Below are 90,152 nucleotides of genomic sequence, written 5' to 3' on the forward strand. Positions count from 1 at the left end.
CGCACTGGCCGGGGCCAGTTGAATGTTGCGGGCAGCGCGCGTGGAGGGTGGCCTCGGCGCGTAGCGACAGCCCGCCAAGGCCAACTTCCCTGTACCGGCTTACTGCCCATCCTGCATCCACGAATTACCGCGGTAGGTTGGGTTGAGCCACGCGAAGCCCAACAGGTATCAATGCACCGCTTTGTCGGGCTTCGCCGCAAGGCGGCTCAACCCAACCTACAATACGGACTTATTGACTCGGCATCATGCATCCATGAATTACCGGTAGATTGGGTTGAGCCACGCGAAGCCCAACAGGTATCAATGCACCGCTTACACCCCCAAGCCCTTCGTGCGCAAAGCGTTTGCCAAGGTGAGCAAGGTGTTCACCGACAAGGCATCGGGCAAGGACACCCAGCGCCCCCAGCTCGAAGCGCTGCTGAGCTTCGTCCGCGAAGGCGATACAGTGGTGGTGCACAGCATGGATCGGCTGGCCCGCAACCTCGATGACCTGCGTCGCTTGGTACAGAAGCTGACTCAGCGCGGCGTGCGCATCGAGTTCCTGAAGGAGGGCCTGGTGTTCACCGGCGAGGACTCGCCGATGGCCAACCTCATGTTGTCGGTCATGGGGGCCTTCGCCGAGTTCGAGCGCGCCCTGATCCGTGAGCGGCAGCGCGAAGGCATCGCCCTGGCCAAGCAGCGCGGCGCGTACCGGGGCCGCAAGAAGGCCCTGTCCGACGAGCAGGCTGCTACCCTGCGGCAGCGGGCGGCTGCCGGCGAGCCCAAGGCGCAGCTTGCCCGCGAGTTCAACATCAGCCGGGAAACCCTCTACCAGTACCTCCGCACGGACGACTGATACATGCCGCGTCGCTTGATCCTCTCGGCCACGGAGCGGGACACCCTGCTTGCGTTGCCGGAAAGCCAGGATGACCTGATCCGCTACTACACCTTCAACGATTCCGACCTGTCGCTGATCCGTCAGCGGCGCGGCGACGCCAACCGCCTGGGCTTCGCGGTGCAGCTCTGCCTGCTGCGCTACCCCGGCTATGCGCTGGGCACCGACAGCGAGCTGCCCGAGCCGGTCATCCTGTGGGTGGCCAAGCAGGTTCAGGCCGAGCCGGCGAGCTGGGCGAAGTACGGCGAGCGGGACGTGACTCGCCGCGAGCACGCCCAGGAACTGCGCACCTACCTGCAACTGGCTCCATTCGGCCTGTCGGACTTCCGCGTCCTGGTGCGCGAATTGACCGAGCTGGCCCAGCAAACCGACAAGAGCTTGCTGCTGGCCGGTCAGGCGCTGGAGAGCCTGCGGCAGAAGCGGCGCATCCTGCCGGCGCTGAGCGTGATCGACCGGGCCTGCTCGGAGGCCATTGCGCGGGCCAATCGGCGGGTCTACCGCGCCCTGGTCGAACCACTCACGGACTCGCATCGGGCCAAGCTGGACGAGCTGTTGAAGCTCAAGGCCGGCAGCAGCATCACCTGGTTGACCTGGCTGCGACAGGCACCGCTGAAACCCAACTCCCGGCACATGCTTGAACACATCGAGCGGCTGAAGACATTTCAGCTGGTGGACTTGCCCGAAGGCCTGGGCCGGCACATCCACCAGAACCGCCTGCTCAAGCTGGCCCGCGAGGGTGGGCAGATGACGCCCAAAGACCTCGGCAAGTTCGAGCCGCAGCGACGTTACGCGACCCTGGCCGCCGTGGTGCTGGAGAGCACCGCGACCGTGATTGATGAACTGGTCGATTTGCATGACCGTATCCTGGTCAAGCTGTTCAGCAGCGCGAAGCACAAGCATCAGCAGCAGTTCCAGAAGCAGGGCAAGGCGATCAACGACAAGGTGCGCCTGTACTCAAAAATCGGCCAGGCTCTGCTGGAAGCCAAGGAAAGCGGCAGCGATCCCTACGCGGCCATCGAGGCGGTGATTCCCTGGGATGAGTTCACCGAGAGCGTCAGCGAGGCCGAGCTGCTGGCCCGGCCGGAGGGCTTCGATCATCTGCACCTGGTCGGCGAGAACTTCGCCACCCTGCGCCGCTACACGCCGGCCCTGCTGGAGGTACTGGAACTGCGCGCCGCACCGGCCGCGCAAGGCGTGCTGGCAGCCGTGCAGACCCTGCGCGAGATGAACGCCGACAACTTGCGCAAGGTGCCGGCCGATGCGCTCACAGACTTCATCAAGCCGCGCTGGAAGCCGCTGGTGATCACCCCGGAAGGCCTCGACCGGCGCTTCTACGAAATCTGCGCCCTGTCCGAACTGAAAAATGCCCTGCGCTCCGGCGACATCTGGGTCAAAGGCTCGCGGCAGTTCCGCGACTTCGACGACTATCTGCTGCCGGCAGAGAAGTTCGCCGCGCTCAAGCACGAGCAGGCCCTGCCCCTGGCGATCAACCCGAACAGCGACCAGTACCTGGAAGAGCGTTTACAGCTGCTGGACGAGCAGTTGGCCATCGTCACCCGCCTGGCCAAGGACAACGAGTTGCCCGATGCCATCCTCACCGAGTCCGGGCTGAAGATCACCCCACTGGATTCTGCGGTGCCGGATCGGGCGCAGGCGCTGATCGACCAGACCAGCCAGTTGCTGCCGCGCATCAAGATCACCGAACTGCTGATGGACGTGGACGACTGGACGGGCTTCAGCCGCCACTTCACCCACCTGAAGGACGGTGCCGAGACCAAAGACCGGACGTTGCTGCTGTCCGCAATCCTCGGTGATGCGATCAACCTCGGGCTGACCAAGATGGCCGAGTCGAGCCCCGGCCTGACCTACGCCAAGCTGTCCTGGCTGCAAGCCTGGCACATCCGCGACGAAACCTACTCGGCGGCCCTGGCCGAGCTGGTCAACCACCAGTACCACCATGCCTTCGCCGCCCACTGGGGCGACGGCACCACCTCATCCTCCGATGGCCAGCGCTTCCGCGCAGGCGGCCGGGGCGAAAGCACCGGGCACGTCAACCCGAAGTACGGCAGCGAGCCGGGACGGCTGTTCTACACCCACATCTCCGACCAGTACGCGCCGTTCAGCACCCGCGTGGTGAATGTCGGCGTGCGCGATTCCACCTATGTGCTCGACGGCTTGCTGTACCACGAGTCCGATCTACGGATCGAGGAGCACTACACCGACACGGCCGGCTTCACCGATCACGTCTTTGCCCTGATGCACCTGCTGGGCTTCCGCTTCGCGCCACGCATCCGCGACCTCGGCGAAACCAAACTGTACGTGCCGCAGGTCGTGCAGGCCTACCCGACGCTGCGCCCGCTGATCGGCGGCACCCTGAACATCAAGCACGTCCGCGCCCATTGGGACGACATCCTGCGCCTGGCCAGCTCGATCAAGCAGGGCACGGTCACCGCCTCGCTGATGCTGCGCAAGCTCGGCAGCTATCCGCGCCAGAACGGCCTGGCCGTGGCCCTGCGCGAGCTGGGCCGGATCGAGCGCACGCTGTTCATCCTCGACTGGTTGCAGAGCGTCGAGCTGCGCCGCCGCGTGCATGCCGGATTGAACAAGGGGGAAGCGCGCAACTCCCTGGCCAGGGCGGTGTTCTTCAACCGCCTCGGTGAGATCAGGGATCGGAGCTTCGAGCAGCAGCGCTATCGGGCCAGCGGCCTCAACCTGGTGACGGCGGCTATCGTGCTGTGGAACACAGTGTATCTGGAACGCGCCACCCAGGGGCTGGTCGAGGCTGGTAAGCCGGTGGACGGCGAGCTGCTGCAATACCTGTCGCCGCTGGGTTGGGAACACATCAACCTAACCGGCGATTACGTCTGGCGGCAGAGCCGCCGGCTTGAAGACGGGAAGTTCAGGCCGCTACGGTTGCCCGGAAAACCTTAGCGTACGATTTTTTCCGTTTTCTCTATTCGCCCCTAACCCAGGGCTCTATGCTGGACTGCCAGCTCGAAACCAAGATCGTTTCCACTGTGCCCGGCATGACTACCTGCTACACAACTCGGGACATTTACTCGACCAATGGCCGCGTTGTGCTGCTGGATCGTGGCTCCAAGGTCGTCGGCCAGTACCAGGGCGGCATGACTCAGGGCCAGGCGCGAATCTTCGTCCTGTGGACGCGGGTTGAAACGCCTACCGGCGTCGTTATCAACCTCGATTCGCCAGGCGCTGGCCCACTTGGCGAAGGCGGTCTAGGTGGCTGGGTGGATACCCATTTCTGGAAGCGTTTCGGCGGGGCAATCATGTTGAGCATGATTGGCGATGTGGGCGACTTCCTGTCTAACAAGGCGTCGCAGGGCGATTCAGACCGGATCACCTTCGATAACACTTCGGATAGTAGCCAGGATATGGCCGCTACCGCGCTCGAAAACACTATTAACATCCCACCGACCCTGTACAAGAACCAGGGCGAGCGGTTGCAAATCTTCGTCGCACGCGACCTTGATTTCAGCGGAGTATATAACCTTGAACGCAGCAACTAGCTTAGCCCTTGGGCGCGACGCCACGGTTAATCAGCTCATGCGGCCTATCGTGCCGCACCTGGAGCGTGGTGATGTGGTCGAGGTCACTATCAATCGCCCCGGCGAGCTGTGGGCAAAAACCTTTCAAGGCTGGGAACCTGTCAAGGTTCCCGAGCTGACCATGCCCTACCTCAAGAGCCTGGCGAACGCTATCGCCGTGTTCAACGGCATTTCCCTGGCCAGCATCACGTCTGTGGTGCTGCCAGGCGGGCAACGCGGCCAGATTGTCCTGCCGCCTGCCTGCATCGACGACACGCTGTCGCTTTCCATCCGAAAGCATTCGCTGGTGGTCAAGACGCTCGATGAGCTGGACGCCGAGGGTGCTTTCGAGTCCTTCGATGACGTGAGTTTCAACAAGCCAACGGCTGCCGAGGCGGCAGCCCTGGTGCTGAAGCGCGACTTCACTCGCCTGACGCCTGCCGAGGCCGAGCTGTTGGCCTTGAAGCGCGAAGGTCGCATGCGTGACTTCCTCGACCTGTGCGTCCAGTCGCACCGAAACATCATCATTGCGGGCAAGACTGGATCGGGCAAAACCACGTTCGCCAGGTCGCTGATTGAGCGCGTGCCCAACAGTGAGCGCCTAGTCACCATCGAGGACGTTCACGAACTGTTCCTGGAGAATCACCCGAACCGCGTTCACATGATTTATGGGTACGGCAAGGGCCGCGTCTCTGCGGTCGAAGCGCTGCGTTCCTGCATGCGTCAGTCGCCGGATCGAATCTTTCTGGCTGAGCTGCGCGGCGATGAAGCATGGGAGTACCTGGGCAGCCTCAACACGGCGCACCCTGGTTCGATCACCACTACGCACGCGAACAACGCTATCCAGACCTTCCAGCGTGTCGGCACCTTGATCAAACAGTCTGAGGTCGGGCGCGTGCTCGATCTGGATATGATCAACCGGACGCTCTTCAGCACGATTGACGTGGTGCTGTACTTCTCCGACCGGAAGCTCTGCGAAGTGTTCTATGACCCCGTGTTTGCCAAAGAGCAAATGCGCTGACGGAAAGGAAGCCGTTCGCCTTTGGCCTAACGGTTGCGCCACCTGCTTAGTGGTGGGCAGCTCGGGGCATCCGAGCACCATTTTTTCAGCATGACCAGGAGGCACCAATGAATAACCCAGCTCTCGACGCAAACCAGGTTCGTGCGCTGCACGTTCTTGGTCAGACCCTGGCGCAGATTCGCTCTCTCGCCCGTGCCCAAGGCTCCCCAGCCGACCGCTTGAACGCCATAGGCGCGCTTGCCGACGCTATGCACAACGTCCCTATGACGGTCGCCCATCCCGACCGCTACGACGCTTCCGAGATTGGCAGCGCCATCAGCGCCGTTGCTGCCATTCATCGCAAGCAAGGCGCAGCCGCTGCTGCCGCCTCTCTCGCTGCCAGCGGGCATCTGGAGTCGAATCTATGATTTCGTGCGCTGGCTGCGCCATTTCGGGCGCATTCGGGCCTGAAGCACAGGCGCGTTCTATCGAGGCACTGCCTACCGTGCTTTTGCTTGTCGTCGTCTGTGTTGTGGTTGTTTCTGGGGTTATGCCGAGATAAGGCAAAAATTAGGACATTCGCTCTGTAAGCCAATGATTTAAAAGATCATTCTGGATCTTATGACTTACTGACCAACCACCGTCTGGCTAGACGTCTATGCTGATGCTTTTGCCTTGCTTGTGGGGTGTGCTCAATGGCATCGGTGGAAAGAACAGCCTATCCGGTCTTGCCCAGTCAGCTACCAGCCAAGGAGCTTCATCGAAGCTATTCCCTGTCTGATTCAGAGATCGAATGGGTCAACAACACCGCTAAGAGTCCAGCGCTCTCGATTGGGCTGGCAGTCCAGTTAAAGGTGTTTCAGCAACTGCACTATCTGGTGGAACTGGAAGACGCAACCCCTGAACAACTCTTCATCTCGGCTGTGCTTCCAACCCGCCAACAGGTGCCCAATCGTGTGAGGGTCTTTCTCGACCGGCTGGAGGCTGTTCTGAGCGATTCGAAGTGATCGCTATTGGCCGATCGAGACGGGAGCTGCTGGAGCTCCCGTATATGGATGTGAACGTGGGTGTGAACATTCTTTATCAGGATTACCGCCCTTCGAGTTTTTTCACCACTTCGTCGGTAGTCATCACACCGTTGGCGATATAGCGGAAGTTGACCAACGCGCTACCGTATCCGTCGCCATCAGGCAGCTTCGGTCCGGCCACCGCATCACGCACGACGATGACTTCAAAACCCCGTTCGAGGAACTCACGAAGGTGCGACTCAACGCACAGGTTGGAGGCCATGCCGGCCAGGACGATTTTGTCGATGCGCTGTTTGCGCAATTGCAGCATCAGGTCGTTGCTTTGCGGTCCGTACAACTTGTGTGGTGAGGCGATGATGGTCTTGCCGTCTTCGATGAAGGGCTTGAACTCCTGCATGAAATCGGCCCCCGAGTTACGGAACCCATCGAGCGTCAAGGCACCTTTGCGATCGAACAGCCCGAGCTTGTGCTGCACGGACTCTGCTGGCGCCTCAAACTCCCATTTGTGATCGTGGGGATAGTAGTAGTGGGGTGAGATGGCTACGGTTGCTCCGGCCTGCTTGAACGCTTTGAACAGTTGGTTCAGGTGCGGCACCAGTTTTTGCTCGGTGACGCTCTCACCGAAGACCGCCCAGCCGGCACCGTCTTTACTCATGAAGTCGATCTGCGGGTCGATCACCACCAAAGCGGTGCGACTGGAATCCCACTCGAAAGTGGAAGCCGGGAGCGCCGGCTTGACCGGGTCAGCATACGGGTCTTCGGCGGCGTTGCCCATGCCGGGGGCCATCAGTAACGCGGCCAGCAACGGGGCGCAGGCGAGAAATTTACCGGGACGAATGTTGAAGGTCATTTGCAAGTCCTCATGCATGTTTAGTGCATTCAAGGTACGTTGCGAGGTCCCGGCGCAATGGACATTTTTCCTTGGCTTTCGGACAAGAAGCGCGGCACCTGGCGTGCGCCAGCGGCATGACAACTGTGATGACCTTAGAGGTGGCAACCGCGTACCATGACGCCATCACTCGGACTTCGGGCGTTTCGTTCATGCAGCGTCATATCTGTTTTCTGGTTTACTCAGGCTTTGTCCTGCTTGATCTGAGCGGCCCGCTCGAAGCCTTCAGTAACGCCAATCGTGGACGTCCCTCAAGCTATCGATTCACCATTGCCTCACTGGAGGGCGGATTGATCGAAGCGTCGAGTGGGCTGCAGATTGCAACTGAAGCGATACAGGCTGTCGAGCGCTTCGATACGCTCATCATTGTCGGCGCGCCAACCGCGCCGATCGATGACAGGATGCCCTCATTGGCCGCGATCATACGGCAGATATCCGCGAACTCACGTCGCACGGCGAGTGTGTGTACGGGCGCCTTTTTGCTTGCCGAGAGCGGTTTGCTCGATGGCCGCGTGGCCACCACCCACTGGAACTATGCGCCGCAGTTGCAAGCGCGATACCCGTTGCTGCAGGTCAATGGAGACAGAATCTGGACCGAAGACGGCAATGTCTGGACGTCCGCGGGCATGTCGGCGGGTATCGATATGACCCTGGCCATGATTGAGCAAGACCTGGGCAAGGAAGTGTCGCGGTCCGTCGCGCGCATGCTGGTGGTTTATTATCAGCGGCCAGGGGGGCAGTACCAGTTTTCTTCGTTGCTGGATTTTGACCCGGGCTCGGACCGAATCCGTGCGGTGCTCACGTATGCGCGCGATCACCTGCATGAAGATTTGCCCGTTGAACGTCTGGCCGACGTTGCCAATATGAGCGTGCGCCAGTTTGGCCGCGTGTTTGCGGCGGCTATCGGCGTGACGCCCTCCAAAGCGGTCGAACGTCTACGTATTGAGTCGGCACGGCCGTTGGTTGAGGACAGCAACCAGACGTTCGAGGGGATAGCCAGGCGCTGCGGATTCGGCGATGCCGATCACATGCTTCGCAGTTTCATGCGTGTGGTCGGACGCACGCCACAAGAGCTGCGGCGCAGTAGCCGACAGGCAAAACTCGATGGTTCCAGGGTATGAGTCAGGCGCAATGCCCGGGCACCGATTAATGCGTGAAGCAGCGCGAAACGACTCTTGTACGTCGATGACAATGAGTGCAGTTTTCTGAGCGGACATTGTGGCATTCCTCAGCGGTTTAGGAGGTTACGAGGTTAGCCATGCTGCACATTGCCAGAAATGCCTGAGGCAGACGAAATCAGGACATTTCACGCCAATCAATCGTAGGCGAAATGAAACACCACCGGCGATTATGAATCTGGTTGTGTTCACCTGTTGAATCCAGAGCCGATTGCTGTCACCCATGGATGACTGCTTCTGGCCGATAGTTGCCCGCTGTCACCGGCTGCAATCGGCCAGCAGCGGACAGTGAGTGGCAGCCCCGGGTAGGGCTGCCTGACGAAGCGTCAGATCACGCGTTTGATGCTGATGTAGTCGCCCTGAGTTCGCAGGGTGACGGTCACCGGTTTGCTAGTGCGATTACGCCAGAACCAACCGTGCTTGCCATCGAATGCGGCCTCCAGAACACCTGTATCTTCTGGCGTTGAGCGTCCCTTCCCGTAGCCGTGATAGAAGTCGCGCGGCGCGTTGTAAGGATCGCCGTGGGTATCGTAGTTAACGACGCCGCCATTGGCAGTCCAGCTGTAGTTCACCTTGGCACCTTGCTTCATTTCCAGCTTCACTTCGGCGCCCTGGTTCGGGCTCAAGGTGATGCTCATTTCATGCTGCAGGGCAGCCTGCTCAGGCGCAGCCGGTTGCTCCGGAGCGGGAATGACCTCGGCAGGAGTGGCCGGGGTAGTGGCAGGGGCTGCAGGTGCTGCGGCGATATTTTCAGCTGGCAGCGGAGTTGGCGTCTGAGCTGCGGCCTCATCGGCGCGGGCCTCTTCAGCCAGCTGGATCTTCACCTCACCCATCTGTGTGAGACCCAGTGCTCGGCCCACGCCAGTGGGATCGATCGCATACTCCGAAGGCATCACCACGGTAACCAGAAGCACGCAGGCAATGATTGCCGCGATGATCGTGGAGCGCAGTAGCTGTGCTGTCGAGGGGAGTTCGTTGAGGGTCGGAAGCTTGGTATTGAACATAAAAAGAATTCCTTACTGAGAGACGATCAGGCCGGTGATCTGGTAGCCCATGAGCAAGAAGCCGGCGCTCATCATGGCAACGTTGGCGGTGTAGGCATGGCGCCAGAAGCTGGCAGTACGTCGCCAGTAGCCCATCAGAATGAGAATGCCGCCAAGGGCCAGTAGCTGGCCGATCTCGACACCTACGTTGAAGGCAATCAGGTTGGCGATCAGGCCATCAGGAGAAATCTCGAACTCCTGGATCTTGGTGGCCAGACCGAAACCATGAAGCAGGCCGAAGATCAGCGTTGCTGCGCGGGTATCGGGCTGGTACCCAAACCAGCGCTGGAAGGCGCCGAGGTTATCCAGGGCCTTGTACACGACCGAAAAGCCGATGATCGCGTCGATCACATACGAGCTGATGCTGATGTTGCTAAGCACTCCAAAGAGCAGAGTGATCGAATGGCCAACTGCGAACAGCGTGACGTACAGCCCTACGTCCTTCAGACGGTAGAGAAAGAAGATCACGCCGAACAGGAACAGCAGATGGTCGTAGCCGGTGATCATGTGTTTGGCACCCATGTAGATGAAGGGCACCAACATCACGCCGGTACTTTCCTGGATGAAGCCCTTGTCTCCTTCGGGAACTCCGTGGGCCAGCGCCTCAGGCATGACTGCCATCAGTAGAGCGAGGGTAAGCAAGGGCAGAAAGAGTGATCGACGCAGGCGTGCGATCAGCGCCGTTGCCCTGCTTAGGGGAAGCGAATTCATAACGATTTCCTAGGCTGTAGTGGTCTGGGGCCGCGAGGCGGCCGGTTTCAGAGCACGAACCTAGAGCGTGGTGGCCGTTCGATCAGGTAGATCGGCACTTCAGGGACAATTGCCCGCAACGAGCTGGGAGGGGTTTCCCGCTCGGGGCGTGACAGTAGTGTCAACGCCGACCCGAGATAGGGGATCTCATGGCTATGGTCAGCTGCATGTTTGTGGCTCGGGAATGCCGGCGCGTCCACGTCATGGGAATGACCATGGGACACAGCGCCAGAGTAATCCCCCGGTATCAGCGGTGCTTTGATGGCGGCCAGCGAATGCCCTACCCAGGCCAATAGCAAGGCCAGTATCAATGCGATAACGGGTTTCTTCGAGGCACTACGGCGAGCCATTTTCCTATGTCTTGCAGCTTGCAAAGGACCAACAGGGTCGTTTGACCGTATCCCCCCAGGGGGGATAGGATGCGAGCGTAAATCATCGAGGCATAGGACTCAAGGCATGAGCGATCACGAACACAGCCATGGCCACCGACACCAAAGCCACAGCGATGTCATGAAGCGCCTGAAACGCGCCGAGGGCCATCTGCGCAGCATCATCACCATGATCGAGGATGGCCGTGAGTGCGTGGATATCGCGCAGCAGCTGCATGCCGTGGAGAAGGCCGTATGCCAGGCCAAGCGCACTCTGATTCAAGATCACATCGATCACTGCCTGGAGCACACGATGGACGCCCTCGCTACTGGCGAGCGCACCTCCCTTGAAGACTTCAAGCAGATCACGAAGTACCTGTAGGTATCACCATGTCGAGCTTTGCCGAATTGCTGCAGCAGGGTGCGTCTCACGCCTGGCTGTACTTCCCCAGCGCCATCCTCCTAGGGGCATTGCATGGCCTGGAGCCAGGCCACTCGAAGACCATGATGGCGGCCTTCATCGTAGCCATCCGCGGCACCGTGAAGCAGGCGGTATTGCTGGGGCTGGCGGCAACCATTTCGCACACCGCGGTGGTCTGGCTGGTGGCCATGGGCGGCATGTATCTGGGCCAGAACCTGAATGCTGAAACGACTGAACCCTATTTCCAGCTCGCGTCCGCCGCGATCATCATCACCATCGCGCTCTGGATGCTGTGGCGAACCTGGCGTGGCGAACAGATGTGGCGTTTCGAAGAAGGTGATCATGCGCATGATCACCACCATGACGAGCTTCGCCGAATCGATACCGGACACGGGCGAATCGAACTCTCGATCTTCGAGGAAGGGGTTCCCCCGCGCTGGCGTCTGCGCACTCTGACTGGTCACTCTTGGCCAGCAGAAGACGTGAATCTGTCGACGACGCGTCCTGATGGGACAGCTCAGCTGTTCCGCTTTGTGCATCGCGGCGAATACCTGGAATCGGTCGCGGAAATTCCAGAGCCTCATCAGTTCACCGCGCGTCTGAGCCTTGGCCACGCGGGCCATTCGCACGACTATGACCTCGATTTCCATGAGCACGACCACGGCCACGACCATTCCGATCTGCAGGGCCTGGAGCTGTCGCTGGAGGGATACCAGGATGCCCATGAGCGAGCCCACGCCAACGACATCCGCAACCGCTTCAATAACCGCAACGTCACTACAGGCCAGATCATCCTGTTCGGCCTTACCGGAGGACTGATCCCCTGTCCTGCCGCGATTACGGTGCTGTTGCTATGCCTGCAGGTGAAGGAAGTCGCACTCGGGGCTGTTCTGGTGCTGTGCTTTAGTGTCGGCCTGGCGTTGACGCTGGTATCCGTCGGCGTAGCTGCTGCGGTGGGCGCTCGCCAGGCCTCCAACCGGTGGCCATGGCTGGGAGCGGTCGCGCGTCGCGCGCCCTACCTCTCGAGCATGCTCATTATTGGGGTCGGTATCTACGTCGGTGTTCATGGCTGGATCGGTCTGACCGCCTAAATGTGGGAGCTATCAGGCTACCTGGGCCTACTCCTCGCGGCCTTCAGTGCCGCGACTTTGATCCCTGCACAGTCCGAGGCAGTGCTCACCGGCCTGCTGATAAGTGGCAACTACTCGGTGGTCATGCTGTTGGTGGTGGCTACGGCAGGAAACGTTCTGGGTTCCGCGCTCAACTGGCTGCTCGGTCTCTACATTGAGCGCTATCGGCACAGACGCTGGTTCCCGGTCAGTGACGACAAGCTGGCCCGCGCGCAGCGGGCCTACCACCGCTACGGCCGTTGGTCACTGCTGCTGAGCTGGGTACCGATCATTGGCGACCCGCTGACCCTGATTGCCGGTGTCATGCGCGAACCCTTCTGGAGCTTCTTTTTGATCGTGCTGCTGGCCAAGGCGGCTCGATACCTGGTGCTCACCGTGGTGACCCTCGGGATCATGGGGTAATGCGCTCGACCAGCCTGGATCTCGTCAAATGGCTCGCCATGCTGACAATGGTCATAGACCACCTGCGCTATCTCTGGCCCGAAGCAACAGCATGGCTTTTCGTGGTTGGACGCTTCGCCTTTCCGCTGTTCTGCCTTGGCATCGCCGCCAATGTGTCGCGTTCCCACCCAGGAGATCTGTACAGCGAAAATAACTTTCGCTACTTGAGTTGGATTCTGGCCTTCAGCCTCATATCCGAGATGCCGTATCGGGCGCTGTCCGAGATGAGCAATACGCTGAATGTGATGCCGACACTGATGTTGGGGCTCATAGTTGCTTGGAGCGTCCATCACAGCGATCGTACAGGCTTGGTGCTGGGGCTATTCACGCTGACCGTTTCGATAGTGCTGCATGATCGGCTGATGTACGGCGCGTTTGGCGTCCTGCTGCCGGCGACCATGGTGCTGGCAGTGCAGCGCCCCTGGATTACCTGGCTCATACCTGCAGTCTTCAGCGTGTTGGCCAATAGCCGTGACGGCTGGATCGGAGCTGGTCCCTTTGGCACCTGGTGGGCCATGGCCACGACCTTTGCGGCTCCGCTGGTTGGCCTGTGGCTATTGCGGCAGAAAATCACCCAACACATATGGCCAGTGGGGCGCTGGGGTTACTACTTCTACCCCGGCCATCTAGCGGTGCTGGCGTTGCTTCGTGTGGCTCTCTGACCGAACGATCAAAATTCCCTTGCTCAATGCAGGCCTTTTGCCATAATCCGGAGCGTGACCTAGATCACATATAAGAGCCAATCGAAACGGAGTTTGAACATGAAGAAGCTTTCTGCCGCCCTGATCGCCACCGTGATTGCCCTGTCCTCCGCCGCTGCCATTGCCCATAGCGGCGGTACCGACTCGAAGGGCTGCCATACCAACCACTCCACAGGGGCGTACCACTGCCATTGATTAAGGCAGCGCTGGTCGCCTCTCGCGAGGCGGCCAGAACCAGATGGCTAGACCAAATCGCACACCGGCTGCTTGGCTTCACGCCACCCTGCAAAGCCGTCGACGAGATACCGCGCATCCAGTCCCATCGCCCAGAGAGTAGCGGCACACCCTTGGCTGATTTCATGCCCATGCGCGCAGTAAAGAATCACGGGGCGATCCCGTGGCACCTGATCCTTCCAGGAAAAAAGCAGTTCGGGGTCCTGCCATTTCGCGTTGGCGATCTGTGCCCCGTCGGCGTTGCGCACGATGGCTCGGCGCACATCGAGCAGCTCAAAGCTGCGACCTGCAGCCTGCCACTCAGCGAGCTCGCGAATCGATATGCGCTCCATAACCCCTCCCTAACGCAGCAGGTGGATAGCCAATCCCACAAGAGCACATCCCACCAACACTTGGATGACTCCACGCTTGAAGCGGAACAGCGCCACCGCGGCACCGACAGCGATCAACGCCGAGGGCCAGTCGAAGCTGCCTGCAAAGCCCTCAGGCCACAGCACGTGATAACCGAAGAACAGCGCGAGGTTGAGGATGACGCCTACCACCGCGGCAGTAATGCCGGTCAACGGAGCGGTGAACTTCAGCTCGTTGTGCGTGGACTCCACCAGCGGCCCGCCGGCGAGGATGAACAGGAACGAGGGCAGGAAGGTAAACCAGGTTACGAGGCTGGCCGCCACGGCACCGGCAAGGAATGCCTGCTCTGGCCCGAAGACCTGGTGCACATAGGCGCCAACGAACCCCACGAACGCCACCACCATGATCAGCGGCCCCGGGGTGGTCTCGCCCAATGCCAGGCCATCGATCATCTGGGGGGGTGTCAGCCAGCCGTAATGGCCTACCGCGCCCTGATAGACATACGGCAGTACTGCATAAGCGCCGCCGAAGGTGAGTAGAGCGGCCTTGGTAAAGAACCACCCCATCTGGGTCAGGGTGCCCTCCCAACCATACAGGACGGTCAGCAGCCCCATAGGCAAGGCCCACAGCACGGCGCCTACTCCAACCAGCAGAGCTAGGTGCGACCAGCGGAAGCGCGCATGCGCCGGCGGTGGCGTGTCGTCGTCGATCAACGCCGGCCCATAGGACTGTTTGGATGCCCCATGCCCACCACCGACGCTGAACTTGTCAGGTGCATACCGCCCGCCCAGATAGCCGATAAGAGCGGCCCCCAGAACGATCAAGGGGAAAGGGATATTGAGCGCAAAGATCGCCACAAAGGAGGCTGCAGCGATAGCCCAAAGCCAGTTGTTCTTCAGCGCGCGTGAACCGATACGGTGGGCAGCCTGCACAACGATGGCGGTGACGGCGGGCTTGATGCCGTAGAACAATCCCGCCACCACAGGCACTTCGCCGAAAGCGATGTAGACCCAGGACAGGGCAATCAGGATGAACAGTGAGGGCAGCACGAACAGTGCGCCGGCGATCACCCCACCCCAGGTGCGATGCATGAGCCAGCCAATATAGGTAGCCAACTGCTGAGCCTCCGGGCCTGGCAGGAGCATGCAGTAGTTCAATGCATGCAGAAAGCGGCGCTCCGAGATCCAGCGCCGCCTCTCCACCAGTTCCTGGTGCATGATCGAGATCTGCCCAGCCGGGCCACCGAAGCTGATGAAACCGAGTTTCAGCCAGAACAGAAATGCCTCGAATAGGCCAACTTTCTCTACCCTGCCCTGGTCTTGCTCAGTCGCTTGCATAGCTGTCTCACTCATCACTCTGTCCTTCCTTGCTGAATGCAGCCAGCAACCCATCGAAGATGGCGCAGGCCGCAGCCAATAACTGATCGTCGTTCTCGATGCTGGCTCGCAGTCCAGCCAGTACGCGCTCTACACCTGTCGCTTCTGTGGGTTGCGCGCCCCCCACATCCAGGTAATGAACCAGTGCCCCTAAGCGCTGCAGCCCTGGAGCCTCCAGCCCGAAGCTAGCCATAAGGGTCTCGAAGGTGACCTTGTTGCCGACATGGCTGAACCGGGCACCATCAAAATCGAACCCAAGTGCTTCCGCAGGACATGCATCAGGAGAGGGAAGCCAGAGGATGCTGGCACCTGGATCGATGAAGCGGCGGATCAGCCAGGCGCTGGCCAGGCGGTCTACCCAGGGGCGCTGGCGAGTCGCCCAGGTTCGCCCTTCGTAGTCCCGCGGATCGAGCTGCTCGATGGCTTGCTCATGGCTGGTGGGCTCATCCTTGGAAAGCGCCCGGTTGATGGCCACTTCGAGATCACGCAGCAGCGCGTCTGTCTGTTGCAAAGGTTCGCCCGGAAAGAAGTCGATCGACTGGATCTGAGCGAACGACTTGCGCAACTTGCGGGCCTGGCGAGCAGTCGCCAGTGCATTCTCAGGAGTCAGCTGGGCCAGTTGGGGCTCAACCTCCGAGCGCAACCTGGCGTAGTCGTCGCCACGATCAAAGAGAGGTATGAAGCGCTCACCCTGGGGATCAGTGACCGGCAGGAGCGACGCCGAGCCACCGCTATCCAGCACGTCACGCTCGACGGACTCCAGTACCTCACGACTAGCCGAGCCATCTGGCAGGAGATAAACCCCATCGCGTAGCACCGCAGCCCCAGCGCTTTTCAACGTGCGCCAAGCGCGCATTCGCTCGGCGGCATTTGCCGTAGGCAGTGCCATCACGAGACATAGCCAATTAATCAATGTAACGATCTCACGAAATTTGTTCGATTGCTACATTACCTAGAGGTTGCTGAATTGGGAACTGGGAAGTTAGCCCTGCTGGGCGGAGTGGTATGCGATTTTCGCCGCCTCCGATTCAGAATGTCCGCTTATGGCCGCTAGTGTGCGCTCTCTTGCTTGGATGGCATTACGTTCTGGCCCAACGTTACTGTAGCGAATCCGCAGCAGTATCAATCAAAGCCTCCTGTATCCCGCGTGAAGAAAGACGCTACGTTGCGCCCGTTCTTCCACGGCTTCGCTTGCCGCCCCGCTACGGCAGATTCGAAGCATTCATCGAAATGTCATCATTTAGAAGCAGTGCGTTAACAAGGAATTTCTACCCTTTGCATCGCGAACCGCAATTGTGCGGCCAGCAATATTGCGAAAGGTGATCAAATGACGCCCCATCCGATACAGGACGCCGTGCTGCGGGTCGACCGGTTGAGCGTCGTCTACCCAGGCGGCGTGACAGCCCTACGCGATACCTCGATTGCATTTCGGCGTGGTGAGTTCACCGTGCTGCTTGGTCTCTCGGGCGCAGGCAAGTCGACCTTGCTCCGTAGCCTCAATCGACTCGTCACGCCCACTCGCGGCAGTGTCACCAGCGAGCTCGGTGAGCTCGGCAGCGGCTCAGCCTTGCGTCAGCATCGTCGGCGTACCGCCATGATCTTTCAGCACCACCAGCTAATCGAACGTCAAAGCGCACTGGCTAATGTGCTTACCGGTCGGCTGGCCTTTCACAACACGCTCCGCTCGCTGTTTCCTCTGCCGCGTGCCGATCAGGAGATTGCGCTCAGTTGCCTCGCTCGGGTCGGTCTGGCAGACAAGGCGCTAAGCCGGGTGGACAAACTGTCCGGTGGCCAGCAGCAGCGGGTAGGCATCGCGCGTGCGCTAGCGCAACAGCCCGCGATCATTCTTGCCGATGAGCCGGTAGCCAGTCTCGACCCGGCCACTTCGGTCCGTGTTCTCGGACTGCTGCGCGACATCTGCAAGGAAGACGGCATCACCGCCATCGTTTCGCTGCATCAACTCGAATATGCCCGCCGCTTCGCCGATCGCGTCGTCGGGCTGGCCGATTCTCAGATCGTTTTCGATGCCGCGCCCTCGGAACTCACCGATGCGCAGCTTGAGCGCATCTATGCAGGCCGCTCTACGACTCAGCCAGCAACTGCTCCGGCTGAAACCCCTGTCATGCTCGCACCTTCACTGGAGATGTCCCGATGAAACGCTTATCCGCTCTCTTATTGACCTGTTTGCTGTCCGCTGTTTCAAGTCTGTCCGCCGTAGCGGCCGATGCCGATCCGGATGTGCTAAAGGTTGCGCTGCTGCCGGACGAAAACGCCTCGGAGTTGATCAAGCGAAACCAGCCGCTGAAGGATTATCTGGAAGAGCATCTGGACAAGAAGGTGCAGCTGATCGTAACCACCGACTATTCCTCGATGATTGAGGCGATGCGCTTTGGCCGTATCGACCTGGCGTATTTCGGTCCGCTGTCCTACGTCATGGCCAAAAGCAAAAGCGACATCGAGCCCTTCGCTGCCATGGTCATCGACGGCAAGCCGACCTATCGCTCAGTGATTATCGCCAATGTGGCGTCAGGCGTGAATGAGTATGCCGACCTTAAGGGCAAGAAGATGGCCTATGGTGACCGGGCATCGACGTCCAGCCATCTGATTCCCAAAACCGTGCTTCTTGAGACGGCCGAGCTGACGGGTGGGCAGGACTACGAACAACATTTTGTGGGCACGCATGACGCCGTTGCCGTCAACGTGGCGAACGGAAACGCCGATGCGGGTGGGCTGTCGGAGGTAATTTTCAATCAAGTAGCCGAACGTGGCCTAATCGATCCGAGCAAGGTGAAAGTACTTGGTTACAGCGGCGAATATCCCCAATACCCCTGGGCGATGCGCTCGAACCTGAGCCCCGAGCTGAAAACCAAGGTGCGGGATGTATTCGTCGGTATCGACGATCCCGAAGTGCTGCGCAACTTCAAAGCCGAGGCCTTCGCGCCAATCACCGACGCCGACTACGATGTGATTCGCAACATGGGATCGCTGCTCGGCCTCGACTTCGCCACGATGTGAGCACCGATATGTCTACTCATCATGACGTGCAGGCGCTGCCTGCAGAGCAACGCGAGCACATCCTTCGAGGCTTCGGCCTCGGTTGGTGGCGCCAGCTGGGGCAGGTGGCAATTGTACTCGGAGTGGTGCTGTTGGCCTGCTGGTACGTGGGGCTGCTCGATGCCACCACGCTGCTGAACGGGCTGCCCTCCATCGCGACCCTGGCAGGCGAGGCCATGCCGCCAGACTTTTCGGGCTATCGAAGCTGGATTCGCCCGTTGATCGACACGCTGGCGATGAGCATCGCCGGCACGGCCATCGCAGTGGTGTTCTCGCTGGTGGTGGCCTTCGTTGCAGCGCGCAATACGGCGCCGCACCCCCTTGTGTTCGGTGTTGCCCGGGTGCTGCTCAATGCCCTGCGGTCGGTGCCGGAGCTGATCATGGGCATCATCTTCGTTGCAGCCGTAGGGTTCGGCGCCTTGCCGGGCGTGCTTGCCCTGGGTCTGCATTCGATCGGCATGGTCGGCAAGTTCTTCGCCGAGGCCATCGAGCACGTCGACGAAGCGCCGGTGGAAGCCGCTCGGGCGGCGGGGGCTACGCCGATGCAAGTGCTGCTGCACGCGGTTTTGCCACAGGTGACTCCGCAGTTCGCCGACGTGGCGATCTACCGCTGGGAATACAACTTTCGCGCCTCCACCGTGATGGGCATGGTTGGCGCCGGCGGTATCGGCTTCGAACTCATGGGCTCGCTGCGCATCATGCAGTACCAGGAGGTTGCAGCAATCCTGCTGGTCATCCTGGCCATGGTCACGCTAGTAGACGCCTTCAGTGGCGTGCTGCGCAAACGTTTCAAATAGGACAAACCATGCTGCCGAAACTCGTTATAACTCACCGAGTACACGATGAGATCCTGCAACTGCTGGCGCCACATTGCGAGCTGATGACCAACCAGAGCGACAGCACGCTGACGCGCGAGGAAATTCTGCGCCGCTGCCGCGATGCTCAGGCGATGATGGCGTTCATGCCCGATCGGGTCGATGCAGAATTTCTCCAAGCCTGCCCCGAGCTGCGTGTGGTCGGCTGCGCGCTCAAGGGCTTCGACAATTTCGATGTGGACGCCTGTACTGCCCGCGGGGTCTGGTTGACCTTCGTGCCTGATCTGTTGACGGTCCCGACTGCCGAGCTGGCGATCGGACTGGCGGTGGGGCTGGGGCGGCATCTGCGCGCAGCAGATGCGTTCGTCCGCTCTGGCGAGTTCCAGGGCTGGCAACCACAGTTCTACGGCACGGGGCTGGATAACGCGACGGTCGGCATCCTTGGCATGGGCGCCATCGGACAGGCCATGGCTGAGCGCTTGCAGGGATGGGGCGCGACCCTGCAGTACCACGAGGCGAAGGCTCTGGATACACAAACCGAGCAACGGCTCGGCCTGCGCCAGGTGGCGTGCAGCGAACTCTTCGCCAGCTCGGACTTCATCCTGCTGGCGCTTCCCTTGAATGCCGATACTGAGCATCTGGTCAACGCCGAGCTGCTTGCCCTCGTACGGCCGGGCGCTCTGCTTGTAAACCCCTGTCGTGGTTCGGTAGTGGATGAAGCCGCCGTGCTCGCGGCGCTTGAGCGAGGCCAGCTCGGCGGGTATGCGGCGGATGTATTCGAAATGGAAGACTGGGCTCGCGCGGACCGGCCGCGGCTGATCGATCCTGCGCTGCTCGCGCATCCGAATACGCTCTTCACTCCGCACATAGGGTCGGCAGTGCGCGCGGTGCGCCTGGAGATTGAACGTTGTGCAGCGCAGAGCATCATCCAGGCGTTGGCAGGTGCGCGCCCAATCAACGCTGCGAACCGTCTGCCCCAGGCCGAGCCTGCCGCATGTTGAATCCGGTCTGGCTGAAGAGCCTGGTAGCGATCGTTCAAACAGGCAGTTTTCAGAGCGCGGCGAGGGCGTTGGGGCTGGCCCAGCCGACGGTGTCGCAGCACTTGCAGAAGCTTGAAGAGCAGGTCGGCGTAACGCTGGTGCAGCGCAGTCGTAGCGGCTGCCAGCCTACCACACGTGCGCTGGCCTTCATGCCGCATGCGACCGCCTTGCTCGACATGCACGCCCGGGCGCTAGAAGCCCTGCATGGAAATAGTGAGCGCGTCGGGGCCAGCTCCAACATCGGCACCTACCTTCTCCAGCCATTCGTGCGCAGCTATCTGACGACCGCAAATGAGAGGGGCGAGGTGGATCTGCGCATCGCCGCCAACCCGGATGTGGCCGACCAGCTACTGGCGGGCCAGCTCGACGCCGCGATCATGGAATGGTGGCTACCTCACCCCGACTTCGAACACCGCCTCTGGCGGGTCGAGCCGCTGGTACTTATCGTCAGCCCCGACCATCCGCTGGCTGAAGCAGGGTGCATAGAACGCGATCGTCTGGTGGACCTGCCGATGCTGGGAGGTGAACCGGGTAGCGGTACCGGACGGCTTCTGACCGAATACTTTGGCGAGCTGGGCGTGCCTCGCAGCGGTATGCAGCTAGGCAGCACCGAGGCAATCAAACAAGCAGTCAGGGCGGGACTCGGCGTGTCGTTGGTGATGGCTTCCGCAGTACAAGACGAAGTTCGCAGTGGCGCGCTGGTAGCTCTTCCCATCCCGGGGCTTGAAAAGCGTCTCCAACTGATCTGGCGCAAACCGCCCGGAAATCTGCACCCGCCGGGATTTGTGCGGCACTTATTGGCCGGTTAGCGACCACCGTTCAGGCTAGCCATTCTTGTCCTCCCACACGTGGAGGACTTGCTATGAACATCATCGCTACCTGCAGCCGCCAGCCCTGGAACAAAGGAAAACTGGTCGGACAGAAAACCCCACTCCGACTGAGAGATATCTGGGCCATCCGAGTAAGGCTTCAAATTGCAGAAAGAACTCGGGATCTGGCTCTCTTCGACCTGGCCATCGACAGCAAGCTTCGAGCCTGCGACTTAACCAAGCTCCGTGTGCGGGACGTTGCCCATGGTGAGCAGGTGTCATCACGAGCAATAGTGATGCAGCAGAAAACACAGCGGCCAGTGCAGTTCGAGATCACTGAGCAAACTCGGGCGGCGCTCGCGGCTTGGATACATCAAGTACAGCTCCGCGGCGAGGACTACCTGTTCCCGAGTCGACTGCATAACTCAGACCATCTATCCACTCGTCAGTACGCCCGTATCGTCAAAGGCTGGGTGAAAGCCATTGGCCTTGACCCAGCCATGTATGGCACTCACACAATGAGACGCACGAAGGCATCACTGATCTATCGCAGGACGAAGAACCTGCGGGCCGTTCAACTGCTGCTCGGCCATACGAAGCTGGAGAGCACCGTTCGATATCTGGGAATTGAGGTCGATGACGCCTTGGAAATGGCGGAACAGACCGAAGTGTGACCATGTGTAGCGACGGCCAAAGTCAGGCCGTCGCTAACCGGCCAAGAGCTGCCCGAGTGCGAACTGACTCGATCTAGTTGACTCAAGCGTTCATTGCCCCAGAGCAATCAGCGAGGCGTGGACTGAATGACGGCTGTTGCGGCTCTATGATGAAACCTGCCTGATATCCAACACGACCCAGACCTCATACCCTTTCTCCCGTGCTGCTTTCTCGGCCTCGAGTTGGGCAGCGAGAGTACTGATGGAACGGGAGCGGTGCTCGAAGCGGAATGGCGAACCACCGTTCTTGCGCACGCTCAATTCAACGAGTGTGAAGGTGGAGTGCTGTTTGGGAATTGGCTGCTTCGATTCTGATGGAGCGGGATCAAGACCGAGTGCGCGCCGCATCTCGACTTCAGTGAGTATTGTGTCAGTCAAGCGAGATCCCTAGACGATTGCGGGTGACGCCATTGTAGCGAGAAGTCGTGCTGACATGGCCTGAGTTCGATGCTGGCGAGCTAATAACCTCATCTCTGCAATATGGCTACGAATCACCAAAGTAGTCATCACGGTCGACTAGTCCGAATGGGCGTTCCTCGCAGGGCTGCTCATCGCTGAACAGATTCTGCGTGCGGCGCTCCTGCTTCAAAAACGCTAGCGCCGCGAAAAAGCAACTTTCGCATAGATTGACTCGATAGCGTTCGCCATCATGCCCTGCGCCATAGCCCCAGAGCGCCTGAAGCGTCCCGAACTGCTCGCCGTACCCCGGCACCCTCGTACTGGTAGCGCATACATCGCAAATGGTGTCTTTATGGCTCTCTGTCACCGGGCAGGCCTCATCTTCGTATTAAAAAGAGTAACCGAGGGCACTGCGCAACGGAGCGCCTTTTGCCAGTTTTCCAGCCCCGCTGCGTTAGCTCAAGCATGGCCTGGTGTGCCATGCCGGCGGTGGATATGGCAGGTCTTCAACAGATGCGGTTGGCGTTGGTTGATCATGGTTGTCCGCTGCACGTTTCTTGCGTTGCCGGCGGCGACCACTCCATTCCCTCTTCGAGGATCGGATGGCTTTCACTAACGACGATCAACGGTTTGTTCCGATTCTCCAGCGCGAACATGGCGATGGAGCCTTCGACGTCCACCGCCGGCACCTCCCCCTGTGGGTCAAGCCTGCCAACCCAGACATATTGCCGGGTCTCCAAACATGCGAGGTAATACGAAATACCCATGCTTCCTCCGAATTTGAATCAAGTCTATTACTGTGCCAATCCGGAACGGGAGGCGGTACTGCCGCAAACATCAAATGTTATCGCCAGTGCATTTTTAACCCAGGTGCCGACGCTATTCTGCCCTAACCCAGCAGTCTGAAAGCAAAATTCTACAACTCGCTTGGTGCTCGAAACTGGGTCAATGAAATTCCGGCATGTGGGTGGAAAATGCACAGGCGGCAACACGCATGCTGCAACTTCCTCTCGGTCTCCCTCCGCGACGTGTGCTTCTTGTTTTTTAACCTCATTTGAGGAAGAATAACCGGAAGTCACCGTTGTGTTAGGAGTCCTCAGATGCAGGCTTGCCAGGTATTCAGTGATCAGGATGAAATCGCCGCCCGTCTTGAACAGTTGAGTCTGGAGCGCGAGCCACTGCGTGAGGCTATCAATCAAGCTCACCTACAGCGGGTTCGCCTGACTCCTAACCATCCCAGCATTTTTCCCGGCCTTGAAATGTGGGGCTGGTTGGTAGGAGCGGTGCGCGATCAGCTGCGCCCACTAGGGTGGGTCGCGCATGAACAGTCGAACTACCCGCTTACCGTTCACTCGGCGCTCAATCTCGCGATTGCGGTCGCATCGGGGGATAGCTATGTTGGAAATCTGCTGGGGATGCCGAGCAGCCGATCCAGGAAGGGTAAAAATACAGTTGATGCTGTTGAGCGGAATTGCCAGTTCGACATGTTTGCTGACTTGCTGCCCGATCCGGAGGAGCTGCCTGAATCAGGCCCTCATGAGACCTGGATCCTGCTCCACCACACCGACACGGTGAAGAAGGAAATCCGCATCGAGCTCTCACGTCCATCGGGAATGGGTAAAGGCGGCAAGATCAATTTCTGGTCTGAACGCATCATGCTTGGCACCCTTGCTCTTGATGATGATTTCTTTGAGGTTACCTCCCCAGGCGGTCCGGATATCGACATCGAAATTCGCCGTAAAAGCTCGTGATAGATCATGTTTAATCCACAACGATTTGCGCTCGCCCGTCGCCGGCGAGGTATGAAAAAGCGTGAGCTTGCCACTCATATAGGAGTAACGGAGCGATCGGTCTCCGGCTACGAGAGCGGCACGCAGGAGCCTGAGCCTGGAACCCTGGCAAAAATCGCTAAAACGCTTCGGTTCCCCGAAGCGTTTTTCTTTGGTGATGATCCTGAGGTGCCAACGCCGGATGTTGCCAGTTTCCGGTCGCTCTCAAAGATGACTGCTGGCCTTAGGGATTCAGCTCTCGGTGCAGGCGCAATTGCGCTCCTGCTGAATGACTGGATCGAGCAACGTTTCGATTTGCCAGAGCCAGATCTTCCGGACCTGGGGTCCGAACGCGCTGCACTGACGAATTTTGAGGCGCTCGATAAGCTGGCACTATCACGCAGTGCCCAAGCGCCAGAGGCCGCTGCGGAGATGCTGAGGGCACACTGGGGTTTAGGTGAGCAGCCGGTTAAGAACATGATTGCGCTTCTTGAGTCGAAAGGCGTTCGTGTCTACTCACTTGCAATTGATGCAAAGGAGGTCGACGCGTTCTCGATGTGGAGTGGCGGCCGCCCCTTTATGTTCTTGAATACCTTTAAGTCGGCCGAGCGTTGCCGCTTTGACGCAGCTCATGAATTAGGACATTTGGTTATGCACCAGCATGCCCACCCACAAGGACCTGATTTAGAGCGTGAGGCGAATGCCTTTGCGTCGGCTTTTCTAATGCCACGTGCAAGCGTTCTAGCGATGGCTCCACGTTCGATCACTATCAAAAGCCTCATCAAATACAAGAAGCTCTGGTCCGTTTCTGTGGCAGCCTTAAATTACCGGCTTCATAGCCTGGGGCTTTCCACGGAGTGGGCTTACCGAACGCTGTGTATTCAGATTGCTCAAGAGGGCTATCGCACCGAAGAGCCGGAATCTATTGCTCATGAGCGGTCAGTGATCCTGGAGAAGATTTTCGCCGCGTTACGTGCAGATGGGGTTGGGAAAGCTGGCGTCGCGGGAGAACTGGCAATCAGTCCTGAGGAGATCAATGAATTGACGTTCGGATTGATGTTGAACGTGTTGAAGGGGCAGAGCGCTAACCCATCCGACTCTGGTGGGAAATCAGGTGCCCATCTTCGTTTGGTCAAGGGGTGAAGGGATGCCGCCGATGTCGCTTGGTCGGACTCGGCCAGCAACGGAAATCTGCCTGACAGAGCGTTAAGGAGCAAGCGTGTTGACGGTGTGTATGCGCGCTGACTGCTCCAACGCCATGCGCATCCATTTCGGCATTTTGCAGGCCATTAATGTGGTTAGGTCTTCAGGCCTGAGCACCTTCTTGATCGCGGCAATGCATTCCGGGGTCGAGCCGTCTTTACCGAGATAAAATAGTGCGCTGATAGCCGTCCCTACCTCGGTCCCGGCACGCTGCATGACCATTGGTGCCGCATGTACCAACCGGACCTCACCCTTACCTATAAAAAACGAGCGGCTGGGTCCGCTGGTGTAATAGATCGGAATGAGCGGCACCTGGGTGCTCAGTCCAAACAACCTGACCGCATGAGCGCCATGAATCTGAAGAACATGGCGGTTCTGCCTAGCGATCAAGCTCACTACTTCCCATACATTGGGGCGGACCCGTGCAACGTATCGACTGGATTTCGGGCGCATGTAAATTCCTCGATGCACCCGTTCAAGTTCGCCTTGGCTGACCAGCCGAGCTACTGCCTTGGATATGGCGCCACGCGCTCCAAGCTCCGCAAAGCGGCTGATGCAGAAGGGTTGCCCTTTGGGTAAGCGCTTGACCCGTTGCGCAATGCGGGTGGATACCGACAGAGCAAAATCAGTGCTGGACATTGCGGCTCTCATTTCTATCGAGTGAAGTCCAATGACGAGCTGAACAGCGGCTGATGAAAAGCGATCACCCGCCGTCGATATTCATCATCTGATGCATCGCTCACCAGGCACTCTTCAAGGCGCCCCAACGAGAGGATCTGGTCGGCCGACGGGTAGTGCCTGAGCAGGCTTTTCGCATAGCTGCGGATATCCTGAGGCAGCTCAGTGTTACGGGCGAGCTCTCGCAGGAACGCTTCGGTCTTGATGACGCTGCGGGTTCTTTCGTGAGGAAGGGTCAATGCGGCTATCTCCTGATTCAGTCAACCACGTCTGCCGACGCTTGAATTCTGGCCTCCATACAAGCATCAAAAGCAAGCCAGCAACTGTTGCCGGTAGTGCTTGGAAAAGCTGACCAGATGGTTTGGCTCAGCGGCAGAGCCCCCCAGGGATAAGGTGCATGTAGCACCTGCCCCAATTACCTGCGCAATGCCACTTCCATTACTGTCATCCAGGACATCGATATTGCCAGCAGCCCCAATCCAGCCAGATATTGAACCTGAAGTGGAGGCTGGCATCTCTACCTCGTTCAGCACTGCCAGGTCATCCGGTAGATCATCTGCAATTCTCTCTGCCAAGCACTGCAGTGTCGGCTCCGCTAACATGAATAGCCACGCCTGATTATCGGGCTCGCCTGTGCGCCGAAGCACTCGCCCAAGCACTTGTCGGTAATGCAGCTCAGTGCGGATGCGACTGAGGTAGCAGCACACCTGGAGTCGAGGAATGTCCGTGCCTTCGCTGATCATTCCAACTGCGATAATCCAACGGCAGGCGCTGTGTCTGAACGCATTGATAACCTGCTGCGCAGCCGGGGTTTTGTTGGTGACGATGCGGCAACCTTCACCCAGGGTTTCCAGGGCCAAAGCAATTTGCTGGGCGTGCTCGATGTCGGTGGCAACCACCAAGCCTGCCGCATCAGGCTTGATCAGGCGAAGCTCATCCAGCTTGCTGCACCCGAGACCGAGTAACTGATCAATCACCTCGTCATGACGCAACAGCTCTTCGTAGGTGACAGGGGACTCCCCCAATAGTTTGGCAATGCTGGGAAACATCCTGACAGTGCTCTCAGTGTCCAGCTCCTCGGTAAGTTTCACCTTCTGGTTGTCGAGGAGGACAATGCGAGGGGAGCGGCACACACCATCAGCAATGGCCTCTTTCAATCCGTAGCGGTAGTCGCAGATCAGGTACCCCTCGGGCGTCGAGTAGCGGGCCAGAGCAATGGCCCGGTCGTCCGAACGCCATGGGGTGCCGGATAGGGCCAGGGTGAAGGTGGCCCTGTCCTGTACCCGCTGAAGAATCTGTTGGCCCCAGGCGTTGCTCAGGAGTACATCATGGCCGGCGCAGTGGTGGATCTCGTCAAAAACCGCGAATACACGGTAGTCATCGAGGAGTCGCCAGAACGCCTCATCTCGGTATTCCATGGCTTGATAGGTGAACGCTGCACCAACTGCGCCGAGTTGGCCATCCAAGCGTCTGCCGAGCACCGCAGCAAAGGACGAGCGAAAGCCCTCGACAACCTGACAGGACGGAGCGAAGCAGAGCACCAGATCGATTCTGTCCTGCTCAAGCAGTCTGTTGGCCAGCTCTGCCGCCATGCGCGTCTTGCCGGCGCCCGGCGTTGCCTGGCAGAAGAAGTGCGGCGTGGTAGTGAAGTGCTCTAGTGCCGTGTCGATGCAGCGGCGTTGCCAGTCTCGAAGCAGTGTGGTCATCGTGCGGAGGCAAGCGTCTTGAGTGTCTTCTCGATGGCGCGAAGATGGCCCAGCAGGCGCGAGCTTCGGTCTCTAGCTTCCAGGTACTCGCCTTCGACCTTATCCCGGAGATGCGGCATATCATCGAGGAGCAGCTTGTATCGCTCCGCCTCGCCCATCGATGCCAGGAAGTCCAGCCTGATTTCCTTGAGGAGCGCTTCCAGGTGCTGATCCACATCGGCTGATGGTTGCGGTGCCGCCGCATTATTGAACGCTGACGGCTCCTGCTCTGACTCACAAGCGGTCTTATGGCTGTTCTCGAACCCGTTGTCGATCAGCTCCAGTTGCAGATGTGCCGGAATCGGCAGCAGGTGGTAGACCTGTCCCCGCGAACGGCGCTCTTCATCGAGCACAACCCAGCCCATGCGCAGCATTCTGCGGATCTGTTCATACACGTAGTGGCGCACATCGGCGATACGGAACTGTGTGCCCTTCAGGCGAGCAGCATAGGCGTCACGCAGTTCACGCGTCGTGAACCTTGCACACCCTTCCTCCTGAAGCAGCTCATACAGACGCCTGTCGAAGATAAACGAGGCCGATTTCATTGAGGCACCAGAAGAGTTAACGCAGCAGAAATGCGGATTATAATCCGTGGCCCCTGCGTCCGCAAACACACGATAGTGCCGCCTCAAGTGGAATTGAGACGGTCATGGAGAAGTTGGCGAAAGCGTTAGGGGAACGCATCCGGACGCAGAGAAAGGCCTGTGGGATTTCTCAGGATGCGTTAGCGCTGGCCTGCAGTATCGACCGTAGCTATATGGGGCGTATCGAGCGTGGTGAAGTAAACATCACCGTCGAGAAGCTGTATCGGATCGCAAGCGAGCTCGCCTGCGATCCATCCTGCCTTATGCCTCAGTTGTCAGAGCTGTAGCTCCGCATCTGATCGAGAGCGGTGTCCAAGAAGGCCTGACCAGATCCCGGCCTAATTTCGCTCTCGGATGCCCCCTGCTACTGCAGACAATACTTGGAGGTCTGCGGCTTTTTCGCATTACAGAAGCGCCTTCCTTTATCATCCCCGGCATCGTGTAGTGGTTGATTTCCCCGTTACTGGTTCAGGACACCCGGCTGTCGCTGTCAATGGCATTAGGCATACGTCAATACTGCTGAGCAGAGCGGAGTTGCTGATGCTAACGCCAAGCCGACAGAGCAGCATGTGCCGGCCGGGGGATGTAGCCATTACCCAAAATCCTAGCGGCTAAAATCGCCGCCTTCGCGCATCAGCGATCTGGACAGTGGTAAACCATGAATGCAGTAGAAATTGAGTCCGCCATATCGAACCTGGCCCTTGAGCCCTTTGACGCGGCGGAGTTCCCGTTCACCTTCCTGGCCGCGTTCGGCAACAAGGAAACCGCGCTCAAGCGCCTGCGCGCCGGCAACAACAACGCCTCGGACGTACCCGGCGGCGTACTACTGCGCAGTAACATCCATATCGCCACTTGCGAGCTTGGCGGCGTGGGCGAAACGCTCAAGGCGCTGCGTGCCAGCCCGGCCACTACAAAAGCCAAAGCCAAGTTCATACTAGCCACCGACGGACAAACGCTGGAGGCCGAAGAGCTGATCACAGGTGAAACCATCGCCTGCGACTACCCGGACTTTCCCAACCATTTCGGGTTCCTGCTGCCGCTCGCCGGCATCTCCACCATCAAGGAGATCAAGGACAACCCCATCGACGTGCGCGCCACCAGCCGCCTGAACAAGCTGTACGTCGAGCTGCTAAACGAGAACCCGGACTGGGCCAAGGCCGAACGCCGCCATGACATGAATCACTTTATGGCGCGGCTGATTTTCTGCTTCTTTGCCGAAGATACCGATATCTTCCGTGGCGATGGTCTGTTTACCAAGACAGTTGAGCAGTTTAGCGAGCGCGACGGTTCAAACACCCACCAGTTGCTGTCGGAAATCTTCCGCGCCATGAACATCAAGCTGGCCGAGCGCGCCACTGCTCAGCCACGCCTGCCCAGCTGGGCCAACACCTTCCCTTATGTGAATGGCGGTTTGTTCTCCGGTAGTACCGAAGTGCCACGCTTCACGCGCATGGCGCGCACTTACCTGCTGCACGCTGGCAAGCTCAACTGGAAAAAAATCAACCCAGACATCTTCGGCAGCATGATCCAGGCCGTAGCCGATGATGAAGAGCGCGGCGCACTGGGCATGCACTACACCAGCGTGCCCAATATCCTCAAGGTGCTGAATCCGCTGTTTCTGGATGACCTTCGGGAGCAACTGGATGCATGCGGTGACAACAAAGCCAAGCTGCTCAATCTGCGCAAGCGTATGGCACGCATCCGCGTATTTGACCCAGCCTGCGGCTCCGGCAACTTTCTAGTCATTGCCTACAAGCAGATGCGTGAGGTCGAGGCGGAAATCAATCGTCGCCGGGGCGAAGCCCACAACAAATCCGAAATACCGCTGACTAACTTCCGCGGTATCGAACTCCGCGACTTTCCGGCAGAGATTGCCCGCCTGGCGCTGATCATTGCCGAGTTTCAGTGCGACGTGCTCTATCGAGGCCAGCAGGATGCGTTGGCGGAATTTCTACCGCTGGATGCGCAAAATTGGATCATCTGCGGTAATGCGCTATGGCTGGACTGGCTGAACATCTGTCCTCCTACAGGCACAGCTGTGAAATTACTCGCAGATGACTTGTTCAGTACTCCACTTAATCAGGCGGAGATCGAATTCGCGAACGAAGGTGGAGAAACATATATTTGCGGGAACCCGCCATATGTTGGGACAAAGTACCAAACAAAAGACCAAAAAGACGACATAGCGGCACTATTTAAAAGCGAAGGCATAAATTCCGGAAACCTAGACTACGTTGGCTGCTGGCTCTTAAAGGCGGCGCAGTATGCTTCTAAAGTTGAGAGATTCGCCTTCTCGTTTGTGACAACCTCCAGCTTATTCCAAGGAGAGCAGGCTGAAATAGTCCTCCATACAATCTCTCGCTATAGTCTGAAAATTTACTGGTGTCATCCAAGCTTCATGTGGTCGAACAATGCATCTAATAATGCAGGTGTAACATGCAGTATCGTTGGCTGTGCTCGTGACGGGGCTCGACCTGAGCGATACATATATGGTGATGAGTCTAGGCGCAGAGTTGAGAACATCGGCCCATATCTTGTTCCAATGCCCGACATTGTTGTCTCAAAGCGACAGACTCCATTGTCGCAGGTATCTGCAATGAGTTATGGGAGCATGTCTAACGACAACGGTGAATTCACATTCTCCGATGACAGATACAGAGCCAGCATCAGTGCCAATCCGGAAAATAAGAGTATTTTCAAAGTCGCCGTAGGAGGAGCTGAATTCATCAGGGGGATTGTGCGAAGGAATATATATATCGATGAGACAACCACATTATCAAGTGCTCAGGAAGAAGAGTTTTCGGGCGTATTTGATCGCGTGCGCAAATATCGCGCAGCAAGCAATCGAGAAGCAACTCGAAAGCTAAGCGCAGTTCCAATGTATTTTGCCGAAAGAAGGCATGCGGCGGCATGTAAGATATTTATACCTCAGGTTTTATCTGAGCGAAGGGAATATGTTACATCGGGGCTGTTAGGTAGTGATGCTCTCGTTATTGCTCCGCACATGCAAATCGTCGGCGGGCACAGTTATGAATTCGCAATTATCAGCAGTAAAATTCATCATGTGTGGATTTCTACAGTATGTGGAAAGCTGAAGACGGACATTCGTTACTCAAACTTGCTCGGCTGGAATACCTTCCCCATACCACTGCTCACCGAACAGAACAAGGCCGATCTGACCCGCTGCGCCGAGGACATCCTGCTGGCTCGCGAAGCCCATTTTCCCGCGACCATTGCCGACTTGTACGATCCAGAAGCCATGCCGGACAACCTGCGCCACGCCCACGAGCGCAACGATGAAGTGCTGGAGCGTATCTACATCGGTCGTCGCTTCAAAAACGATACCGAGCGACTGGAAAAGCTGTTTGATCTCTACACCAAGATGACAGCGGGTACATTGGGGGCCGCATCGAAAAAGCCACGAGGGAAAAAGGTATGAGCGATATCCCTGCTAGCCTGACCACCTCCCCTGAAAGCTGCGGCGATTGGTTAGCTGATCTTGAAGGCCGCATCCACAATGCTCAGGCGATGGCACTCTCATGGAGCAAGAATCACAGTGACTAACACTACCAACCCGACCAACAGCTACACAGTGCCGTCGGTATCCATTGCTACCGCGCACACAGGGGCATCCAGCAAGGCCAATCAGCTAGGCATGCGTACCATGCAGGAGCGCGCTTATGCCAAGCGCGGTGAACAGTACTTGCTGATCAAGTCGCCGCCCGCATCTGGCAAGTCCCGCGCCCTGATGTTCATCGCCTTAGACAAGCTCCATAACCAGGGACTGCAACAGGCCATCGTCGTAGTGCCGGAGCGCTCCATTGGCGGCAGCTTTGCAGATGAGCCGCTGAGCCAACACGGCTTTTACTGGGACTGGCAAGTAGCCCCACAGTGGAACCTGTGTAATGCACCAGGTATTGATGAACCGCGTGTGGCCAAGTCCAAGGTGGATGCCGTGCGTGCCTTCCTGACCAGCAGCGACAAGGTGCTGGTCTGCACCCATGCCACCTTTCGTTTTGCCGTGGAAGAGTTGGGCATTGACACCTTCGACAACCGCCTAATTGCCATCGACGAGTTCCACCACGTTTCCGCCAACCCGGACAACAAACTGGGTAGCCAACTGAGCGCGTTCATCAGCCGCGACAAGGTGCATCTGGTGGCCATGACCGGCTCGTACTTCCGTGGCGACAGCGAGGCCGTGCTGGCCCCGTCGGACGAGAATAAGTTCGAGACGGTGACATACACCTACTACGAGCAGCTCAACGGCTATCGCTGGCTCAAGTCACTGGATATTGGCTACTTCTTCTACACCGGGAGATACGTGGATGCGGTCGCTAAGGTGCTGGACCCGGCGCTGAAAACCATCGTCCACATCCCACATCCAGCTGCTCGCGAAAGCCTTAAAGACAAGGAGCGTGAGGTCAATGAGATCATGAGCTCGCTGGGCGATTGGCAGGGTGTCGACTCGGTGACCGGCTTCCACCTGATCAAAGCCAAGGACGGCCGCACGCTGAAAGTGGCCGACCTTGTGGATGACAGCGACCCAGGAAAACGCTCCAAAGTGCTAGGCGCACTGAAAGACCCGGCTCAGAAGAACAACCGCGACAACGTGGATGTAATCATCGCCTTGGGCATGGCGAAGGAAGGCTTTGACTGGATCTGGTGTGAGCATGCCCTGACCATCGGCTACCGCTCGAGCCTGACCGAAATCGTGCAGATCATTGGCCGCGCCACGCGCGATGCTGAGGGCAAGGAACGCTCGCGCTTCACCAACCTGATCGCCGAGCCAATGGCTGATCAAGCAGCTGTAGCCGAGGCGGTAAACGATATGCTCAAGGCCATTTCCGCCAGCCTGCTGATGGAACAGGTGCTCGCCCCGCGCTATGAGTTCACCCCGAAAGATACCGGGCCGAAAGAAGGCTTCACTTACGGGCCGGAGGGGTATCAAACGGGTGGCACCAATCTGGGTGTGAATGAGACCACGGGCCAGTTCCATGTCGAGATCAATGGCCTGACCACACCGCAAAGCACAGAAGCCACGCGCATCTGCAAGGAAGATTTGAACGAAGTAGTAACCAGCTTCCTGCAGGACAAAACCGTGCTGGAGCGCGGTCTATTCGATAAGGAAAATACCTTGCCTGAGGAGCTGACCCAGCTGCGCATGGGCAAGATCGTGCGCGAGCGTTATCCCGACTTGAGCGACGTCGACCAGGAAGCCATCCGCCAACACGCCATCGCGGCCATGAACATTACCCAACAGGCCAAACTGGCTTTGGCGCAGGCAGATGCAAACGGTAGCGATAACGTGCAAGGCAGCAACGCACTGCTGGATGGCGTGCGCAAGTTCGTAAACGTGCGCGAGCTGGACATTGACCTGATCGACCGCATCAACCCCTTCGATGCCGCCTATGCGGTACTGGCGAAGGCGATGGATGAAAAGTCCCTGCGCCAGGTGCAGGCCAGCATTGCGGCCAAGAAGGTGAGCATTCCCGAAGACGAAGCACGAGAACTGGCAAAACGTGCTCTGCAGTTCAAGAATGAGCGTGGCCGCCTGCCTGACATCAATTCTGCTGATGCCTGGGAAAAGCGCATGGCCGAAGGTGTAGCTGCGTTGGCACGCTACCGCGCCCAGGCCAAAGCGGCACAGGGGGAATCCGCCAATGGCTGATATGAACGATGACGACCTTCTGGATGCGTTGGGGGTAGAAGTCCCCACGCTCAAGACAGCCACTCGAACTCCTCGCGAAGAACGCATCATCGCTGGTTTCGAGGACATTCAGCGCTTCTATCAGACCCACGGCCGCGCCCCACTGCATGGCGAAGACCGCGACATCTTCGAGCGCTTGTATGCCGTACGCCTGGATCAGCTGCGCAAGCTGCCGGAGGCACAAACCCTACTGGCCGGCCTGGATAGTCACGGCCTACTGTCAGGCAGTGCGGACGCCGCAGTAAATGTGGATGACCTGGATGAGGACGCCTTGCTCGCCGAGCTGGGCATCGGCAGTGAGTCCGTCGACCAGGACGACATCACAGTGTTGCGACATGTGCGCTCCAGCGCGGCAATCAGGGCGGCAGAAGAAATTGCCGCTCGAAACCCATGTAAAGACTTCGAGAAGTTCAAGCCGCTGTTTGATGAGGTGGAAGCGGGCCTCAAGCAGAAATTGTGGATAACCAAGCCCTTTGGCAAGAACGCGAGCATCGAGGCCGGGGACTTCTTCATTTTGAGCGGACTCATTGCCTATGTCGCCGAGGTGGGCGACACTTACAAGACGCCAAATGCGGAGATGAATGGGCGCTTGCGCGTCATCTACTCCAATGAGACGGAAAGCGATCTGCTATTACGATCCTTGCAGCGGGCGCTCTACAAAGACAGTGACGGGCGTGCCGGATCTCGGCTCATCAAGGTAGATTCCGGCCCACTGTTCAGCGACATAACCGAGCCGGACGACATCGAGACTGGCACTATCTATGTGCTGCGCAGCCAGTCCAGCCACCCATTCGTAGCCAAACACCGCGAGCTGATCCACAAGATTGGCGTGACCGGTGGCAAGGTGGAAACCCGTATAGCTGGGGCGAACAAAGATGCCACCTACCTATTGGCAGATGTGGAAGTGGTCGCTACTTACAAGCTGCACAACCTGAATCGCACCAGGCTGGAGAACATCTTCCACCGCCTGTTCGGCGCAGCGCAGTTGAACTTGACCATCGAAGACCGCTTCGGCAATCCGGTCAAGCCGAGGGAATGGTTCCTAGTACCACTGCATGTGATTGATGAAGCAGTTGAGCGTATTCGGGATGGATCGATTACCGGTGTAGCGTATGACCCGAAAACGGCTCGCCTGGTCAGTTAAGGCGCAGCTAAAGCGTGATGATCAAATCCGGGCGAAAGCCAGTCTCCTCGCCCGGATACCCCCTTGGGTTGCACACCGAGCGTGTGCGCAATACGGCATAGTCGAGGAGGTGTGCGAATGATTAGCCATTTTGTATCTCTTCAGGTCTTTTCTTGACCAAGGCATAAAGATCCAGGTTGGGGATGGCATTGGCGTTCAAAAGCATCCTCTCAATCATACGCAGTTGCTCTGCATTATTTCTTTTGAGAACCGCAACCTCAGCCTTCAAGTGCTCTATTTGCTCCACAAGCTTTACTTCAGAAGCAGTTATCTTTGTGAGCAGGGAAGGCGTTGCCCCCCGAAGTTGAGCTTTTTTGTTCTTATAAGATGTGTTGATACCCACATAAGTGCAGAGGGTTTGCCTAGTCGTTTTTATGCCAAGCTCAAGTTCAACCTTAGTCACCAGAGCATCCCACGTCAGCTTACCTACCCACTTAGCCAACATTATCTCTATCTTACGCTGCTGCTGAGCTGATATTTTTGGGACTACCACATCACACCTCGCCTTCAGACAGACCGAAAGAGGATAAAAGAGAGCGCAACTCGGGATTAGCATCAGATGCTGTTCTGGCAGTCTTATCTTCAATAATACCCTTCAGGCGAGCCTCAAAATCCGGTAGGGCACACGCGACCTTTGTAATGATCTTGGTATTTAGATCGGTCAAACTGAACTCAGAATTTTTATCTGAGTAACAAATCATCGTTCCGACAGCCTTACTTTTCATCAAATCATTCAGCATGGATAGAATATGGGTATTTCGCGAGTGAATTAGATACCACTGCCTCATTGCCTGGGAGCTTGGTAAGCGTGGATCACACGCTACCGATTCTAATCTCAAAGTTTGAAACGATAAATCTTTCTCAAAAAACTCGATTGTCTTCACATCGCCTGCTATGTGACAAGTATCCGGACACATGAAGCACTGCGAGACGAAATCGTTCAAATAATTGCAAGGCGTTACATTAAGATTTTGAGTACAAAGACCGGTGGAGGTGACAGATGCCGGCAGGTTGGTGGTTTGTGTAAGTTGATCTTGGGAAACGACTCGAATATCCCGCCTGTCGATATCTGGCGGATTCAATATCGCACTCACACGACTGGCTTTCTCGTCGTGAGTCGTATGAATATAAGTATGGGTTTGCTCGGGATTCTTTCTGCCAGACCAAGCAGTGATAATTTCAACTGGAATGCTACTTAAATCAGCAAGGGTGTTAGATAAGTGCCGCAGACTATGCGGTCGAAGAATTAATTCTGACGAAAATCCGTAATCCTGAAAAATCGATGTCGTGTAGCGCCCCTGGCCGACCAGTCGAGTAAGAACCGAGGCGCCTAGCGACGCTAATGGCACCACCGCATAGTTTGTCTTTTGAAAAACCTTCCCACCACTTCCGACACTCTCGGGCGCACCATAAAGCCAACTCCCCAAGAAGCAGAACATGGCATCCTTAAGTTTGATACTTGATTCTCCGGTTGAAAATGAGAGCGGAAATTCCGGCAAAATTGATGTCCTATAGAAAGCAATCCACCACTCCTGCACTTCTTCAACCGAAACGACAGACTTATCGGAAAAAACTTTTGGCATATTGGCGTACCCGAACAAGTGGGGTAATCCTGCTAAAGCTGCACTTCTCGTTTGCGACACGGACAACTGATCTTGAGGCTGCAACGAGTAAATCGGTTTTTTTTCGAAAAAACGACCTCTTTGACTTTGATGGATGGAAGTCAGATCAGCTCCTTCCTTAAGGACCGGAACGCAATCATTAACCCCATAAAACCCTAAAGCATACCCCAATGTGAAAAGATTAGGCCGTTTGGTTAAATTTAAATTTCTCTCTAGCTCTGGTTCCATTTCGAACCCACTGAGCAACGCTTTCAAGCTTTTGCCCGGACTCTCGTAGAATCGACAGAGAATTCTTGCAGGCTCGCATGCCTTGTAGAAGAAGTTTAGGGCTTTCTTTATCGGCTCAGCGAGCACCGCAAGTACGTGATTTTTGTGGTTCCCGTAGCCTTTACTTCCAATCCAGTCGAGATAATAAACTGGCTCTCCATTACTTTCAGAGTAACAATGCAGTTTTTGTTTAGGCAGAACTGGTATTTCCGCAGAAATTCGATTGGGCGATGCCAGCGACAGTAGTGCAGAAGTCACCACTAAGGCATCATGGATTTTTATCTCTTTACCAGGGCTCAGCGAGCCATGTTCATCCACATACTCAAACACACTAGAGAAGATGTCGGCTAGCGCAAGTACTGTTTGGGTATCTGGAAGTTTCTCCAGCGTATTGTCAAACGCGGCATGTCCCGTCCTGTCTCTGTTGTCGCTGCCCTTCAGGTTGACCTTTCGCATCACCCCCTTTTCAGCGCAGAACGCGAGAAACGGCCGCAAGCGGTCAGCTGAACGCGCCCCCAAATTAAGGCCGGTGATTGTGGACTCTGATTGCTCATAGAGATCACCATCTATGAGTGACAACATCTTCCTAGCTACCGACGTCCGAGCTTGTTTTTCTTTGGCGGAAAGTGGTGTATTAGTTGTTTCTATGATCCATATTTTTATCAGGTGGTCATAGGGGTAAGGAAGGGCGTCTATGGGGTGGTTGCCGGCGTTTCCTTTGCCCTTGCGGCCATGTACACCGCACAAGAATCGGGTTCGGCGGCCAGTATTGGGATCAATATGATACCAGACCAAATCATCAAACTCCGCTTTCTTGCCGCCATGCCCTTCAAATTGCGCTAGCTTGGCTTCGCGATATTCGCTGATGAGCCGTTCCAATCGGCCAAGGTATTTGTTAAGCATCGATTGTGCGCCGCCTTGCGAGTTCTTCATCGCAAACCATTATTGTTTGCCTCACCCAAACAATCTGTCTCTCCAATTTTTCAATACTGCGAGCGTAAAGAGGACTAACTAGGGAGTTGCGGTTTGCAGCAAGCTTGCCCTCTGCATCAGCCAATACCGACCTGTGATCAGCTTCTAGCATCGGACGAAAGTTTGGGCACCCATAACACCCCAATGGTCTCCCTAAAACAGTTGAACAGGTCGCGCAGGAATGCTTGTTGAGTGCCCCACCAACAGGGTTGAACTTATTGTCGACAATGACCTCATCGCCTTCCGGAACGACAGTTAAGGTATGGCTAAAAGCCTTCTTTAGAAACTCATTTCCGATATACTTTGTGTCAATCTCTCTCCTAGATACATAATCCAAATCTATGTAATGCCTTGCAGCCGGCACGGTGACACCTGTCATCTTGGCCAATTGAACGGCGGGCAGACCATTTTGAGCACCGCGAGTTAATACGGTGTGACGAATTCTGTTGGAAGTAGCCATACATTCGACAGTTCGATCAGAGGCAACCGGAACCCATCTCATGGCCTGTGCAACTGCAGTCTCCGATATGTGGTAGGCAGTAGACTTTGGCGTAAACATGCTTTTGAACAAATCTAAAGAGTCAAATCGCACTTCAAAAAAATCAACCGCTGGAAACATAGGCATATCATTCATGAGGCTCAAGAGTTCAGATTGATCCACTTGAATCTCTGCTGAGTCCATCACTAGTCTGAGCCCTTCCAATACCACCCGTTTATAGTCTATAAGAACCCTTGAGATATATTCGGAAAGATGTATAGGATAGCGCTCGGGCCGCTCCCTTGAGAATTGTGCGCCCTTAGACTTAACTATGAACACTCTAAGCTGCAATGTTTGCCCCCCTACCGTGCCGATTTCGTCCACAGGAAGAATTCCCGCGTCGCGAAAACTCGCACCCGAGGGGATCAAATCAGACCATTTCAATAGCGCAATTTGAATTGGCCGCCTTACGATGGAGAGCAACAACTTGTTAGTGACTATATTTCTGAGCCGCGCATATAGCCTCGGCGACTGAAAAAACAAAAGATCCCGACTGGCGCCCCAGTCGAACTCTTGTATATTTTCATTGATCTGCCTGGCTAACGAGTCAAACTCAATATCGCTTAGTGCCCCAATGGAAGGATCAAGAGTATTGTCTTTACCCTTGTCCAAATGTGTCCGCGTAAACTTGTGATATTCTTCATACCGTGTATTACCTTGCCTAGAGAGCGTCCCAAAGAACTGATTGAGCCCCTTCTTATTGTTTGTCTGCAGCCCACTCCATATAGATTTAACTCTGGCTAACGACGGAATGCCATTCAACATAAATGGCTTTACATTGCAAACGATACCTGACGCCGTACTCGCAGCCTTGGTTCGCACGTAGTCCACAAATACACTCAGAATTAATTTTTTATCATCATCTGGCATGTTAGACGAATGAACCCAGTCAACGCACAACCGTTTTCCTTTTCCATTATTCGGCAGTAATATCCATACATCGTCTGAGGTATTTACCATCAGGCCAGATTTGGCCGTAATCCATGAGCCTTCATTAGTCAGAGACTTAAAAACTTCCCGCCTCTTCTCGCGAGTCATTTTTGCTGATCCACTCTTTTTTGATGCGCCATTGATATCTCTCTCGTCTTCAGCGCAATTCTCTTTTCATTATATCGTCTGTTCTGAGTCGTATTTTGCGACCAGCCCATGGCATATTTTCTAGCATCCTCAAGCAAAGCCGGATTGACCCCAAGCGACTCCCCTTTCTTATCAAAAATTTCATTCCATTTGTGGCGCAACAAATGAGGATGGACATGAAAGCCCAGCGATCTAGAGAGCTTTTGAAATATTGCATTTATTGCCTTTAAAGAAAGAGGCTGACCCGCAGTGCCTTTAGAGTCATTTTCGCTGACAAACACGAAGTCATGGAATTGCGCACGAGGAAAGACAATACGAACGTTGTCAATATAGAACTTAACCTTCTCCAAAAAACCTGGATCAACCGAGGCGAAGTGTGCTTTTGTCTTTTGATTGGGTTTTTCAGAGCGCGGATCTGTTGGATCATTTGCAGATCGATAAATAGCTAGCTGATCGTTAGTGCCATGAAATAGACAGTCAGAAATCTTCAATTTTGCCAGCGCACCTCTTCTGATGCCGCTTAGGACTAGCAAATTGACGATCAAGTAATTCCTCACCCTAGATGCTTTAAAGGGATTATTAGGAGATGACGGCATCAACATCTCTAAAAACTTTACGAAAACGTCATCCGGGATCACCGATTCCTCAGGATCGCCGACATGTTGCTCTCCATTCTTGCCAAGGGCATCTTCATCTAACCTAATTTTTGAAATAAGCCCATTAAATTTATTTTTTGTTTTTTCGTCAGCATCTTGCACTTCGTGAAACTCATCGAACAGCCATAAAAGAAATTGTCGAAGTCGTCTGATGCGACCTTGCAAGGTTTCGCTAGCGACCTTTGTCATCCCTTTCTGATTGGCAACAATGATGTTCCTTAAATGTTTATCATTTATATCTAGAAATCTTATATTTATACCTTCATCACCAGAACCCTTACTTAAGCAGCATCTGTCATAGAACTGCATGTACTCCATCTGGGATATAAAAATGCCCGATGCAACTCGTTCGGGTAGGTCAATATTTTTTTCCGAAAAGTACTGCAGCACGAACAGCAGTTCATTTGCGTACCTAAATCTCGTATTGGCCGATTTAGCAGATAAAGCGCCATTGAGATAGCAGGAAACATACGGATCAATAGGGCAATCCGCTTCGTCCACTATCGACACGAAGGGCAACGAATTGAATTGGTATCGTTTGACTTTCATGATTGACAAAAAAGCTAGTCCAATAACCGATTTAGTTACAAACTAGCCCACAAATGAGTTCTGTCAAACGAGAGGAAAGAAAAAGCGACGGAAGGCGGGGCTTACAGGCAATGTCTACAGGTTTATAGGCTTTACAAATATTTTTTTGGTTATAACTTGCCGCCGGACAGGCAGACCATCACCTTGTCGCCGTCCTCGATCATGTTGAAGTCGGCGATGGCCTCGCCGGCCTGGCGACGGATGCGTTTCTGCAGCTTGTTCTGGTTGACCGAAAGGGTGCCCATGGTGCTCTGGAGTCCGGGTGCGATGCGAAAAGCTGGCCATTTTACGCACAAAGCACGCGCCGCCCCAGTCCCTCCAGAGCCCGGGCGACCACCTGCGGCCCGCGTCGCATTCCCCGTGCAGCACAACCTGCTAGGCTCGCCCGATGAATCACGACCTCGACCCCACCCAGGACCTCGCCGACCAGGTGCTCGACCTGCTGCGCGCCGCCCCCGACGGCCTCGGCGAGTTCGAGCTGATCAAGCGCCTCAAGGCCGGTCACAGCACCCACATCCCCCAGCTCGGCCTGAACGACCACCTGGTGCTGTTCCGCACCCACTTCCTGCTGTTCAACGCCCTCTATCGTCTGCGCGACCGCCTGCTGGCCGAACGCAGCGGCTGGCTGGCCATCGGCGCCCTGCACATCCAGCTGCTGCCCTACCAGGCCGGCGAGGCCGCCCTGGAGGCACCCGACCCGCTGCGCGCCTACTACCTGGACATGAACCAGCTGCGCGACACCACCGAGCGCGACGTCGACCGCCTGCTGGCCAGCTTCTGGACGCGCATGCAGGGCGGCGAAGAGAAGCGTGCCGCCCTGGAACTGTTCGAGCTGGACACCGAGGCCCCGCTGGACCTCGCCGTGATCCGCCGCCGCTACCGCCAGCTGGTCAGCCTGCACCACCCCGACCGGGGCGGCAGCACCAGCCGCCTGCAGTCGATCAACAAAGCGATGGAAATATTGCAACGCTATTACCACTGAGGGTTAAGCGCGATTTGCTCTAAAGCCCCGAGCTGCGCGGCCTCCAGCCTGCCCTATACTGCGACACAAGGTCGCAGGCCCAGCCCACCGGCAGGCCCGCACCCCGCGCCCCGAACAGGGGGCGGTCTCATAAAAAGAGAGGAGGTGTTCAGCATGATCCATCACGTCTGGGGGCTCTTCACCCATCCCGATCAGGAATGGCAGGACATTCGTGGCGAAGAAGAAAGCATCAGCCACATGTACCTCACCCACATCCTGATCCTCGCTGCCATACCCGCTATCTCCGCCTACATCGGCACCACCCAGGTCGGCTGGGTGATCGGCAAGGGCGACCCCGTGCTACTCACACCATCCAGCGCCCTGCAGATGACGGTGCTGTCCTACCTGGCCATGCTCGCCGGCGTCGCCGTCATGGGCGCCTTCATCCACTGGATGGCGCGCACCTACGACGCCTCGCCGAGCCTGACCGAGTGCATCGTGTTCGCCGCCTACACCGCCACCCCGCTGTTCATCGGTGGCCTCGCCGCGCTCTACCCGCACCTGTGGCTGGGCATGGTCATCGGCACCGCCGCCATCTGCTATACGGTGTACCTGCTCTACGTGGGCATACCGACCTTCATGAACATCCCGCAGGACGAAGGCTTCCTCTTCTCCAGCTCCGTGCTGGCGGTAGGCCTGGTGGTGCTGGTGGCCATGATCGCCACCTCCGTCATCCTCTGGGGCATGGGCGTCGGCCCCGTCTACATCCGCTGACCGTCTTGCCGTGAACCGGGCCACCCCACGGGGTGGCCCTTTGCTGTGCGCCGTACCACTCGCCGAAAAAGTTGAAACCTCCCCCGCCGCTGTCCTCCAACCTTTCGAGACCGGGCCCGCGCCCGACCACCGGAACAGAAGGAGACGGACATGGCCCCGCACCTGCTCACCCTCTTCACCCGCCCCGAGCAAGCCTGGCAGGACATCCGCGCCCAGGAGACCCGCAACCCGCTGCACTACCTCGGGCACCTGCTGCTGCTCGCCCTCATCCCCGCCATCAGCCTCTACATCGGCACCACCGTGGTCGGCTGGAGCCTGGCCGAGGACGAAGTGGTGCGCCTCGACACCGCCAGCGCCCTGGAGCTGTGCGCCGGCCTGTACCTGGCCGCCGTGCTCGGCACCCTGCTGATGGGCGCCTTCGTGCGCTGGATGGCGCGAGCCTTCGAAACCCGCCCCGGCTTCAACGAATGCGTCGGCTTCGTCGCCTACACCGCCACCCCGCTGTTCATCGCCGGGCTCGCCGCGCTCTACCCCACCCGCTGGCTGGCCGTGCTGGTCCTGGGCCTGGCCGGTGCCTACGCCAGCGTCCTGCTCTACCTGGGCACCCCGGTGTTCATGCGCCTGAACCGTGAGCAGGCCTTCCTCTACGCCTCCTCGATCTGGGGCGTCGGGCTGCTGGTGCTGGTGAACGTGCTGGTCTCGATGATCCTCCACTGGCACCTCTACCTGACCCCGGAATACCGCTGACCCGGTCGCACCACTCGGCAGGAGAACGCAGCGGGCGTCCACCGCTTTGGGCATAATCGCCGCACTCTGGAGTGCCCCTTATGCCCGAGCAGTTACACGCCCGCGTCGAAGCCTGCTACCAGCAGGCAGAAGCCTTCTTCCAACGCCCGTTCACCCGCCCCGAGGTCAGCTTCAAGCTGCGCGGCCAGAAGGCCGGCGTCGCCCACCTGACCGAAAACCGCCTGCGCTTCAACCTGCAGCTGTACCGGGAGAACCGCGAGGACTTCCTGCGCCAGACCGTCGCCCACGAAGTCGCCCACCTGGTCGCCCATCAACTGTTCGGCCCGCGCATCCAGCCCCATGGCGAGGAATGGCAGCTGATCATGCGCGGCGTCTACGAACTGCCGCCCAACCGCTGCCACAGCTACGAAGTGCAGCGCCGCACGGTGAACCGCTTCATCTACCTCTGCGCCTGCCCCGACGGCGAATTCCCCTTCTCCCCCCAGCGCCACGCCCTGGTCGGCCGAGGGCGCCGCTACTTCTGCCGGCGCTGCCGGGCCACCCTGCGCTTCAGCGGGGAGCAGCGGCAGGAATAGGCCGTTCCTGCCCTCAATACGGCAACGCCCCATCATCCGGCACCAGCCCCGACAACCCCTCCACCTGCGCCCGGGTGTTGGCCCGGTGCTGCAGCTTGTTGCGCGCGGCCTCGGGCAGGTCGGTGAAGCGCATCACCCCACGGTCCACCAGCACGTTCACCAGGTCCTCGATGACCCGCACCAGCTCCAGGTCCGAATGCTGCAGCGACAGCAGGTGCTCGTGCAGCGAGCGGCTCGCCAGCCAGCTGCGCACCTCCGGGTCGGCTTCCGGCACCCGGTGGGTCATCCCCGGGAAGGCCTCGTGCTCCACCCGCAGCACCCGGCCCCGCTCGTCTCGTTGTACGTAGACCATCGACTTCACCCTCTGTAGCCCAGGAAGGAACAACCACCGCCCCTCCACACGTGAAAAGGCCCGCCTCCAAAAGGAGGCGGGCCCTGCCCCGCATCAGACCGTATCGGTCTTCAGCGTGCCGTCACCCAGCATCCCGCTGATCACCCCCGCCGCATCGGCTGCGCCGTAGGCTGCCTGCAGGTTGATGCCATCGAGCACGATGGTCGGCCCGCCCGTACCGCTGCCACTGCCGTTGCTGTCCACCGTGATGGTGGTGTTGGTGCCGAAGCTGAAGGTCAGGTACTGGCTCAGGCTACCCAGGTTGGCCTGTTCCCCGGTCAGCAGCTGCGACAGGTCCAGCGCATCCACACCCTTGGTGAAGTCGGTGATGTGGGTGGTACCGGTGTCGCCCAACAGCCACTTGAAGGTGTCGGCGCCGTCGCCGCCGGTGAGGGTGTCGTTGCCGCCCGCGCCGATCAGCGTGTCATTGCCGGCCAGCCCGCTGAGCACGTTGGCCCCGCTGTTGCCAGTGAGGGTGTCGTTGAAGTTCGAGCCCGTCAGGTTCTCGATGTTCACCAGGGTGTCCAGCCCTGCCCCGCCGGTGTTTTGCTGCCCGGTGATGCCCAGGCTGACGTTGACCCCGGCAGTGGCGTCCTGGTAGCCGGCGGTATCGGTGCCACTGCCGCCATCCAGGTAGTCATTGCCGGAACCGCCCACCAGCAGGTCGTTGCCGGCCCCGCCGTTGAGGGTGTCGTCGCCGTCGTTGCCCAGCAGCACGTCGTTGCCACCGTTGCCGTTGAGGGTGTGCCCACCCGCCAGGCCGTCCACCAGCAGGTTGTCGCTGCTGTTGCCATCGAGGATCCCGTCGGTGTCACGGGTCAGACTGACCGAGGCAGTCGTCGACTCGGCGATGTAGCTGAAGGAGCCCCCCAGCGTGCCGGTGTCGGTGACGCTCACCACCCCGGCCGCCAAGGTCGCGGTCATCCCGCTGGCACTGCCCACGGTACTGATGTGCAAGGTGCTGGTGTCCGGGTCGGTGTCGTTGTACAGCAGTGCCCATTCCGGCACCGGCACCGTGACCCCCGAGGCCACGTTGGTGATCAGCGAATCACCGGTCAGCGTCGGTGCATCGTTCACCAGGGTGACGTTGATGGTCGCCGTGTCCACCGCCGTCAGCGCGCCACCTCCGATGGCGCCGGCGTCGTTGATCATCAGCATCAGCGCCACCGCAGCCGCCGTGTTGGTGCTGGCCAGGAAGGAAATGCTCCCCGCCGAGCCGGCCCCTGTGTCGATCCCTGCCAGCAGGTTGTTCAGCTGGGTCAGGGTGCCGCGGAAGGTCACCTGCGACGTGCCGTTGCCGGTGATGTTGGTCACCCCGCTGTTCCCCGCCGAGACGGTCAGCGCGCCCTGGGCCACCGCCAGGGTCACGGTGCGCAGGTCGCTGCCGCCGTCCACGTCACCCACGCTCATGCCGGTGCCGCTGAGGGTCAGGCTGCTCTTCTCGCCGATGCTGTAGGTGAGCCGGCTGATGTCGGCGGTCGGCGCATCGTTCACCGGGGTGACGTTGAAGGTGATGGTGTTCGGGTTCGGATCGAGGTTGATCCCGCCGTTGGCCGTCCCACCGTTGTCCTGCACCTGGAAGGTGAACTTCGCATAGCCGTTGCCATTGGCGTTGGCCGCCGGGCTGAACACCAGCTTGCCGGCTGCCAGGTCGGCGGCCGAGACGAAGGTCCCGGCGCTGATGGCGCTGCCGTTGAGCAGCAGCGTACCGGCCGTGGGCAGCGTGGTGATCTTCACCGCCGCCAGGCTGTTGCCCTCGCTGTCGGAGAAGCCGAAGTTGGCCGCCGTCAGCACATGGCTGGTGTCCTCCAGCAGGCTCAGGGTGGCGTCGGCACCGGCCGGCGGGCTGTTGGCGTCGATCACGTTGATGGTCAGGTTGGCGCTGTCCGGGGTGCCGTCACTGTCCACCAAGGTGTAGCTGAACTGCTCGGTGACGTTGGCGGTGAGCCCTTCCGGCGCCACGTAGCTCCAGGCCCCGGTGGCGAAGTTGAAGGTCAGCTTGCCGTGCAGCGGCGTGTCGATCCCGGTGAGCTGGTTGCCGCTGATGGGCGAGCCGCTGCTCGGGGTGATGGTGCTGCTGCCGTTCCAGGTGTAGGTGATGCTGCCGATGGTGATGGACTTGATGTAGCCCGCGCCGTCCGGCCCGTAGCTGTCGTCGTCGGCGGTGCCGGCCACGCCATCGGAGCCCTTGAGCACGTTGCCGGTCACATCGCCGCCAACCACCTGCCCCAGCAGCGCATCCACCAGTTGGCCGAAGCCGGAGACGCTCAGCGGCGAGCCCTGGCCGTCGAGGTCGACGTCCTGCAGGCGCGCGGTGTTGATGCCGTCGCCGATACCCACCGTGGTGACGTTGATGCCGTTGTTGTCGACGAAATTGTTCCAGGCCGTCGACGTGGCATCGGTCAGCGAGTTGCCACCGCTACCGGTCTGCTCGTTGGGGTTGCCGTCACTGATGAACACCACCTGGTTGCTCCAGCCGGCAATCGGCTGGTACACGCCCATGGTTTCCTGGATGCCCGCGGTGAAGTCGGTGCCGTCGGCGAACGGCCGGGTACCGCCCTCGGCGGGGTTGAGGCTGGCGATCAGCGCCGAGAACGCCTCCACGCTGGTGACCGGCGCATAGGAGGTGGCCGTCGACGAGAAGGCCACGATCTGCAGTTGCACATGGCCGCTGGTGCCGTCGAACAGCTCGCTGCCGGCCTGGCGCACCGCACTGAGCATCTGGTTCAGCTCGGTGTTGTCGATGCTGCCGCTGAAGTCCAGCACGAAGACCACGTTGAAGTCCTGGCCGTGCCCTTCCACCACGCTGGCCACGTCGTCCTTCGCATCCGGCCCGTTGTCCACGGCCACCACGTTGATGGTGGTGTGGGCGGTGTTGGAGTCGGTGGCGCCGTCGTTCACCGTCACCGTCACGTCACGCGGGGTGGTGCTCGGCGTGTTGCTGGTGTTGGAGAAGCGGATCGCCTCCAGCGCCGTCTCGTAGGTGGCCTGGCTGGCCACGCCGGTGAGGGTGACGGTGATCTTGCCGGCCACGCTGGTGTCCACCACCGCCGTGATGCCGGCCGGCATGCCGGTGGCACTGAGCACATCGCCCGCCTGGGCGTTGGTCAGCACCACCTTGGCCGAGGCGATGGTACTGCCGTCGACGTCGGTGATCTGACTGTCCAAGTCGGCGATGGCCACCGCCGGCTGGCCTTCGGTGAAGGTGGTGCGGTAATCGGCCCCGGTGGCGCCGCTGCTGTTGTTGGCGTCCAGGTCCAGCACGGGGGCGTCGTTCACCGCAGCCACATTGATGGTCACGGTGGCGGTGTTGCTGTAGAGGCTGCCGTCGCTCACCTGGTACTGGAAGGTGGCATAGGGCGCGCCGTTCTCGTTGCCATCGGGCACGAACACCAGCTTGCCGGCGGCGATGTCGGCGATGGTGATCACCTGGTTCAGGGTCACCGCCACGCCATCGAGCTTCAGCACGCCGTCGGTGGCCAGCTGGGTCACCTTGATGTTGGCGAAGCTGCCGGAATCGACGTCGCTGTCGTTCAGCGGGCCGGTGCCGTCACTGCCGAACAGCCCGGCGCTGGTGATGGTCACGGCGTTGTCTTCGGTGGTGCTGAAGGTGTCGTTGACCGCCACCGGCGCATCGTTCACCGCCGCCACATTGATGGTCACCGTGGCCACGTTGCTGTAGGCGCTGCCATCGCTGACCTGGTACTGGAAGGTGGCGTAGGGCGTGCCGCTCTCGTTGCCATCGGGCACGAACACCAGCTTGCCGGCGTCGATGTCCGCCGCGCTGATCACCTGGTTCAGGGTCACTGCCACGCCGTTGAGCTTCAGCACGCCGTCGCTGGCCAGCTGGGTGATGCGGATGGCGGTGAAGCTGCCCGAGTCGATGTCGCTGTCGTTCACCGGGCCGGTGCCATCGCTGCCGAACAGGCCGGCGCTGGTGATGGTCACCGCCGTGTCCTCGTTGGTGCTGAAGGTGTCGTTGACAGCCACCGGCGCATCGTTCACCGGGGTCACGGCGATGGTCACCGTGGCGGTGTTGCTGTACAGGCTGCCGTCGCTCACCTGGTACTGGAAGGTGGCATAGGGCGAGCCGTTCTCGTTGCCGTCCGGCACGAACACCAGCTTGCCGGCGGTGATGTCCGCCAGGCTGATCACCTGGTTCAGGGTCACCGCTACGCCGTTGAGCTTCAGCACGCCGTCGCTGGCCAGCTGGGTGATGCGGATGGTGGTGAAACTGGCCGAGTCCACGTCGCTGTCGTTCAGCGGGCCGGTGCCGTCCGAGCCGAACAAGGCCGTGGTGGTGATGGTCAGCGAGGTGTCCTCGGCAGTGGTGAGGTTGTCATCCACGGCCACCGGCGCATCGTTCACCGCCGTCACGTTGATGGTCACCGTGGCCGCGTTGCTGAAGGTGGTGCCGTCGCTCACCTGGTACTTGAAGGTGGCGTAGGGCGCACCGTTCTCATCGCCATCAGGGACGAACACCAGCTTGTTGGCGTTGATATCGGACAGCGAGATCACCTGGTTCAGCGTCACCGCCACACCGTTGAGGGTGAGCACGCCGTTGCTCGCCAGCTGGGTCACCTTGATGGCAGTGAAGCTGCCGGAGTCGCTGTCGCGGTCGTTCACCGGCCCGGTTCCGTCGCTGCCGAACAGGCCGACGGCGGTGATGGTCAGCGGGCTGTCCTCGGCGGTGGTGAAGGTGTCGTTCACCGCCACCGGGGCATCGTTGGTGGCCGTCACGTTGATGGTCAGTTGGCCGTTGGTGCCGTCCTTGTCAGCGTCGCTGATGCTGTAGCCGACCACTTCCGAAACATTGCCGGTCAAGCCCGAGGGCGCGGTGTAGCTCCAGTCGCCGGTCTTGAAGTTGAACTGCAGCTTGCCGCCCAGGGTGGTGTTCACCGACAGCTGGGCGGTGGCATCGCTGCCGTTCCAGGTGTAGGTCACGCCGCTCACGGTCACCGAGTTGATGCCGCCCTTGCCGTCGGCGCCGAAGCTGTCGTCGTCGGCGGTGCCGGCCACGCCATCGGAGCCCTTGAGCACGTTGCCGCTCACCTGGCCGGCACTGACGCCGGTCAGCAGCGCATCCACCAACTGGTCGAAGGTGCCGACGCGGATCGGCGAACCGCTGCCGTCGAGGTCGACGTTCTGCAGCTTGCTGTCGTCGATGCCGTTACCCACGCCCACGGTGGTGACGTTGAGGCCGTTGTTGGCGATGAACTGCGCCCAGGCCGTGGCCGTGGCATCGGCCAGGGCGTTGCCGCCCGTGCCGGTCTGCTCGTTGGGGTTGCCATCGCTGACGAACACCACCTGGTTGCTCCACCCCGCCTGCGGCACGTAGTTGGCGATGGTGGCCTTGATGGCATCGGTGAAGTCGGTGCCACCGTCGAACGGCCGGGTGCCGCCATCCAGCGGGTTGAGCGAGTTGACCAGCGACTCGAAGGCCGCATAGGAGGTGACCGGTGCATAGGCCTGGGCGGTGGAGGAGAAGGCCACCACCTGCATCTGCACGTCACCCGGGGTGCCCTGGAACAGCGCCTGGGCGGCGGCTTTCACGGCATCCAGCATCTGGTTCAGCTCGGTGTTGTCGATGCTGCCGCTGAAGTCCAGCACGAACACCATGTTGATGTCCGGCGCGTTGGACTCGGCCACCGTGGCCACGTCGTTGCGTGCCACCGGGGTGTCGTCGTCCACGCTCAGGCTCAGGGTGCCGTTGGCGCTGTCGCCGTCCTTGTCGGTGACCTTGTAGGTCAACTGGAACTGGACGTTGTTCTCGTCCTGCCCGTCCGGGTGGCGGATGGGCGCGTTCTGCACCACCTGGTAGGCGCCGCTGGTGCTGTTGAGGGTGACGGTCAGCACCGTGGTGGCGCCCTGCTTGACCAGCAGGTTGCTGCCCGAGGTCTCGTAGGTGAACCCGCTGGGCGCACCGCTGGTGACCCAGGTGATCGAACCCGCGCCGTCGGCGCCGAAGCTGTGGGCCACCGTGCCGCTGGTGTTCTGCGCATCCACGTCGTCGCCCACGCCACCGGGGTTGCCGTTGGCCAGGGTGTCGTCGTCCAGCTTCACGTCGATGTTGCCGGCGGTGGGCGCGTCATCCTTGAAGCTGATGGCATTGCCCAGGTTGAGGCTGGTGCTGGTGGAATCGCCGTCCTTGTCGGTGATGGTGGCCACCAGTTTCACCAGGTCCGCCGCCGACAGGCCGGTGGCCTGGTCCGGCCCGCTGTCCGGGCTGTGCAGGAGGGCCAGTTTCTGGTCGAGGGTGACCTTGCCGACGCTGTCCACGGTCACGGTGAAGGCCACTGCCCCGCCGCTGCCGCCCACGCGGCCGACCACCTGGCCGCTTTCCAGGTAGAGCTTGATGTCGCTGCCGCTGGCGCTGTCCTTCAGGCCGCTGTTGGCGCCGCTGGCGCTGATGGCCAGGCTGTAGGCGAGGCTGCCGGAACCATCGGCACCGTAGTTGCCGCTGAAGGCATTGCTGTAGTCGGTGGTGGCGTCGACGGACAGGTTGGTTTCATCCACCTGCAGGCTGGCGACACCGGCCTGACCAGCGTTGATGCTCGGCGCGTCGTCCTTGAAGCTGATGGCGTTGCCCAGGTTGAGGCTGGCGCTGCTGCTGTCACCGTCCTTGTCGGTGATCGTCGCCACCAGTTTCACCAGGTCCGCCGCCGACAGGCCGGTGGCCTGGTCCGGCCCGGTGTTGGGGGTGTGCTGGATGGCGATGCGCTGGTCGAGGGTGACTTTGCCCGTGCTGTCGACCGTGACGGTGAAGGCCACCGCCCCACCGCTGCCGCCAACGCGGCCCACCACCTGCCCACCTTCCAGGTAGAGCTTGATGTCGCTGCCGCTGGCGGTGTCCTTCAGCCCGCTGCTGGCACCGCTGGCGCTAATGGCCAGGCTGTAGGCGAGGCTGCCGGAACCATCGGCACCGTAGTTGCCGGAGAAGGCGCCACTGAAATCAGTGGTGGCGTCGAGGGTCAGGTTGGTTTCATCCACCTGCAGGCTGGCGACGCCGGCCTGGCCGGCGCTAATGGTGGGCGCATCGTCCTTGAAGCTGATGGCGTTGCCCAGGTTGAGGCTCGCGCTGCTGCTGTCACCGTCCTTGTCGGTGATGGTGGCCACCAGTTTCACCAGATCCGCTGCCGACAGGCCGGTGGCCTGGTCCGGCCCGGCGTCCGGGCTGTGCTGGATCGCCAGTTTCTGGTCGAGGGTGACCTTGCCGCTGCTGTCCACGGTCACGGTGAAGGCCACGGCCCCGCCGCTGCCGCCCACACGGCCCACCACCTGGCCGCCTTCCAGATAGAGCTTGATGTCGCTGCCGCTGGCGGTGTCCTTCAACCCGCTGCTGGCACCGCTGGCGCTGATGGCCAGGCTGTAGGCGAGGCTGCCGGCGCCGTCGGCACCGTAGTTACCGCTGAAGGCACCACTGAAATCAGTGGTGGCGTCGACGGTCAGGTTGGTTTCATCCACCTGCAGGCTGGCGACGCCGGCCTGGCCGGCGCTAATGGTGGGCGCATCGTCCTTGAAGCTGATGGCATGGCCCAGGTTGAGGCTGGCGCTGCTGCTGTCGCCATCCTTGTCGGTGATGGTCGCCACCAGTTTCACCAGGTCCACGCTGCCCAGGCTCACTTCCTGGTCCGGTCCGGCGTCCGGGCTGTGCTGGATCGCCAGTTTCTGGTCGAGGGTGACCTTGCCGCTGCTGTCCACGGTTACGGTGAAGGCCACGGCCCCGCCGCTGCCGCCCACGCGGCCCACTACTTGCCCGCCTTCCAGGTAGAGCTTGATGTCGCTGCCGCTGGCGGTGTCCTTCAGGCCACTGCTGGCGCCCTCGGCACTCACCGCCAGGCTGTAGGCGATGCTGCCGGCGCCGTCGGCACCGTAGTTGCCGCTGAAGGCGCCACTGAAGTCGGTGGTGGCATCGGTGGCCAGGGTGGTTTCGTCCACCTGCAGGCTGTCGGCCACGGCCTGACCGGCGTTGATGCTCGGCGCGTCGTCCTTGAAGCTGATGGCGTTGCCCAGGTTGAGGGTGGCGCTGGTGCTGTCGCCGTCCTTGTCGGTGATGGTCGCCACCAGTTTCACCAGGTCGACGCTGCCCAGGCTCACCTCCTGGTCGGGCCCGCTGTCCGGGGTGTGCTGCAGGGCGATGCGCTGGTCGAGGGTGACCTTGCCCGTACTGTCGACACTGACGGTGAAGGCGATGGCGCCCGAGGGGCCACCCACGCGGCCAATCACCTGGCCGCTTTCCAGGTAGACCTTGATGTCGCTGCCGGTGGCGGTGTCCTTCAGGCCGCTGCTGGCCCCGTCGGCGCTGACCTGCAAGGCGTAGGTGGTGGTGCCGGGGCCGTCGGCACCGTAGTTGCGGATGAAGGCGCCACTGAAGTCGGTGGTGGCGTCGCCGGCCAGGTTGGTTTCGTCCACCTGGAGGATGTCCGCCGGGATGGAGACCGCGCGAATGGCCGGGGCGTCATCGCGGAAGCTGATGGCATTGCCCAGGTTGAGGCTGGCGCTGCTGCTGTCGCCATCCTTGTCGCTGATCGTCGCCACCAGTTTCACCAGGTCCGCCGCCGACAGGCCGGTGGCCTGGTCCGGCCCGGCGTCCGGGCTGTGCTGGATGGCCAGTTTCTGGTCGAGGGTGACCTTGCCGCTGCTGTCCACGGTCAGGGTGAAGGCCACGGCACCGCCGCTGCCGCCCACGCGGCCCACTACTTGCCCGCCTTCCAGGTAGAGCTTGATGTCGCTGCCGCTGGCGGTGTCCTTCAGGCCACTGCTGGCGCCCTCGGCACTCACCGCCAGGCTGTAGGCGATGCTGCCGGAACCGTCGGCGCCGTAATTGCCGGTGAAGGCGCCGCTGTAGTCAGTGGTGGCGTCGATGGCCAGGTTGGTTTCATCCACCTCCAGGCTGGCGACGCCGGCCTGACCAGCACTGATGGTCGGCGCGTCGTCCTTGAAGCTGATGGCGTTGCCCAGGTTGAGGGTCGCGCTGCTGCTGTCGCCGTCCTTGTCGGTGATGGTGGCCACCAGTTTCACCAGGTCCGCACTGCCCAGGCTCACCTCCTGGTCCGGCCCGCTGTCCGGGCTGTGTTGCAGGGCGATGCGCTGATCGAGCGTGACCTTGCCGGTGCTGTCCACACTGACGGTGAAGGCGATGGCACCCGAGGGGCCGCCCACGCGGCCGACTACTTCGCCACCTTCCAGGTAGACCTTGATGTCGCTGCCGGTGGCGGTGTCCTTCAGCCCGCTGCTGGCGCCGTCGGCGCTGACCTGCAGGGCATAGGTGGTGGTGCCGGGGCCATCGGCGCCGTAGTTGCGGATGAACGCGCCGCTGAAGTCGGTGGTGGCATCGCCGGCCAGGTTGGTCTCGTCCACCTGGAGGATGTCCGAGGGGATCTCCACCGCGCGGATGCCGGGCGCGTCGTCCTTGAAGCTGATGGCGTCGCCCAGGTTCAGGCTGGCACTGCTGGAGTCGCCGTCCTTGTCGGTGATGGTCGCCACCAGTTTCACCAGGTCGACGCTGCCCAGGCTCACCTCCTGGTCCGGCCCGCTGTCCGGGCTGTGCTGCAGGGCGATGCGCTGGTCGAGGGTGACCTTGCCGCTGCCGTCCACGCTGACGGTGAAGGCGATGGCGCCCGAGGGGCCACCCACGCGGCCAATCACCTGGCCGCCTTCCAGGTAGACCTTGATGTCGCTGCCGCTGGCGGTGTCCTTCAGCCCGCTGCTGGCGCCATCGGCGCTGACCTGCAGGGCATAGGTGGTGGTGCCGGGGCCATCGGCACCGTAGTTGCGGATGAAGGCGCCGCTGAAGTCGGTGGTGGCATCGCCGGCCAGGTTGGTTTCGTCCACCTGGAGGATGTCCGCCGGGATGGAGACCGCGCGAATGGCCGGGGCGTCATCGCGGAAGCTGATGGCGTCGCCCAGGTTGAGGCTGGCCTTGCTGAAGTCACCGTCCTTGTCGGTGATGGTGGCCACCAGTTTCACCAGGTCCGCTGCCGACAGGCCGGTGGCCTGGTCCGGCCCGGCATCCGGGCTGTGCTGGATGGCCAGTTTCTGGTCGAGCGTGACCTTGCCTTCGCTGTCCACGGTCAGGGTGAAGGCCACGGCGCCGCCGCTGCCGCCCACGCGCCCGACCACCTGGTTGCCTTCCAGGTAGACCTTGATGTCGCTGCCGGTGGCGCTGTCCTTCAGGCCGCTGGAGGCACCGTTGGCGCTCACCGCCAGGCTGTAGGCGATGCTGCCGGCACCGTCGGCGCCGTAGCTGCTGGTGAAGGCACCGCTGAAGTCGGTGGTGGCGTCGATGCCGAGGCTGGTTTCGTCCACCTCCAGGCTGGCGACGCCGGCCTGGCCGGCGCTGATGCTCGGGCCATCGTCCTTGAAGCTGATGACCTTGCCGATGTCCACCGCGCCGCTGGCACTGTCGCCGTCCTTGTCCACCACGGTGAGGGTCAGGCTGACATGCCCGGCGCCCAGGTACTTGGCCTCGTCGGCGTCGCTGGTGGGGTGCACCACGGCGCGCTGCTGGTCGAGGGTGACGGTGCCGGCCGCGTTCACGCTGAGGGTGAACACCAGCTCGCCGGTGCCGGCGGTACGGCCTTCGATCACCGAGCCGTTGAGGCTCAGCAGCACCGCCTCGCCGGTGGCGGTGTCCACCAGGCCGGAGTTGGCGTTCTGCACGCTCAGGCTGTAGGCCTGGCTGCCCACGCCGTCGGCGCCGGGTTGCACGTTGAACACGCCGCTGAAGTTGGCGGTGGCGTCCTGGGCGAAGTTGGATTCGTCCACCTGCAACTGGATCGCCGAGCCCCAGGTGACGTTGGCGCTGACGTCGTTGTAGTCGTAGTCGGAGGTGGCGGTCTTGTCTTCCCAGTTCTGGTTGCCGGCGCTGCCGGTGTCCTGCAGGTGGGAACCGCCGGGGTTCAGGGCGGCGTCACTGAACAGCACGTTGGCGCCGTCGGCCCCCACCAGCGGGGTGCTGCCGATGAAGGCCTGCCACTTGCCCCCCACCAGCTGGAAGGTGACCTCCGCGCCATTGCTCAGGCCGCCGTTGGCGGCGCCGTCGGGGATGATGAAGAAGCCGGTGTGGGCCGGGTCCAGGCCATCGAGGCTGGCCTGGTCGCCCACGCTCTGGTCGTGCACGTTGGCCCAGATGATCTTGCCGCCCTGGGGCGTGCCGTCATCGCCCTTGATGTAGTAGCCGTAGGTGTTGGAGTAGCCGGCATTGGTGCCGAGGAAGGTCACCGAGGAATTCAGGTCCAGCTCGCTGGCCTGCACGCTGGGCGAGTCGTCGTTGATCACCACGGCGAGGGAGCCGTTGGCGCTGTCGCCGTCACCGTCGGTGACCTTGTAGCCGACGTTGAGGGTGATGTTGTCCTCGGTGCCGCCCTGCGGGTGCATCAACGGTTGCAGCAGGTTGACCGTGTAGGCGCCGGTGGCCGGGTTGGTGAGCACCACGGTCATCAGCGCGCCCCGGGCGGAGCTGATGGTCAGGGTGTTGGTGCTGGCATCCCAGGTGGAGGTGACGCTCTCGCTGCCCAGGCTGCTGGGGCCGGTGAGTTCCACGCTCTTCACGCCGTCGGCGCCGCCGTCGTAGCCGAGGCTGCCGCTGGTGCTGGTGTTGGCGCCGGCAGCATCGCCGGGGCCGCCGTTGATGCCACCGGCCAGGCCTTCGTCGTCCAGCACGGTTTCGGCACGCACGTCGCTGGCGGTGGGGCCGTCATCCTCGAAGCGCACGGCATCGCCGATGCCGGTGGAGGCCACGGATACGTCGCCGTCACCATCGGTCACGGTGACCACGGCGTTGATCTTGCCGGTGAGGCTCAGGGCGTCGTCGGCGTTGCTGCCGTCCAGGTGCTGCAGCGGCAGGTACTGGGCCACGCTGAGGGTGCCGTCCTGGCCGATGGCCACGGCGAACGCGGCTTGCCCGTCGAGGGCGCCACCGGATACGCGGCCGACCACCAGGCCGTTCTCGACGCTGAGCAGGATGGACGAGCCGTCGAGGGCCTTCAGGCCCGAGTCGCTGTCCTGCACGGACAGGCTGAGCACCGTGGTGGCGCCTTCCTGGTCCTGGCCAACGTTGCTGAATGAGGTGTCCACCACCGCGCCGGTGCTCTGGGCATAGCCCGCCGCCAGGCCGGTGCCGGCGTTGACCACGCTGGCGAACAGCGCCGCCACGGCCGGGTTGCTGGTGTCATGGTTGGCCGCATCGCCGGGGATGCCGGGGGTGGCACTAGCGTTCTGCAGGCCGGGGGTTTCGTCGTGGATCACCACGCGGCCTTCCACGGCCTGGATGGCCGCGCTGGGCGCGTCGTCCTCGAAGCGCACGGCACCGCCGATGTCCACTTCGCTCCGGGCCACGTCGCCGTCGCCATCGGTCACGGTGACCACGGCCTTGATCAGGCCGGCCAGGTCCACCGACTCGTCACCGCTGCCGGTGTCGGGGTGATGCAGGGACATGTACTGGGCCACGCTCACCGTGCCATCGGCCCCGAGGACGATGGCGAAGGCCGCCTGGCCGGGGCCGTCGATGCCTTCGACACGACCGACGATCAGACCGTTCTCCACGTACAGGCGGATCACCTGGCCGTCGGTGGTGGTCAGGCCCGAATCGGTGCCGCTGCCACCGGTGATGGCCAGGCTGAGTTCCAGGGTGGCGTCCTCCTGGTCCTCGCCGAAGCTGCTGCCGGCGGTGCTCACCAGCGGGCCTTCGCTCTGGGCGAAGCCGAGCAGGTCGGTGCCGGCGTTGGCCACGCTGTCGAACAGCGAAGCGACCGTCTTGCCGCCCACGTCGTTGTCGTCGGCATCGCCGGCCGGGGTCGGGGTGGTGGTGCCGTTCTGCAGCTCGGGGCTTTCGTCGTGGGTCACGCTGCGGCCTTCCACCAGCTGGATGCTGGCGGTGGGGGCGTCGTCCTCGAAGCGCACGGCTCCGCCGACGCCGACCTGGTCGACGGCCACGTCACCATCGCCATCGGTGATGGTGACCACGGCGTTGATCTTGCCGGCGAGGCTGACGCTGTCATCGCCGCTGCTGGTGTCCGGGTGGAACAGCGACACGTACTGGGCGACCTGGAGGGTGCCGTCCTGGCCGATGGCCACGGCGAACGCGGCCTGGCCGTCGAAGCTGCCGCCGACGATGCGCCCGACCACCAGCCCACCTTCCAGGCTGAGGACGATGGAGCGCCCGTCGGTGGTGGTCAGGCCGGAATCGGCGCCGTCACCGCCGACGATGGACAGGCTCAGCACCGTGGTGGCGCCCTCCTCGTCCTCGCCGGTGCTGCTGCCGGAAACATCCACCACCGGGCCGTTGCTCTGGGCATAGCCGGGGCTGCCGAGGTCGCTGCCGGCATTGGCCACGCCGCTGAACAGGGCGGCCACGGCCGGGTCGCTGGTGTCCTGGTTGCCGGCATCGCCGGGGACACCGGGCGTGGCCGTGCCGTTCTGCAGGCCGGCGCTTTCATCGAGGGTCACGCTGCCGCCCTCGGTCACGCGGATCACTGCGGTGGGGCCGTCGTCCTCGAAGCGGATGGCACTGCCGATGTCGGCACTGGCGGTGGCCTTGTCGCCGTCGCCGTCGGTGACGGTGAACACCGCCCGCACCAGGCCGGACAGGTTCAGCCCCTCGTCATCACTGCCGCTGTCGGGATGGCGCAGGGATTCGTACTGCACCACGCTGAGCTGCCCGGAATCCGGGTCGATGGCGATGGCGAACACCGCATTGCCGCTGCCATCACGGCCCACCACCAGGCCGTTCTCCAGGGCCAGGGTGATGGGGCTGCCGGCGGTGGTGAACAGGCCGCTGCCGCCCTCACCTTCGCCACCACCCTCGCCCAGGGCCAGGGAAAACACCGCGGAGGAGCCGGCTTCGTCAGCCCCCGTGTCAAAGGCCCCCACGACGACCGGGCCACTGCCCTGGGCGAAGGCCAGCATGTCAGCAGAGGCATTGGCCACCGAGGCGAACACCGCCAGCGGGCCGGGCACTTCCTGGCTGTCCGGCTGCAGGCCGGCGGTCTCGTCCAGCACCACGAAGCCGCCTTCCTGATTGAATTGCAGCCCGGCCGTGGGGCCGTCGTCGTTGATGGCCACGGTCAGGGGCACGGTGGGCGACACGTCGCCGTCCAGGTCGAAGACCCGCACGCTGAAGTTGTCGAAGATCTGGTCGTCGGCGCCCGTGGCGTTGGGGTTGCCGTGGTCGAGGCTGTTGTCGGTGAGGGTGTAGGTCCAGTTGCCGGCGCCGTCGAACACCAGCACGCCAAAGGCGCCCTGGACGGTGCCGCCGGCGGTGACGTTGATCCAGTTGCCGTTGACGTCCAGCACCTCGACGCGGTCGATGCCGTCCGGCGAGGTGATCACCAGGCTGCCGGAGGTGCTCTCGGCAGTGCTGCCGGCATTGCTGCCGGCCTTGCCGCCCCCGCCTTCGCCGCCGTTGAGGGCCTCTTCATCCACCACGCCGGGGCCGGTCACCACGGTGCCGGACTGGTCGAGGAACACCACCGTCAGCGAGGGGGTGGAATCGTCCGGCAGCGGGGGGATGTCGCCCTCGGGGAACAGCGGGGTGAAGTCGATGGGCCCGGTGGGGAAGCCGATGGTCGGGTCCACCGCACCGCCGGTTTCCGACAGCAGCACGAAGGAGTGGCCGCCGCCCACACCGCCCGCGCCACCGGCACCGCCAGCGCCCGGGCCGGCTGCGGTGGCCTCGGCGGCCAGGGTCGGGTCCACGCCGGCCTCGATGGCGGCCTGCAGTTGCTCGACGTCGGTCAGCTCCTGCTGGCTCGGGGGCTGCGGCTGGGCGTCGGCAGTGGGATCGACCGGCGCCGCGTTGTCGCCACCAGCACTGAGCATCTGGGTACTCAGGGTGGTGCTGCTGTCGCGCCCCAGGGTCAGCTCGCCGCCGCTGGCCAGGTTGATGGCCACCGCGCCTTCGGCGCCGGTAACCAGTTGTTCACCGGCAAACACCCGGTCCCCTTCCACCAACGGCCGGCGCGTTCCATCGCCTGCTACCGCGAACACCTCGCCTACGACCTGCCTGACGACACCGATTACCGTAGCCATGAATCCTTCCTCCAGCGCACACCTGCCGACCACTGCCGACAACCCTTCTCGAATAGGGCCAGCGCTGCGTAGGAGCGGTGCTCAAGGGGGGAAAAATGCGTGGGGCGGGGCGACAATTTTTTGGTCAAAAAATTCGCGACAGAAAAACGTCACTTATTTTCCGTGTCGAACTGCTCCAGCAAAAACCGCGTCTCCCCAGGGCTCGAATCGCGCAACTGACCACCTGAAACCAGACCGCGAATGCCTGAAAGGCCCGAATTCCGCGGCTGACAGGAAAACAAGATGTGCCGGTTTGCCGCACCTGCATAAGATTTTTTCGTCATATCCGTTGTGAAAAAAATTTCTTAGCTCCGTCAAAAGTTGTTCTTAGCTCTGATGTTACAAGCCTGAAACGGTTGAACAGGCAATTTCGCCAAAAAAATGGCGACCCAGAAGAAAGCAGCAAGAAGCATCGGACAAGGAGACACCCCTCATGCGAGCACTCACCCCACTCTGGAGCGCCATGTTGCTGGCCTTCGCCAGCACCCAGGTCCAGGCGATGAATCTCACGGATGCGATTCAGAGCACCCTCGACACCCACCCCGAACTGCGCGCCGCCTCCAACGCCCGGCTGGTCGCCGACGAGCAGGTGAAGGTGGCCAAGGGCGGCTACCTGCCGACCGTCGACCTGATCGCCGGCTACGGCCGGCAGATGACCGACAACCCCAGCACCCGCGCCCAGGGCAACCACAACACCGAGACCCTCAACTACAGCAACGCCGAGCTGCGCCTGCGGCAGATGCTGTTCGACGGCTTCAACACCCCCAACGAGGTGGGCCGCACCCAATCGGTGGTGAACTCCCGCGCCTACTACACCCTGGCCACCGCCGAGAGCCTGGCGCTGCGCACCATCGAGGTGTACCTGGAGGTGCTCAAGCGCCGTGAAATGGTGGCCCTGGCCCGCAACAACCTGCAGTCGCACCAGCGCGTCGGTGACCAGATCAACCTGCGCAGCCAGCGCGGCGTGGGCAGCACCGCCGACTCCGACCAGTCCGCCGCCCGCCTGGCCCTGGCCGAGAACAACCTCTACACCGAGGAAGTGAACCTGGCCGATGCCGAGGCCAACTTCTTCAGCGCCGTCGGCCGCCCGGCGGACGAACTGGAAGCCCCCTCCAGCGTCCGTGGCGAGATGCCCGCCGACCTGCTGGCGGCCCGCCAGACCATGATGGAGAACAACCCCTACCTGAAATCCGCCCAGGCCGACGTACAGGCCGCCGAGAGCCAGTACGAGTCGGCCAAGTCGCCGTTCTACCCGCGCTTCGACGGCGAGCTGGCCACCAACGCCGACAACGACGTGCAGGGTGACGAGGGCCACGTGAAGGGTTGGCGCGCCGCCGTGGTGATGAACTACAACCTGTTCAACGGCATGCGCGACAAGGCCCGCCTGCAGGCCGCCGCCCACTCCATCAACCAGTCGATGGACATCCGCAACAACGCCCTGCGCACCCTCAACGAGAACCTCGCCCTGGCCTGGAACGCCATGGAGAACGCCCGCCTGCAAACCCCCAAGGCGCGTGAATACGCCGACTACACCCAGCGCGTGCGCGAGGCGTACCAGCAGCAGTTCGGTCTCGGCCAGCGCACCCTGCTGGACCTGCTGGACAGCGACAACGAGCTGTTCACCGCCAACCGCCGCTACGTCGAAGTCCGCTACACCGAGGAGTTCGCCATGTACCGCGTGTTCGCGGCCATGGGCGGCCTGCTGCAGCGCCAGCGGGTGGTGGTACCGGCCGAAGCCGTGGCCGCCACCGAGGTGAAGAGCGAGGCCCACCTGCCGGACCTGAAGTAACCCGGATCGGGAGCAGTCGATGACCACCATGGAACTGGCGGGCCCTGCAGTCGACCCGCGGCAGAGCCACGATGACCCCTTGCTCGACGGCCTGCTGATCCTCTGCAGGCTGCACGAGAGCCCCGCCAGCCGGGGCAGCCTCACCGCCGGCCTGCCGCTGGCCGAACAGCGCCTGACCCCGGAGCTGCTGCCCCGTGCAGCCGCCCGGGCCGGGTTGCAGAGCCGCCTGCTGCGCCGCGAGCTGCACGCCATCTCGCCGCTCAACCTGCCGGTGCTGCTGCTGCTGCGCAACGGCCGCAGCGCGGTGCTGCACCAGTGGGGCAAGGATGGTCGCGCGCTGATCCTGCCCAGCGAGTCCGACGGTGGTCAGCAATGGATCGACCGCGAGGCCCTGGCCGCCGAGTACAGCGGCCAGGCGCTGTTCGCCCGCCCCCGCCACGAGCTGGAGGAGACCCGCAAGCCGCTGATGCCCCGGGTCAAGTCCTGGTTCCGCGACACCTTGCGGCTGTCGCGCTGGCTCTACACCGACGCGGTGCTGGCCAGCCTGCTGATCAACCTGCTGGGCATGCTGGTGCCGCTGTTCGTGATGCAGACCTACGACCGCGTGGTGCCCAACCAGGCCACCTCCACCCTCTGGGTGCTGACCATCGGCCTGCTCATCGGCACCGGCTTCGACCTGCTGCTGCGGGTGCTGCGGGCGCACCTGCTGGACACCGCCGGGAAGAAGACCGACGTGGTGCTCTCGGCCACCCTCTTCGAGCGCATCACCGGCATGTCGATGAAGGCCAAGCCGGCCACCATCGGCGGCTTCGCCCAGAGCATCCATGACTTCCAGGGCCTGCGGGAATTCCTCACCGCCGTCACCCTCACCAGCCTCATCGACCTGCCCTTCTCCGTCCTCATGCTGGTGGTGATCGGGCTGCTCGGCGGCTGGCTGGTGGTGATCCCGATCCTCGCCTTCCCCATCACCGCGATCTTCGCCTGGATCATCCAGGCCCGCCTGCGCGACACCGTGCAGCGCAGCCTGGCCCTGGGCGCGGAACGCCAGGCACTGCTGATCGAAACCCTCTCCGGCCTGGAAACCCTCAAGGCCTGCGGCGCCGAGAGCGAGCGCCAGCACCGCTGGGAGCGCACCCACGGCGCCCTCACCCGCCTGGACAGCCACGCCCGCTTCCTCTCCGCGCTGGTCACCAACGGCACCCTGTTCCTGCAGCAGTTCGCCGGGCTGGCGATGATCGTCGCCGGGGTCTACAGCATCATCGGCGGCAACCTCAGCGTCGGCGCCCTGGTGGCCAGCTACATGCTCAACGGCCGCGTGCTCGGGCCGCTCGGGCAGATCGCCGGGCTGATCACCCGCTACCAGCAGGCCCAGCTGACGATGAAGAGCACCGACTCGCTGATGGGCCTGCCCCAGGAGCGGGAGAACACCCAGCAGCCCCTGGAACGCACCCACATCCGCGGCGCCATCGACGTGCGCGGGGTGAGCTTCCGCTACCCCGAGCAGAACGCCCCGGCGCTGCACAACGTCAGCCTGCGCATGGCCGCCGGCGAGCGGGTCGGCATCATCGGCCGCAGCGGCTCGGGCAAGAGCACCCTGGCGCGGCTGCTGATGAACTTCTACAGCCCCGAGGAAGGCCAGGTGCTGCTGGACGGCATCGACCTGCGCCAGCTGGACGTGGCCGACCTGCGCCACCAGATCGGCTTCGTCACCCATGACATGCCGCTGATCTCCGGCAGCCTGCGCGACAACCTCACCCTCGGCGCCCGCTACGTGAACGACGCGCGGATGCTGGAGGTGGCCGAGCTGACCGGCGTCACCGAGCTGGCCCGGCAGCATCCCCAGGGCTTCGACCGCCCGGTGGGCGAGCGCGGCCAGCTGCTTTCCGGCGGCCAGCGCCAGGCCGTGCTGCTGGCCCGCGCGCTGCTGCTGGACCCGCCCATCCTGCTGCTGGACGAGCCCACCAGCGCCATGGACAACACCAGCGAAGACCTGCTGCGCAACCGCCTGCACGCCTGGGCCCAGGGCAAGACGGTGGTGCTCATCACCCACCGCGCCTCCATGCTCAGCCTGGTGGAACGCCTGGTGGTGCTGGACGCCGGGCACATCGTCGCCGACGGGCCGAAAGAGGCCGTCATCGATGCCTTGCGCAAGGGCCGTGTCGGCCCGGCGGCTGTCTAGGAGGGCTCCATGGCCAACGCTCAAACCCCCGCCCAGTACTTCGGCGGCCGCGCCCCGGCCCGGGCCGACACCGAGTTCATGCCCGAGGTGGACGGCGCCATCCTCGAAGACTCCCCCACCGGCACCCGCATCACCGTGTGGGTGGCCTGCAGCCTGCTGATCGTCGCCCTGGTGTGGGCCAAGCTCGCCGTGCTGGAGGAAGTCACCACCGGCGAAGGCAAGGCCATCCCCTCCAGCAAGGTGCAGGTGATCCAGAACCTGGAGGGCGGCATCGTCTCGGAGATCTTCGTCCGCGAGGGCCAGGTGGTGAACAAGGGCGATGTGCTGCTGCGCCTGGACGACACCCGCTTCCTCTCCAACAAGGGCGAGACCGAGGCCGACCGCCTGGCGCTGATGGCGCGGGTCGAACGCCTGGCCTCCGAAGCCGAGGGCCGCCCCTTCGAGGTGCCCGACGAGATCGCCAAGGGCGCGCCGCAGCTGGCCGAGGACGAACGCGCGCTGAACCGCACGCGCCTGCAGCGGCTGGAAAGCGAGCAGCACATCCTCAAGGAACAGCTGCGGCAGAAGGAGCAGGAACTGGCCGAATTCCGCTCCAAGTCCCAGCAGTACGCCTCCAGCCTGGCGCTGCTGCAGCAGGAGCTGAACATGTCCCAGCCGCTGGTGGGCACCGGCGCCATTTCCGAGGTGGAGATCCTCCGCCTGCGGCGCAGCGCGGTGGAGATGCGCGGCGAGCTGAACGGTACCAACCTGGCCATCCCCCGGGCCGAGGCAGCGGTGAAGGAGATCGAGCGGAAGATGGAGGAGAGCCAACTGTCGTTCCGCTCCGACGCCTTCAAGGAACTCAACGAAGCCCGCACCGAGCTGCAGAAGATCACCTCCACCGGCCGCGCCATCGACGACCGCGTCTCGCGCACCACCGTGCTCTCGCCGGTGCACGGCATCGTCAAGCAACTCAAGGTCAACACCATCGGCGGCGTGGTCCAGCCGGGCAGCGACATGGTGGAAGTGGTGCCGCTGGAGGACAACCTGCTGATCGAAGCGCGCATCCGCCCCCAGGACGTCGCCTTCCTCCACCCCGGGCAGAAGGCCATGGTGAAGTTCAGCGCGTACGACTACACCATCTACGGCGGGCTCAAGGCCAAGCTGGAACTGATCGGCGCCGACACCATCACCGACGACAAGGGCAACAGCTTCTACCTGATCCAGGTCCGCACCGACAAAAGCCACCTCGGCAGCGACGCCAAACCGCTGCTGATCATCCCCGGCATGGTCGCCACCGTGGACATCATCACCGGCGAGAAAAGCGTGCTCGACTACCTCCTCAAACCCGTCCTCAAGGCCCGCTCCGAAGCCATGCGCGAACGCTAGTGCAGGGTGGTGGATGATGCTCGCCGGCAATCGCGTGCCAGAACGCGATGGGCTTCGCACAGCTCAGCCCATCCTACGGGTGCCACCGGTTCTACCGGTTTGGTTCGTAGGATGCGCTGAGGCACGAAGCGCATCACGCCGCTACGCCACCATCGCTGAGGACTTCACCCGCTCCAGCACGCCCAACAGCTCATCGACCTGCTCGGTGCTGAACAAGCCATCCAGCCCTGCCGGGGTCAGGTCGGTGAAGGGCGACTCGTACAGGCGGTAGGGCTCCATCACCCCGAACTCGGTGAGGTGCTGCACCACCAGGTCGACGAACTCGATCTGGTTGGCACTGAGCGTCTTGCCGACGAGGAAGGCCGCCAGCGCCTCGGTCGCGGCCTCACGGTCCAGGCCCACAAGGGAGCGCACGAACAGGCCCAGGCCGTGAGCGTGCTCCTTGGCCAGGTTGATCTCGCCTGCCGCCGCACCGCTGTCAACCAGCATCTGCTCCAGGGCCTGCAGATCGAGGGCGGTCAGTGGCTGGTTGCGCCTCAGTTTCTGCAGAGAAAGGTGATCCTGGTGCTGGCGCAGGAAGGCCCGCACCTTCTCACGGAAGCGTTCGAAGCTGGCCGGGTTGATCATGGTCGGCATCGCCACTTCCTCGACCTGGCCCAGCTCATCGGCAAAGTTCGTGTACACCGTGCGGCCACGTTCCGGCTCCAGCAGCCTGATCAGCCCGCGCAGCTTGCGCCGGGCCTGCTCCAGCATGGAAACGGTCACGTCCTCCCACCATTCCTGTCCCGCCACGGCCTCGATCAGCAACGCATGGGCGCCGATGGCCGGCACCTGCGCACATTTCTCCAGCAGCGCCTGGGCCAGCTCCTGCACCGCCTCGGAGTAACGGGCGAAACCCGGCTCGGCGTTGAGGATGCAGAGCTGCAAACGCAGGATCAGCAAGTCGAAACGCTTGGCCTCCTCGTCCTCCTCCGCCAGGGTGCAAGGCAACCCGGAGAGGTGCTCCGCCACCTCCTGCAACTGCGCGGGCCCCAGATCGTTCCAGATGCCTGCCTGGGCGTAGGTTTCCACCCAGCGCCGCTTGGGCCGTACCAGAAAGTTATCCAGCGTCATCGCCGCAACGCGCTCGTGCAGCATCAGGGCGATGTCCTCGCGCAGCTCATCATCGCTGTAGCTCGTTTCATAGGCGCCCGCAGGCTCGCGGACGCCCGCCTGCGCGCGGCGCCGATCCAGCGCGGCCAGCATCGCCAGCCGGGCCTTGAACAGACGCTGGCTCAGGGGCTCGGTCAGCGAGCCCTCGGCCGGCTCCGGGTTCTCGTTGAAGAATTCGAAGTTCTGGCAGAAATCGAAGATGAAGAAATCTTCCTTGTCCTGCCCCGGCCCGAACAGGTCCGTGCACAGCCGCGTGCCGCGCCCCACCATCTGCCAGAACTTGGCCTTGGAACGCACCACCTTGAAGAACACCAGGTTGACCACTTCCGGCACGTCGATGCCGGTGTCCAGCATGTCCACGGAAATGGCGATGTGTGGTGCCTTGTCCTTGATCGAGAAGTCATCGATCAGCGTCTGCGCATAGGGCGCCTTGTAGGTCACCATCCGCGCGAAGTGACCGGCCTTGTCCGGGTAGTTGGCGTCGAAACGCTCGGCGATGAACTTCGCATGCTTGTCGTTCTTGGCGAAGACGATGGTCTTGCCGATGCGCTCGCCTCCGGCCACCTTGTGGCCGCGGGTCATCAGGGTTTCCAGCATCTTGTCCACGGTGTCGGTGTTGAACAGCCAGCGGTTCACCGCCTCGGCGCCTACCTCATTGGGCGCCGCGTCCTCATCACCCCAGTCCAACTCATCCCACTGGTCCTTCTCGTCTTCGCTGAGGTCGTCATAGCGAATGCCCTCGCGCTGGAACTTCAGCGGCACGGAAACGGCTCGCGGGCGCACCAGGTAACCCTCGGCGATGGCGTCTTCCAGGGTGTAGGCATCGGTGGGGACACCGCTTTCCAGGTTGAACAGGCTGTAGGTGTTGCGGTCGATCTCGTCCTTGGGGGTCGCCGTCAGCCCCACCAGCAGAGCGTCGAAGTAGGAAAAGATCGCCCGGTACTTCTGGTACACCGAGCGGTGTGCCTCGTCGATCACGATCAGGTCGAAGTGACCCACGCCGAAGCGCCGCTGGCCCGCCTGCTTCTCGTCGATCAGCCCCATCATCGTCGGGTAGGTGGACACGTACACCCGCCCCTCGCCGCCCCTCTCCGTCACCAGATTCACCGGCGATGCCGAGGGCAGGAAGGTCTTGAATGCATTGGCGGCCTGGTTCACCAGCGCCACCCGGTCGGCAAGGAAGAGAATCCGCTTGGCCCAGTTGCAACGCATCAGCAGGTCGCACAGCGCGATCACCGTGCGGGTCTTGCCGGCACCGGTGGCCATCACCACCAGGGCCTTGCGCTGGCGGTCGCGCTCGAAGGTCTCGCCGATGCGGCGGATGGCACGCACCTGGTAATGACGCTCGACGATGGCCGGGTCGATGCTCGCCTCGCCCAATGGGCGGCGGCTGGCATGGCGCTGCTGCATCAGCTCCAGCTCTGCCTTTTTGTGGAAGCCCTGCACCAGCCGCGCGGGATAGAGGCGGTCATCCCACAGCCAGTGCTCGTAGCCGTTGGTGAAGTAGATCAGCGGGCGACGGCCGTAACGCGCCTCCAGGCAGTTGGCGTAGAGCTCCGCCTGGCGTTGGCCGTCGTGGGGGTCTTTCTGGGTGCGCTTGGCCTCGATCAGCGCCAGCGGCAGGCCATCGTCGCCCCACAGCACGTAGTCCACCGAGCCCTGGCCACTGGCGTTGGGCATGCCCTCTACCGGGAACTCCCGGTCGCGCTCGGCCTCCAGCGTCCAGCCGGCCTCGTGCAGCAACTGGTCGATGAACAGGTCGCGGGTCTGCGCCTCGTTGTAATCATGGGTGTCCGCCACCTGGGTGTTGGCGGCCTTGGCGGCCTCCACCTCGGCACGCAGGCGGCGCACCTCCTCATCCAGCGCCGCATTCTGCTCGCGGGCCCTGGCCAGCTCGGCGTCACGCTGGGCGGCGTCCTGCTCCAGCGTCTTCAGTTGCGCCAGGCTGCGGGCCACGGCCTGGGCCGGGGGTGGCGGCAGCAGGTTGGGGTCGAAGCGCAGCGCCGCATCCGGCTTGCCGCTGGCATGGCGGGCGTAGGTGCGGCCCAGCCAGTAGGTGACATGGAACAGCTCGCTCAGCACTGCCTGGGCATCCTGCTGGCGCACCTGCCGCGTGCTGTGCACCGCATCGTTGCCGCGCTTGCGGATGATCTCCATCTTCGCGTGGAGCATCGGCCCCACCAGGGCCTTGAAGCTGGGCTCGAAGAGGAAGGCCGACAGGTCACTCTTGTACGGCGGGCGCAGGCTGCGGTCGGCCTGGAACAACCAGGCCACCATCAGCTCCAGGGTGCGCCGCGCGTAGAAGCACGCCGAACGCGGGTCGGCCAGTACCCCCGCCTCGGCTTTCAGCGCCTCGGCGTGCAGGGCCGGCCATTCGGCCTTGAGGAAATCGAAGTTGCTCATGCGTCCGTCCCACTGCCCAGTTGCCGCTCCAGGGACTGGCGCACCAGCCCGAGGATGTACGGCAGGTCATTCAACGACTCCAGCCCCACGGATACATCGCCATTGCCCCAGCGCCCCAACCCGGTCACATCGCGGCACAGCCCGCGCGGGTCGTTGATGTCGGCGAAGGGCATGTTCAGCGACAGGCGCAGGCGCCCGGCCTGGGGCACCACGTCGACGAAATTGGTCTCGGCCTTGAAGGCCACGTACAGCTTCAGAAATTGCTCGCTGACACAGGGATCGAGCGCCTTGACCGCCTTGCGGAAGGCCTCGAACAGCGACGCACCCGGCTCCACCTGAAGGTAGGGATGGTCCTTGAGCCCGTAGCCCGTCTCCTCCGACGGCTCCTGGTAGGCCGCCAGCACCTGCGACTCCAGGTGCGGCGCTGTCCATACCTGCAAGGCCCGCTCGGCCAGTTGCGCCGCGCGTGCCTGGATGGCTGCCTCGTTCCATTGCTCCACGTTGCCCAAGCCGGCGTTCAGGCGCAGCGGGCTCTCGCGGAAGCCGCCCGGCATGTCGCGCTTGGTCTGGAACGGGTGGTCGCTGTACTCGGCGTTGTAGCCGGTCAGGGTCAGGTTGCCGAGGGTGTGCAGCCAGTAGCCGTGCACCTCCTCCCAGTTGGCCCCCAGGGCCTCGCGCCACTCGGCTGAGAGCGCCGGGTTCTGCGGCATGATGTGCTCGATGGTGTACTCGTCCACCACCACCCGCTCCTTGCGCTGGAAGTTCTCGAAGCGCCGCAACCAGTAGCTGCGCACCCGGATGTTGTACAGGTCGCGCTCCGGCAGCGCCCGGCGGAATTCCTCGTCCGAGGGGAAGCGGCGGTACGACGGCAAGCCCAGGAAGTGCGCCTGGATGCTCTCCAGGTAGCGGTCCTTCTTCAGTGCCCGGCCAAAGGTGGCGAAGGTCTTGTTCATCGAGTTGGTGGGGATGGCGCAGACCGTGCGGCGGAACACGTAGGACTCCACCAGGCGCACCGCCGCCAGCAGGTCCGCATGGCTCAGTTGGCCCGTGGCGTAGTCGTGGTACAGCTCCAGCAGGAAGGGATAGGCCACCTCCACCTTCAGCTCCCGCAGGTCATGGAAGGCCTGGGCCAGCTCCGGGTCGGGCTCGGCATTCAGCGCCATGGCGCAGAAGTAGCGCGCGTAGTCACGCACCTCGCGCACCTGCGCCTCCACCCCGAGCTGGGCGACCTTCGGCTTGCGGCTGTGGCTGCGGAAGGCCTCGTAGACCTCGTCCTGGCGCGGAATCTCGCCGGTCTTGAGTGTCAGGTAGTGGCGCATGAAGGCATCGAAATAGAGCCCGTAGGCCTCCTGCCCGAAGGCCACTTCCATCGGCCGCCAGTAGTCTTCGTACAGGCGGCTCTGCAGCTCGGTTTCCAGCCCCATGAGGATGAAGTTGCGGATCAGGTCGGCCTGGCTCAGCTTGCGGCCGGTGGAGTTCATGCTTTCGAAGATCAGCTGCGGGTTGTCCTGCGAGCGATTCAGCGCGATGTCCACCAGCACCAGCTTGGCCAGGCCCCGGCACAGGGCGGCCAGGTCCTCATGCTGCTCGGCGATGCAGCGCTCGAAGAAGCGGTAGTTCTCGTACACCCGCAGGGAATGCTCCGCAGGCTGCTCCTTGCCGGCCACCAGGGCGATCAGCGAGGCCTTGTCGGTTTGCGACAGCACCAGCTTGTAACGCCGCTCGCCCCGCTCCAGCGGGTTCTCCAGGTAATAGGCCCGCAGCTTTTCGGGGGAGAAGCCGTCCAGCGGCTCCTGCTCCGCCTCGTCCAGGCCCGCCAGGTGGTGGGCCAGGGCCGTGAGCAGCAGGGTCACCGTGGTCAGGCGCTGCTGGCCGTCGATCACCAGGTAGGGCTCCACGCTGGTCAGGCTCGACAGGCCCTTCTCCACGTACACCACCGAGCCCACGAAATGCGCACTCACCTCCTCGTCACGCCCGGCCCGCAGGATGTCATTCCACAGTTGCTCGCATTCCTTCTCCGTCCAGGAGTAGGTGCGCTGGTAGATGGGGATGACGAACTGCGGGGCTTGCTTGAGGAGATCGAGAAAACGCGCTTCCGATGCCTTCATTTCAACGTCCTTGATGACTCGCCAACCCGTTCAACGGGGTGGCCGAGGGAGAGAGGGAACGAACCGCGCAAGCATACAAAGTGCCAGCACGGCTCGCATCACCAATGAGTCAAAGCCTGCTGCGAGAACACCCCGCGACCTCAATCGACCAGCGCGGGATGGTGTTCGCGTAGCCAGCCCAGGGTGTGCTCTAACAAGCTGTGGGCCTCTTCCAGGCAGGTGGCCAGCATCGCCTCGGAGACCGGCTCACCGTCGTAGTCACTGAGATTGCGTTTGCGCCGCAAGGTATCGAGCACCACCAAGCGCTCGGGCTCGATGCCCATGCTCTTGGGCAGCGCCTGCAGAGCGGTCTGGTGATGGCCCGGCTGGCTGGTGGAAGTGCGGTAACCGTTGGCCAGCAACCCCACCATGGCGCATTGCAGCAGGCACTTGTAGGCGGCATCGAAACGGTTGTCGGCACTCAGGGCCTGCAACTGGGCATCGGCCAGATTGCGGCTGGCGGCGGCGACCAGCCGAGCAATGGCAGCCTTGTCAGGGGTTACTTGCTGCAGACGCTGCAAGGCCAGCAAATTCTCCAAAGTCATCTTCTACTCCCTGTATGAACAGCCGCGGCCGACTCACCAGCTCGCGGATGAAGGGCTCACCTTCGGCCAGCTTGCGCTGGAACTCCTGCACCCCGTACAGCACCGGGTTCACCTCACGACCCAGCTGCTCCTGGCAAGGGTTCAACGCCCGCACCAGGTCGACGAAGCCCGCCGAGCCTATCACCATCACATCCACATCACTGTGGGCCTGCTCCTCGCCTCGGGCCACGGAGCCGAACACGAAGGCGTACTCGATGGAGGCAGACAGAGGCGCCAAGGCTGCCCGCAGTACATCGACAACACCCGACGTCTTGCGGAACAGCCCGGCCAATTCCTCGAACACCGGGCACTGCCGATTGGCCTGGTAAAGCACCTGGTTGCCTTGCTGCGAACGCAGCAAAAGGCCTGCCTCTGCCAAACGTGCCAGCTCCCGGTGCAGGGAGCCGGGGTGGGTATCGGTGATGCGCGCCAGCTCGCGCACATGCAGGGCCTGCTCGGGGTGCAGCAGCAGCCAGCTCAGCACGCGCTGGCGTTGCAGGCCGAAAAGCGTATCCAGAAGGTTCATGTTGTAGCCTTTTTAGCTTCATTCGTAGCCGATTTGGCTACATTAAACATCAATGAGCCGTTCAACAAGACGACGGATACAGCGGTCAGATACCCGCAACATGGGCATGCCAGCTCCACTAGCCCGGTTGTAGGGTGGATAGCGCTCTTTCCATCCACCAAGGGCGTCCAACACGGCTGTGCGGGTGCAACGCCGGGGCACTGGTAGCCCGGACTTCAGTGCGGGGACACGAACAGCTCCCGGGCTGAAGCCCGGGCTACGCGGCGTCATACCCGGCTCACCAACGCCGTGGCGGTTGCCGTGGCCACCACCTTGCCGGCCTGCTCCAGCTCGGCGGAGAGGAAGCACACCTGGCCGCCGCGCCGCTCCACACGCCCCCGGCCGAGCAGCGTGCCGACCCGGGCGGGCCGGTGGAAGCTGACGTTGAGGTTCAGCGTGGGGGCGAACTCCCCCTCCCCCAGGGTCGAGGCCAGGGCCGGGCCCATGGTGTCGTCCAGCATGGCGGCGAGAAACCCGCCCTGTACGTTGCCCACCGGGTTGGTGAAGGCCTCCACGGCCTCGAACGACACCTCGATGGTGCCGGCCTCGCCATCCACCGCAAGAATCCGGATGCCCAGAGTCGCGGCGGCCTTGGGGGCCGGTAGCTGGCCGTTCTGCACCTGCCAGAAAAACGCCTTCTCGTTCATTGCCTACTCCTTGTGGCTGCCGGGGCAGCGTCGTCGAACGGGCCATGGCCCGGGATGAAAAGGGGAATGGCCCCACCTGGGGGTGCGCGCCAGGCCATCGGTAGCCCGGCCTTCACTCCGGGGACCCGGTTGTAGGTTGGATGGCGCTCTTTCCCTCCACCAATGGCGCTCGGCGCCACTTCGGTGGTGGATCGATGGAGCGCGATCCACCCTCCGGCGCTCGCCGGCCATCATGTGCCAGGACGCGATGGGCGCCACCGGTTCGTAGGATGCGCTGAGGCCACGAAGCGCATCACGCCGAGGCTTCGGACGCTTGTACGGTGTAATCCGCAGCGCATCGAGGGTGCAGCGCCGAGGCGCCGGTAGCCCGGACTTCAGTCCGGGGCCATGAACAGCTCCTGGGCTGAAGCCCAGGCTACGGGGTAGAAGTTCCGTGCATTTGCCAATTGCCCCCGGCATCGCGCCAACGGTGGATCGATGAAGCGCGATCCACCCTACGGGGGTACAGCGTCGGGGCACTGGTAGCCCGGACTTCAGTCCGGGAACCCGGTTGTGGGGTGGATGGCGCTCTTTCCATCCACCAACGGCGTTCGGCACGGCTGCGCGGGTGCAGCGCCGGGGCGTCGGTAGCCCGGACTTCAGTCCGGGGCCATGAACAGCTCCCGGGCTGAAGCCCGGGCTACGGGGTGGGGCCGTGCGGTGGGGTGGGCGGTCAGAGGCCGGGGAAGATGGCGTCGGCATCGATGCGGCCGCTGAGGTAGGGGGTGAAGCCGATGAAGAGGATGCACAGCGCCAGCAGGTCGCGCATGCCCAGTTCGCCCAGCACGCTGCCGGGTTTGCCGCCGTGGCGGACGCCGGGGTAGTCGCAGGTGAAGCCGTAGAGCAGCTTCAGCGCGTCGCGCACCTTGCGGTGGGGCCAGTGGGCCACCTCGTCGCAGATGCTCGACAGGGCGTATTCCTTTACGTAGGGCATGTCGCGGCCGAGAGCTTCCAGCAGGTTCATCTGCTTCTGCAGGCAGGTTTTGATGCGGCCCTGGCTGGGGCGGTCGTGGAGGTCGCGGAAGGCTTCGTCGAAGTCCCGCAGCAGGGTGTGCAGGGCGTCGTGGCTGGCGCAGCTGTGGCGCAGTTGCTGCAGCAGTTGGGCGAAGGCGCCCGGCAGCGTGGGGTAGAGCCGGCAAGGGCGGCGCAGTTCGTAGTGCAGGTTGTAGGTGTGGATCAGGGCATCCAGGCGGTTGAAATAGAGGTTGGCCAGGGCCTCCCCGCCCAGCTCCGCCAGCACCTCCGGCAGGCCCTGGAGAAAGCCCAGCAGCGCCGCCTCGCCCTGCAGGTGCTCGGCCCGTACCCGCTGGAAGGCCCGGCGCGCGGCCGGCGGGTCGTCGATGATGGCCACCAGGGCCGGCAGCTCCGGCGGTGCCTTCAACGCCGGGGCCAGGGCGCGGTACAGCTCGCAGTGCAGGTCCCCCGGCGCCTGGCGCGCCAGCGGCCCCCACAGCTCGCGCCCGGTCCGGGACCAGATCGCCAGCAGGGAGCCGCGCATGGGTCAGAGCTCCCCGCGGAAGGCGCGGTGTTGGAGGGAGGAGAAGAGAGCGTCGAGTTCAAGCGCAGACTTTTCGAGTACCACTTTCGACTCCTCCAAAGATTTTAAGCGCCTAACAAACTTCTCTTGCAGCTCAATCGGCGGCACCGGTATTTCTGCTTTTTTAAGCGAGCCAGCATTTAAATGCTTCTGAATTTGCCCGCGCTCCTCACCGAGAACCAGCCTCTTACCGGCATTTGAATTCATAAAAAATGAAAGATATTCACCAGACAAAAGATCAGACTTCGGGGAGGCAATCAAAATATCAATCGCATTAACGCCATCTAATTCACGAGAAACAACTGCCGCAGTTCCAGGACGCCCAGAACGGACAACCACAACATCTCCCGCCCAAACCCGAGTTTTAGATAACGCCTCATTATCCGCCGCAGAAAAATAAACAAGTTCACTCAAGTCAAATTTATTTGATTTTATATTCAGCGAGCGCAAAGCCGGTACGCCGCTAGGCTGATAGTAAGATGCCGGCTGAACAACTATACCTACCGTAACCCTGCTGCAAAGTTCATCGCAACTTGCTACCCCCCATCTCATCGGGTTAGTAACTGGATCACCAAACATCTCAATAAAAATCGCCTGAGCCAGCGCATCGAGCTGCTCAAGGGCTTTGCGGCGCTTGGCGCGCAGAGCGTCGGCTTTGTCCAGGATGGCGGCGATGCGTTTCTGCGCCACCAGGGATGGCAGATAAACCAATAGGTCCTTAATCACGCCTTGACTAATATTGGGCTGCGCACCACCAACCCCTTTAGCCGTAATACGAGAAACCTGTGCAAGCAGCGCGTGAAACACATATCTGGTGTCTGCCAATTCCGGAGCGGGAATAATATGGCAAACAGCTTGGTTGGTGGTGGCTGGAACACCAAGAATTCCGAGTCGACCAACAGTAGCACCATACATAGCCAGAAGGATTGCCCCTGGTTGAACCAGTTTTATGTTGGTCTCCTTTAACGCATCATCAGTTATGTTCTCTTCAGTCTTGTGAATGACAGTCTCACGAAGCTCGCCAGACTTCACCCAAGGTGTTTTCCCCCCTTCGTAATAGCGAGCCATTTCGCTTCGCGAGGGAGTAATGCCACTTCCGGTCTGGCAGAAATCTCCAATACGGACTAGATCACCAGGCATCATCCCAACATCCCCCGCAACTCCCCCATCCCCACTCGAATCTCTTCTTCCAGCTTCTCCAGCTCGTCGAGAATCTCCTGCGGGCAGCGGTGGTCCACGGCTTCGTGCTCCACCTCCTTGTAGCGGTTGAAGGTGAGGTCGTAGCCGTTGGCGGCGATCTCCTCACGGGGGACGCAGAAGCTCTGGGCGGTGCGGGGGCGCTCGCGTTCGCGGGTGGTGCGCTGGCGCCAGCGGGCGAGGACGTCGGGCAGGTTGTTCTTGCCGTGTTCGTCCTCGCTCAGGGGCGTGTGCGGGCGGACGCTGAGCTTGTCTTCATCCAGCAGCGGGGTGCGCTTGTCGTCCAGGCTCATGCCGTCGGCCTGCACCTCGTAGAACCACACCTGGTCGGTACCGCCGGAGTTGGTCTTGGTGAAGAAGAGGATGGAGGTGGCCACGCCGGCATAGGGCTTGAACACGCCGCTGGGCAGCTTCACCACGCCGTCGAGCTTGTGCTCGTCGACGATGAGGCGGCGCAGCTCCTTGTGGGCGGTGGTGGAGCCGAACATGACGCCGTCAGGGACGATGACGGCGGCGCGGCCGCCGGGCTTGAGCAGGCGCAGGAACAGGGCGAGGAAGAGCAGTTCGGTCTTCTTGGTCTTGACGATGCGTTGCAGGTCCTTGGCGGTGGCTTCGTAGTCGAGGCTGCCGGCAAAGGGCGGGTTGGCGAGGATGAGGCTGTAGCGGTCGGCCTCCCCGGCGGCGCTTTCGGCGAGGGAGTCGCGGTAGCGGATGTCGGGGTTCTCCACGCCGTGCAGGAGCATGTTCATGCTGCCGATGCGCAGCATGGTGGTGTCGAAGTCGAAGCCGTGGAACAGGTTGTGGTGGAAGTGCTGGCGCAGGGCGTCGTCCATCAGCGCCTTGGGGTGCTCGCGGCGCAGGTATTCGCCGGCGGAGACGAGGAAGCCGCAGGTGCCGGAGGCGGGGTCGCAGATGAGGTCGGTGGGCTGCGGTTCGGTCATTTCCACCATCAGGTCGATGATGTGGCGCGGGGTGCGGAACTGGCCGTTCTGCCCGGCGCTGGCGATCTTGCCGAGCATGTATTCGTAGAGGTCGCCCTTGGTGTCGCGGGCTTCCATGGGGATGTCGTCGAGCATGTCCACCACCTTGGCCAGCAGGGCGGGCGTGGGGATGGTGAAGCGGGCGTCGCGCATGTGGTGGCTGTAGGTGGAGTCATCACTGCCGAGGGTCTTGAGGAAGGGGAAGACGTGCTCGCTGACGATCTCGAACATCTCCCGCGGCTCTTTGCCCTTGAACACGGACCAGCGGTAGTCGTTGTACTGGCAGCCACGCGGGTCGAGGCCTTCGGGGAAGATGCGGTGCTCCATGGGGCGCTTGAGGCGGTTGGCCTTGTTCTCTTCGAGGGTGTGCAGCTCGTCGAGGCGGCGCAGGAACAGCAGGTAGGTGAGCTGTTCCATCACTTCCATGGGGTTGGAGATGCCACCGGACCAGAAGGCGTTCCAGATGGCGTCGACTTTGCTCTTGAGTTCCCCGGTGATCATGGTCGTCCTGCTTGCTTGGGCGGTTGGGCTTGGGTGCCAAAGCGGCGGACGGTAATGGCCGCAAACGCGCTTGGCAACCGGAAGTTGGCGGGGGAAGCGGCTGAAGGCCAGGCGGTACAACCGCCGTGGCGCGGAGCGACGATTCCACCGGTTCCAGCCCGCGCGCAACGGCCAGCGCGCCCCGCCCAGCGGCGCTCCCGGCAAACGCATACCAGGCCGCGATGGGCCCACCGGTTCGTAGGATGCGCTGAGGCACGAAGCGCATCACGACAGGGCTTCAGACGTTTGCACGGTCTCATTCACAACGTATCGAGGGTGAGCACCGCATTGGGTGGATGGCGCTTTTTCCATCCCCCCACGGCGTTCGGCACGGCAACGAATGGTGGATCGGTGAAGCGCGATCCACCCACGGTGCTCGCTGGTAATTGCGTGCCAGAACGCGATGGGCTTCGCACAGCTCAGCCCATCCTACGGGTGCCACCGGTTCTACCGGTTCGGTTCGTAGGATGCGCTGAGGCACGAAGCGCATCATGCCGGGGTCAGGCACTTGCACGGCGTCATCCACAACGCATCGAGGGTGTGCATCGCATAGGGCGGATGGCGCTTTTTCCATCCACCCATGGCCTTCGGCACGGCCACGAATGGTGGATCGGTGAAGCGCGATCCACCCATGGTGCTCGCCGGTAATCGTGTGCCAGGGCGCGATGGGCTTCGCACAGCTCAGCCCATCCTACGGGAGTCACCGGCTCTACCGGTTCGCTTCGTAGGATGCGCTGAGGCACGAAGCGCATCACGCCGGGGCTTCAGGCGCTTGCACGGTCTCACCCACAACGCATCGAGGCTGGCCACCGCGTAGGGCGGATGGCGCTCTTTCCATCCACCCATGGTGTTCGGCATGGCCACGAATGGTGGATCGGTGAAGCGTGATCCACCCACGGCGCTCGGCGGCAATCGCGTGCCAGGAGGCGGTTCGGGAGCTAGCCGCCCAGCAGGTGGCTCATGGCGGCCTTGAGCTTCATGGGGCGGACGGGTTTGTGCATGAGGGTGTGGCCGAGTTCGCGCAGGTGCTGGCGCAGTTCGTGGCTGTAGTTGGCGGTGATCATCAGCGCCGGGAGGGCGTGGTCGCGGTGGGCGTTGATGTGGGCGACGGCGTCGACGCCGTTGTGGTCGTTGTCCAGGTGGTAGTCGGCGATCAGCAGGTCGGCGTCGGCCTGGTAGTCGTCCACCTGGCGGGCCAGGTCCTGTTCGGAGAGGGCGGTGACCACGCGGCAGCCCCAGCCTTCCAGCAGGGTGCGCATGCCGGCGCAGATGGCGGCGTCGTTGTCCAGCACCCAGACCCGCGCGCCCTGCAGGCGCTCCAGGGGCGCCACTGGCAGTTCCACCTCGGGCCGGGCACGGGGGGCGCGGCGGGCCAGGGGCACTTCCAGGGCGAAGCAGGAGCCACGCCCCGGCTGGGAGCTGACGCGGATGCGGTGGCCGAGCATGCCGGCGATCTTCTCGACGATGGCCAGGCCCAGGCCGAGCCCGCGGTCCTGCTGCGGGCGCTGGGAGTCGCCGCGCTTGAACTCCTGGAAGATCTCCTTGAGCTTGTCCGCCGGGATGCCGATGCCGCTGTCCCAGACCTCGATGGACAGGCTGCGACGCCGCCGCCGGCAGCCCAGTAGCACGCGGCCGCTGGGGGTGTAGCGGATGGCGTTGCTGAGCAGGTTGCGCAGGATGCGGGCGAGCAGTTGCACGTCGCTGCGCACCAGCGCCGAGCAGGGCACGTAGTGCAGCGCCAGCCCTTCGCTGGCGGCCTGCTGGCGGAACTCGGTGGCGAGGTTGTCCAGCAGTTCGCCGAGGGCGAAGGGTGCCACTTCGGGGCGGATTACCCCGGCGTCCAGCTTGGAGATGTCCACCAGGGTGCCGAGCAGGTTCTCCACGTCATCCAGCGAGTTGCTGATGTTGCGCACCAGGGTGTCGCCCCGAGCGGGCTCGCGCAGCTCCTGCAGGGCGCTGGTGAACAGCCGGGCGGCGTTCAGCGGTTGCAGCAGGTCGTGGCTGACGGCGGCGAGGAACTTGGTCTTGGACAGGTTGGCCTGCTCGGCTTCGCGCTTGGCCTCGCGCAGGCGCTGTTCGGCCTGGCGCCGCTCGCCCACTTCGCGCAGCAGCTGTTCGTTGAGCTGGGTGAGTTCGGCGGTGCGTTCGCGCACCCGCTGCTCGAGGTTCTGGTAGGCCAGGTGCAGGGCTTCGGCGGTGCGGCGGCGTTCGGTGATGTCGCGAATCAGCACGAAGATGCCCACCACTTCGCCGCCCGGCAGGCGGTTGGGCACGTAGGAGCGCAGCATGTAGCGCTCCTGCCCGGCGAGGTTGACCTCGGCCACTTCGAAGGTGACGTTCTCGCCGGAGAGGGCACGCTCGACGTAGGGCTCCAGGCGCTCCCAGTGGGTTTCGCTGTGGACGTCGCGCAGGCGCTGGCCGAGCAGCCCGCCCCGGGGCCAGCGGTACCACTCTTCGTAGACCTTGTTGGTGAATTCGTAGACCAGGTCGGCATTGAGGTAGGCGATCAGCGCGGGCACCTGGTCGGTGATCAGGCGGATCCAGCGCTCGCTCTCGGCCAGGGTCTCGGCGTGGCGGTAGCGCTCGGTGATGTCGGTGAAGGTGTTGACGAAGCCGCCGGTGGGCAACGGGTGGGTGCGCACCTCCAGCATCCGACCATCGAACAGGCGCTGCTCCATCTGCCGCTGGGGGCGCCCCTCGGCGTCGCGGCTGGCGGGGGTGAGCAGCGCCAGCTCGCTGTCGGCCATGACCTCGGCGAAGGGCCGGTGGGCCTGGATCGGTGCCAGGCCGCAGAGTTCGAGGAAGCGGTGGTTCCACAGCTCCAGGGTGCCTTCGGCGCTGACCATGGCCATGCCCTGGGACAGGTTGTCCACGGCGCGCTGCAGCAGGCGCGACTTCTGCGCCAGGGCCTGCTCGCGGCGCATGGTTTCGCTGACCTTCAGCTCGGTGATGTCGGTGTAGAGGATCACCAGCCCGCCTTCGCGGGTGGGCCGTTCGCTGACCTGCACCCAGCGCCCGTCGTGCAGGCGGTAGAGGCTGTGCTCGTTGTCGCTGCTGCGCTGCTCTTCGACGATCAGCCCGGTGCTCTGGGCCAGGCGTCGGATCTCGTCGAGGCGGGTGCCGCTGATGATGCGGGCGCGGCTGCGGGCCCAGAAGGATTTGAAGCGGCTGTTGAACAGGACGATGCGCTGCTGGGCGTCGAACAGGACGAAGGCGTCGGAGATGCTCTCGATGGCGTCCACCAGGTGCTGGTGGGCGGTCTCGGCACGCAGCCGGGCATCGCTGAGCAGGCGGTTGCTGGCCTTGAGTTCGGACATGGCCTGGTTCAGGGCGTCGGTGCGTTCGCGCACCTGTTCGGCCAGCACCACGGAGTGCTCGAAGGCGGCGTAGGCCCCTTCGCGACGGGCTCCGCCGGATTCCACCCGTTCGATCAGGGCGGCGTTGATGCGCCGCAGCTTGGCGTTCTCCCGCTCCAGCTCGGCGAGCCGGGCGCCCTGTTCAGCGTCCGCCATGGCGGCTGCGGCGGCCGATGGCGACGCCGGTGAAGGTCTGGTTGACGTGCATGCCGTTGTACTGCTCGCCGTAGGTGTTGAAGCCGATCACCCGCTGGCGCCGCAGGTAGTCGCCGATCTCGGCGTCGCGGCCGTTGCATTCGGCCTCCAGGCGCCGCAGGAAGCAGTCGCAGCCGATGGTCAGCAGCGGCGGGCCGAGGCGCGCCTCCAGGCGCTGGAACAGGGCCTGGAGGTTGGGCAGCAGCGGGCCGGGGCGCATGCCGGTGAGGACGATGCCGGTCTCGACGGCGCAGTAGAAGCTGAGGCTGAGGTCGTCATGGACCTGCTGGATGGAGCGCACGTAGTACTGGTCGTTGACCCGCACGGCGAGGGGGTGGGCGGCGAACAGCGGGTGGTCGAGGGCGGAGACGGGTACGCCGACCCACTGGGCGTAGGCCAGGGCGGCGGGCTCGGCGTCCAGTTCGTAGACGCGGCGGCTGTGGCTGTCGGCCTGGGTGACCACCAGTTTCTGGCCGTTGGGCTCGATGTGGTGGGTGCTGAAGACTTCGAAGTCCAGCGCGGTGTTGACCAGCAGCACCACGGCGGCGCCGGTGTGGAACTGGCCGCCGTGGTAGACGTGGGTGTGGGTAAGGTGGTTGTCGTCGCCGGCCGATCCGCCGAAGTGGGGGATGCTGCCGAAGGCGGCGCTGAGGGCAGCGAGCACCACTTCCTCGCGGCTGGAGAGGCCGTCGAGCAGGGTCAGGGCGAAGCTGTGGTCCTTGATCGGGGCGAGGTCGTGGCCCCGGCAATCCCCCACCAGGCGCTCCACCAGTTGCTGGGCGTCGATCAGGCTGAAGCGCTCCATCTCGTCCACCAGGGCGCTGGCGATGGAGAAGCTGCGGTAGTCGAAGCCCACGGCGCTGACGCAGCCCCGGCCGTAGCCCTGGGGGGTGATTTCGCCGGCGCTGGTGCAGCCCACCAGTTCGATGCCGCCGAAGTACTGGGCCAGGGCGTCGCCCAGGGCCTGGAGGTCGTACTCGGCGGAGCAGAAGAACAGCACGAAGCCCAGGTGCGGGTGCACCAGCTGGCGTGCCAGGTCCTGGGCGACGACCTCCGCGTCGTCGGCGGCGGACATGGCGGTGACCACGCCTTCGGCCTGTAGCTCTTGCATGACGCGCCTCGCGTGTCGAACAGCAGTTGGCGCGATTCTACGGAGCCCCCGAGGCCGGCCCCATCCTTCTTGGGTAGCGGGCGGGCTCGTTCGAAGGGAGGAGACGCCGGGGCGCATGGGGTTGTGGGGTGGATGGCGTGCTTTCCATCCGCCCAGGCGCCCGGCCTGACGCCGCAGGTGGATCGCCGGGAGTCGCCTGCCGGGACGCGATGGGCTTCGCACAGCTCAGCCCATCCTACGGGTGCCACCGGTTCGTAGGATGTGCTGAGGCCACGAAGCGCATCACGCCGAGGCTCGGGGCGGATCGCGTTCCGTCCATCCGCCCAGGCGCTCGGCCTGACTCCGCAGGTGCTTCGCCGGGAGTCGCCTGCCGGGACGCGATGGGCTTCGCACAGCTCAGCCCATCCTACGGGTGCCACCGGTTCGTAGGATGTGCTGAGGCCACGAAGCGCATCACGCCGAGGCTCGGGGCGGATCGCGTTCCGTCCATCCGCCCAGGCGCTCGGCCTGACTCCGCAGGTGCTTCGCCGGGAGTCGCCTGCCGGGACGCGATGGGCTTCGCACAGCTCAGCCCATCCTACGGGTGCCGCCGGTTCGTAGGATGTGCTGAGGTCACGAAGCGCATCACGCCGGGGCTCGGGGTGGATGGCGTGCTTTCCATCCGCCCAGGCGCCCGGCCTGACGCCGCAGGTGGATCGTCGGGAAGCGCCTGCCGGGACACGATGGGCTTCGCACAGCTCAGCCCATCCTACGGGTGCTACCGGTTCGTAGGATGTGCTGAGGTCACGAAGCGCATCACGCCGGGGCTCGGGGTGGATGGCGGTTTTCCATCCAGCCACGGCTCCCGGGCTGAAGCCCGGGCTACGTGCCACGGTGCCATGAAAAAAGGCGGGAGGCCGAGGCCGTCCCGCCAATCCAAGGGAGCAACGAGGGGTGGGGCTTACCAGTTGAGCACCACGCCCAGGGCGAGGGTGTCGGTGTCTTCGTTCTGGGTGCTGCCGACGTGGCCGTCGATCTCGAACTGGTTGTATTCGGCGACCAGCTTGAGGTTGTCGTTGACGTCGTGGAACAGGGCGACGCCGCGGGTCTGGTAGTCGGCGCCGGCGTTGACCGCGCCGTTGCCGTCGTCCTTGGTCTTGCCGTAGGACAGCGCCAGGCGGTTCTTGCCGAAGCGGTAGGAGCCCTGCAGCAGGTAGCCGTCGCTGTCCACTTCACGCAGGGTGGCTTCGCCGGCGTTGTTGGTGAAGAAGGGGTTGATGCCCTTGGCCTGGAAGCCGGAGGCGACCACGGAGAAGGCGCCCATCTTGGCCTGCACGCCGTAGCCCAGGCCCTTGGAGGTGACGCTGTCCACGGCCGGGTCGGTGTTGTCGGAGGTCTGGTAGCCGCCGTTGAGCCAGGAGTAGATCTGCGCGCCGCCCAGTTCGAATTCGTAGGTGAGTTCGGACTCGAAGCGCGGGTTCTCCTGGTAGGCCTTGCCGGTGGCGCTGCTGTCGTTGGTGTCCACCGGGTCCATGATGCCGACCGCCAGGCGCAGGCCGTCGGACTTGGGGGTGCGGTAGGTGATCTGCGAGGTGGGGAAGGGATAGGGGTAGCCGCTGCCGATGTTGCCGAAGGAGACGCCACCGCCATCCACCAGGCCCAGGGTGTCGCTGACCTGGCCGTACCCGGCGAGCAGTTCGTCGAGGAGGATGTTGGAGCGGGCGAACAGGCCGAAGTCCTTGCCCACCAGCACTTCGCCCCAGTCGCTGGCGACGGTGCCGTAGAACTGGCGCACGTCGATGGCGGTGTCGGTGCCGTTGGTCTCGCTGTCGTTGATGGTCACCCAGAAGGAGGCGCGGCCGCCGAGCGTGAGGTCATCCACCTGCTTGCCCATGTTGAAACCGATCCAGTTGGGCAGGAACCCCATCTTCACGCGGGACTGACGGCGGTCGTAGCGCTCGCCTTCGCGGTCGACGTCGCTGTTGACGTAGAAGGCGTTGACGTAGCCGTCGGTGGCGAAGGTGGTGCCGTCCTTGTCGTAGAGGACGATCTCGGCCTTGGCCTGCTCCATGGCGACCAGGGCCAGCCCGGTGGTGAGGGCGAGGGGGAGGAATCCGATGACGGCGTTCTTGTTGTTGTGCATGGCGCTCTCCGCGGTGTGGGACGACCCGTCCGGGCCGTGTCGGAGGCGATTATCGAAACGCCGGAACCCCCGCCATATGCGGCCTTGGCGCTGTTTCGGCGATTCCTTGGCGGGGCGCGGGCGGGCCTGGCGGAAGGTCGTGGGACGGGCCCGGGGCGGAGGTCGCGGACGGCGGACGACCAAGGGCCCGCCCCCTTGGACAGGGGGCGGGTCGCTGCGGAAGGAGTAGGACGGAGGGAGGGGTCAGCGCCAGGGCAGGCCGGGCGACGGGGCGTTGGCCAGCAGGTGCCAGCCGCCCTCCCCGGCCGCCAGCCGCGCCAGGGCGCGGTGCAGGTCGTCGGGGCCGAGGGTGGCGAGGGCCAGGGCGAGTTGCAGGTGCCAGTCCGCCGGCCGGGCGCCGAGGTGCAGGGGGCTGGCGTTGCCGGGCAGGTCCTCGGCCGCTTGCCGCCATGCCTGCAGGAGCGCCTCGCGCAGGGGCTCGGCCTGCGCCAGCAAGGGCGGTGCCTGGTCGAGGAAGGCCTGGACCTGCACCAGCACTTCGGGCACCGGCGTGTCGGCAGCCTGCACGGCGAACACCAGCCCGGCCTGGCCGGCCACGTGGCGCAGGCCGGCGAACACGGCATAGCCGAGGTTCAGCTCGGTGCGCAGGCGCTGGTAGAAGGGCGATTCCAGGCTGCGACCCAGCCAGTGCCAGAGCGCTTCGCTGCGGGCGCTGCGATCCGGCACCGGGCAGAACAGCACCAGCGCCGGTTCGCCCTGGCCCGGCAGGTGATGCCAGTGATAACCGGGTGCCAGCGCCGGCGGTGCGAGGCTGCGGGGCATTGCCTCGCCGGGCAGGGCGTCGAGCAGGGCTTGCACGCTGGGCAGGTCGTCGTCGGCCAGGCCGAGGGCGATCACGTCCCAGCGGCTGGCGTCGAGGCTGCGGCGGATGCTGGCGGGGCTGACGACGGCCTGCGCCGGAGCGGCCCCTCGTGGGGTGGCGAGCACTTCGGGCAGACGCTGCAGCAACTGCCGGATCGGCAGCTCGGCAGCCAGCCGGTTACGCCCGGCCTGCAGCAGCCGGGGGCCTTGTTCGCAGGCGGCCAACGGCGGTGCCAGCAGGGTGCGCAGGGCGGCGGCGAGCATGGCCGGGAGGTCGCCGGAACGGCCTTTGACCTGCAGCTGCCAATCCAGCCCCTGCTCCAGCAGCAGCAGGTCGCCGCCCTGCTGCTGGGCCTGGCTGCGCAACCCGCGCAAGGCGCGCTGCAGCGCCGGGTAGTGGGCGGGGTCGCGGACGCCGGGGTTCAGCCGCCAGCGCAGGAGCAGTTGGGCGTGCCCGGGGTCCCCCGGCCAGCGCACCAGCGGAGGCGCCGCGCGGGGCGCCTGGGACGGCGCGACGAAGGCCTGGAAGGCCGGTGCGGGGCCGAAGCGCCAGCGCACCTCCGGGCGCAGGGGCGGCGCCAGGGGCGCGGGCTCCAGCGCCAGTTCGAAACCGGCCGACAGGCAGCGGGCCGACACCGGGCGCGCATCGCCCAGCAGGCGCACGAGGCGGGCCGGCTGCAGCTGGGCCAGCAGGGCCGCCAGGGCACTGGCGGGCAAGGTGCCGTGGCGCTGTGCCTGGTCGCGGATGAACTCCAGGGGCGCCTGCCGGGGCGCGGCGGGCCGCTCGTGCAGGAGGCGCGCCCAGGGCTCTCGCTCGCGCAGGGCGGCGAGCCAGGCGAACAGGCCGCCTTCGATGCGGGCACGGGTGTCGGCACTGGCATCCGCCAGGGCCAGCTCCAGCACCAGCAGGGCCTGGCCCTGGTGGTGATAGGTCAGGTGCAGGTCGAGGCCGTCGCACAGGCCCTGTTCGCACAGCCAGCCCTGGAAGCTGCCGGGGCTTTCGTCCCGCAGCAGTTCGCCGAGCAGTGCCACGGCGTCGGGCAGCGTCTCGGGCTGGCGCTCCAGGGCGAAGGCCAGCCACTGGCGCGGAGCGCCGGGCAGTTGCAGGCGCAGGCTGTGGCAGGCCAACGGCAGCAGGGGCGGCGCAGCCCGGTGTGGCAGCGCCTGGCCCGGTGGGCAGCCGGCGAAGGCCTCCCGGACGAACGCCTGCACCTGCTCCGCCGGCTGCGGCGCGACCACCCACAGCTGCCGCTCGCCGGCCTCGGCGAAACGGGCCAGGGCGGCCTGGAAGGCGGGCGCGTCGATGGCCAGGCTGTCGCGGTGGCCGGCATGGAAGTCGGCCAGGGGGTGACCCGGCGCCAGCGCGGCGGCCAGGGCGGATTGGGCTTGGGTCCAGGGGTCGCGCCCCCGGTTGAGGTATTCGATCTGCAGGATTTCCCGCTCGCGGCGCTGCAGGTCGAGGCTGGGCAGCGGCGCCTGGATCAGGTCGGCGAGCCGCTCCAGGCCGGCCTGGAGGCGGTCGGCGGGCAGCTCGAAGAAGAAGTCGGTGTGGTGGGCCTGGGTGCTGGCGTTGAGGCGGCCGCCACAGGTCTGGACGAAGGGCATCAGCCGCTCGCCCTGGGTGAAGCGCTGGCCGCCGAGAAAACGCAGGTGCTCGAGGAAGTGCGCCAGGCCCGGCCACTCGCGGGGCGCATCATGGCTGCCGGCGTGGACCCGCAGCAGCACGGCAGCCAGGGGGCCCGGCTGCTGCCAGGTGCGCAGGGGGAGCGGGCTGGAGGGGGCGGGCAACTCGGACATGGGCAGCACCGTCGACAAATGCGCACAGCATCCTCAACCCATGCCCACAGGGCAATGCTTCTTTGGACGTCAGCGGTGTCTTGACGCTCCGGCCTGGCCTGCCGAGAATCCGCGCGCCTTCCGGTGCGGCCGTTCTATCCAGCCGAGCCGCCGTGCTTCCCCGCGCGGCGCCGGCCTCAGGTCTTCCAGTCCCGATGTCCGCACCCGCGCACCCTGCGCCCCCCTTCGACCCGACCCGGTGCCCGGCTGCCTTGCCTCGGGCGCGCGGTCATCCCTACCCAAAAGGAAAACGACATGACCCTGATCCGCCTGTCCAAGGCCGCCATGGTGCTGGCCATGGCTTTCTTCGCCACCTTGGTCGCCTTCGGCAACATCACCGACTACGGCACCAACTTCGCCTTCGTGCGCCATGTGTTCCTGATGGACACGCTGTTCCCCGACAACCAGATCATGTACCGCTCCATCACCACGCCCTGGCTGCACCATGCGGGCTACATCGGCATCATCACGCTGGAAAGCCTGACCGCCCTGTTCTGCTGGATCGGCGGCGTGCGCCTGCTGCGGGCGATCAAGGCACCGGCCGAGACGTTCCGCGCGGCCAAGGGCTGGGCAGTGGCCGGCCTGACCCTGGGCTTCCTGACCTGGCAGGTGGGCTTCATGTCGGTGGGCGGGGAATGGTTCGGGATGTGGATGTCGAAGCAGTGGAACGGCGTGCCGGATGCCTTCCGCTTCTTCATCACGCTGCTGGTGGTGCTGATCTACCTGACTATGCCCAACGACGGCGGCGAAACCGGCAACGCCTGAGTGAGCGGTCGGTCGTAACTAAAAAGCCCCGCCAGCGCTAGCTGTGCGGGGCTTTGCATTCATGGTGTCCCAGAGTGGGTTCGAACCACCAACCTTCCCCTTAGGAGGGGGATGCTCTATCCAATTGAGCTACTGGGACATCGGAACGGGCGGCATGTTAGCGGCGCTCGGCGTTTTTGTCATGCCACTGCCACCGGCTAGGCTCAGACTTCCGGAAAAAAGGAGCGACACCATGCAACCGAGCCGCCTTGATCCCCTCCCCGACTCCCCCTTCATGACCCTTGAGCTGCGCGCCGCCAGCCCGGCCGATGCCCCGGCGCTGGCGCTGCTGCTGCACCAGCTGGGGCCGGACGAGCCGCAGCCGGACCCGACGCTGCTGGCGCTGCGCCTGGAGAACCTGCCGGCCGGGCGGGAGGTGCTGGTGGCGGAGCGGGAGGGCCAGTTGCTGGGCACCTGCACGGTGATCCTGGTGGAGCACCTGGCCCACAACTTCGCCCGCTCGGCCATCGTCGAGGACGTGGTGGTGGACGCCGAGGCCCGTGGCCTGGGGGTGGGCAAGGCGCTGATGGAGAAGGCGGCGGAGCGCGGCCGGGCGCTGGGCTGCTACAAGCTGGTGCTTTCCAGCGGGCTGGGCCGCGAGGCGGCCCATGCCTTCTACGAGTCCCTGGGGTACCGGCGCCACGGGGTCAGTTTCTACCTGGACCTGTAGCGCCGGCGTCGCGCGCTTCAGGTCCGCCCGAAGCGCTCTTCGGCCAGGCGGTCGGCCACCTCGGTGGTGGTGCGGCCCTCCTGGTCGGCGCGCTGGAAGATGGTCTTGAGGGTGGCACCGATGCCTTCGATGTGGGCCTTGAGGGCGGCGGTGCTGCCGCCGCTGCGCTCGTAGTGCACGTCAATGATGCCGCCGGCGTTGATGGCGTAGTCCGGGGCGTAGAGGCAGCCGTTGCGGCGCAGTTCCTCGGCCAGTTGCGCGTCGGCCAGCTGGTTGTTGGCGGCGCCGGCGACCACGGGGGCGCGCAAGGCTTCGAGGGTCTGCAGGTTGAGGATGCCACCCATGGCACAGGGGGCGAAGACGTCCACGTCCAGGCCGTAGATCTCGTGCTGGCCGACGGCCTTGGCGCCCAATTGCTCGACGGCGCGGCGCACGTTGGCTTCGACGATGTCGGTCACCCACAGTTCGGCCCCGGCGTCATGCAGCAGGCGGGCGAGGTGGAAGCCCACCTGGCCGACGCCCTGGATGGCGACGCGCAGGCCCTTGAGGTCATCCCGGCGCAGGCGGTGCTGCACGGCGACCTTGAGGCCGATGAACACGCCGTAGGCGGTGGACGGCGACGGGTCGCCGCTGCGGGTGCCGCCGTCGAAGGCTTCGCGGGTGTTGGCGCCGGCCACGTGGCGGGTGCGCTCCGCCATGATCTGCATTTCCGTCGGGCCGGTGCCGGAGTCGGCGGCGGTGATGTAGCGCCCGCCGAGGCTGTCGACGAAGTCGCCCATGGCCTGGAACAGCGCTTCGGTCTTGTCCTTGCGGGGGTCGCCGAAGATGACGGCCTTGCCGCCGCCCAGCGGCAGGCTGGCCAGGGCGGACTTGTAGGTCATGCCACGGGACAGCCGCAGCACGTCACGCAGGGCCTGCTCGTCGTCGGCGTAGGGGAACATGCGGCAGCCGCCGAGGGCGGGGCCGAGGTTGCGGTTGTGGATGGCGATGATGGCCTTGAGGCCGCTGGCCTTGTCGTGGCCGTAGACGACCTGCTCGTGGTGGTCGAATTCGACGTGGCTGAAGACGGACATGGGGGTTCCTCGATTCGGGTTGGGCGTGTTTCAAGTCGATGGGGCGCCCTCCCCCATGGACCGGGAGAGGGGCCTCTGATCGGGCGTCAGGCTGCCGGGTCGAACAGGTGCAAGACCTGCACGTCGCTGGCGGTGAGGCGCGCGCGCAGCTGCTGCTCCTGCTGGCGGACCTTGGCCAGGGCGCGTTCCTTCACCGGGCCGTAGCCGCGGATCTGCTCGGGCAGTTCGGCCAGGGCGACGGCGGCGGCGTAGTTGCCGGGGCGCAGCTCCTTGAGGATCAGCGCCACCTGGGCTTCGTACTCGTCGATCAGCTGGCGTTCGAGCTTGCGCTCGTGGCTGTAGCCGAAGGGATCGAGGGCGCTGCCACGCAGGAAGCGGAAGCGTGCGAGGACGTCGAAGGCCTTGAGCATCCAGGGGCCGAAGCGACGCTTGCGCGGCTCGCCGGTGGCCGGGTCGGCCTTGGCCAGCCAGGACGGGGCGAGGTGGAATTCGAGGCTGTAGTCGCCCTCGAACTGCGCCTCCAGCTGCTTGCGGAAGCTGGCGTCGCTGTAGAGCCGGGCCACTTCGTATTCGTCCTTGTAGGCCAGCAGCTTGGCGTAGTAGCGGGCCACGGCGCGGGTCAGGGCCTTGTCTTCGCCGATGTCGGCCTGGCGCACGCGCTCCACCAGGGCGCGGTAGCGCTCGGCGTAGGCGGCGTCCTGGTAGGCGCGCAGGTGGTCGGCGCGGTACTGGACGATCTCTTCCAGGGTTTCGCAGCGCGGGGCTTCGATCTCGGCCGGGCGGGCGAGCTTCTCCACCGCCGGCAGGTCGTGGGCGGCGCGACGGCCCCAGAGGAAGGCCTGCTGGTTGAGGGTGACGGCGACGCCGTTGAGTTCGATGGCCTTGTCGATGGCGGCGGCGGAGATGGGCACCAGGCCCTTCTGGTAGGCATAGCCGAGCATGAACAGGTTGGTGGCGATGCTGTCGCCCAGCAGGCGGGTGGCCAGGCGGGTGGCGTCGACGAAGTGGGTCTTGGCTTCGCCCACTGCCTCTACCAAGGCGTCACGCATGGCGGCGCCGGGCACCTGGGCGTCGGGGTTGCGGGTGAACTCGGCGGTGGCGGCCTCGTGACTGTTGACCACGGCGGTGGCGATGCGGTCGTTGAGCTTGGCCAGGGCCTCTTCGCTGGCGGCCACCACCAGGTCGCAGCCCAGCAGCAGATCGGTCTCGCCGGCGGCGATACGCACGGCGTAGATGTCGTCCTGCTTGGCGGCGATGCGGATGTGGGTGATGACCGGGCCGAACTTCTGCGCGAGGCCGGCCTGGTCGAGCACGGTGCAGCCCTTGCCTTCGATGTGGGCGGCCATGCCCAGCAGGGCGCCGACGGTGGTGACGCCACTGCCGCCGACGCCGGGCAGGAGGATGTTCCAGGGCCGGGCGAGGCTCGGCTGGCGCGGCTCGGGCAGGGCGACGAAGAGTGCCTTGGCTCCGGCGGCCTCGGGCTTGCGCAGGCTGCCGCCGTGAACGGTGACGAAGCTAGGGCAGAAGCCTTCGACGCAGGAGAAGTCCTTGTTGCAGGCGTTCTGGTCGATCTGCCGCTTGCGGCCCAGTTCGGTTTCCAGGGGCAGCACGGAGAGGCAGTTGGACTTGACGCTGCAGTCACCGCAGCCCTCGCACACGGCGGGGTTGATGAAGGCGCGCTTGGCCGGGTCGGCGAGCTTGCCGCGCTTGCGGCGGCGGCGCTTCTCGGTGG

Annotated in this window: 62 protein-coding genes, 1 tRNA gene and 4 pseudogenes; 33 read left to right on the forward strand and 34 right to left on the reverse strand. The window is 62.7% G+C overall.

Features of this window, described 5'->3' with window-relative positions:
• Window positions 1–358 precede the first annotated feature (358 nt).
• The 6 genes and pseudogenes from BM198_RS25870 to BM198_RS30325 form a co-directional block, all read left to right on the forward strand.
• A pseudogene (locus BM198_RS25870) lies at window positions 359–835 on the forward strand (recombinase family protein); the annotation flags it as partial.
• 3 nt (window positions 836–838) lie between these two features.
• Window positions 839–3,805 carry a Tn3-like element TnAs1 family transposase gene (locus tag BM198_RS25875; protein WP_043246808.1) on the forward strand — a complete coding sequence of 989 codons (2,967 nt, stop codon included), beginning with the start codon at window positions 839–841 and terminating at the stop codon, window positions 3,803–3,805.
• A 44-nt stretch (window positions 3,806–3,849) separates the two neighbouring features.
• Window positions 3,850–4,401, forward strand: a pseudogene (gene virB10, locus BM198_RS25880) (type IV secretion system protein VirB10); the annotation flags it as partial.
• Window positions 4,385–5,440 carry a P-type DNA transfer ATPase VirB11 gene (gene virB11, locus BM198_RS25885; RefSeq protein ID WP_034011925.1) on the forward strand — a complete coding sequence of 352 codons (1,056 nt, stop codon included), beginning with the start codon at window positions 4,385–4,387 and terminating at the stop codon, window positions 5,438–5,440. The pseudogene virB10 and the gene virB11, both read left to right, overlap by 17 nt.
• A gap of 107 nt (window positions 5,441–5,547) precedes the next feature.
• Window positions 5,548–5,847, forward strand: coding sequence for a hypothetical protein (locus BM198_RS25890; RefSeq protein ID WP_034011926.1), 300 nt, complete (start codon window positions 5,548–5,550; stop codon window positions 5,845–5,847).
• Between the two features lie 267 nt (window positions 5,848–6,114).
• Window positions 6,115–6,324 (forward strand): annotated as a pseudogene (locus tag BM198_RS30325) (DUF4158 domain-containing protein); the annotation flags it as partial.
• 184 nt (window positions 6,325–6,508) lie between these two features.
• On the opposite strand, the gene BM198_RS25900 reads toward BM198_RS30325, so the two are convergent.
• Window positions 6,509–7,297, reverse strand: a complete 789-nt coding sequence (locus BM198_RS25900; protein ID WP_101516799.1) for a cysteine hydrolase family protein — start codon at window positions 7,295–7,297, stop codon at window positions 6,509–6,511.
• A gap of 71 nt (window positions 7,298–7,368) precedes the next feature.
• Between BM198_RS25900 and BM198_RS25905 the strand changes: the two genes are divergently transcribed.
• A complete protein-coding gene (locus BM198_RS25905) occupies window positions 7,369–8,457 on the forward strand; it encodes a GlxA family transcriptional regulator (protein ID WP_228291970.1) in 1,089 nt (362 codons plus the stop codon).
• A 383-nt stretch (window positions 8,458–8,840) separates the two neighbouring features.
• On the opposite strand, the gene BM198_RS25910 is transcribed toward BM198_RS25905, so the two are convergent.
• Together BM198_RS25910 and BM198_RS25915 are read right to left on the reverse strand one after the other, a co-directional pair.
• Entirely contained in the window at window positions 8,841–9,518 is a 678-nt protein-coding gene (locus tag BM198_RS25910; RefSeq protein WP_033985546.1) for a hypothetical protein, read from the reverse strand.
• A 12-nt stretch (window positions 9,519–9,530) separates the two neighbouring features.
• Entirely contained in the window at window positions 9,531–10,268 is a 738-nt protein-coding gene (locus BM198_RS25915) for a HupE/UreJ family protein (protein ID WP_033985547.1), read from the reverse strand.
• Window positions 10,269–10,763: 495 nt separating this feature from the next.
• Here BM198_RS25915 and BM198_RS25925 point away from each other — a divergent pair, with 495 nt between their 5' ends.
• The 5 genes from BM198_RS25925 to BM198_RS29905 all read left to right on the forward strand — a co-directional run bounded on the left by BM198_RS25925 (window position 10,764) and on the right by BM198_RS29905 (window position 13,563).
• Window positions 10,764–11,057, forward strand: a complete 294-nt coding sequence (locus BM198_RS25925) for a metal-sensing transcriptional repressor (protein ID WP_003246772.1) — start codon at window positions 10,764–10,766, stop codon at window positions 11,055–11,057.
• A gap of 8 nt (window positions 11,058–11,065) precedes the next feature.
• The gene (locus BM198_RS25930; RefSeq protein WP_033985550.1) at window positions 11,066–12,187 is read left to right on the forward strand and encodes a nickel/cobalt efflux protein RcnA; all 1,122 of its coding nucleotides are present in this window, start codon (window positions 11,066–11,068) and stop codon (window positions 12,185–12,187) included.
• Window positions 12,188–12,628 carry a YqaA family protein gene (locus BM198_RS25935; RefSeq protein ID WP_033985552.1) on the forward strand — a complete coding sequence of 147 codons (441 nt, stop codon included), beginning with the start codon at window positions 12,188–12,190 and terminating at the stop codon, window positions 12,626–12,628.
• Window positions 12,628–13,329: a TraX family protein gene (locus tag BM198_RS25940; protein WP_033985554.1), complete on the forward strand. Its 702-nt coding sequence runs from the start codon at window positions 12,628–12,630 to the stop codon at window positions 13,327–13,329. The genes BM198_RS25935 and BM198_RS25940 overlap by 1 nt, the downstream gene beginning before the upstream one ends.
• A 99-nt stretch (window positions 13,330–13,428) precedes the next feature.
• Window positions 13,429–13,563: a YHYH domain-containing protein gene (locus BM198_RS29905; protein WP_021489078.1), complete on the forward strand. Its 135-nt coding sequence runs from the start codon at window positions 13,429–13,431 to the stop codon at window positions 13,561–13,563.
• 47 nt (window positions 13,564–13,610) lie between these two features.
• Here the strand turns inward: BM198_RS29905 and BM198_RS25945 are convergent, their stop codons facing one another.
• The 3 genes from BM198_RS25945 to BM198_RS25955 are packed head-to-tail and all read right to left on the reverse strand — an operon-like array spanning window position 13,611 to window position 16,242.
• The gene (locus BM198_RS25945; RefSeq protein WP_033985556.1) at window positions 13,611–13,934 is read right to left on the reverse strand and encodes a rhodanese-like domain-containing protein; all 324 of its coding nucleotides are present in this window, start codon (window positions 13,932–13,934) and stop codon (window positions 13,611–13,613) included.
• Between the two features lie 9 nt (window positions 13,935–13,943).
• Complete coding sequence (gene chrA / locus BM198_RS25950; protein WP_034012868.1) at window positions 13,944–15,305, reverse strand: chromate efflux transporter; 1,362 nt, start codon at window positions 15,303–15,305, stop codon at window positions 13,944–13,946.
• On the reverse strand, window positions 15,298–16,242 hold the full coding sequence (locus tag BM198_RS25955) for a chromate resistance protein ChrB domain-containing protein (protein WP_243715899.1): 945 nt from the start codon (window positions 16,240–16,242) through the stop codon (window positions 15,298–15,300). Before BM198_RS25955 ends, chrA begins: the two co-directional genes overlap by 8 nt.
• A gap of 414 nt (window positions 16,243–16,656) precedes the next feature.
• Here BM198_RS25955 and phnC point away from each other — a divergent pair, with 414 nt between their 5' ends.
• Genes phnC through BM198_RS25985 form a run of 6 tightly spaced genes read left to right on the forward strand, consistent with a single transcriptional unit; the run spans window position 16,657 to window position 21,721 of the window.
• Window positions 16,657–17,484 (forward strand): phosphonate ABC transporter ATP-binding protein, encoded by an 828-nt coding sequence (phnC, locus tag BM198_RS25960; protein ID WP_003117867.1) that lies wholly within the window; start codon window positions 16,657–16,659, stop codon window positions 17,482–17,484.
• The gene (gene phnD, locus BM198_RS25965) at window positions 17,481–18,344 is read left to right on the forward strand and encodes a phosphate/phosphite/phosphonate ABC transporter substrate-binding protein (protein ID WP_003117866.1); all 864 of its coding nucleotides are present in this window, start codon (window positions 17,481–17,483) and stop codon (window positions 18,342–18,344) included. The genes phnC and phnD overlap by 4 nt, the downstream gene beginning before the upstream one ends.
• 8 nt (window positions 18,345–18,352) lie before the next feature.
• Window positions 18,353–19,180 carry a phosphonate ABC transporter, permease protein PhnE gene (phnE, locus tag BM198_RS25970; RefSeq protein WP_003298907.1) on the forward strand — a complete coding sequence of 276 codons (828 nt, stop codon included), beginning with the start codon at window positions 18,353–18,355 and terminating at the stop codon, window positions 19,178–19,180.
• Between the two features lie 8 nt (window positions 19,181–19,188).
• Window positions 19,189–20,199, forward strand: coding sequence for a phosphonate dehydrogenase PtxD (ptxD, locus tag BM198_RS25975; RefSeq protein ID WP_003152798.1), 1,011 nt, complete (start codon window positions 19,189–19,191; stop codon window positions 20,197–20,199).
• Window positions 20,193–21,047: a LysR family transcriptional regulator gene (locus tag BM198_RS25980; protein WP_031653268.1), complete on the forward strand. Its 855-nt coding sequence runs from the start codon at window positions 20,193–20,195 to the stop codon at window positions 21,045–21,047. The genes ptxD and BM198_RS25980 overlap by 7 nt, the downstream gene beginning before the upstream one ends.
• A gap of 53 nt (window positions 21,048–21,100) precedes the next feature.
• Window positions 21,101–21,721 (forward strand): tyrosine-type recombinase/integrase, encoded by a 621-nt coding sequence (locus tag BM198_RS25985; protein ID WP_003118388.1) that lies wholly within the window; start codon window positions 21,101–21,103, stop codon window positions 21,719–21,721.
• A 523-nt stretch (window positions 21,722–22,244) separates the two neighbouring features.
• Here the strand turns inward: BM198_RS25985 and BM198_RS30590 are convergent.
• Both BM198_RS30590 and BM198_RS26000 read right to left on the reverse strand, forming a co-directional pair.
• The gene (locus BM198_RS30590) at window positions 22,245–22,526 is read right to left on the reverse strand and encodes a hypothetical protein (protein ID WP_058133589.1); all 282 of its coding nucleotides are present in this window, start codon (window positions 22,524–22,526) and stop codon (window positions 22,245–22,247) included.
• 166 nt (window positions 22,527–22,692) lie between these two features.
• Window positions 22,693–22,926 carry a hypothetical protein gene (locus tag BM198_RS26000; RefSeq protein ID WP_031653269.1) on the reverse strand — a complete coding sequence of 78 codons (234 nt, stop codon included), beginning with the start codon at window positions 22,924–22,926 and terminating at the stop codon, window positions 22,693–22,695.
• Between the two features lie 333 nt (window positions 22,927–23,259).
• Between BM198_RS26000 and BM198_RS26005 the strand changes: the two genes are divergently transcribed.
• Window positions 23,260–23,910 (forward strand): hypothetical protein, encoded by a 651-nt coding sequence (locus BM198_RS26005; RefSeq protein ID WP_031653270.1) that lies wholly within the window; start codon window positions 23,260–23,262, stop codon window positions 23,908–23,910.
• Between the two features lie 6 nt (window positions 23,911–23,916).
• Window positions 23,917–25,071 (forward strand): helix-turn-helix domain-containing protein, encoded by a 1,155-nt coding sequence (locus BM198_RS26010; protein ID WP_031653271.1) that lies wholly within the window; start codon window positions 23,917–23,919, stop codon window positions 25,069–25,071.
• A gap of 63 nt (window positions 25,072–25,134) precedes the next feature.
• Here BM198_RS26010 and BM198_RS26015 read toward each other — a convergent pair whose 3' ends face one another.
• The 4 genes from BM198_RS26015 to BM198_RS26030 all read right to left on the reverse strand — a co-directional run bounded on the left by BM198_RS26015 (window position 25,135) and on the right by BM198_RS26030 (window position 28,099).
• Window positions 25,135–25,770 (reverse strand): DUF6088 family protein, encoded by a 636-nt coding sequence (locus tag BM198_RS26015; RefSeq protein WP_034012863.1) that lies wholly within the window; start codon window positions 25,768–25,770, stop codon window positions 25,135–25,137.
• Between the two features lie 14 nt (window positions 25,771–25,784).
• Entirely contained in the window at window positions 25,785–26,048 is a 264-nt protein-coding gene (locus BM198_RS26020) for a BPSL0761 family protein (RefSeq protein ID WP_034012860.1), read from the reverse strand.
• 66 nt (window positions 26,049–26,114) lie between these two features.
• On the reverse strand, window positions 26,115–27,515 hold the full coding sequence (locus BM198_RS26025) for a DEAD/DEAH box helicase (protein WP_034012858.1): 1,401 nt from the start codon (window positions 27,513–27,515) through the stop codon (window positions 26,115–26,117).
• On the reverse strand, window positions 27,512–28,099 hold the full coding sequence (locus BM198_RS26030) for a hypothetical protein (protein ID WP_034012855.1): 588 nt from the start codon (window positions 28,097–28,099) through the stop codon (window positions 27,512–27,514). The genes BM198_RS26025 and BM198_RS26030 overlap by 4 nt, the downstream gene beginning before the upstream one ends.
• Before the next feature lie 104 nt (window positions 28,100–28,203).
• Here BM198_RS26030 and BM198_RS26035 point away from each other — a divergent pair, with 104 nt between their 5' ends.
• From BM198_RS26035 to BM198_RS26050, 4 genes are all read left to right on the forward strand, one after another.
• The gene (locus tag BM198_RS26035) at window positions 28,204–28,425 is read left to right on the forward strand and encodes a helix-turn-helix domain-containing protein (RefSeq protein WP_023083092.1); all 222 of its coding nucleotides are present in this window, start codon (window positions 28,204–28,206) and stop codon (window positions 28,423–28,425) included.
• 371 nt (window positions 28,426–28,796) lie between these two features.
• Window positions 28,797–31,577: a class I SAM-dependent DNA methyltransferase gene (locus BM198_RS26040; RefSeq protein ID WP_074973551.1), complete on the forward strand. Its 2,781-nt coding sequence runs from the start codon at window positions 28,797–28,799 to the stop codon at window positions 31,575–31,577.
• A gap of 117 nt (window positions 31,578–31,694) precedes the next feature.
• Window positions 31,695–33,806: a DEAD/DEAH box helicase gene (locus BM198_RS26045; protein ID WP_034012848.1), complete on the forward strand. Its 2,112-nt coding sequence runs from the start codon at window positions 31,695–31,697 to the stop codon at window positions 33,804–33,806.
• Window positions 33,799–34,989, forward strand: a complete 1,191-nt coding sequence (locus BM198_RS26050) for a GIY-YIG nuclease family protein (protein ID WP_031653272.1) — start codon at window positions 33,799–33,801, stop codon at window positions 34,987–34,989. The genes BM198_RS26045 and BM198_RS26050 overlap by 8 nt, the downstream gene beginning before the upstream one ends.
• Before the next feature lie 121 nt (window positions 34,990–35,110).
• Here the strand turns inward: BM198_RS26050 and BM198_RS26055 are convergent, their stop codons facing one another.
• The 5 genes and pseudogenes from BM198_RS26055 to BM198_RS30335 form a co-directional block, all read right to left on the reverse strand.
• Window positions 35,111–35,431, reverse strand: coding sequence for a hypothetical protein (locus tag BM198_RS26055; protein ID WP_124084210.1), 321 nt, complete (start codon window positions 35,429–35,431; stop codon window positions 35,111–35,113).
• Window positions 35,432–35,522: 91 nt separating this feature from the next.
• Window positions 35,523–37,850 carry a hypothetical protein gene (locus BM198_RS26060; RefSeq protein ID WP_034012844.1) on the reverse strand — a complete coding sequence of 776 codons (2,328 nt, stop codon included), beginning with the start codon at window positions 37,848–37,850 and terminating at the stop codon, window positions 35,523–35,525.
• A complete protein-coding gene (locus tag BM198_RS26065) occupies window positions 37,813–39,465 on the reverse strand; it encodes a hypothetical protein (protein ID WP_034012842.1) in 1,653 nt (550 codons plus the stop codon). The genes BM198_RS26060 and BM198_RS26065 overlap by 38 nt, the downstream gene beginning before the upstream one ends.
• Complete coding sequence (locus BM198_RS26070; RefSeq protein ID WP_244165741.1) at window positions 39,462–40,661, reverse strand: site-specific integrase; 1,200 nt, start codon at window positions 40,659–40,661, stop codon at window positions 39,462–39,464. Before BM198_RS26070 ends, BM198_RS26065 begins: the two co-directional genes overlap by 4 nt.
• Before the next feature lie 203 nt (window positions 40,662–40,864).
• Window positions 40,865–40,993 (reverse strand): annotated as a pseudogene (locus BM198_RS30335) (tRNA 2-thiocytidine(32) synthetase TtcA); the annotation flags it as partial.
• A gap of 143 nt (window positions 40,994–41,136) precedes the next feature.
• Between BM198_RS30335 and BM198_RS26075 the strand changes: the two are divergent.
• The 4 genes from BM198_RS26075 to BM198_RS26090 all read left to right on the forward strand — a co-directional run bounded on the left by BM198_RS26075 (window position 41,137) and on the right by BM198_RS26090 (window position 43,805).
• Entirely contained in the window at window positions 41,137–41,730 is a 594-nt protein-coding gene (locus BM198_RS26075) for a DNA-J related domain-containing protein (protein ID WP_044412576.1), read from the forward strand.
• A gap of 153 nt (window positions 41,731–41,883) precedes the next feature.
• Window positions 41,884–42,483 carry a Yip1 family protein gene (locus BM198_RS26080; protein WP_044412634.1) on the forward strand — a complete coding sequence of 200 codons (600 nt, stop codon included), beginning with the start codon at window positions 41,884–41,886 and terminating at the stop codon, window positions 42,481–42,483.
• Window positions 42,484–42,633: 150 nt separating this feature from the next.
• Window positions 42,634–43,230, forward strand: coding sequence for a Yip1 family protein (locus BM198_RS26085; protein WP_074973556.1), 597 nt, complete (start codon window positions 42,634–42,636; stop codon window positions 43,228–43,230).
• A gap of 80 nt (window positions 43,231–43,310) precedes the next feature.
• Entirely contained in the window at window positions 43,311–43,805 is a 495-nt protein-coding gene (locus tag BM198_RS26090) for a SprT family zinc-dependent metalloprotease (protein WP_074973557.1), read from the forward strand.
• Window positions 43,806–43,818: 13 nt separating this feature from the next.
• Here BM198_RS26090 and BM198_RS26095 read toward each other — a convergent pair whose 3' ends face one another.
• On the reverse strand, window positions 43,819–44,157 hold the full coding sequence (locus BM198_RS26095) for a hypothetical protein (protein ID WP_044412584.1): 339 nt from the start codon (window positions 44,155–44,157) through the stop codon (window positions 43,819–43,821).
• 93 nt (window positions 44,158–44,250) lie between these two features.
• Window positions 44,251–59,226 (reverse strand): retention module-containing protein, encoded by a 14,976-nt coding sequence (locus BM198_RS30260; protein ID WP_167368493.1) that lies wholly within the window; start codon window positions 59,224–59,226, stop codon window positions 44,251–44,253.
• A gap of 472 nt (window positions 59,227–59,698) precedes the next feature.
• Here BM198_RS30260 and BM198_RS26105 point away from each other — a divergent pair, with 472 nt between their 5' ends.
• Genes BM198_RS26105 through BM198_RS26115 form a run of 3 tightly spaced genes read left to right on the forward strand, consistent with a single transcriptional unit; the run spans window position 59,699 to window position 64,601 of the window.
• A complete protein-coding gene (locus BM198_RS26105; RefSeq protein WP_074973561.1) occupies window positions 59,699–61,054 on the forward strand; it encodes a TolC family outer membrane protein in 1,356 nt (451 codons plus the stop codon).
• A gap of 19 nt (window positions 61,055–61,073) precedes the next feature.
• Window positions 61,074–63,233, forward strand: a complete 2,160-nt coding sequence (locus BM198_RS26110; RefSeq protein ID WP_044412592.1) for a type I secretion system permease/ATPase — start codon at window positions 61,074–61,076, stop codon at window positions 63,231–63,233.
• A 9-nt stretch (window positions 63,234–63,242) separates the two neighbouring features.
• Window positions 63,243–64,601 (forward strand): HlyD family type I secretion periplasmic adaptor subunit, encoded by a 1,359-nt coding sequence (locus BM198_RS26115; RefSeq protein ID WP_074973563.1) that lies wholly within the window; start codon window positions 63,243–63,245, stop codon window positions 64,599–64,601.
• A gap of 141 nt (window positions 64,602–64,742) precedes the next feature.
• On the opposite strand, the gene BM198_RS26120 is transcribed toward BM198_RS26115, so the two are convergent.
• The 12 genes from BM198_RS26120 to pqqF all read right to left on the reverse strand — a co-directional run bounded on the left by BM198_RS26120 (window position 64,743) and on the right by pqqF (window position 85,834).
• Complete coding sequence (locus tag BM198_RS26120) at window positions 64,743–68,156, reverse strand: DEAD/DEAH box helicase family protein (RefSeq protein WP_074973565.1); 3,414 nt, start codon at window positions 68,154–68,156, stop codon at window positions 64,743–64,745.
• Complete coding sequence (locus tag BM198_RS26125) at window positions 68,153–70,264, reverse strand: GmrSD restriction endonuclease domain-containing protein (protein ID WP_074973567.1); 2,112 nt, start codon at window positions 70,262–70,264, stop codon at window positions 68,153–68,155. The genes BM198_RS26120 and BM198_RS26125 overlap by 4 nt, the downstream gene beginning before the upstream one ends.
• Window positions 70,265–70,404: 140 nt before the next feature.
• Complete coding sequence (locus BM198_RS26130; protein WP_074973569.1) at window positions 70,405–70,848, reverse strand: DNA-binding protein; 444 nt, start codon at window positions 70,846–70,848, stop codon at window positions 70,405–70,407.
• Window positions 70,796–71,413, reverse strand: coding sequence for a nucleotidyltransferase domain-containing protein (locus tag BM198_RS26135; RefSeq protein ID WP_044412606.1), 618 nt, complete (start codon window positions 71,411–71,413; stop codon window positions 70,796–70,798). Before BM198_RS26135 ends, BM198_RS26130 begins: the two co-directional genes overlap by 53 nt.
• 266 nt (window positions 71,414–71,679) lie before the next feature.
• A complete protein-coding gene (locus BM198_RS26140; RefSeq protein WP_044412609.1) occupies window positions 71,680–72,099 on the reverse strand; it encodes a PaaI family thioesterase in 420 nt (139 codons plus the stop codon).
• A 712-nt stretch (window positions 72,100–72,811) separates the two neighbouring features.
• Complete coding sequence (locus tag BM198_RS26145) at window positions 72,812–73,636, reverse strand: hypothetical protein (RefSeq protein WP_074973571.1); 825 nt, start codon at window positions 73,634–73,636, stop codon at window positions 72,812–72,814.
• A 3-nt stretch (window positions 73,637–73,639) separates the two neighbouring features.
• The gene (locus BM198_RS26150) at window positions 73,640–74,818 is read right to left on the reverse strand and encodes a restriction endonuclease subunit S (protein WP_074973573.1); all 1,179 of its coding nucleotides are present in this window, start codon (window positions 74,816–74,818) and stop codon (window positions 73,640–73,642) included.
• Window positions 74,815–76,353: a type I restriction-modification system subunit M gene (locus BM198_RS26155; RefSeq protein ID WP_074973575.1), complete on the reverse strand. Its 1,539-nt coding sequence runs from the start codon at window positions 76,351–76,353 to the stop codon at window positions 74,815–74,817. Before BM198_RS26155 ends, BM198_RS26150 begins: the two co-directional genes overlap by 4 nt.
• A 977-nt stretch (window positions 76,354–77,330) precedes the next feature.
• Window positions 77,331–79,904, reverse strand: a complete 2,574-nt coding sequence (gene nahK, locus BM198_RS26160; protein WP_044411635.1) for a hybrid sensor histidine kinase/response regulator NahK/ErcS' — start codon at window positions 79,902–79,904, stop codon at window positions 77,331–77,333.
• Window positions 79,891–81,054, reverse strand: coding sequence for a nitric oxide-sensing protein NosP (nosP, locus tag BM198_RS26165; RefSeq protein WP_074973577.1), 1,164 nt, complete (start codon window positions 81,052–81,054; stop codon window positions 79,891–79,893). Before nosP ends, nahK begins: the two co-directional genes overlap by 14 nt.
• 940 nt (window positions 81,055–81,994) lie before the next feature.
• On the reverse strand, window positions 81,995–83,176 hold the full coding sequence (locus BM198_RS26170; RefSeq protein WP_074973579.1) for a porin: 1,182 nt from the start codon (window positions 83,174–83,176) through the stop codon (window positions 81,995–81,997).
• A gap of 243 nt (window positions 83,177–83,419) precedes the next feature.
• Window positions 83,420–85,834 carry a pyrroloquinoline quinone biosynthesis protein PqqF gene (gene pqqF, locus BM198_RS26175; RefSeq protein ID WP_083422482.1) on the reverse strand — a complete coding sequence of 805 codons (2,415 nt, stop codon included), beginning with the start codon at window positions 85,832–85,834 and terminating at the stop codon, window positions 83,420–83,422.
• A 294-nt stretch (window positions 85,835–86,128) separates the two neighbouring features.
• On the opposite strand from pqqF, the gene BM198_RS26180 reads away from it, so the two are divergent.
• On the forward strand, window positions 86,129–86,638 hold the full coding sequence (locus tag BM198_RS26180; RefSeq protein WP_074973581.1) for a DUF2165 family protein: 510 nt from the start codon (window positions 86,129–86,131) through the stop codon (window positions 86,636–86,638).
• Window positions 86,639–86,700: 62 nt separating this feature from the next.
• On the opposite strand, the gene BM198_RS26185 is transcribed toward BM198_RS26180, so the two are convergent.
• A tRNA-Arg gene (locus tag BM198_RS26185) sits at window positions 86,701–86,777 on the reverse strand.
• 93 nt (window positions 86,778–86,870) lie between these two features.
• Between BM198_RS26185 and BM198_RS26190 the strand changes: the two genes are divergently transcribed.
• Window positions 86,871–87,347, forward strand: a complete 477-nt coding sequence (locus BM198_RS26190) for a GNAT family N-acetyltransferase (RefSeq protein ID WP_044411612.1) — start codon at window positions 86,871–86,873, stop codon at window positions 87,345–87,347.
• A gap of 17 nt (window positions 87,348–87,364) precedes the next feature.
• On the opposite strand, the gene BM198_RS26195 is transcribed toward BM198_RS26190, so the two are convergent.
• Together BM198_RS26195 and BM198_RS26200 are read right to left on the reverse strand one after the other, a co-directional pair.
• Window positions 87,365–88,420: a Leu/Phe/Val dehydrogenase gene (locus BM198_RS26195; RefSeq protein WP_074973583.1), complete on the reverse strand. Its 1,056-nt coding sequence runs from the start codon at window positions 88,418–88,420 to the stop codon at window positions 87,365–87,367.
• An 86-nt stretch (window positions 88,421–88,506) separates the two neighbouring features.
• Window positions 88,507–90,152 (reverse strand): DUF6537 domain-containing protein (locus BM198_RS26200; RefSeq protein WP_208610384.1); only part of this gene is annotated, 1,646 nt, incomplete at its 5' end.

This window comes from Metapseudomonas otitidis (assembly GCF_900111835.1).
Taxonomy (GTDB): domain Bacteria; phylum Pseudomonadota; class Gammaproteobacteria; order Pseudomonadales; family Pseudomonadaceae; genus Metapseudomonas; species Metapseudomonas otitidis.

What these genes read in the sequence shown, in the direction of transcription:
- BM198_RS25980 (WP_031653268.1), top strand. Translation starts at nt 20,193, where the DNA reads ATGTTGAATCCGGTCTGGCTGAAGAGCCTGGTAGCGATCGTTCAAACA.
- BM198_RS26135 (WP_044412606.1), bottom strand. Translation starts at nt 71,413, where the DNA reads ATGAACCTTCTGGATACGCTTTTCGGCCTGCAACGCCAGCGCGTGCTG.
- BM198_RS26010 (WP_031653271.1), top strand. Translation starts at nt 23,917, where the DNA reads ATGTTTAATCCACAACGATTTGCGCTCGCCCGTCGCCGGCGAGGTATG.
- BM198_RS25910 (WP_033985546.1), bottom strand. Translation starts at nt 9,518, where the DNA reads ATGTTCAATACCAAGCTTCCGACCCTCAACGAACTCCCCTCGACAGCA.
- BM198_RS25915 (WP_033985547.1), bottom strand. Translation starts at nt 10,268, where the DNA reads ATGAATTCGCTTCCCCTAAGCAGGGCAACGGCGCTGATCGCACGCCTG.
- BM198_RS26000 (WP_031653269.1), bottom strand. Translation starts at nt 22,926, where the DNA reads ATGGGTATTTCGTATTACCTCGCATGTTTGGAGACCCGGCAATATGTC.
- BM198_RS26125 (WP_074973567.1), bottom strand. Translation starts at nt 70,264, where the DNA reads ATGAAGGCATCGGAAGCGCGTTTTCTCGATCTCCTCAAGCAAGCCCCG.
- BM198_RS25945 (WP_033985556.1), bottom strand. Translation starts at nt 13,934, where the DNA reads ATGGAGCGCATATCGATTCGCGAGCTCGCTGAGTGGCAGGCTGCAGGT.
- BM198_RS25940 (WP_033985554.1), top strand. Translation starts at nt 12,628, where the DNA reads ATGCGCTCGACCAGCCTGGATCTCGTCAAATGGCTCGCCATGCTGACA.
- BM198_RS26190 (WP_044411612.1), top strand. Translation starts at nt 86,871, where the DNA reads ATGCAACCGAGCCGCCTTGATCCCCTCCCCGACTCCCCCTTCATGACC.
- pqqF (WP_083422482.1), bottom strand. Translation starts at nt 85,834, where the DNA reads ATGTCCGAGTTGCCCGCCCCCTCCAGCCCGCTCCCCCTGCGCACCTGG.
- BM198_RS25930 (WP_033985550.1), top strand. Translation starts at nt 11,066, where the DNA reads ATGTCGAGCTTTGCCGAATTGCTGCAGCAGGGTGCGTCTCACGCCTGG.
- nosP (WP_074973577.1), bottom strand. Translation starts at nt 81,054, where the DNA reads ATGCAAGAGCTACAGGCCGAAGGCGTGGTCACCGCCATGTCCGCCGCC.
- BM198_RS26090 (WP_074973557.1), top strand. Translation starts at nt 43,311, where the DNA reads ATGCCCGAGCAGTTACACGCCCGCGTCGAAGCCTGCTACCAGCAGGCA.
- BM198_RS25935 (WP_033985552.1), top strand. Translation starts at nt 12,188, where the DNA reads ATGTGGGAGCTATCAGGCTACCTGGGCCTACTCCTCGCGGCCTTCAGT.
- BM198_RS25985 (WP_003118388.1), top strand. Translation starts at nt 21,101, where the DNA reads ATGAACATCATCGCTACCTGCAGCCGCCAGCCCTGGAACAAAGGAAAA.
- BM198_RS26140 (WP_044412609.1), bottom strand. Translation starts at nt 72,099, where the DNA reads ATGAACGAGAAGGCGTTTTTCTGGCAGGTGCAGAACGGCCAGCTACCG.
- BM198_RS26040 (WP_074973551.1), top strand. Translation starts at nt 28,797, where the DNA reads ATGAATGCAGTAGAAATTGAGTCCGCCATATCGAACCTGGCCCTTGAG.
- BM198_RS26085 (WP_074973556.1), top strand. Translation starts at nt 42,634, where the DNA reads ATGGCCCCGCACCTGCTCACCCTCTTCACCCGCCCCGAGCAAGCCTGG.
- BM198_RS26105 (WP_074973561.1), top strand. Translation starts at nt 59,699, where the DNA reads ATGCGAGCACTCACCCCACTCTGGAGCGCCATGTTGCTGGCCTTCGCC.
- BM198_RS26050 (WP_031653272.1), top strand. Translation starts at nt 33,799, where the DNA reads ATGGCTGATATGAACGATGACGACCTTCTGGATGCGTTGGGGGTAGAA.
- BM198_RS26155 (WP_074973575.1), bottom strand. Translation starts at nt 76,353, where the DNA reads ATGATCACCGGGGAACTCAAGAGCAAAGTCGACGCCATCTGGAACGCC.
- BM198_RS26030 (WP_034012855.1), bottom strand. Translation starts at nt 28,099, where the DNA reads ATGAAATCGGCCTCGTTTATCTTCGACAGGCGTCTGTATGAGCTGCTT.
- BM198_RS26095 (WP_044412584.1), bottom strand. Translation starts at nt 44,157, where the DNA reads ATGGTCTACGTACAACGAGACGAGCGGGGCCGGGTGCTGCGGGTGGAG.
- BM198_RS26015 (WP_034012863.1), bottom strand. Translation starts at nt 25,770, where the DNA reads ATGTCCAGCACTGATTTTGCTCTGTCGGTATCCACCCGCATTGCGCAA.
- ptxD (WP_003152798.1), top strand. Translation starts at nt 19,189, where the DNA reads ATGCTGCCGAAACTCGTTATAACTCACCGAGTACACGATGAGATCCTG.
- chrA (WP_034012868.1), bottom strand. Translation starts at nt 15,305, where the DNA reads ATGAGTGAGACAGCTATGCAAGCGACTGAGCAAGACCAGGGCAGGGTA.
- BM198_RS26005 (WP_031653270.1), top strand. Translation starts at nt 23,260, where the DNA reads ATGCAGGCTTGCCAGGTATTCAGTGATCAGGATGAAATCGCCGCCCGT.
- BM198_RS25875 (WP_043246808.1), top strand. Translation starts at nt 839, where the DNA reads ATGCCGCGTCGCTTGATCCTCTCGGCCACGGAGCGGGACACCCTGCTT.
- BM198_RS26145 (WP_074973571.1), bottom strand. Translation starts at nt 73,636, where the DNA reads ATGCGCGGCTCCCTGCTGGCGATCTGGTCCCGGACCGGGCGCGAGCTG.
- BM198_RS26110 (WP_044412592.1), top strand. Translation starts at nt 61,074, where the DNA reads ATGACCACCATGGAACTGGCGGGCCCTGCAGTCGACCCGCGGCAGAGC.
- BM198_RS26065 (WP_034012842.1), bottom strand. Translation starts at nt 39,465, where the DNA reads ATGACTCGCGAGAAGAGGCGGGAAGTTTTTAAGTCTCTGACTAATGAA.
- BM198_RS29905 (WP_021489078.1), top strand. Translation starts at nt 13,429, where the DNA reads ATGAAGAAGCTTTCTGCCGCCCTGATCGCCACCGTGATTGCCCTGTCC.
- BM198_RS25925 (WP_003246772.1), top strand. Translation starts at nt 10,764, where the DNA reads ATGAGCGATCACGAACACAGCCATGGCCACCGACACCAAAGCCACAGC.
- BM198_RS26195 (WP_074973583.1), bottom strand. Translation starts at nt 88,420, where the DNA reads ATGTCCGTCTTCAGCCACGTCGAATTCGACCACCACGAGCAGGTCGTC.
- phnD (WP_003117866.1), top strand. Translation starts at nt 17,481, where the DNA reads ATGAAACGCTTATCCGCTCTCTTATTGACCTGTTTGCTGTCCGCTGTT.
- nahK (WP_044411635.1), bottom strand. Translation starts at nt 79,904, where the DNA reads ATGGCGGACGCTGAACAGGGCGCCCGGCTCGCCGAGCTGGAGCGGGAG.
- BM198_RS26115 (WP_074973563.1), top strand. Translation starts at nt 63,243, where the DNA reads ATGGCCAACGCTCAAACCCCCGCCCAGTACTTCGGCGGCCGCGCCCCG.
- BM198_RS26180 (WP_074973581.1), top strand. Translation starts at nt 86,129, where the DNA reads ATGACCCTGATCCGCCTGTCCAAGGCCGCCATGGTGCTGGCCATGGCT.
- BM198_RS25890 (WP_034011926.1), top strand. Translation starts at nt 5,548, where the DNA reads ATGAATAACCCAGCTCTCGACGCAAACCAGGTTCGTGCGCTGCACGTT.
- BM198_RS30260 (WP_167368493.1), bottom strand. Translation starts at nt 59,226, where the DNA reads ATGGCTACGGTAATCGGTGTCGTCAGGCAGGTCGTAGGCGAGGTGTTC.
- phnC (WP_003117867.1), top strand. Translation starts at nt 16,657, where the DNA reads ATGACGCCCCATCCGATACAGGACGCCGTGCTGCGGGTCGACCGGTTG.
- phnE (WP_003298907.1), top strand. Translation starts at nt 18,353, where the DNA reads ATGTCTACTCATCATGACGTGCAGGCGCTGCCTGCAGAGCAACGCGAG.
- BM198_RS25900 (WP_101516799.1), bottom strand. Translation starts at nt 7,297, where the DNA reads ATGACCTTCAACATTCGTCCCGGTAAATTTCTCGCCTGCGCCCCGTTG.
- BM198_RS26170 (WP_074973579.1), bottom strand. Translation starts at nt 83,176, where the DNA reads ATGCACAACAACAAGAACGCCGTCATCGGATTCCTCCCCCTCGCCCTC.
- BM198_RS26080 (WP_044412634.1), top strand. Translation starts at nt 41,884, where the DNA reads ATGATCCATCACGTCTGGGGGCTCTTCACCCATCCCGATCAGGAATGG.
- BM198_RS26035 (WP_023083092.1), top strand. Translation starts at nt 28,204, where the DNA reads ATGGAGAAGTTGGCGAAAGCGTTAGGGGAACGCATCCGGACGCAGAGA.
- BM198_RS26130 (WP_074973569.1), bottom strand. Translation starts at nt 70,848, where the DNA reads ATGACTTTGGAGAATTTGCTGGCCTTGCAGCGTCTGCAGCAAGTAACC.
- BM198_RS26150 (WP_074973573.1), bottom strand. Translation starts at nt 74,818, where the DNA reads ATGATGCCTGGTGATCTAGTCCGTATTGGAGATTTCTGCCAGACCGGA.
- BM198_RS26075 (WP_044412576.1), top strand. Translation starts at nt 41,137, where the DNA reads ATGAATCACGACCTCGACCCCACCCAGGACCTCGCCGACCAGGTGCTC.
- BM198_RS26025 (WP_034012858.1), bottom strand. Translation starts at nt 27,515, where the DNA reads ATGACCACACTGCTTCGAGACTGGCAACGCCGCTGCATCGACACGGCA.
- BM198_RS26060 (WP_034012844.1), bottom strand. Translation starts at nt 37,850, where the DNA reads ATGAAGAACTCGCAAGGCGGCGCACAATCGATGCTTAACAAATACCTT.
- BM198_RS26120 (WP_074973565.1), bottom strand. Translation starts at nt 68,156, where the DNA reads ATGAGCAACTTCGATTTCCTCAAGGCCGAATGGCCGGCCCTGCACGCC.